Consider the following 113,679-nt stretch of genomic DNA (forward strand, 5'->3'; position numbering starts at 1 on the left):
ACTACGGCCCCGCCTACGCCCCGGTTCTCGAGGTTGTAAAGTACGCGGACGCGAGGATCCGAGTTGTGCTCTTCAATAAAGCGGCCGCTGCCGTCAGGGCAAGCGTCGTCTACAGCGTAGATGACTTTCACTTCGGGCCCAATGGCGGAGATGACCCCGAGGACATGCTGCAATACCTTGTAGCAGGGGATGGCGACAGCAATGCGCATTTTCGTTTTCTTAGCTGGTGGATGCCAACGCCACGCCTGCCATGATCAGCGCACCGCCAGCCAGCGTGCGCCAATGCAGAGGCTCGCCAAGGAATATCCAGGCCAGCGTTGGGACGATGAAGAATGCCAGGCCCATGAAGGGGTAGGCAAGATGCAGGGGCACATTGCGCAGAATCCATACCCAGCCCAGCGTTGTGAGGCCGTATAGAGCCAGCGACGCGATGAGCCAGCCATTGAAGACAAACGCCTGCCATGTCAACTGTGCTGAGAACGCTCCGGCCGCTTTCTTGAACAGGATTTGCCCAACGCTGATTGACAGCACGCAGAGCAGCGTGAGCGCTATGGTGACGTTAGGCATTTTCTTGTTCCGATGACCTGCAAAGGATGGGAAGCAGAACCAGCGGTGCAGTGAAAAACGCCAGAAGGTACCGGTATTCCCCCGCGATCGAAAAAATGAAAACTGCGGCCAGTTGCAGGGCATACGTTCCTGCAATCAGTGCAACGACCTTGTCGCGTTGCTTCATCGTGCGGCGAAGCGCTACCGCCAACAATACGAGCCCGCCCCAGGGTGCCCACAGGATTGCGCGATGCTGGATGGAAAAGTCATACCAAGCATGGAGATGCTTGCGCAGCGAGAACTTCAAGGGCTGGACACTGGATATGGATTTGGTGAACGGCAGTATCTTGCTGGTCTCGGGGGGCCGGGGATGCCGCCATTGGCCATCGCCGCGTACAGGAAGATATTGACACGGCTGGCCATGAAGGCGGGGAAGTTGTGCCACAGGTTGTATTTGAAGAACTCCTTGAGGATGGTTCTTTTGGATTGGTCTGAAAGCGACATAAGAGCGGGGCCCATTGGAAAGAAGATCAATGGGTCCCAGTAGTAGTGGTCGTGGAACTCGCGGATCTTGTCCAGCGATTGGCCCGTAGAGGTTAGCGCATCGACCGTTTTGGCTGTGACGCGCGGTTGGTTGTGTTCCCACAGTCCCATAGGCCGGTGCTCGAGGAAACCCACCGTTTCATACAGTGCGAGCGGGAATACCGAACCGATAGGGTTCTTGTACTTGTAGATGAACTGGCTGCCAAAGCCTACGATAAGCCAAGGGACGATGACCAAGCTCACGCGGATTCTGTGGGGCTTGGACAGTACCCAAGTCAATGCCGCAAGCGGTATTAGATTCAACAGGCCGTTGGGCCGTCCGAAGATCGCAAACGGTATGGTGACGAAGAAAATCAGCAACGACGGTAGGTCAACGCTGCGGTTGCGGATACTCCGCCACACTTCGAACATCATGCCGCTGAGCGCAATCGCATAGATACCGTCCGAGTAGAAGCTGCTGGAGTAATACACGACGCTGGGCGCCAGTGCGACAAAGATTAGGCAGTAGGCAAAGCTCTTCCACATGCGGCGCGCCAGCATCCAGGCCAGGATGCGCGCGCACACTGCTGCACAAATCAGCATCTGCAAAGCGATCGGAACCTCGACCCGCCCTGTTGCGCCGTAGGTGAGCAGCGCATAGAGATACCAGAATGCTGGCTTGTTGGCTTGGTGCACGCGATCGGTGTCGACCTCCAGCATGATGGCAAGACTGTCTTGCCCCAGAATTCCGGGCCAGGAGGCGACGAGCCAGGCCGCATACACGACGCCAATGAACCCCAAGACGATGGCGAAGTACTGCAGTTCGCTCAGCGCCAGAAAGCGGGTTTTGACGGCGCGTACGGCAGACGCGCCAAACCACGCCTCCGAGGATGACGGTTTGAATCTCAAAGCTTGCTTTTCCACCAGATGCCAGCTGGCGTAGGCAAGCGCCACGGTTACGGCCAGCGATATGAAGAGCGTCCCTGCGAATCCCAGCTGGGGCCAGCCATACTGAATGACGCTTTGCTGGATGGGAAATGCGAACAGATAAATGCCATAGGAAGGATCTCCCCACCGGCCAGCGCGCCGGATGTATGCCGTGGTTTGCGTTCCGGCATAAATGATGAAAAACGGTAGCCCCAGCAGCAACGCGCTATGCCGCCAGCCCCCCATCCACACTGCGGCGGTTGCAAGAGCGATGGCTCCGCCCCACAGCACTGGCCGACGGCGCCAGTACGGCTCCAAGGTGTAGAGCGCGGCGCCGGTCAGAAAGAACGCGCTCAGTTCGCGGCCGTGGTGAACCGTGCCGGTCACGTCGGGATTGCTGCGGGCGAGAAACCATCCGATCAGAACCGCAATGCTCAAAAGCAGTACGGGCCGGTACTTGAGCAGACCAATCAAACCCGCCAAGCCCAGTGCAATGTAGCAGCGTACTTCGATGGGAATGGTCCACAGCGACCCATTCACGCCGAGGCGATAGGGGTTGTTCTCAAACACCCCGGGCAGCACGAAATGGATCTTCATCCCCAGCGCCTGCAGGTAGTTAGCCGTTGCGCGGTGTGTCAGGTACTCCTTCAGCGGAAGTTGCGTGACCCAGGCGCCCAAGACATAGGCGGTCAATACCACTGCGACGGTGAGGGCAGGCCAGATGCGCAAAAAACGCCGAAGCCCGAACCGCCAGAGGTTCGGATCCCTCTGCCAACTGGCATTCACTAGATACCCGCTTAGTATGAAGAAGATGGTGACTGCCAGCCCGCCCAGGCTGTAGATGCCGAAGAAAGACGGCTCCATCTGGCCCGTGAGCGCGAAGTGGTGGCTGTACAGCACCATCGTCGCGGCCACGATGCGGATCGCGTCGAAGTTGTTACCCGGGTGGGTGGCTGGGGATGGCACCCTTGTGTGGGCCTGCACGGAACTCGGGGCGCTCATGCGCTGGCCTGCAACGCCAACCCCGCATGCTCCCGCAGCGGATGGAAGTGGATCTTGGGAAACCGCTCCTGCGCCAGCCGCACGTCATACGGCGACGTGCACAAATACGCCAAGGTGTCCGCCGCGTCGTGCGCCAGGCGCAGTGGGTACGCATCCGTGAACGCACGCAAGTCGGCCGCGTTGTCCGCAGTGATCCAGCGTGCGCCGGTGTACTGGCAGCCTTCCAGGCGGATGTCGGCGTCGTACTCGGCCTTCAGGCGGTGCTGCACCACTTCGAACTGCAACTGGCCCACGGCGCCCAGCAGCATGTTGCCGCCAGCGTCGGGCTTGAAGACCTGGATCGCGCCCTCTTCGCCCAGCTGGGCCAGCCCTTGCTGGAGCTGCTTTGTGCGCAGCGGGTTCTTGAGCACCACGGTCATGAACATCTCGGGGGCAAAGAACGGCAGGCCCGTGAATTGCAAACTGGCGCCGTCGGTAATGGTGTCACCCAACTGCACGCCGCCGTGGGTGGTGAAGCCGATGATGTCACCCGCGTAGGCTTCTTCTACCGCCTCGCGACGCTGGGACATGAAGGTGACCACGCTGGTGGGGCGCAGTTCCTTGGCGGTGCGCTGCACTTTGAGCTTCATGCCGGGCATGTATTTGCCCGAGGCCACGCGCACGAAGGCGATGCGGTCGCGGTGGTTGGCGTCCATGTTGGCCTGCACCTTGAACACGACGCCCGAAAAGCCCTCGTCTTCAGGCTGGATGGTCTTGACCACGGGCTGCTTGTTCACCTGCAGCGTGCTGATGCGGGGGCCTGGCGGGGGCGACATGTCCACCACAGCGTCCAGCACTTCCATCACACCGAAGTTGTTCACACCGGAGCCAAAGAACACGGGAGTGAGCTTGCCTGCCAAAAATTCTTCGTGATCCCACGCGGCAGATGCGCCAACGGCCAGTTCCATGCTCTCCAGCGCATCGTCAAAGCTTTGGCCGAAGCGCTTGCGCAGTCGGTCTGAATCGGTCAGCGGCACCACCTCAAAGTCTTTGGGGCCCCGATCGCTGCCGGGGGTGAACACCGTCATGCTCTGCGTGCGCAGGTTGATGATTCCGCCGAAGCTTTTGCCCTGGCCCACGGGCCAGGTGATGGGGCAGCAGGGCATGCCCAGCTCGCGCTCCACCTCATCGAGGATGTCCAGCGGGTCGCGCACCTCGCGGTCCATCTTGTTGACGAAGGTGATGATGGGCGTGTCACGCTGGCGGCAGACCTCGATCAGGCGGCGGGTTTGCGCTTCTACGCCGTTGGCCGCGTCGATCACCATGAGTGCCGAGTCCACCGCGGTCAGCACGCGGTAGGTGTCTTCGCTGAAGTCCTTGTGGCCAGGGGTATCCAACAGGTTGACCACATGGTCGCGGTATTCCATCTGCATCACGCTGGAGGCCACCGAGATGCCACGCTGCTTCTCGATCTCCATCCAGTCGGACGTAGCATGGCGGCTTGCTTTGCGGCCCTTGACGGCGCCAGCGATCTGGATAGCGCCCGAGAACAGCAGCAGTTTTTCCGTCAGCGTCGTTTTACCGGCGTCGGGGTGGGAAATGATGGCAAAGGTGCGGCGGCGCCGGGTTTCTGAGGCGTAGGACACAGGGGGTGGTTCCAGATGGGGGTCAGGGCGCGCTGCGGCAGGGTTCTGCGGCAGTCAGCGCGGCAGGCGCAGCGGCGCCCGAAAGCGGCGATTTTACCGGCGCCCGCTGCGAACCCCTTGTAGCCCCTTTTTCTTTTTGCCCCGGTTCCCGCTCAGCCGACTCGCGCCTGCTCCTGCGCATGCCGGGCATACATCTTCTGCATGCCGCCCAGCCAGCGGTCGTAGTCCTGGCCCTTGTTGCGGAAGTACTGCGCCACCTCGGGATGGGGCAGTACCAGAAAGCGCCCGTCCTGCATGGCCTGCAGCACATCACCCGCCACCTGCTCGGGTGGCAGGATGCCGTCGTGGGATGCCGAGCCACCGTCGCCCGTGACCATGGCGGTCTGCACCGACTGGGGGCACAGGCAGGCGACGCCCACGCCACGGCGGCCATAGGCGATGCGCAGCCACTCGGCAAAGGCCACGGCGGCATGCTTGGTGACGGCATAGGGCGCCGACTCCACGATGGTCAGCAGCCCGGCGGCCGAGGCCGTGACCAGGAAGAAGCCCTCGCCGCGCGCCACCATCTCAGGCACCACGGCGCGCGCAGCCCAGACATGGGCCATTCCGTGGATGTTCCACATGGCCTCCCACAGCGGGTCTTCCAACTCAATGCCACCGGGGCGGCCCAAGATGCCGGCGTTGGAGATATAGGCGTCCACGCGGCCGTAGCGCTCGCGCGTGGTGGCCACCAGGGCCTTGATGTCGGCTTCGCGCGAAACGTCGCAGCGCAGAGCCAGGCCACCGATCTCGTCGGCCACGGCCTGGGCGGCTTCCAGGTGCAGGTCGGCCACGACCACGGCATGGGCGCCCTCCTGTGCGAAGCGCCGTGCGATGCTGCGGCCTATGCCGCTGGCGCCGCCGGTGACGATGATGACCTTGTCCTGGGGGTCCATGGTGTGCTCCTTGATGGGTCTTTTGACGGATCGCCAGTGTCGGGGGCTCCGCAGCGCAAGGCAGCCGCGCAGGTGACATGTTTGCGGCCTGATGGGTTGTGGGGTGCTGCGGCCCCACCGTTTGCCAGGGATGTTTCACCGCCGCGCACTTGCTTTTATAATGCGCCGATCCGAGGAGCGTTGCAGCGTCCCCATTTCTGGCGGGGCGTGAGGCTCGGAGTCATCTAGCAACGACGCTCATCCACTTCTCGTGTGGTGAGCTTTTTCACTCCCGCGACCAGTGGTTTTTCAAACATGCTTTGGAGCACACCCTCATGAACGCACGCGTCAACGCCCCGGTCAACACCGACTGCATCATTGCCGACATCGGCCTGGCCGCCTGGGGCCGCAAGGAAATCCGCATCGCCGAAACGGAGATGCCCGGCCTGATGGCCATTCGCGAGGAATTCGCTGCCAAGCAGGCGCTCAAGGGCGCCCGCATCACTGGCAGCCTGCACATGACCATCCAGACGGCGGTGCTGATCGAGACCCTGCAAGCCCTGGGTGCCGAGGTGCGCTGGGCTTCTTGCAACATCTTCTCCACGCAAGACCACGCTGCCGCTGCGATCGCCGCTGCCGGCACGCCCGTGTTCGCTATCAAGGGCGAAACCCTGACCGAATACTGGGATTACACCCACCGCATTTTTGACTTCGGCCCCGCAGGCAGCGAAGGCGAAGGCCCCAACCTGATCCTGGATGATGGCGGCGACGCCACGCTTCTGATGCACCTGGGCAAGCGCGCCGAAAAGGACGCCTCCCTGATCGCCAACCCCACCAGCGAAGAAGAAACCTGCCTGTTCGCCTCCATCAAGGCCAAGCTGGCCGTGGACCCGACCTGGTACAGCCGCAAGAGCGCCCAGATCATCGGCGTGACCGAAGAGACCACGACAGGCGTGCATCGTCTGAAGGAAATGTCGGCCAAGGGCTCGCTGATGTTCCGCGCGATCAACGTGAACGATTCGGTGACCAAGAGCAAGTTCGACAACCTGTACGGTTGCCGTGAATCGCTGGTGGATGGCATCAAGCGCGCCACCGATGTGATGATTGCGGGCAAGGTGGCTTGCGTGGCCGGCTACGGCGACGTGGGCAAGGGCAGTGCCCAGGCCCTGCGTGCCCTGTCTGCCCAAGTGTGGGTGACCGAGATCGACCCCATCAACGCCCTGCAGGCCGCGATGGAGGGCTACAAGGTCGTGACCATGGAATACGCCGCCGACAAGGCCGACATCTTCGTGACCACCACCGGCAACAAGGATGTGATCACCCACGACCACATGAAGGCCATGAAGGACCAGGCCATCGTCTGCAACATCGGCCACTTCGACAACGAGATCCAGGTCGCGTCGCTCGAACAGTACGAGTGGGAAGAGATCAAGCCCCAGGTGGACCACGTGATCTTCCCGGACGGCAAGCGCATCATCCTGCTGGCCAAGGGCCGTCTGGTGAATCTGGGCTGTGGCACCGGCCACCCCAGCTTCGTGATGTCGTCGAGCTTTGCCAACCAGACCATTGCCCAGATTGAGTTGTTCACGCACAGCGACTTCTACGAAAACGGCAAGGTCTACGTGCTGCCCAAGCACCTGGACGAAAAGGTGGCGCGTCTGCACCTGAAGAAGGTCGGCGCGATGCTGACCGAGTTGAGTGACGAACAAGCCGCCTACATCGGCGTGCCCAAGCAAGGCCCTTACAAGCCTGATACCTACCGGTATTGATGTCCATGGAGCGGTCGTGTGCCGCTCCCTGTCGAGGGGCCACCCGTGGATCGGCAACGCCCGGTTTGCCGGTGGCGCTGGCTTTTGTGGTGCGCCCGTTGCATGCACGTGGGAGTCGCCGCGGGGTTACTCCTGAAACAATAGCTGTTAGCGCTTTATGTATAAGCGCTAGAGGCTGTTTTCATTCAAAAAGGATGGCGCATGCGCGCAGATGTTTTTTTGGTAGAGGCTGGTCATGCGACCACCCGCTCGCAAGCGCAGCGGCTCATTGCGGCAGGCGTGCAATGGCGACTGTCGCCTTTGTCCCCCTGGCAGAAGGTGTCCAAGAACGGCGACGATATTCCGTCCATCGCTGAGGTTCATCTGCTGGATGACGCTGAGGCCAAATACATTTCGCGCGGGGGGCTCAAGCTCGAAGGGGCTTTGCAAGTGGCTCGCGTACCGGTGAAGGGGTTGCGTTGCCTCGACGTGGGGCAGAGTACCGGTGGCTTCACGGATTGCCTGTTGCAACAGGGCGCGGCCCAGGTCATTGGCGTGGACGTGGGGCACAACCAGTTGCATGAGCGGATGCGCAGCGATCTGCGGGTGATCTGCGTGGAGGGCATGAACGCACGCTCCCTGACGCCGCAGGCACTGCAGGACGCCTGTGAACTGTCCCTGTCCGAAGTCATCGAGACCGAAGAGGACAACGAGACCCAGCCCGAGGCACCCTACAGCTGGATGCGCAATGGTGGGCAGGTGGACGAGGAGTACGACGACAGCAACGACGCCAAGGACAAGGACATCGAAAACTTCAAGTCCGAGCGCGCAGCCAGGGCCAAGGCGCGCGAGCAAGGCACGCTGCCGGTAGAGCGCCGCCGCCGACCCGAATGCGCCGATGCCGACATCACGCCAGTGTTTGATGTGGTGACGGGAGACCTGTCGTTCATCTCGCTCACTCTGGTCTTGCCCGCGCTGGTGCCCTTGTTGGCGCCGTCCGGTGACCTCCTCATGCTGGTCAAGCCGCAGTTCGAGCTGCAACCCGGGCAGGTGGGCAAGGGCGGCATCGTGCGCGACGAGTCTTTGTATGCGGTGGTAGAAAAGCGCATCCGCGACTGCTGTGCCGAGCTGGGCTTGGCCGTGGTGGAGTGGTTTGAGAGCCCCATCCAGGGGGGCGATGGCAACCGTGAATTCTTTATCCATGCAAGGAGCGCCGCATGAATGCCGCCAACGCACAGGGCACCGGATTTCCGGTGAGTTTTGAGTTTTTCCCGCCGAAGACGCCGGAAGGTGCCGACAAGCTGCGTGTGGCACGGCAACAGCTGTATGCGTTGCACCCTGATTTTTGCTCCGTGACATATGGTGCCGGTGGTTCCACGCAGGAGGGCACCTTTGGTACCGTGCGTGAAATCCTGGCAGAAGGCGTGGGGGCGGCCTCGCATTTTTCCTGCATCGGCGCCACGCGGCAGTCCGTGCGCGAGCAGTTGGCAACGCTCAAGGCCATGGGCGTCAAGCGCCTGGTGGCATTGCGCGGCGACCTTCCCAGTGGCTACGGAGCGGGCGGGGAGTTTCAGTACGCCAGCGACCTGGTGGCCTTTATCCGTGCAGAGACGGGACGCGACTTCCATATCGAGGTGGCGGCTTACCCGGAGGTGCACCCTCAAGCCAAGTCGCCCGAGTCCGACCTGAAAGCCTATGTGGCCAAGGTGCAGGCGGGTGCTGACTCGGCCATTACCCAGTATTTCTACAACAGCGACGCGTATTTCCGCTTTGTTGAAGATGCCCAGCGGCTCGGCGCCGGCGTGCCCGTGGTGCCGGGCATCATGCCCATCGGCAGTTCCACGCAGCTGATGCGTTTTTCGGATGCCTGTGGTGCCGAGATCCCCCGCTGGATTCGCCTGCGCCTGCAGGCGTTTGGTGACGACACGGCCAGCATCAAGGCGTTTGGCCTGGATGTGGTCACCGACTTGTGTGACCAGTTGCGCAGCGCGGGCGTACCAGCCCTGCATTTCTACACGATGAACCAAAGCACCGCGACGCTGGAGATCTGTCGCCGGCTGGGGATTTGATGGGGGCATTGGGCCTGCCAACGCTGGCATGCCGTGGGGAGGCTCTGTATGGGCTGGCGCGGTGTGTGGCGGTGGTGTGGCTGCTGGGTGGCGCTCCGGTTTCGGCGCGCTCGCAAGGGTTGTTGGCAGAGCCTGAGGCGCTGGTGCCCCATTTGTTGACCGTCCCGGGGGAGGCGATGTTGATCGATCCAGCCCCCCCGTCAGCACCGCCTGTGGCGGATGTCACGTCGCTGGGCCTGGCCGCCGACGAGGTGGGGCTTGCGTCCTGGTATGGCGCGCAGTTCCACCGGCGGCGCACGGCCAGCGGGGAGTTGTTTGACATGAGGGCACTCACGGCGGCACATCCCACCCTGCCATTTGGTTCCCGGGTCTGTGTGCGCAGCCAGATGACGGGGCGGTCGGTGGTGGTGCGGATCAATGACCGGGGGCCGCACGTTCGTAACCGGGTGATCGACCTCAGTCGGGGGGCCGCTGAAGCCCTGGGAATGATTGGCCTGGGGCTCAAGCCGGTAGAGCTGTTTGCCCTGGATGACGACGAGAAGGACTGCCCCGGGCCCTGACCGGAGATGCCGTCGTGGGATTTTTGTCCCTCGGCGGCGGGGCGTCCTTGTGTCAGCTCCCTGATTCGAGCGTGTGTGTGGCGTGTTTGTCCTGCGCCAGCAGCTCCGCCATTTGCGGCAGCGCGTCTTTCAGGGCGGCTTTCAGTGTGAAGGGCGGGTTGATCAGGAACATGCCGCTGGCAGGAAGGCCGGGGCGTTTGACCTCTCCGGCGGCGTTTTCGGTCAGCTTGCTGTTCTTGACGGTCAGCGTGGCGTGCAACCAGCCCTTGCCAGCCTTGGTGGCCAGCGTCTTGAGGCGGCGGGGCAGGTCGTGTGCTTCAGGGCGGGGAATGATGGGATACCAGAACGCGTAGGTGCCCGTAGCAAAGCGCTTGAGCGAATCCGCGGCCATGTCCAGCACCTTGGCATAGTCGCTCTTGATTTCATAGCTAGGATCGCACAGTACCAATGCGCGGCGGGCGGGTGGGGGTAGAAATTTCTTGATCCCCTCAAACCCGTCTTCGTGCAGAACGGCCACTTGGCGGCCAGCCTCTAGCTGGGCGACGTTGCCCGCCAGTGCCCGCAGGTCGGTGGGGTGCAGTTCAAACAACTTGAGCTTGTCGCGCTCGCGCAAGAGGCGCTGCGTGATGAAGGGCGAACCGGGATAGACCCGCAGGGTCTTGCCCTGGTTAAAGGCGCCCACCATGTCCACATAGGCCTGCAGGGCCGGGGTGAGGGGGGGCGCCGTTGGCGCAAACAAGCGGGCGATGCCGTCTGCGGCCTCGCCGCTGGTGCTGGCGTAGTCACCGTCCAGCCGGTACAGGCCAGCGCCTGCATGGGTGTCGAGCACGGTCAGTGCCGCGTCTTTCTCGGTAAGGTGTTGCAATGCGGCAATCAAAACCGTGTGCTTGAGCACATCGGCGTGATTGCCTGCGTGGAAGGCGTGGCGATAACTGAACATGTCCCAATGGTAACGAGTGTGCTGCGGCGCAGGGCAGAGGCCCGTTTGCCCGGGGGCTGCATGAGGCCGTCAGGCGGCAGGTCGGACATGGTTTCTGCAGGGGGCCCTTGGGTGATCTTTCCGGGTCACGGCACAATCGGGGCTTGTCTGTTTGTCGCGAGCGTGATGTTTTTGGCAGACAGGAAGCCATTTGTTTCGATATCACGGGTTGCCATGCTTCATGATCGCGCCTGCGGCAGTGCTGGCGCCCCGTTGCCTTCCTGATTCGCTTTTGATACCGCAAGCACGCCACGTTTTCTCACCATGACCGAAAGCCCCCGCCAAGCCCCAGCCAGTGGTGTCAGCCACATTGATGCGCTGCCGCCTGGCACCCGCTTGGCTGAGTTTGAGATCCTGGCGCTCCTGGGGGTCGGGGGGTTTGGCATGGTCTACAAGGCGTTTGACCATTCGCTGCACCGCGCCGTGGCGATCAAGGAGTACATGCCATCCGCCCTGGCTGGACGCTCCGAAGGGCAGTCACTGTGGGTGCGCTCCTCGGCCGATCAGCAGACCTTCCATGCCGGATTGGCCTCGTTTGTCGATGAGGCGCGTCTGCTGGCCCAGTTTGACCACCCGTCGCTGGTCAAGGTGTTCCGCTTCTGGGAGGCCAACAACACGGCCTATATGGTCATGCCGCTCTACAGTGGCATGACCTTCAAGCAGGCGCGCACGCAAATGCGCACACCGCCCCCGGAAGTCTGGTTGCGCAAACTGCTGTGGTCGGTGCTGGATGCTCTGAGGGTGCTGCATGACGGGAGTACCCTGCACCGCGACATATCGCCCGACAACATCTTTCTGCAGGACAACGGGCCTCCGGTGCTGCTGGATCTGGGGGCGGCCCGCCATGCGATCAATGACCAGGACCGCAAGCACACTGCCGTACTCAAGGTGAACTACGCGCCGATCGAGCAGTATTCGGATGGCGACGAAGAGTTGCGCCAGGGGCCCTGGAGCGACCTCTACTCGCTGGCTGCCGTCATGCACGGATGCCTGTCCAACGACACCCCATTGCCCGCCACCTTGCGCTCGATCCGGGACCGCATGGTGTCGTTCTCCCGGATCGCCAAAACCGTCAAGCGCCAGTTTGGCGTGGAGTATTCGGCGCCTTTTGTGGCCGCGATTTCCCAGTCTCTGGCGCTGCGGCCCGAAGACCGGCCGCAGAGCATCGATGCCTTTTTGCAGGCCATGGAGATGACTTCGGCGCCGGACGACGTTCAGCACTTTGACTTCCGGGCCGAGCTGGGTGACATCTGGGTGGAGCCCGCCGACCAACCGGGTCTCGATTTGCTCACGCCCACGGTGGACGTCACCTCTGCCCCGCAGGTCGTGGCCGAGATGCAAGCCCAGGCCAGGGGGGGAGTCGATACCGCCGCTGTGGCTGACGATGATGATGAGGCCCGGCAGGCAATGGGCAGTGGCGGAGACACTGTCATGCTCGCGGGGCCCGACACCGTGGCGGCCGATTCCGGGGACACCGTGTTCATTGATGCGGGGGACACCGTGGCGGCCGACGACTCGCGGTATGACGATCTGGTCAATCGCGGTCCGCATGGCATGACGTCGCGGCATGGCGGCGAGCATCATTCCCGACCGCTGGAGCGGGACGTCGTGCGTGCTGCAGGCAAACCCGTCAAAACCGCGCGGCGTTCGCCCCTCGTTGCGGGGCTGGTGGTGGCGGTTGTGGTGTTGCTGGCGTCTGCGGCTGGTTTGCGTTGGGCCCAGAGCAGCAAGGCCCCCCGTGATGACATCATTACCGAGATGGCCGACCGGCCGGCCGCCATAGCCGCAGTGGATGCCGCTCCGGTACAAACCGCTGCGAGCGTGCCTGCCGCAGACACCCCCACCCCATCTGGTCCGGAGGGGGTGGGGGCAGTCGCCGCTGCCGTGGCGTCTGCGCCACCTCCTGCCTTTGTGGCGGCCTCGGCGGCCCGTGTGCCCCCCCGCACCTCCAAACGTGTGGTGGCTGAGCCTGCGGCCGCGCCCATCGTGGTGCGAGAGGAGTTCGTTCCGCCCCCCCTCCGGTGGTGGCCGAACCCAAACCCAAGCCCGCACCGCCGCGCACCCCCTCACCGCAGGAGGCCTGTGCCGACGCCAATTTCCTGTCTCGCCCTATGTGTATTCATCAAGAATGCCAGAAACCATCGCAGGCGGGGCAGTCCATTTGTGTGGAAAACCGTCGCCGTTACGAGGCCGAGGAGCAGCGCCGTCGCCAGACGCCCTACTAGGAGCGGGAAGGATGTGGCGGCGCTTTGTAACAGGCCACTTGCGTCCGTGTGGGGCAAATTCGTATAATCAAAGGCTTCGCAGCGCTTTTGTGGTCCCGCGGCGAAGACTTTACGCCACCTAAGAGGCTTCCTTCAGAGAAGCACCGACCGTGGAAAAGGACCCGCCAAACCCTCTTTTGAAGAGAAAACTCATGACTACTACTTTCAGCGCAAAGCCCGCTGAGGTTGTGCACGAGTGGTTTGTGATTGACGCGACCGACAAGGTCCTCGGACGAGTAGCCAGCGAAGTTGCTCTCCGTTTGCGCGGCAAACACAAGGCCATTTACACGCCTCACGTCGATACCGGTGACTTCATCGTCATCATCAACGCCGCCCAGATCAAGGTCACCGGCACCAAGTCCCTGGACAAGGTGTACTACCGTCACTCGGGTTACCCCGGCGGTATCACGGCCACGAACTTCCGCGACATGCAAGCCAAGCACCCCGGCCGCGCGCTGGAAAAGGCTGTCAAGGGCATGCTGCCCAAGGGTCCCCTTGGCTACGCGATGATCAAGAAACTCAAGGTGTACGGTGGTGCAGAGCATCCCCACACCGCCCAGCAGCCTAAAGTGCTGGAAATATAAGGAGCCTTGAGATGATTGGTGAATGGAACAATGGCACCGGCCGTCGCAAGTCCAGCGTCGCCCGCGTGTTTCTGAAAAAAGGCTCCGGCAAGATCACGGTGAACGGCAAGGACATCCAGTCCTACTTTGGCCGCGAAACCTCGATCATGATTGCCAAGCAGCCGCTGATGCTGACCAACCACGCTGAAACCTTCGACGTGATGATCAACGTGCACGGCGGTGGTGAATCCGGTCAAGCGGGTGCTGCCCGCCACGGTATCACCCGCGCTCTGATCGACTACGACGCGACGCTCAAGCCCGTACTGAGCCAAGCCGGCTTCGTGACGCGCGATGCCCGCGAAGTGGAACGTAAGAAGGTCGGTCTGCGCTCTGCACGCCGCGCCAAGCAGTTCTCCAAGCGTTAAGCTCTGGGCCTGCCCGGATGTCGCCTTGCGCGGCATCCGCTGCAAAACACTCCTCGGGGTGCTTTACAGACAGAAACCGCCTTCGGGCGGTTTTTTCGTTTAAGGTGCGCTCTTTTCTTTTGGGGCTGTACGTCCGATGACGCGCCTGCCGACCCTATGCGTTTTCGCCTGCTTCGCCGCCGATTGACCATCAGTGCCCCCCGGGTGGCCATTCGCAGTGCCTTGCCTTGGCCGTTTCGCTGGTTGGCCTTGGCCGTGGTGCTGGGCTTTTGTGCTGCTGTGGCGCTGTGGGCGTTCGAATTTGGCAAATCCATCGCAGGGCTTGACACGGTCTCGAGCGACGAGATGCTCAGGATGAAGACCGAGATCACGCGCCTGCGCGACGAGGGCCAGGAGCAGCAAACCGTGGCGCTGACCGCCGAAAGCCTGCTCGCCACGGAGCGCGCAGCCAAGGAAAGCCTGATGGCGCAGGTACGGCAGCTCGAAATAGACAACCGGACGCTGCGTGAAGACCTGGGGTTTTTTGAGAAGCTCATTCCAGCGGCCAAGACCGACGGCCTGGCGATTCGGGCTCTGCAGGCCGAAGTGCTCGGTGGAATGCAACTGCGTTGGCAGGTGCTGGTCATCCAGGCGGCCCGCAACGCACCAGACTTTGCGGGCCGCCTGGAGTTGGTGCTGGCGGGTACCCAGGATGGCAAGCCCTGGACGCAGACCCAGCCCCCCCAGGGACAGCCGCTTCAGGTCAAACAATATCGCCGTATTGAGGGCGTCCTCGATCTGCCTCCCAATGCCGTGGTAAAAACCGTCACCGCGCGGGTGCTGGATGGTACGAGTGTCCGCGCCACGCAAACCATGGCAATGGAGTAGCTGGCGTCGTCATGAAGCGGCAATCAGTGCGTACCGCTGACCCCCCCGACCCTCACCTTGTCCGCCAGGCTGCCCTCGGCTGGCTTCGGCCCGGGGTCGCAGGTGTGGCCCTTGATGCAGGGGTACTGTTTCCATTCAATCGGCATGCTGCCCCTCGGGCCAGCCAGTCTCTCCAGGAGTCCTGACCATGTTTTCGCGTAAGAAGCAGCCTCCCATCAAAAGCCTCATTGCTCAGGGCACGAAGATTGAGGGCAATGTGCATTTTTCCGAAGGCATGCGCATTGATGGAGAGGTTGTGGGGGATATCCGCGCGGGCGCTGAGCAGCCCAGCATCCTGGTGATCTCCGAGACCGCACGTGTCGAGGGGGCTGTGCATGCCGATCATGTGATCATCAATGGCCAGGTATTGGGCCCGGTGCATGCCGGTGAGTTGCTGGAGCTTCAGCCCAAAGCGCAGATCACGGGCAATGTGCACTACAACGCGCTGGAGATGCACCAGGGCGCCGTGATTGCGGGGCAGCTGTTCCCGACGGCGGTGCTGGTCGAGGAAAAGCCCCCACTGAAGTTAGCGTCAAACAGCCAGTGATCTGAATTCCCGAGCGGTTTGCAGTAGTATTCCCTGCAAACACTGAACCCGGAGTATCCCCATGAGCGCTGTTGCCGAAAACATCCAGACCGAAATGCCCGCCCCCATTCTGTTCACCGACAGCGCGGCGGCCAAGGTAGCGGACCTGATTGCCGAAGAAGGCAACCCCGACCTCAAGCTGCGCGTTTTTGTGCAGGGTGGCGGTTGCTCTGGCTTTCAGTACGGCTTTACCTTCGATGAAATCACCAACGAAGACGACACCACCATGACCAAGAATGGCGTGTCGCTGCTGATCGACGCCATGAGCTACCAGTATCTGCTGGGTGCCGAGATTGATTACAAGGAAGATCTGCAAGGTGCCCAGTTCGTGATCAAGAACCCGAACGCCACCACCACCTGCGGCTGTGGCTCCAGCTTTTCAGCCTGATCGTGTGCGTGCCAGGTAAAGACCTGCACCCTTGAATGAAACCGCCGCCTTCGGGCGGTTTTCTTTTTGGGACGCCCTTTTTCTTGTTCTTTGAAAGTGTCGTGCACCATGCCCGTGCCGCAGGAACCCTCTCAAAAAGTGCTGCTGTGGCTGGTGGCTGTCGGGTTTTTCATGCAGACGCTGGACGCCACCATCGTCAATACCGCCTTGCCCGCGATGGCGCAGAGCCTGGGCGAGAGCCCGCTGCGCATGCAGTCGGTGGTGGTGGCCTATTCGCTGGCCATGGCCATGCTGATTCCCGCGTCCGGGTGGGTGGCCGACCGGTTCGGAGCGCGCCGCGTCTATTTTTGGGCCATCGTCTTTTTTGTGGCGGGTTCGGTGCTGTGCGCCCTGTCGCGGAGCCTGACCGAATTGGTGGCCGCTCGGGTGATCCAGGGTTTGGGCGGTGCGCTGCTGCTGCCGGTAGGGCGGCTCGTGGTCTTGCGCACCTTCCCGCGCGAGAAGTTTTTGCAGGCCATGAGCTTTGTGGCCATTCCGGGACTGATCGGTCCGCTGATCGGCCCGACGTTGGGGGCTGGCTGGTCGAGGTGGCCTCCTGGCACTGGATCTTTCTGATCAACGTGCCCGTGGGGCTGTTGGGCTGTGCTGCCACCATGCGCTATATGCCCGGGGCGCCCGCACCAGCTGTGGCGCGGTTTGACCTGGCGGGCTACCTCATGCTGGCCTTTGGCATGGTGGCGCTGTCGCTGGCGCTGGATGGCCTGGCCAGCCTGGGCCTGCGGCAGGCCAGCGTGCTGGTGCTCATGATCTTTGGATTGGCCAGTCTGGTGGCTTATTGGCTGCATGCTGCGCGGCGGGCTGACCCGCTGTTTTCTCCCCGGCTGTTCTCGGTGGATACGCTGCGCATTGGGCTGCTGGGCAATCTGTTTGCGCGGTTGGGCAGCTCGTGCATGCCTTTCCTGATCCCGTTGTTGTTGCAGGTCACCATGGGTTATTCGCCGCTGCAGGCCGGCATGATGATGCTGCCCGTGGCGGTGGCTGGCATGTCGATGAAGCGGTTCACCACCACGCTGATCACCCGCTTTGGCTACCGGCAGGTGCTGGTGGGTAACACGCTGCTGGTGGGCGTGACCATGGCCAGCTTTGGGCTGGCGGCGCCCACGCAGCCGCTGTGGGTGCATGTGGTGCAGCTCGCGGTGTTTGGAGCGGTGAATTCGCTACAGTTCACCGCCATGAACACCGTGACCCTCAAGGACCTGGGGCATGACATGGCCAGCAGCGGCAACAGCCTGCTGTCGATGGTGCAGATGGTGGCCATGGGCATGGGGGTGGCTGCGGCGGGGGCTGTGCTGGCAGCGTTCACCGATTTTTTCCAGCCCCCAGGCACAGCCCAGACCCTGCAGGCCTTTCAGGCCACGTTCGCCTGCATGGGGCTGATCACGGTGGCTTCGGCGGGCATCTTCTGGCAACTGTCGCCCCAAGACCGCTCCGGCAGTCAGGCAGGGGCCTCGGGGGATGCGGGTGACCACGGCTGATTGCCCCGCCCAGGGCTGGGTAATTCGGAGGCCTCAGGCTGGGTACACCGCGCCCAGCACACGGGCACCGGCTGCGCCCGTCACGCTGGGCAGGTTGCCTGGTGCACCGCGCTGCGTCTGGCGTGCCAGCCAGGCAAAAGCAGCGGCCTCTACCTGCAGCGCGGGCAGCCCCAGCGCATCGGTGGCCACCACCTGCAACGAAGGGCAGGCGGCTTGCAGCCGCTGCATGAGCTGGTGGTTGAGCGCGCCACCGCCGCACACGGCCAACATTTTGCTATTTGTTTGATAGCTATTGGCGCATATTGCACCGGCGCATGCAGTGAATTCGGTCAAAGTGGCCTGCACGTCTGCGGCTGCCGCCTGCGCAAAGGGCTGCAGGTGCGCGGCCAGCCAGGCGGGGTTGAACAGGTCGCGCCCCGTGCTTTTGGGGGGCGCTTTGTGCAGATACGGTTCCTGCAGCAACGATGCCAGCAGGCCCGGCAGCACCCGGCCGGTGGCGGCCCACGCGCCGTCCCGGTCAAACGGCTGGCCGGTGTGTTGCTGGCACCAGTGGTCCATCAGGGCGTTGCCCGGGCCGCAGTCAAAGCCCAGCACGCTGCCGTCCGCCCCCAGCACGCTGAGGTTGGAGATGCCGCCAATGTTGAGCACCAGCACGGTTTCACTTGGCCGCCCGAAGACGCCTTGGTGGAAGGCGGGCACCAGCGGTGCCCCCTGGCCACCCGCCGCCACATCGCGGCTGCGCAGGTCTGCCACCACGGTGATGCCTGTCAGCTCCGCCAGCAGGGCAGGGTTGCCCAGTTGCAGGGTGTAGCCCGTGCCATCGAACTCGTGTGGGCGGTGCCGTACGGTCTGGCCGTGGGCGCCGATGGCGCGGATGGCGCTGGCGGGCAGGCCGCTGCGTTGCAGCAGGTTGTGCACTACTTCGGCATAGGCCCGCGACAGGGCGCTGCCTGCCAGGGCAGCGCGGTGCAACTCGTTGTCGCCGGGGGTGTTGAGGGCCAGCAGCTCGGCGCGCAGCGCCGGCGCAAAGGCAGCGCTGGCGTGGTGCGTGACCCGCATGCGCGGGCCTGAAAAATCGGCCAGCACCCCGTCGATTCCGTCGAGCGATGTGCCCGACATCAGACCGATGTACAGCTCGGACATGGCCTGTTGGGTGGTGCGTGGAACGTGCGCTGGTGTCAGTCTGCGCTGGCTTGTTCGATCAGTGCGGCCGCAGACAGTTGAACCCGCATGTTGGAGGCCAGGCGGTCAAACGCAGGGCGCCCCGCCGCCGACACCGGTGCCGCAGCATCGCTCTGGGCCACGATGGTCATGGGGTCCTGGTGTACGCCGTTCACGCGGAACTCAAAATGCAGGTGGGGGCCCGTGGCCCAGCCCGTGGCGCCCACGGCGCCAAGCGTCTGGCCTTGCTCGATCGACTGGCCCTGGCGCACATCAATGCGGCTCAGGTGCGCATACACCGTGACATGCTGGTTGCGGTGCTTGACGAAGACCACGTTGCCATAGCCGTTCTGCACGCCGGCAAATTCCACCACGCCATCGCCCACGGTGCGCACGGCAGTGCCTGTGGGGGCTGCGAAATCGGTGCCCAAATGGGCGCGCCAGGTTTGCAGAATGGGGTGTAGGCGCATCTTGAAGCCGCTGGTCACGCGCGAGAACTCCACCGGGGAGGTGAGGTAGGCGCGGCGCATGCTTTCACCGTCCAGCGTGTAGTAGGCGCCCTTGGTTGCACCGGGTTCCTGGAACCAGATGGCCTGGTGGGTCTTGCCGTTGTTGACGAATTCAGCGCTCAGCACGCGGCCGCTGGAGAGGGGCTCGCCGTCTGCCTCCAGAGTTTCATACACCACCGAAAAACGGTCGCCCTTGCGCAATGCACGGCGAAAGTCGATATTGCCGGAGAAAAGTTCTGCCACCTGTACGGCCACCGCATCAGGGATGTTGGAGGCATCGGTGGCGGCGAACAGGGAGCTGTGGATGGTGCCGCCAGCCAGGCGGCTGCTGGTGGCCATCTTGGCGGTTTCGATGCGCGTGGCGAACTTGTCGCCCGTGCGCTCGACGATCAGGCGGCGGAAGTTGCCGCTGTCATCGGGCACCCAGCGCACCGTCAGGCGCACCAGGCGGTGGTCGTCGGTGGTTTCTGCCGACACGATGCGGCCTGTGCGGCCAAGCACATTTTGTCGGACAGGCGTGTCACTGCGCATGAAGGCGGCGGCTGCGGGATCGGCCACGCCCATGCGCTGCAGCAGGGACTCGGGTGTATCGCTGCTGCGCACCTGCTCCGAGCGGAACAGTGAGAAACCGGGGGCGTCCAGCTCGCCCAGCACCAGGTTTGTGGCCAACGATTCCACAGGGTAGTTCACCAGGCGCACAGGCAATTCGGCCGGATCGGGGGCAAAAGACGCTACGGCGAATGCGCCGCCGCCGCCGGTCAGCAGCAGGGCTGCGATGGCGGCAGTGATACGTTTGGGGTGTTGTTGGATGGTGCGGGACAGTCGGTCAAGCAAAGCCGAACTGGCGGTGGTCAAGCCGTGAATCAAAGGTCTATCCCCAGGGTGATTGCGGACCCCAGACACTCCCCCGGTGTGAATGCGGGGCGAGACGGGAACCACAGACTGTCAGGCTGCAGCCATTCGACAGGATGGTTAAAAACAAGTCGAAACGGCGGGCCCACTAGAATCCGCCTCTGCAATGTGGGCTGAAGTATAGCGGCGCATGCTGTCTAGACATCCCAAAAAACCCTTATGAATCAATCTGCTGTTACAACAACCCCGGTCTCCGATGGTGTAGGACGGGCCCTCGAAATCTCGCTGCGCGGTGTGCAAGAGCTGCTGCCGCAGGACGAATGGGTCAAGAAGTTGACGCGTTCGGAGGCCACGGGCCAGCCATTGCGCATCAAGCTGGGGCTCGATCCCACCGCCCCCGACATCCACATCGGCCACACCGTGGTGCTGAATAAGATGCGGCAATTGCAAGATCTGGGCCACCAAGTGATTTTTTTGATCGGGGACTTCACCAGCCTGATCGGTGACCCCTCGGGCCGCAACAGCACCCGCCCGCCGCTGACGCCTGAGCAGATCAAGGTGAACGCCGAAACTTATTACAAGCAGGCCAGCATGGTGCTGGACCCGGCCAAAACCGAGATTCGCTACAACAGCGAGTGGAGCGAGCCCCTGGGCGCCAGCGGCATGATCCAGCTGGCGTCCCGGTACACGGTGGCGCGCATGATGGAGCGCGATGATTTCCACAAGCGCTTTACCACCGGCCAATCCATTGCCGTGCACGAGTTTTTGTACCCGCTGATGCAGGGCTACGACTCGGTGGCCTTGAAAAGCGACCTGGAGCTGGGCGGCACCGACCAGAAGTTCAACCTGCTCATGGGCCGCCATCTGCAACAGGAATATGGCCAGGAGCCGCAGTGTGTGCTCACCATGCCGCTGCTGGTGGGGCTCGATGGTGTGGACAAGATGTCCAAGTCCAAGAACAACTACATCGGCATTGCCGAAGAGCCCAACACCATGTTCGCCAAGGTGCTGTCCATCTCCGACACGCTGATGTGGGACTGGTACACGCTGCTGTCGTTCAAGAGCCTGGCCGACATTGCCGCGCTCAAGGCAGAGATCACAGCCGGGCGCAACCCGAAGGACGCCAAGGTCATGCTGGCCAAGGAAATCACCGCGCGTTTTCACAGCGCGGCAGCGGCCGATGCGGCCGAGCAGGATTTCATGAACCGCAGCAAGGGTGGCGTGCCGGATGAAATTCCTGAAGCGACCCTGTCCGGCGCCCCGCTGGGCATTGCCGCCTTGCTCAAGCAGGCCAACCTGGCGCCATCGGGCAGCGAGGCCAGCCGCCTGATCGATGGTGGCGGTGTGCGCGTGGACGGCAGCGTGGTCAGCGACAAGGGCCTCAAGCTCGACGCTGGCACCTACGTGGTGCAGGTGGGCAAACGCAAGTTCGCCCGGGTGACGCTCGTCGCCCCCTGAGCGGCTGCGCCGCTTCCCCCTGAGGTGTAAGCACACGGAGGCCCGGCGAAGCCGGTTCTACGGGTGCGCTGGTATGGGGCGCGTCGGTTTTGACTGCTGCGCTTTGTGGTTCTGCCCGTTTTTGGGTAGGTATAAAAATGGCTTCTAGCGCTTGATGGATAAGCACTAGAAGCTATTTTTTGATAGCGATTGATGGTGGGTGCAGCGACCTCTAATTTGCTGCCCAGGGTGCTTCGGTGCTTCGTTGCCTTGCTATCCGGCCCGCCCACCTTCAATCCAGGTTGTCATTCAAATCCGGGTCGGGCACATCCCCAATCGCTTCCCGCGTGGCCTGGGCCTGGATCTCCAGCCAGGCGCAGAATGCCTTGATCTCGGGCCGCTGTGCGCTGCGCGGACCCACCATGAGCCAGTAGGCCAGGGGCGAGTCGATGCGGTGGCCGGGCAGCACCTCGACCAGGTCGCCGGCGGCCAGTGCATCGGCAATCAGGGGCATGCGCGCCAGCGCCAGCCCCTGGCCGGCCAGGGCGGCTTGCACGATCTGGTGCGCGTAGTTGAAGTACAGCCACCGCTCTGGTTGCAGCTTGGCCAGGTCCCGGGCGTCGAACCAGCGGCGCCAGCTCAGGTATTCCAGGTACTGCGTGCGGTGTGCGTCACCGGCTTCGATCAATGTGAACTGGGCCACATCGGCTGGTGTGCGCAGCGGCTTGCCGCTTTTCAGCAGCCAGGGGCTGGCCACCACCGCCAGCTGCTCGCCGAAGAGGCGAACGCCACCGCTTGTGGCGCCGCCGGGCATGGCGTAGCGCAGGGCCAGGTCCACGTCAGATGTTTCCAGGTCAATTTGCACATCGCTCGCATCAATGCGGATATCGATGCCGGGGTTGTCGCGCTGGAACTCTTCCATGCGCGGAATCAGCCACATCGACGCAAAGCTGGCCCAGGTGGTGATGGCCACGCTGCGGCGCCCCGCCGTCTGACGCACCAGGCGCACGGCGGCGTCCATGCGCTCCAGCGCCGGCGCCACGGCGCGTTGCAGTTGTGCACCCGCACTTGTCAGCTCTACCGCACGCGTGTGGCGCAGAAACAGCGCCACACCCACTTCTTCTTCCAGGGCCTGGATCTGGCGGCTCACGGCCGATTGGGTGAGGGCCAGCTCATCCGCAGCAGCGCGAAAGTTCAGGTGGCGCGCCACCGCCAGAAAGGCGCGCCAGTGGCCGGTGGCTACGGGCCGGGTGCGAAGGACGGCGGGGGCGTATTCGGCAGTGGTCATGGCAGCAGCTCTGTGGATGATTCATGCGTGGACGGAATGAATAGCGTACCCCGTTTTCATTGGACTGTGGGGGGGCTAAAGCGCACTATGCGTCCATGGCAATGCTTTATTGCTGAATTTTAGGAGTCTGTCATGTCACCCCGCAACGTTCTGGAATCGCAACAATCCGTTCAGGCCAGCGTGGCTGACCGACCTGCGGCCGGTTGCTGGAAACTGGCCACGGGCCAGGCGCTGTCGCTGCGTCCGCGCACGCAGGGTGTGCTGGAGATCGCCCGGGGGCAGGTCTGGCTCACGTTGACAGGGGCTTTGGCAGACAGGCCGGGGGCTGCGGCGGACTACGTGCTGCGGGCAGGCGACCGGTTGGTCGTCGCACCGGGCCAGCATGTGGTGATGGAGGCCTGGAACCCCCGCAAATACCCCGGCGCCGTGGCTTTTCGCTGGGACGGTGCGGCGGCTCCAGTGGCGGCCCAGCCTGCCGGCGGGACGGCCCGTGATTGGGAGTCTGGCGTGGTGTTGCCCCTGCGTGATCTGGTGCAGGCGTTGGCGCAGGGCGGGCGAGCAGTGGTTGACGCCCTGGCGCAAGTCGCCGGCGCGGGCGGGCGTTTTGCGGTGGGTTTTGCCCGCTTTGCTCTCTATCGGATAGCACCGCAGCGCCAGCGCAGGACAGCTTGACGACGACATGCAGGAAAAGCATCAATGGGTGCCGTGCTTTTCATTGGACCTTGTTCTGCAACCCGAGCACCATACACACCTACTAGGGTTAACCCGGATATCACCATGACTACCTCTCACGCTCTTTCGCTGTTTTCGCCATCCCGCGCCAGTGGCGCCGCTGTTGACACCGCCGGCACCGTCGCCCCAGGTACTGCGCTCAGCCTGGCTCCCAGCGCCGCCATGACACTGCGCATCGCCGAAGGCCAGGCCTGGGTCACTCTGGGCAAGGGCCCGGGTGACAGCAGCGATGTGTTTTTGTGCGCAGGGCAGTCGCTCGTTGTGGCCGCAGGCCAAACGGTGGTGGTCGAGCCCCTGGGTGGCCGCCGCCTGCAGTACCGCTGGACGCGCGGCGATGCCGCCAGTGCCCGCCCCGCATCGTGGTGGCGCCGTGCGTCCTTTGGCAACGGGGCTCCCGCCCACGGCGCCTGGGGCGACGCCTGCTGCGCCTGACCTGAACCGAAGGGGCTTGCCCCTCTCTGGAGAGGGTTATGAATGGGGCTTTAAAGAGCTGCTAGCGCTTGATCATCAAGCGCTAGTAGCTCTTTTTTTGATAGCATCTGTGCCGGCAACACGTGCAGCGCAGGCGGCTCAACCTTCCGGGCCTTGGCATGGCGCTTCACCCAGCAGCCCGATCAACTGGGCCTGCAGCGTCGCCAGTATGTCATCCGACAACGCCGGCCGCGCCGCCGCAGTGGCGCGGGCCAGCACCAGCCCGCCGACCAGGGTGGCCAGCACTTGCATGGCGCGCGCCCGGTCTTGTGCCGGTAGGGAGGCGCTGCCCACCCCAGCGCTGCTGTCTGCCAGCAACTGCGCAAAACGCCCGATGTTGCGCTCGATGCCCTGGGCAAACACTTCCGACAGCTCGCCGCCAGCCCGCCCGGCGTCCACCGCCAGCGCGGCCACCGGGCAGCCCGTGCCCGGCGAATCCCGGTGCTGGGGCGAGAGATAGCTCTGGATGCGCTCGCCCACAGTGGTGTTCGGCGTGGCGCCGTCCAGCGGGGCGATGGACCAGTCGAACGCCCGTGCACATGCCTCCTGCACCAGCGCGTCCTTGGAGGCAAAGTGCCGGTACAACCCACCATGTGTGAGCCCGGCATCGCGTGTGATGTCGGCCACGCCCACTCCGGTCAGCCCCCGCTCGCGGTACAGACGGGCTGCCGCGTCCAGGATGCCCTGCCGGTTTTCAGCGGCCTGTGCTTTGGATACCTTCATGTTGCCTCTTAATGATTGTGGTCGTACGCAAAATGCAGGCATACCTTTATGATGATGATTGCAATCATAAAGCTGCGGGGCATGTACCCCGCGCATCTCCGCAGTGCCCGGGTGCTGCGCTCTTTCTGTGTCTCAAGAGGTGAATCCATGAAGATGATGAAGAACAACGGCCAAAGTGCCAAGCTGTGGCCTGGTGTGCGGGGTGACGAAGGGGTAGCCGCTTGATGCGCCGCGTTGTGGTCACGGGCATGGGCCTGGTGTCGCCGCTGGGCTGTAGCGTGGAACTGGCCTGGCAGCGCCTGCTGGCCGGGCGCTCGGGCCTGTCGCGGCTGCCTGACGCCGTGACGGAAGGTATTGCTGCCAAGGTGGCTGGCCGGGTGCGGGATGTGGCGGAGGACCCCGAGGGCGGGTGGGATGTGGATGCCATCGTCTCTGGCAAGGACCAGCGCAAGATGGACCGCTTCATCCCCTTTGCGCTGGGCGCCGCGCAGCAGGCGCTGGCGCAGGCCGGCTGGCCGCCTGCCGATGAGCGTGCGCGCGAGCGCACGGCCACGGTGATCGCTTCGGGCATTGGCGGCTTTGGCGCGATTGCCGAGGCGGTGCGCACCACCGACACGCGCGGCCCGCAGCGCCTGTCGCCGTTCACGGTGCCATCGTTCCTCGTCAATCTGGCGGCAGGGCAGGTGTCGATCCGCCATGGCCTCAAGGGGCCGCTGGGGGCACCGGTCACCGCGTGCGCCGCCAGCGTGCAGGCGATTGGCGATGCCGCGCGCCTGATCCGCAGCGGCGAGGCTGATGTGGCCCTGTGCGGCGGTAGCGAGGCGGCCATTGACCGCGTGAGCCTGGGCGGTTTTGCGGCCGCCAAGGCGCTCGGCACGGCGTTCAATGACACCCCCGAGCAGGCCTCGCGCCCGTTCGATGCGCAGCGCGACGGCTTTGTGATGGGCGAGGGCGCGGGCATGCTGGTGATCGAGGCGCTGGACCACGCCATCGCGCGCGGCGCCAAGCCACTGGCCGAGCTGGTGGGCTACGGCACGTCGGCCGACGCGTACCACATCACCTCGGGCCCCGAAGACGGCGATGGCGCCGCCCGCAGCATGGAGGCCGCGCTGGCACAGGCGGGGCTCACGGCGCAAGAGGTGCAGCATCTGAACGCACACGCCACGTCCACCGGCGTGGGCGACCGGGGTGAGCTGGCCGCCATTCGCCGCGTTTTTGGCGCGGGTGGGCAGGTGGCCATCAGCTCCACCAAGGCCGCTACCGGCCATCTGCTGGGGGCGGCGGGCGCGGTGGCAGCGATCTTTACCACCTTGGCATTGCGCGACCAGGTGGTGCCCGGCACCCTGAACCTGCACACTCCCGATGTGTTGGCCGAGGGGCTCGACATGGTGGCGCTGCGCCCCCGACCGATGGCGCTCACGCACGCCATGCTCAACGGGTTTGGTTTTGGGGGCGTGAACGCCACGCTGATCCTGCGGCGCTGGCCCGAAGCCGCATGATGGGCTGGCGCCTGTTCAGAGCACCAGTTCGCCGCGCACGACTTCAAATGCGGCGAGTGCTGCGTCCCCGTCCAGCTGCTCCATGCGGGCCAACGCATCCACATCTTCGACGGTGCTGAAGGCCAGGCTGAACCGATGAAAACGCCGCCCCGCCAGCGGGCCGTGGTGCAGCACCTCGATGTTGACGTGGCGAGCGTCGTTGCGGATGCGCTCGATGAGTTTGAGCACGGCCTTTTGCGGGCCCTCCAGCTGCTGGCAAAACCGCTGGCCGTCAAAAATCAGCAAGCCCGTGATGCCCAGCTCTGCGTTGACCTGGCGCGCGCGCCTGGCAATGTCGGCCACCACGCTCAAGGGTTGTTCGGGCGCCAGTGTGCTCACGTAGAGGACTTCATACAAGGTTGCAACTATGTTCATAGATGCGGCCCACTGTAGAAGCTGCGCGGTCTGCGCACAATGTCAAAAGACGTAACGGCGACGGGGCTGTAGCGCAGGCAAAAAATGCCGCGCTCAGAAGCGCTACACCCTTCGGCGGCTCCCTAGAATGGCGCCACCATGACCGCCTCTTCCACGTTCCACGCGTGCCCCCCGTCCTGTCACGACTGCCGTTTGCGAAAGACCGGCGCCTTCACGGCGGTGAAGCCCGAGGTGCTGGACTTCATCGAAGGGTTTCGCACCAACACCATGGTGGTCGAGGCTGGCGGCGCGCTGGTGCGCGAGAACCAGACCAACGCCAAGCTGTTCACGCTGTATGCGGGCTGGGCGTTTCGCTACAAAACGCTGAGCGATGGGCGCCGCCAGATTCTCAATTTTTTGCTGCCTGGCGACCTCGTGGGCCTGCAGCAGGAGTTTGGCGACGTCTCCACCCACGGCATCGAGGCGCTGACCGATTGTGCGCTGTGTGTGTTCCAGAACGACAGTCTGTGGGATCTGTTTCGCGCGCACCCGCGCCTGGGCTACGACATCACCTGGCTGTCGGCCCACGAAGAAGGCCATGTGGACGACAACCTGCTGACCACCGGCCGCCGCAACGCCACCGAGCGCGTGGCCATGCTGCTGATGCACCTGTACCGGCGGCTGGATCGCATCGGGCTGGTGGAGGACGGCTCGGTGGTGTTCCCGCTCAACCAGCAGCACATTGCCGATGCGCTGGGGCTGTCGTTGGTGCACACCAACAAGACGCTGCGGCGCTTGTCGCTGCTGGGCCTGCACGAGCTGAAAGGCGGGCGGCTGCGGCTGCTGAACACGCGGGCACTGGCGCGCATTGCCGAGTACTACGACACACCGCCGCGGCTGATGCCGCTGCTGTAAATGGCCTGTGGTGGAAAAAATTGGATGAAAATGGCCTGTAGCGCTTATTGCATAAGCGCTGGTAGCTATTGTTTGAGTAGCGTTTTGTGGTGGGTGGGCTGCAGCCGATAATCCACGCCATGCCCGTGCGCCGGGCCTTGGCGGCGCGCACAACCCCATTTGTTTCATGACCCCACTCGACATCCTCATCATGGCGGCCGGCAAAGGCACGCGCATGAAAAGCCGCATCCCCAAAGTGCTGCAGCGCCTGGCCGGGCGCCCGCTGCTGCACCATGTGCTCGACCAGGCCGCGCACCTTCAGGCGCGCAGCGCCATCGTCATCACCGGCCACGGCGCTACAGAAGTAGAAGCGGCTACCGCAGGTGCAGCAAGCGCTGGAGGCACTTTTGATCTGAAATTCGTGCGCCAGGAGCCTCAGCTGGGCACCGGACACGCCGTGCAGCAGGCCGTGCCGCTCCTGCGCGATGACGGCACGGTGGTGGTGCTGTCGGGCGACGTGCCGCTGACGCAGGCCGACACGCTGCGCGCGCTGGTGGATGCCGGTGGTGCGGAGTGCCTGGCGTTGCTCACCGTCACGCTGCCCGATCCCACCGGCTACGGCCGCATCGTGCGCAATGCCGAGGGCGCCGTGCAAGGCATCGTCGAACACAAGGACGCCAGCGAGGCCCAGCGCAGCATCACCGAGGTGTACAGCGGCATCATGGCTGTGCCCGCGCGGCGGCTCACGCCGTGGCTGGCGCGGCTGACCAATACCAACGCCCAGGGCGAGTACTACCTCACCGACATCGTCGCCATGGCCGTGGCCGACGGCGTGCCCGTGGTGGCGCACCGCATCAGCGATGCGCTGCAGGTGGCGGGCGTGAACAGCCCGCTGCAACTGGCCGAGCTGGAGCGCGCGCACCAATTGCGCCAAGCCCGCGCACTGATGGAGCAGGGCGTGCGCCTGGCCGACCCGGCACGGTTCGATGTGCGCGACGACGCCCGCACCGGCTTGCGCGGCGCGCTGGTGTGTGCGCAAGACGTCGAGATCGACGTGAACTGCGTCTTCACTGGCCGCGTGGAGCTGGGTGAGGGCGTGACCATTGGCGCGCACTGCTGCATCGCCAACGCGACCATTGCGGCGGGCGCGGTAATCCATCCTTACACCCACATCGATGGCGAGAAGCTGGGCGCCACGGTGGGCGAGGGCGCCCTCATCGGCCCCTTTGCCCGCCTGCGCCCCGGCGCCCAACTGGGCCGCGAGGTGCACATCGGCAACTTCGTGGAAGTGAAAAACAGCACGCTGGCCGATGGCGCCAAAGCCAACCACCTGGCCTACCTGGGCGACGCCACCGTGGGTGAGCGCGTGAACTACGGCGCGGGCAGCATCACCGCCAACTACGACGGCGCCAACAAGCACCGCACCGTGATCGAGGCCGATGTGCATGTGGGCAGCAACTGCGTGCTGGTGGCGCCCGTCACCATCGGCGCGGGTGGCACGGTGGGCGGTGGCAGCACCATCACCAAGAGCACGGCGCCGGGCGCATTGAGCGTGGCGCGGGGTAAGCAGATCAGCATTGCGAACTGGGCCCGGCCCGCCAAACAAGCCAAGCCATGAATGCGCCCGCCGCCAACGCCGAACACGAGTTGCAGTTACTGCGCGCCGAGCTGGCCCGCAGCCAGCAGCAAGTGGCCGACATGGCTGCCGCGCAGGAGGAGTTTCTGCGCGCGGTGTCGCACGACCTGCGCGCGCCGCTGCGGCATGTCACGTCGTACGGCACGCTGGTGCGCGAGGTGCTGGGCGACCTGCCGCCCGAGGTGTTGCAGGGCGCCGAGGTGCAGGAGGCGCTGGGTTTTCTGGCCACCATGGACCAGTCGGCACGCCGCATGGGGCTGATGATTGATGGCTTGCAAGCCCTGGTGCATGTGGGGCGTGCGCCGCTCCGGGTGCACGCAGTGCCATTGGGCGCGGCAGTAGCTGAAGCGCGTGCTGCCGTGGCGAGGCTGGAAGCGGGCCGTGCCGTCGAATGGTGCCTGGGCGCTGATTTGCCCACGCTGCACGCCGACCCCACGCTGCTGCAGGAACTGCTGGTGCAACTGCTGGGCAATGCGATCAAGTTCTCGCGCCCCGTGGCGCAGCCCTGCATTTCTGTGCAAGCCGATGTGGCGCCTGCGGGTTACCTGGCCTTCAAGGTGCAGGACAACGGCGTGGGATTTGACCCGGCGCGGGCGGGTGCCTTGTTCGGCGTGTTCCAGCGCCTGCACCGCGAGACCGAGTTTGAGGGGGTGGGAACAGGGCTGGCACTGTGCCGCGCGATTGCGCAGCGGCATGGTGGTGAGATCACCGCGTCGGCGTTGCCGGGCGGCGGTTGCACAGTGCGTGTGCAATGGCCTGTGCAGCGGTCGTAGTCCGACCCCGGGTCTTCCGCGATTCATCGGCGCGCGCCAGGCTTCTTCGCCTTGCCATCCGCCATTCGCCAGCGGCAGGTGCGTTTCTGTCGCGCCGTCAGGCGGTTTCGCCTTACACCACAGGCGCCAGCTCGCGCTCTATGTGTCCCGCCACCTGGTTGCGTCCACCGTGTTTGGCGGCGTACAAAGCCGCGTCCGCCGCGTCAATCCAGGCGCGCAGGTTGTTGTGGCGGTGGTCGGCAGGCGCCACGCCAATGCTGCTGGTGATGCGCAGATCGGGCAGGCTGCGCAGGCGCACGCCTTCGGTTTGTTCGCGAATGCGGTGGGCAATGGCCAGCGCGTCCTTGGCCAACATGCCGGGCAGCACGATGGCAAATTCGTCGCCGCCGTAGCGGCCCGCGCAGTCGCCCGCGCGCACGTTGCCGCGCACCACGTGCGCCAGCGCGCGGATCACTTCGTCGCCCACGGTGTGGCCGTGGGTGTCGTTGATCTCCTTGAAGTGGTCAATGTCCAGCATCAGCATGCAGGCGGGCTCGTCGGTGGTGTGGTGGCGGCGCAGTGTGGCCTCGGCCTGCTCTTGCCAATGGCCACGCCCGAACAGGCCGGTGAGCGCGTCCACACGCCGCAATTCATCCAGCATCTGGTTCTGCTGTGCGGTTTTGCGAATGAGCTGGTAGCTGACCACGCTGACGGACAGGGTGTGCAGCACCATCACCGGCAAGCACGCCACCATGACGCGCATAGAGGTCTCTGGTGCCCAGTGCAGGCCCGCCAGCGCTGCGCCCACCAGCCCCCCGGCGAGCATCGCAGGCACCGAGCGCGCCCACAGCCCGCGGACGCCGGTGGTGATCTTGTCCACCATGGTGAGCGTCAGCAGCAGCACGCTGGGCAGCAGGTTGAAGTGGATCAGGGGCACAAAACTGGCGGCCATGGCCGAGTCGATGAGCAAATTGCGCGTTTCAGCGCGGTACGGGTCGGCACTGCGCCGTGTGATCAGGTAGGCCACATGGGGCCACACAAAGGCGGGCAGCACCATGGCCAACCATGCGTAGATGCTGGCCTGGCGCTCCCACAGCACCATGCCGACGACCATGCCGCCCAGCCCCATGCCCAGAATGCGCAGGGGGTAGATACGGCGGGGCATCTGGCGGCGGGGTGTGGGCATGAATGGCGAAGGGTTGTGTTGCTCGGTGCGATCGGCAGGCGCCCGATGTCCGGTTGATTTGAGGGATGGTGGCGCGGGAGCTTACATGCCGCCGCCGCGCGCTGCCAGCGGCAAATGACCAGATGCGATCACGTCCGCCGTGCCAGCGGACGCGGGCACGGTGTTGCGACCGTGGGCGTGTGGGGCAGTGGGAGGTGCGATTTGCTCCATTGAATTATCAAAAATCATAGCTGCCTGCGCTTATGCAATAAGCGCTACAGGCACTTTTGTATCAAATTTAGCCCGCCGGGTCGCAAAAAACGCCTTCACGTTGCGCACATTCGCATCGCCCGTGAACAGGCGCTGCGACAGCGCCAGGTAGCCCGGCATGTCCCGTGTATGCACCACCAGCACAAAGTCGGGCCCGGGCGATACGCGCCAGCATTGCTGCACGGCGTGGTCGGCCACGGCGCGGGCTTCAAACGCGTCCAGCTGCTCGGCGCCCTGGCGGTCCAGCGACACCTCCACGATGCACGCCAACCCGTGGCCCTGGATGGCGGCCAGCCGGTCGGGTTGCAGGATGGCGACCTGGCGCTCGATCAGTCCGGCATCGTGCAGGCGCTTGACGCGTCGCAGGCAGGTGGGTGGCGAGACATGAACCTGTTCGGCCAGGGCCTGGTTGCTTTGCGCGGCGTCGGTTTGCAATAGGTTGAGCAACTGCAGGTCAATGGTGTCGAGTGATATGGATTCCATATTGACTGTCAATTTGATCGAAAATTTCATTGCTTGTGATTGATGAAATTTAAATTCAAATTTATACATAAATCAATCATTAATTTTTTTCGTCGATGCCTACCATCGCGCCATCGCTCTCCAACCAAGGCAACCACCATGTGCGGCATCGTCGGCGCAGTCTCCACGCGCAACATCGTTCCCATCCTCGTGCAGGGCCTGCAGCGGCTCGAATACCGGGGCTATGACTCTTGTGGTGTGGCGGTGCATGCGTCCAGCCTGGACGCTACGCGCGCAGCAGGCCTGCAGCGCGCCCGCAGCACCGCCCGCGTGGCCGAGCTGCTGGAGCAAGTGGCGGCCGACCACGTTGACGGGGCCACCGGCATCGCCCACACCCGCTGGGCCACGCACGGTGCGCCGCTGGTGCACAACGCCCACCCCCACTTCAGCCACGGCACGGGCGAGGCGGGTGCCACACCCGGCCAGAACGAGGGAAGCGACCCGGTCAAGCCGGGTCGCGTAGCCCTGGTGCACAACGGCATCATCGAAAACCACGAAGAACTGCGCGCCGCCTTGCAGGCGCGCGGCTATGTGTTTGTGAGCCAGACAGACACCGAAGTCATTGCCCACTTGGTGGACAGCCTCTACAACGGCGATCTGTTTGATGCCGTGCAGGCCGCTGTGGCCCAGCTGCATGGCGCCTACGCCATCGCCGTCATCCACAAGGACGAGCCCCACCGCGTGGTCGGTGCGCGCGCGGGCTCGCCGCTGATCCTGGGTGTGGGCAAGGATGGCTCCGAGCACTTTCTGGCCAGCGACGCCATGGCACTGGCCGGTGTCACCGACCAGATCGTCTACCTGGAAGAAGGCGACCTGGTGGACCTGCAACTGGGTCGCTACTGGATCGTGGGCAAGGGCGAGAGCACCCGCCAGGCACTGACTGCCGCCCAGCGCCCGGTGCGCACCGTGCTGGCCCACAGCGGAGCGGCCGAGCTGGGGCCGTATCGCCACTACATGCAAAAGGAAATCTTCGAGCAGCCCCGCGCCATCGCCGACACGCTGGAAGGCGTGGAAGGCATCGTGCCCGAGCTGTTTGACGGCGCAGGCCAACACGGCGAGCCCGGCGCCGCCGCTTGGCGCGTCTTCAAGGACATCGACAACGTTCTCATCCTGGCCTGCGGCACCAGCTACTACAGCGGTTGCGCCGCCAAATACTGGCTCGAAGACATTGCAGGTATCCCCACCCAGGTGGAAGTGGCCAGCGAATACCGCTACCGCACCAGCGTGCCCAACCCGCGCACCCTGGTCGTCACCATCAGCCAAAGCGGCGAAACGGCCGACACCCTGGCCGCACTGCGCCACGCGCAGTCATTGGGCATGCTGCACACGCTCACCATCTGCAACGTGGCCACCAGCGCCATGGTGCGCGAATGCAAGCTGGCCTACATCACCCGCGCGGGTGTGGAGATCGGCGTGGCCAGCACCAAGGCCTTCACCACGCAACTGGCGGGCCTGTTTCTATTGACGCTGGCGCTGGCGCAAAGCAAGGGCCGCCTGAGTGAGGAGCAGGAGGCCGGCCACCTCAAGGCCATGCGTCACCTGCCTGTGGCCTTGCAGGCCGTGCTGGCGCTGGAGCCGCAGATCATCAGCTGGTCCGAAGATTTTGCGCGCATGGAAAACGCCCTGTTCCTGGGCCGGGGCCTGCACTACCCCATTGCGCTCGAAGGCGCCTTGAAACTCAAGGAAATCAGCTACATCCACGCCGAGGCCTACCCGGCGGGTGAACTCAAACACGGCCCCCTGGCGCTGGTCACCAGCAGCATGCCGGTGGTCACCGTGGCGCCCAACGACGCGCTGCTCGAAAAACTCAAAAGCAACATGCAGGAAGTGCGCGCCCGTGCCGGTGTGCTCTACGTGCTGGCTGACGCCGACACCCACATCGAAAGCAGCGAAGGCATCCACGTGATCCGCATGCCCGAACACTACGGCCCCTTGAGCCCGCTGCTGCATGTGGTGCCGCTGCAGTTGCTGGCGTATCACACGGCGTGTGCAAGGGGGACGGATGTTGATAAGCCCCGGAACCTCGCCAAATCGGTCACTGTGGAGTGATGGGCGAGGAGCAAATTGTGCGCAGTGATCTGACGAGGATAGTTTCGGAAAACGGCTCGGCGCAATGAGCGACGAGGGCGTCACCGGGCGTCACCGGGCGCCACAGGGGCTACGGCGAGCGCTCTGAGCCCCCTATCGACAGGCCGTATCTCATCTCTGTTCCAAAGGGTGTTTCTCTTGTCCTCGTGCGATCTCAGGAAACGCAGAAGGGCTTTGAGCGGTGCCTGATGTTGAGCGCGCCGTCAAAAGTTTGCTGGCCTCAAAAAAAAATATCCATGACTCAGGCTCCCGCGATCATGTGATGCTCATCTCAAGCGGTGTGGTCTGGAACGCAATTTGCCGCCATGGGCCGCCGTCCTCTTGCGTCCATACCTGCAGCACGCGCGAGTCGATGCGCACGGTGCCGGTGCCGTTCTTGCGCACGGCTACCAGCAATTGGCGGCCGGTCATCACGGCGCAGGTGCCCAGCACCTGCACATGCAGCTCAGACCGGTCGATCACCTGGTAGTCGACATGCGTGCCGCCGGAGCGGAAATAGCTGTCGTAGTCGTCGGTCTGCCCCTTGGCATGCACATGGGTGAGGCCGGGGTGCAGGATCTCGCGCAGGCGCGCAAAGTCGCCACGTTTCATGGCGTCGCAGCGCTGGGCTTCGAGGTCCAGCAGCAGGGATTCGGTGTGGGTGGTCATGGGGTGTGGAGTGAAGCAGGGTAAAAACAGATGTGCGCTCAGTCGAGCTGGATGCCGGTGCTGGCCACCAGGCCGCGCCAGCGGTCCTGGTCCTGCTGCACCAGCCGCGCCAGCGCAGCGCCATCCTCGTAGCGGGGCACCACCTCCAGCCGTTTGGCGGCGGCGAGCATCTCGGGTGACGCCATGGCGCGGCGCACCTCGCTGCCCAGGCGGGTGGTGGTGGCGGCCGCTACCTTGGCGGATGCGAACAGCCCATACCACTCCACGAGCTGAAGGTTGGGGTGGCCTGCCTCGGCGAAGGTGGGTACGTCGGGCAAGCTGGCCAGCCGCTGCGGGCTGGTCACGGCCAGGATGCGGATGCGTCCCGCGCGGTGGTACTCCAGCATGGTGGGCAGTGGGTTGAAGGTGCAGGCCACCTGGCCGCCCATCAGGTCCTGCAGCCCGGGCACCACGCCGCGGTAGGGCACATGGACCAGGGGCGCGCCCAGCTCACGGCCCATCATGGTGCCCAGAAAGTGCGGGCCGCTGCCGGGGCCGGGTGTGGCGTAGGTCGTGGCCGAGGGGTTGGCCCTGGCCCAGGCCATGAAGGCGGCCACGCTGGTGTGGGGCGACGTGCCGTTCACGGCCAGCGCAAAGGAGTGGTCGCACACGCAGGCCACGGGCACGAAGTCGCGCTGCGTGTCGTACATCGGCTTCTTGTACAACTGGGGCACCAGCGTCATCACCGATGAGGGCGTCAGCAGCAGGCTGCCACCGTCGGGTATCGCCAGGCGCACGGCATCGGCGGCCAACTGACCGGATGCACCGGTCTTGTTCTCCACCACGTAGCTGGCGCTGGCGTCGGCCAGTTGCTGTGCCAGCGCGCGGCCCAGGCTGTCCGCCGTGCCCCCGGCAGGGAAGCCCACGAAGAGCTTGCGCATGCCGGCTGGGGCCTGTGGCCATGCCGGGCGGGCGATGGTGGCGGCGGCCATGGCTGCGGTGGCGGCCAGAAGGCCGCGCCGGGAATTGAGTGGGATCGGCATGCTGGAGTCTCCGTTGTGTGAGGGGGACACGCTGGCGCCTGGTGGCACGCCGTGTGCGACGCCACCAGTCGTTGCGGGGTGTGAACACGTCAGTGCAGTGTGGCGGGCTGCCCTGCCAGGTGCTCGCAGGTGCGCTGCAGCAGGTCGGTGGTCTGCGCCGCCCCCTGCGCAACGCCGTAGACGATGTGGTCGGGTCGCACCAGGGCTGCGCTGCATCCGTGCTGGCCGAACCAGCGCGCAAGGATGCCGTCGGCCTCATGCAATGCCTGCACGCCGGCCACCGCGCGCGCGGTGGTGTCGATGCACGCCACCTGCGCCTGCAAGCGCTGCAGCGCGTCGATCCATTGCACCAACTGTTCTGCCGAGGGCGCATCGCGCAGGACCAGTACGAAACCGTGCCCCAGCAGGTCGTCCATCATTAGTTCATGGCCTGCCGTGCCGGATTGACAGACCGGCTGCGGGAACGGTGTTCCCATCGGTGCTTCATCGCGGTCGATGAGGCCATGGTGCACCCCGGGCAACAGGCTTTGGCGCAGCTGCATCCGCACCTGGTGGCCCTGCTGGGCGCGCAGGTGCTCGTCGCGCTCGCGGGCACGGGCCGGGTCGCGCTCGCAGATGATCTGCCCCAGGCGCTTGACGGTGGCGGTGATCGCCTCCACCTGCGGGCCGCGCTCGGTGCCGTAGCTGTCCAGCAATTCCTCACCCGCATGGCCCTTGAGCACCCAGTCGAGCTTCCACGCCAGGTTGGCGGCATCGCGCAGGCCCTGGCACATGCCCTGGGCCAGAAAGGGCGGCATCTGGTGGGCGCTGTCGCCCGCCAGCAGCACCGGGCCCTGGCGCCACTGCTCCAGCACCACGGCGTGGAAGCGGTAGGTGGCGGCGCGCCAGATGGTGGCCTCCCCGGGGGCAATCCATGGCTCCAGCAGTTGCCAGATGGCGTCGGGCGGCATCTCGCGCTGCTCGGCCTCGTGCGGCAGCAGCAAAAACTCCCAGCGCCGGTGCGTGCCCGGCCCGACGACATAGGTGCAGGGCCGTGCCGGGTTGCAGTACTGGATGTTGGTGTCGGGCAGCCGGGCCAGCACGGATTCGTTCACATGCATGTCCACCACGATCCAGGGTTCGTCGAAGTCCAGGCTCTTGAGGCGCAGGCCCAGGCGCTTGCGGGCAGGGCTGGTGCCGCCGTCGCAGGCCACCACATAGCGCGCATGCACTTCGCGCGGACTGCCGCCGGCTGCCTGCACCGTGAGCGCCGCGCCGCCATGCGCCTCCTGGACATCGGTGACCTCGTGGCCCAGATGCACCTGCACGTTGGGCAGTGCGCCCACTGCCGCACGCAGAGCGGTCTCCAGCGCCGGCTGGTTGAAGGTATACGACGGTGCCCAGGCCAGCGGGTAGGGCGCAGGCCCCATGTCGAAATGCTGGATGGGCTGGCCGTCTGCGCCCCGGTAGATGGTGGGGCGGTAGGGCGTGATGTGCGCCGCCAGCGCGCCGGCAATGCCGATCTGCTGGAAGGTGCGCATGGCCTCATGGTCCAGCGCGAAGGCGCGGGGCAGGGGGTAGATCTGCTCGGACTTGTCAAAGACCGCCACGCGGCACCCGCGCTGCCCCAGCAGGGCGGCCAGGGATGCGCCCACGGGCCCGAAGCCGATGATGGCGACGTCTACAGAAGAGGGGGTGTGTCTGGTCATGGTGTTTTTAATGCAATAAATGTGAATTGTGCATAAAAAAATAAAATGTGCATTAGGGGTTGATCCCGATGCCGGCGTCCGTGCTTCGATCAAAAAATGCACAAAATTTTATTTGTGCATTTAACAAGGAGACGACATGTCGATGATGAAAGCGGCCCGCCTGCACCAGGTCGGCGCCCCCATGGCGATCGAGCAATTGCCCATCCCCCAGCCAGCGGCCAACGACGTGCAGGTGCGTGTCAGGGCCTGCGGCATCGTGCCCAACCTGGGCAACATATTGGCCAACTGGACCACCTGGTTTCCCGAGCTGCCGCTGCCCCCGCTGCCGGCCGTGTTCGGGCTGGATCCCGCGGGAGAAGTGACGGCAGTAGGCTCCCACGTGCATGCCTGGAAGCCGGGCGACCGCGTGTACGTGAACCCCAGTCTGTACTGCGGCGGCTGCCGCGCCTGCCGCAACGGCGACCTGATCAACTGCACGCACTATGCGTTCAGCGGCTACTTCGGTTTCTCGCAGAACTCGCTCAAGCTCTATGAGAACTACCCCAACGGCGGGCTGGCCGAGTACATGATCGCCCCGCAATACGCGCTGGTGAAGCTGCCTGACAACGTAGGCTTCAACGAGGCGGCGCGCTTCGGCTACCTGGGCACCATGTACTCTGCCATGCGCAAGGCAGGCGTGGGGCCGGGCAAGAGCGTGCTCATCAACGGCATCAGCGGCACGCTGGGCATCGGCGGCGCACTGTTCGGGCTGGCCATGGGGGCCACTCGCATCCTGGGCACTGGCCGCAACCAGGAACTGCTGGACCGCGTCAAGGCGCTCGCGCCCGGCCGCATCGAGGTGTTCTCTAATGCCGATGGCGGCGCCATCGATACCTGGGTGAAGTCGCGCACCGAGGGCCTGGGGGTCGATGCCTTCTTCGACGCGCTGGGCCCCGGCGCCTCGCACGATGCGCTGCAGCAGGGTGTGCGCGCCCTCAAGCGCGGCGGGCGGGCCTACAACATTGGCGCCATTGCTGGCATGGTGGGCATGGACCTGCACACCATGATGGACGAGCAGCAATCCATCGAAGGCTCGGCCTGGTTCACCGCAGGCGAGGGCCAGGACATTGCGGACATGGCCGAGGCGGGAACGCTCGACCTGTCGGTCTTCGAGCATGTGTGCTATCCGCTGGACCGTATCAACGAGGCGATCTCGGGCATTGCGGGGCGCAATGGCGGGTTCAGTAATTTCGTCATCAACCCCTGAGAGGTGTCCACCATGCAAATCAGGCGAATCGTCGCGGGGGTCGGTGCCAACGGCCGCTCGCAGGTGTTCACGGACGGCGTGGCGCCGCGTGCCGTGGAGTTCGAGAGCGCACAGGGCTTTGCCGCTGCCCTGCTGTGGGCCACCTCGGCCGGCGAGGTGCTGGGCCAGGGGGCTGTGGCCGACCGCACGGGGCAGACCGGTTTCGTGCCTGCAGCGGGCGAGACGCTGCTGATGTTCGTCACCTTCCCGCCGGACGCGGTGATGATGCGCGCGGATTTCGACGGTGCGGCCTTTGGTGCGGAGTTTGCGCAGAAGGTGCCGGGTCTGGCCGAGCGATTCGAGCAGGACCACCCGGGCATGCACACCACCGAGAGCATCGACTACGACGTGGTGCTGGAGGGCGAGATCATGCTGGAGCTGGACGACGGCGCTCAGGTGCTGCTGCGCCGGCACGACGTGGCGGTGCAGCACGGCAACCGGCACGCCTGGCGCAACCACACCGACCAGCCCGCCACCATGCTGTTCGTGCTGATGGGGGCGCGGCGGGCAGGTTGATTGCCATGACGGGGCTTGCAGGGGCGGCAGGCCCCTGCGTGCATCACGCCTGCTGGCGCGCGGCCTGGAGCCAGCGGATCTCGCTGAGCAGGTCCACCAGGCCGGCCTGGATGAAGCCCAGGGTCGGCTCGTCCACCAGGAGGCCGTCCTGGATGCGGCTGGCCACGCCTGCGATGGCGATATGCTGGCGAACCAGCGGCCGGGCCAGCGTGGCGGCCAGGGCATCGCGGATCTGGGCCTGCGCGCGCACGCCGCCGGCCGTGCCGGGCGATGCGGTCATGACCAGCACCGGCTTGCCCTTGAGCGGCGAGGCGAAGCCCGGGCGCGATGCCCAGTCGATGGCGTTCTTGAGCACGCCGGGGATGCCGTAGTTGTACTCGGGCGAGCAGATCACCAGGCCGTCCGCAGCCGCGATGTCAGCCTTGAGCTGCGCGACCGCGGCCGGCGGGCTGTCGCCATCGAGGTCGGCGTTGTACATGGGCACGTCGTCCAGCGGAAACAACTCCAGCGTGGCTGTGGGTGGCAGCAGCGGTGTGAGGCTGCGCAGCACGGCCGTGCAGTGCGATGCGCGGCGGATGCTGCCCGATATGGCAACGAGGCGGGTGGGGGCGGCGTTCGGGTTGGCGGTCACTGGGGTTTGCTCCTTCTTTCAATTGTTTTAGTTTATGCATAAAATTCAAAACATGTACAAAAAAGAAACGCCCACGCGCACACCGCCCCTGGTTGACCAGGCGTTTGCACAACTGCGCCACGATGTGCTCAGCGGTACCTATGGTGCCGGTGCCAAGCTCAAGCTCGACGAGCTGCAGACGGCGTATGGCTTTTCCAGCAGCCCGCTGCGCGAGGCCCTGAGCCGCCTGGCCCAGGAGGGCCTGATCCGGGCCGACGAGCGGCGCGGCTTTCGGGTGGCCGCCATTTCGGAGGAAGACCTGGCCGACATCACCCGCATGCGCGTGATGCTGGACGTGCAGGCGCTGCGCGAATCCATCGCCCATGGCGATGATGCGTGGGAGGCCTCTGTGGTGGGTGCCTACCACCGGCTTGAAAAAATGGAGGGCCGCCTGGGCGATGGGCCGGTCATCCTGGACAACGATTGGACCGAACTGCACACCGCCTTCCATACCGCGCTGATCTCCGCCAGCCCGTCGGAGCGCCTGCGCACCTGGAGCGCCAGCCTGTTCGACCAGGCCGAGCGCTACCGCCGCTACTCGGCCCGCTTTCGCAAGACCTCGCGGCGCAAGTCGAACGAGCACCGCAAGCTCATGGACGCCACGCTGCGCCGCGATGCGGACACCGCCTGCGCGCTGCTTGAAGAGCACATCCTGAGCACCCAGCGCAATGTGATGGCGGTGCTGGCCCAGGTCGAGCAGCAGGAGGGCTGAACCTGCAGCCAGGGCTGAAAGGCTCCTGGCTGTCCCAGCATCCAACTGACCGGTAGCGGGCTGCACGCACCGCCTACATGCTGGCGGCCATCGCGGCCCCGCGCATCCCTTTCAGCCTTTCTCTTCGCGCACCCCCAGCGCATCTGCACCCACGCAGCCCAGGCGAAACACCGCTGCGGGCTTTCCCCTGCCTGCCTGGCGCACGCGGGGTCGGGTGCCGGCCACCAGTAACTTCCCCCCTGTTGATTACTTGAGGCGCCGCCGCTGGCAGGCTCTTTCGTGCCTCTTCAGTTTTGTGCTTGGTGTAAACCACTATGCATTTACAATGTTTTATGCATAAAAATAACTTCATGCACCAATTCGTGCGGCTGGAAAAAGTCACTCCGGGTCGCCGTTCTTTCCACCTCTCCCATCCCTTTGAAGGAAACCCATGAAACTGATGTCCTACTCGATCGCCGGCCGTGAGACCTGGGGCGTCGTCGTCGGCGACGGCGTGGCCGAGCTGGCCGCGCGCACTGGCCATGCCACTCTGGCTGACTTCATTGGCAGCCCCGACTTCGCGCGGCGCGACGCGCTGGTGGCGGGGCTGGGGGCTGACGCGAAGCTGGCCGACGTGGTCTATCTGCCAGTGATCCCGCGCCCCGAAAAAATCGTCTGCGCCGTGCGCAACTACATGGACCACCACCAGGAGGTGCTGGCCGCTGGCATGCACCGCGAGCTGTCCGAGCAGCCACCGATCTTTTTGCGCGTGTGGCGCTCGCAGACCCCGCACCAGGGCCCCATCGTGCGCCCGCATGTGTCGGAGTCGCTGGACTGGGAGGGCGAGCTGGCCGTGGTCATCGGCAAGGAAGGGCGCGACATTGCCGAGGCCGATGCCTGGGCGCACATTGCCGGCTACAGCTGCTACAACGATGCCAGCGTGCGCGAATGGCAGTTCCATGCCAAGCAGATCGCGTCGGGCAAGAATTTCGAGTCCACCGGCGCCTTCGGCCCGTGGATGGTGACCGCCGACGAGATCGCTCCGGGCCGCGAACTCAAGCTGGAGACGCGGCTCAACGGTGCCGTGGTGCAGTCCAGCCACACGGGTCACATGATTTTCTCGATCCCGCGCCTCATCGCCTACGCCTCGACCATCTTCACGCTGGTCCCCGGCGACGTGGTCATCACCGGCACCCCGGCCGGTGTGGGCTGGAGCAAGAAGCCACCGCAGTTCATGAAGCCCGGCGATGTGGTGGAGGTAGAGATCGAAGCCATCGGCCTGCTGCGCAACCCCGTCGTCGCGCAGGGCTGAGGCCGGGCCTCCCACCCACCCATCCATCCACCCCACCCGGGCAGAGCGCAGCCCCAAGACGGCCGCCGCCCCTGGAGACAAACAGCATGAACAGAAGACATCTCCTGGCCGCCTGCAGTGCGGCTGCCGTGGCATGGCCGGCCTTGCCGGCGCTGGCCCAGGCCTACCCGGAGCGGGCCATCAAGCTCTACCAGGGATTTGCCCCCGGCGGCAATGCCGACGCCATCGCCCGTGCTGTGGGGCTGGAGATGGGCAAGGCCCTGGGCCAGCCCATGGTGGTGGAGGCGCAGTCCGGTGCCGGCGGCACCATTGCCGCCACCACGGTGGCCCGTGCCAAGCCCGATGGCTACACCCTGCTGCTGGCCACCGGGGGCCATGCCGTGGCGGGGGCGCTGTACAACACGCTGCCGTACAAGTCGGTGGCCGATTTCGAGATGGTCTCCACGGTCACCTACTTCCCCTTTCTGGTGGTGGTCAACACCAACTCCAAGGTGCAGGGGCTGCGCGAGGTGATCGCCAGCGCGCAGGCCGCGCCCGGCACGGTGGCCTATGGCACGGCGGGGGTGGGCTCCACCCACCACCTGGCGGGCGAGCTGCTGGCCAAGCTGGCCCGTGTGAACCTGCTGCACGTGCCCTACCGGGGCGATGCTGCAGCGCTCACCGCCTTGCTGGCGGGGGATGTTCCCTTCATCATCGCGCCACCCACGGCGGTGATGTCCAACATACAGGCCGGCAAGCTGCGCGCCATTGCCACCACCGGCCCGCAGCGCTGGCCGGGCCTGCCCAGTGTGCCTACGGTGGCAGAGCAGGGCGTGGCGGGCTACGACGTGCGCTCCTGGGCGGGCCTGATGGCGCCGGCCGGCACCCCGCGCGCCGTGGTGGAGCGGCTGAACGCCGAGGCCCTGCGCGCGCTGCAGGCGCCGGCCGTGCGCCAGCGGTTGGAGGACATGGGGGGCGAGGCGCGCGGCAGCACGCCCGACGAGATGAAGGCCATGGTCAGCCATGAGCTGGAAAAATGGCAGCAGGTCGTGGCCGATGCCAAGATCCCGAAACAATGAATTCACCGAAAGACTTTTCCGCATGACCTTGATCGCCATTCGCAAACGCAGCCTCAGCATCGAAACCATCTACCACGAGGGCGGCCCGCCGGCAGACCAGCCGCTGCGCGTGGCCGCCGCCTGCGCGGTGATTCGCAACCCCTATGCGGGCCGCTACGAGCCCGATCTGCTGCCCTTCATGGCCGAGCTGCGCAGCCTGGGCACCCTGCTGGCCGAGGAACTGGTGGCCACGCTGGGCAAGGAGAACGTGCAGGCCTACAGCAAGGCCGCCATCGTCGGCGTCAACGGCGAGCTGGAGCACGGTGCCGTGTGGCATGAGGCCGGCGGCTGGGCCATGCGCCAGGTGCTGGGCGAGCCCAAGGCCATCGTGCCGGCGGCCAAGGCCGTGGCGGCCACGGGCTACCGGCTGATGGTGCCGCTGCACTACATCCATGCGGCCTACGTGCGCAGCCATTTCAACAGCACCGAGGTGGGCATCCAGGACGCGCCGCGCCCCGACGAAATCCTGTTCGCCCTGGTGATGGCCGACGGCGGGCGCATCCACTCGCGCCTGGGCGGTCTCACGCGCGAGCAGGTTGCCGTGCACGACGGGCAGCGCTGACCATGCAGGCCCCTGACATGACGACGATGAAGGCCGTGCAACTGCAGGTCACCGGTGGCCCCGAGGTGCTGGCGCTGGTCGACCTGCCCGTGCCCCAGCCCGGCCCAGGCCAGGTGCGGGTGCAGGCCCACGCCATTGGCGCAGGCGGGCCGGATGTGCTGATCCGCAACGGTACCTACAAATGGATGCCGCCGCTGCCGGCCGTGCCCGGCAATGAGCTGGCCGGCGTGGTCGAGGCCGTGGGCCCGGGCGTGGCGCGCCTGGCCGTGGGCGACCGCGTGCTGGTCAGCGCGCGCGAGCTGCCCCAGCGCGGCGGCTGCTATGTGCAGTACATCTGCGTGGACGAGGCCGTGCCCTTCGTGCTGCCCGCATCCATCGCCTTCGAGGACGCGGTGAGCCTGGGCAACTTCCAGCTCGCGCTGGCGCTGCTGGCCAGCAACGGCAACCTGCCGGCGCAGGCCATCCTGGTGCCGGGTGCTGCCGGCGGCGTGGCCACCGCGCTGGCGCAGGTGGCCCGGGCGCGCGACCTGCGGGTGATCGGCACCGCGTCCACGCCCGAGAAGCGCGCCTTTGCGCTGGAGAACGGGGTGAGCGACCTGGTCGACGGCGATGTGCAGGCCCTGCCGCAGCGGGTGATGGAGCTCACCGGCGGGCGGGGCGTGGACATGGCGTTCGACCATCTGGGCGCGGGGCTGTTCATTGCCTGCCTGCGCTCGCTGGCGCCCTCGGGCATGGCGGTGTCGTACAACATCCTGGCCGGCCCGCCGTCGAACGATGTGTTCGACGAACTGCGCAAGCTGCTGGCCAAGAGCCTGGCCATCCGCACCTTCTCCATCCACGCGGTGGATGCCGACATCGCGCAGCGCCGCGGCCTGATGGAGCAGGCCATCGCACTCATGGCTACCGGCCAGGTGCGCGCACCTCGCGCCATGCGCATGCCACTGGCGCAGGCGCGCCAGGCCCATGAGCTGCTGGACAGCGGTGGCACGCTGGGCAAGCTCGTCCTGATCCCCTGAATCCCGTGGAGCCCGCCACCATGACCCAAGCCTATGCCGCCAACCTGTCGCACTGCGGCATCTTCTGCCGCGACCTGGAGGTGATGAAAGCCTTCTACACCGGCGTGTTCGACATGCAGGAGACCGACCGGGGCGAGGGTGTCACCTTCCGTTTCGAGATCGTTTTCCTCAGCGGGCGCGAGGACCAGCACCACCAGCTGGTGCTGGCCGGCGGGCGCGGCGCGGATGCGCCCAGCACGGTGATGCAGCTGTCCTTCAAGGTCAAGACCATCGACCACCTGCGCGAGGCGCGCCGCCGCGCCCTGGCCATGGGCGCGACCAGGATGCGCGGGCTCAACCATGGCAACGCGATCTCCATCTACTGCATGGACCCCGAAGACAACACCGTGGAGGTGTACCTGGACACGCCCTGGTACGTGAGCCAGCCCCACGGCGACCCGCTGGACCTGGACCTGGACGACGAGGCCATCTGGGCCCAGACCGAGCGCGTGGTGCGCACCGATCCAAGCTTCATGCCGGTGTCGGAATGGGCGGCACGCTTCGCATTGCGCAGCGAGGCGTTGAAGACATCCAACCTTAGTTGAGGTGGACAGGAGCACCGTCGGCTTTGATCGCGGATCCACGGACGTCTGACGCTTGCCACGACTCGCAGGTAATTGCAAGGGCATGGACACGCCAATAACACGGGCTTCCCAAGGGGAGCCCCGTTTGCTCTGGTCTCAGTGCGGGTCAAAAAACACTCCCCATGGCAGCAGCACCCGCACATGCGAAGTGCCACCACCATGGGAAGGCCCGCAACTGGCTCAATGACATGGCGCCGATTTCGCCAAGCTGATTGAGTTCATGCAAGCCTTGATCAGGGAATCGCAGGACACGAAGATATTGCTGAATCTGGATAACCTAAGGATGGCCTGCACGAATCCCTTTTGACCGCGCCACTGCGGTATCTGATCTAAAACCCGGCCTGCTTTGAGTGAATGGCGCACTCATCGCCCATTCGCGCCCTGCGCAAGGGCCATCTACCCCATGTTTAGGGGCACTACGCCCCCTGCGCGCGCACCTGTCCCAGGACTTCCAATAGCTTTTTCCTAGCCATCCACAGATTGCCCAGCCCAAACAGCGTGACGAGCTGTGCCGTGTTCTTCTTGAGCCCCCGGTAGCGCACCTTCACGTACCCGAACTGTTGCTTGATTACCCTGAACGGGTGCTCAACCCTGGCCCGGATGCTGGCCTTGGTTCGTTCCAGTTGATCGATCAGAGCCTCAAGAGGGCTGTCTTTGTCCAAAGCCCGGCGCAATCCCGGCCGCATGGCCACATGCCAGCGCACGTTCTTGTTGGCATCTGGCCGCTTGTCCACCCCTTGGTAGCCCGCATCTCCAAAGGCATCAGTTTCTTGCCCGTGCAGCAGACTGTTTGCTTCGATCACGTCGTTCATATTGCCACTGGTGCCTCGCACGCTGTGCACCAGCCCCGAGTCTGCATCCACCCCAATGTGGGCCTTCATACCGAAGTACCACTGGTTGCCCTTCTTGCTCTGGTGCATCTCGGGGTCGCGCTCGCCGCTTTGGTTCTTGGTGGAGCTGGGCGCGGCAATCAGCGTGGCATCCACCACCGTGCCCGCTTTGAGTTGCAGCACTTTGGCTTGCAGCAGTGCATTGACCGTGGCCAGAATCTGATCGGCCAGCTTGTGGCGCTCCAGCAGATGTCTAAAGCGCAGGATGCTCGATTCACTGGGGATGTGTTCGTCCCAGTGGGACAAACCTGCAAAGTCCCGAAAGGCTGGCACGTCGTGCAGCGCTTCCTCCATGGCTGGGTCGCTGAGCTTGAACCAATGCCGCATGAAGTGGTACGCAGCAGGGTCTGCACTGCAAAGGGCTGCTGGCCCCTGCGCCCACCTTCGGGTGTGTAGGGCTCTATCAGCGAGACCAGTTCAGCCCAGGGCACCACGAGTTCCATGGCATCAAGGAATTCACGCTTGCGGGTGCGCTTGGTGGTGTTGCTCAGGCCCAAACTGCTTTGCTTCATGCTCGTATTGTCTGGGCTTGCGCCCGCTGTGCAATCACATCGCTCAGGGATTCGTGCAGAGAATCCCTAGCCCCGTTTTAGAAATGAATCAACACTTGATGGCCATGGTGCGGGAAGGCGCTCTGACCTTCGCACATATCGGCCCCTCGACTACATTTTGCGCACCAGCGACTGGCGGATTGCTTCGGCCTTGGTTGTGGTGAATACACCGCTGGCCAGAAGGTCCAAGATGGAGGTGACGCGGCCGCGCGACCCCCAGCTTCCTTCGTCGATGACTCGGAAGTTAACCCACCAGGTGGGAGATGGCGCGTTCAGGCCGCATGCCGAGGTCATGGCTGAGAGGGTGTTTTCGATGACTTGCTTGCGCACCAGTGGCGACCAATCTCCCTCCATGACGCAGATGTCGATCGTGGCCAAATCGGGCATTGGGTGTTGATCGCTCAGCAAGACACCGGCGATGGCGACCTCGCTGGGCGCGCGTTCGACGAAGTGCACCTGGAACCCGACACGGGCTGCCACCGCCAGTTGCCCCACCTCCGGGATCAGCACCGCATCGGTAAGTGTTTGTGCCAGCTGGCGGCGTTGCTCGACTGATAGACGGCCTTTGGGTGTCGCGATGGTAATGATGGTCATGGTTTTCCCTCTTTTTGGGAGTGGTCTGCTGAATGTGGGCGGCGCAGGGATCCTCGCCCTCAGCGCGCAGATGCTGCGTTTGTCCTAAACTAGCTATGTCGTTTGACATATAAGCACCAGGAATGTTGTCCTCTACCAAGGAAAAGATGATTGCCGGCGCGGCTGACTTGATCAGTCGCCAAGGCGTAGCGGCCACCAGCTTGCGAGACGTTGTTCACCACACAGGCACCCCTCGTGGATCGCTTGCACACCACTTCCCGGGCGGAAAGCAACAGATGCTGGAAGAGGCTGTTGCGTATGCGGACCACGCGGTTGCAGGACCACTCGCGGATTTACTCCACACGCACGGTCCCGTTGAAGGCTTACTAGCATTCATCGCCTGGTGGCAACATGTCCTAGAAGTGTCGGATTTCGAAGCAGGGTGTCCTGTCTTGGCTGTTGCCATAGAGCAAGGCAGCGTGATGGATACGTTGGGAGATGAGGAGGTTGGTGCGCGCGAACGCCTGCGCCTTCTGGTGCATGGTGCATTCAGCAGCTGGCAGGGTATCTTTGCGGGTTCTTTGGTTAAAGCAGGCGTGGAAGATGAACGAGCCAAAAGCCTGGCAGCACTGGTGGTCGCGTCTGTGGAGGGAACTGTTGCCATGTGCCGCGCGGCGCGCAGCCGAGAGCCGCTGGACTCTGTGACCCGGGAGCTACATGCCATTCTGAAACTTACCTTGCAGCAGGTGCCCACTTCTGAAAAAAATGAATGAGATACGGCTGACACCGTCGCTTGGGCGCGCATTTCAGGATGCAGTTTCTGGGCGGTTGTGAGTGCGGCCGGATCGTGCCAGCCATCCCAACGCTTCATCCCAGAATACCTGGGAGGATGCTCTGAAATAGCCCATGTGTCCGATGCCTCCGGAGGGCGCTGTCGGGTGGATGTCGCTGGTAGACAGCGGCGCATTCCGATAGCCGCTCATGAAAGCGTCGCGCGAACTCGCCGTAGCCCAGCGGTCGTCGACCGCGTTGACCGCCATGATCGGAACCCGCACCCGTGCATATCGATCCTCGATACCCAACATCGCTGGGTCATCGAAGAAATAGCGCGGATACCGGCACCAGTGCCGCCATTGCCAGAAGACGTTGCGTGGAAGATCCTCGCCCATGCCCAGCATTCTCCAAGGACAGTAGCCCTTCCACCAAGTCAGCAAGGGGAGCACCAAATGCCACATGGGTAGTACCTTCCACTGCTCCGAGCTTGGCATCCAGCCATGCCACCCTGCGCCAATGCCGAAGCCATAAAAACCGGCCAGCTTGTCATGGTTTGGGAGCAGCCCCAAAGCGTGGCCTCCATAAGAATGACCGACCATGTAGAGCGGTAGCCCGTCGCCTTGGGACATGTGCTCCACCGCGGCGGCAAGGTCGAGCTGGCCCCAGTCCAGCAGCGACATCTCAAAGCCCTTGAGCGATGAAGGACGCGACTTTCCGATGCCCCGGTAATCGAATGTCAGTGTCTCAAAGCCTCTCTCCGCAGCAAACTCTGCGAACTTGCGGTAGAAGCCTTGCGGCACCGCAGTAGCGCCCGCGACAATCAGTCGTCCTACAGGACGCGTGATGGTTGAATATAGGGTGGCGGACAATAAAAACCCATCATCCGCTGTGAGAGCGAAGGAATGCGGCGACGGGCGTGGTGCATCAGTTTGTTGTATGTCGTCTGTCATAGACTGAAATCCTAAACTATGACAATCGACATATCAACTTTCAAGGGACGCCAACGCGACTGATGACGAGGAGTGAAAAGTCAACAGGCTATTTTCAGTTGGATCAAGTCTAGCCATGGGCACCAGGCCGCCAATTTCACGGTGCGACCGGTGCAAGTTGTGGTGGTGTCAGTTTCCAATGGCGACACGGACCATGAGGCGTCGGCTCCGGTTTGATCTGAGTCATTTGCGGCGCATGGTCCGAGCGGCCCAGATCGGTTGCTCGGTGGACGATCATTCGAAACACCTTGCATGGTCATGAATAGTTGGCGAACACACGGATCATTGGCGCCAGATCATGAGCTCGTCGAGCACCACATTCAGTTTGTTAGCTAGACGGTGCGTCCCTGAATTACTTCAGCGTGAATGATCGTTCGCGGTGCCTTGTCTCTGACGAAGTCTTGGTGGCATGGCGTGGGTATGGGAACTGTCGCAGTCATGGGCGGCGCGTGGCAACACCGTCTAGCTCGGCCATCACGGCCGCCGAAAGCTCGACGTCTGCGGCAGTAAGGTTCTCCCGCAGATGTCCGAGGGAAGACGTCCCGGGAATCAGAAGAATGTTGGGCGATCTTTTCAGGAGCCACGCAAGGGCCACTTGCAATGGCGTCGCACCAACGCTTCGCGCGACCGCCGACAATCCTGCTGATTGGAGTGGGCTGAATCCGCCCAGCGGGAAAAATGGCACGTACGCGATGCCTTCTTGCGACAGGGTGTCGATCAAAGCGTCATCTCTGCGATGGACCAAGTTGTACTGGTTCTGCACGCACACCACCGCACAGATGCGGCGAGCCTGCACGACCTGATTAGCCGTGACATTGCTCAGGCCGATATGACGGATCAGGTCCTGCTGCTGGAGGGCGGCAAGTACTGTCAACGGTTCTTCGATGGAGCCTTCGGCGGGGCCGAACATGTCGAACATGGCGCGGAAGTTGACGACCTCCAGCCTGTCCAGGCCCAGATTGCGCAGGTTATCGTGCACGGCCGTCGTCAAGGCTTCGGCGGAAGCTGCTGGCAACCAAGCCCCCTGTTCATCTCGCACAGCACCAATCTTGGTCACGATCGTCAGGTCATGGTGGTAGGGACTGAGGGCTTCGCGGATCAGCTGATTGGTGATGTGAGGGCCATAAAAATCACTGGTGTCGATGTGGTTCACGCCAGCTTCTATGGCGGCACGAAGGACTGCCAAGGCCGCGTTGCGGTCATTCGGCGGGCCGAAGACATGGGGGCCCGCCAACTGCATGGCGCCGTAGCCCAGACGGTAGACCTTGCGGTCGCCAAGATGGAAGTATCCGGCTTTGGAGATGTGGTTCATGTCAGTGTCCTTGTGATGATCTCGCTCCAGTCTAGGGGCTGCGTGGATGCTTGATAAGCTCCACTAGTTTGCACAGGCTGTGCATAATTCTGGACAATGAAAGCTAACCTGAGTGATCTGAATGCGTTTGTCGCGGTGGTGAAGGCGAAGGGCTTTCGCGGCGGTGCTCGCCAAAGTGACATCAGCGCTTCAGCGGTCAGCGACGCGGTTCGGCGGCTTGAAACGCAACTGGGCGTTCGCCTGCTCAACCGCACTACGCGGACCGTCGCTCCGACCGAGGCTGGGCAACGTCTGCTGGAGAAGCTCGTCCCCGCGCTTCGAGAGGTCGAGGCCGCGCTGGAAGTGGTCAATGGCTTTCGCGACCAGCCCGCCGGAACGCTCAGGCTGAACGTGCCGGTCTCCGCGTTGAAGCTGGTGCTGCCGGGCATCGTTCCCAGGTTTCGTGCGGCCTACCCGGACATCCTGCTGGAGGTGATTGCCGAAGACGGCTTCGTCGATGTCTTGGCTGCAGGATGCGACGCGGGCATCCGCTACGGAGAGCGTCTGCAGCAGGACATGATTGCGGTGCCCATCGGCCCGCGTGTACAACGATTTGCCTGTGCAGCAGCGCCCGAATACCTGGCGCGCTGCGGTTTGCCCCGCCATCCCAGGGATTTGTTAGCCCATGAGTGCCTGCGCCTTCGTTTCAACAGCGGTGCCATGCCGCCTTGGGAGTTTGAGCGTGGCAAGGAGACGTTGCAGGTCGATCCGAAGCCAGCGCTTATCGTGCAGGCTGGTGCTGCGGCTGACTTGGCGGTTGACGCTGCCATCGGTGGCATGGGCCTGGTTTACTTGTTCCAGGAGTGGCTGCAGCCACATCTAGACAGCGGCGCCCTGCAGCCCGTTCTACAGGAATGGTGGCCAAAGTTTTCCGGGCCATTCCTGTACTACCCGGGTCGGCGTCTGCTGCCAGCGCCGCTACGGGCGTTCGTGGATTTTGTTCGGGCGTGAGCTGCCTCTAGTGCTTTCAAATCAACCTGATGTCGTGGCTGCTGTTCAGGGCGGGTGTCGCCGAACCGTGTTGTCTTCTAGATGAACGCCTGCCGGGCTGCAGAGCCTTCGATGACGTAAGTTTTTCAGGAGACCGCTGTGGAAGTGGACATCGAGGCAGCAGCCCGCTTGCAACAGGCAGCATTCTTCCTGTTGCGGCCAATGAAAATCAGACCATTTTTGCGGGATCTGCCGACCGCGGACTGACCCGTGATCTCTTGCCTCAAGTCTTTGTCTAAGCGCGTGGCGGTGCCCCTTGGCTGGTCAGTGGGAATTTTGCGCATGTAGTGAACACAAGGTCGGCCGCAACACCCAGAATACTTGCTCCAGGGCGAGCTGGACGGTGGCGGCAACCATCGCCAACACGCTGATGCCGTCGCCGCGCGCGTTGCGCTATCACGTAGTGTGGCTGCCCATGTGGGCTATCCATCGCTGAGCCGTGCGCAATTTTCAGTTCGACAAGGCCTGTGCGGCTGCAGCGGGTGCCACCGAGGCGCCCTGGATACCGTGGCGTGCCAGGGCCTCGGCCACAAAGCCGCTGGCCTTCATGTCTTCGACAAACTGGGCCAGCACGGCCTGTGCGGCCGCGCCCCGGCCCTTGGGCGTGCCCATGGCCTGCTGTATGACCATGAAGCGCCCCGGCAGCAGGCGTAGGCCGCTCAGGCGCTGTGCGTCGGCTTCCAGTTGCTGCTTCACGCCCGCCGCCACATCGTGCCCGTGAGTGATGAAGGTGTCGACCACGGCGGGCGAGGTGGGGGCGCGCTCGATGGTGGCGTGCTTGAGTTCACGGCTCAGGAACAGGTCGTACGCGCTGCCCCTGCCCACCGTCACGGTGCGGCCGCTCTGGTCCACCTCGTCGTTGGTCTGCAGGGGCGAATCAGCCCGCACGAGGTAGCTGCCCTCGATCAGCACATAGGGTGCGGTGAACGCAATGCCTTCGCCGCGCACTGGGTCGATGGCGAAGAAGCCGATGTCGGCCTGCTCGCCGCGCACGGCCTCGACCGACTTGCCTGCGGCGTCAAACACCACCAGCTCCAGCCCCACACCCAGGCGCTGGGCAAAGGCGCGTGCCAGGTCAATGGACACGCCCTTGGGTGCACCTTGCGCGTCCACGCCCGCCAGGATGGGGTTGCCCAGGTTGATGGAGGCGCGCAGCACGCCCTGAGGGGCCAATGCGCGGATGGTTTCAGCAGACACAGTCATGGCAGTGATGAAAAAGAAGTGACGCGCTAACGGGCGCGGGGCCGCCGGACGAGCCGGGGGGAAGGTGTGGGGTTGGCCGTGGCATCTGGGGCCGTGGCCGCGCCTTGCAGCAGGCCTGAAATTTGTCCCAGGTTGCGCAGCGTGCTTTGCAGGTGGCTGCGCAGGGCCTCTGCGGCTTCGGTTTGGCGTTCGCGCTCCAGCAGATCGAGGATGGCCAGGTGCTGGTCGCAGTGCTCGCGGTAGCGCTGGCGGTTTTGCATCGATCGGTACGACAGCAGCCGCCGCACACGGTTCACGCGGCGGATGGTGTCAATGAAAAACGGGTTGCCCGAGGCCTCGACCAGCGATTCATGAAAGCGCACGCCGCGCTCGTGCAGCTGGTCGGCGGTGTCGGTTTCAATGCCTCCACTGAGCAAATGCTGCTCGGCCGCGCGGCAGCGCGCAATCACCTGTGCGTCGAGCCGGTAGCCGGGCTCAAGCAGGGCGGCGGGCTCCAGCGCCAGGCGCAGGCGGTAGGACTGCAGCAGGCTGTCGGACGTGGTGAGCATGGACGAAAACGCCCAGCCGTAGCCGGGGCGCTTCTCGATCCAGCCTTCGTGGGCCATGCGCGATAGCAGGGTGTTGAGCTGCGCAGGCGTGAGGCGGTAGCGCTGCTTGATGGCGGTCTCGGTGAACTCGTCGGGCAGTTGGCCGCGCAGGCGGTCGTCCGCCAGCTGAAAGTACACGGCGGTGACCTGGTCTTCGGCTTCCAGGCCCAGCGATTCGGCCAGTGCTGCCACAGGCTTGTCTACCGGCCGTGCCAAAAAGTAGCCCCGGTTGGGCTCGCGCACCAGCACGCCCTTGTCGTGCAGCAGGGCCAGGGCGTCGTTGACGGGGGAGCGCGAGACGCGCAGCTGGTCGGCCAGCTTTTGGGCGCCCAGGTGGGTGCCCGCAGGCCATTGCTGGCTGTGGGCCATCTCTAGCAGTTGCAGGGGGATCGGTTTTTCCGGAGTCATCCCCAAAGTATGCATGGCGGGCCCAGGCACTGGCTTGGTGACGCGTGGTGTACGCAGGCTCAGGCCGCGACGGTCAGGCGCTCGCGCGTCTGGTGCAGGATGCGTGGCATCACGCCGCCCTGGCGCAGCAGCTCCACCTCTAGCCGCGTTTCCACCGCTGCGGTGCAGGGCAGGGTGTCCGTGCGCCCATCGGCGCGCAGCACGCGCACCGTGATGGCGCCGCGTGGCTGCAGGCGGTCGGCGTTGGCGTGGACTTCCAGCCGGTCGCCTGCTTGCAGGGCCAGCGTGTCGGGGTGCACGCCCGCAGGCAGCTTCACCGGCAGGATGCCCATGCCGATGAGGTTGGAGCGGTGGATGCGCTCAAAGCTGCAGGCCACCACGGCGCGGATGCCCAAGAGGCGCTGGCCCTTGGCGGCCCAGTCGCGCGACGAGCCCGTGCCATAGCGCTCGCCCGCCACCACCACCACCGACTCGCCCGCGTCGCGGTAGCGCTGGGCCACTTCCCAGATGGGCTGCACCTCGCCACTGGGCACATGCAGCGTGTGGGCCACGGGCAGGTTCGGGTGCAGGCGGTTGCCCACCGTCTTGCTGTGGAAGGCGGCGCGCACCATCACCTCCCAATTGCCCCGGCGCGAGGCAAACACGTTGAGGTCGTTGCGCGACTCGCCGCGGGCCACCAGGTAGTCGGCCACCAGGCTGTCGGGCGGGATGGCGCTGGCTGGCGAGAGGTGGTCGGTGGTGATGTCGTCGCCCAGCAGCATCAGCGGCCAGGCCGTGTAGGTGCCCAGCTGGCTGCCTTCGCTGAACGAGGCAAAGGGCGGGCGGCGCAGCGCGTTCGATGCCGCATCCCACGGAAAGCGTGGCGTGCGCGGGGCCTCCAGCGCGTGCCACAGGGGGTTCTGGCTGGCGATGGCGAAGTCACGCCGATAGTCGGCAGGCTCAGCCGACAGCGCCAGGTGCTGCGCCATCTCCGCATCGGTGGGCCACAGGTCGCGCAGGTACACGGCACGGCCGTCGGGCGTGGTCTGTACGGGCTCTTCGCGCAGGTTCACATCGGCGCGGCCCGCCAGGCCAAAGGCGATGACCAGAGGCGGCGACATGATGAAGCTCAGCTCCAGATCGGGGTGCACGCGGCCAGGAAAGTTGCGGTTGCCCGAGAGGATGGCCACGGGCAGGCTCTCGCCCGCCGCAATCGCCTCGCGCACCGGCGCGGTGAGCGGGCCGGGGTTGCCAATGCAGGTGGTGCAGCCAAAGCCCACAATGCCAAAGCCCATGGCAGCCAGGTCGTCCGCCAGCCCCGCGCGCTGCAGGTAGCTGGCAGCGGCGGGCGATCCGGGCGCCATCGAGGTCTTGACCCAGGCGGGCGCCTTCAGCCCCAGCGCGCGCGCCTTTCGCGCTAGCAGGCCGGCGGCAATCAGCAGCTTGGGGTCAGACGTGTTGGTGCAGCTGGTGATGGCCGCGATGGCCACGGCGTGCTGGGGCAGGGCGCCTTCGCGCACCGTGTGGGGCACAAAACCCACGGCGGCCAGCGCTTGGGCGGTGTCGCCATGGTCCATTTGGTCTTGCGGGCGGCGCGGGCCGGCCACATGGTGGCCGATGGAGGGCAAATCCACCGTGATGCTGCGCGTGTAGCGTGGCGTGGCGGCCGGGTCAAACCACAGGCCCAGAGCGCGGGCACCGGCCTCGACCAGGGCCACCTGCCCATCGCTGCGGCCAGTGGCGCGCAGGTAGGCCAGCGTGGCGGCATCGATGGGGAAGAAGCCCGTGGTGGCGCCGTACTCAGGTGCCATGTTGGCCACCACGGCGCGGTCACCGGCCGACAGCGTGGACACGCCGGGGCCGTAGAACTCCACAAACTCACCCGAGACACCGATCTCGCGCAGGCGGCGCGTTACCGTCAAGGCCAGGTCGGTGGCCAGCACGGCCGGGGGCAGGGCGCCCGTGAGCTGCACGCCAATCACATCGGGGATGCGCAGCATGGTGGGCATGCCAAACATCACCGTCTGCGCCTCCAGCCCCCCCACGCCCCAGCCCAGCACACCAATGCCGTTGATCATGGGGGTGTGGCTGTCGGTGCCGATCAGCGTGTCGGGCACCAGCCAGTCGCCATCGCTGCGCGCTTCGGTGGTGACCACGGTGGCCAGCTGCTCCAGGTTCAGCGTGTGCATGATGCCCGTGCCCGGCGGGTGGATGCGCACGCCCTTCAGCACCTGCGAGGCCCAGCGCAAGAAGCTGTAACGCTCGCCATTGCGGCGAATCTCATGCTGCATGTTCTGCTGCGGCGCATCGGGCGTGGCGTACACCTCTACGGCCAGCGAGTGGTCGACCGACACATCCACGGGCAGGCCGGGGTTGAGCACCGTGGGGTCCAGCCCCGCTTCGGCCAGCGCGTCGCGCATGCCCGCAATGTCCACCAGCGCGGGGGTGCTGGTGGTGTCGTGCATCAACACCCGCCCGGGCTGGAAGGCCACCTCGGCCTCGCTGCGCCCACTCTCCAGCCAATCTGCCAAAGCCTGCGCAGCGGCTGCACGTTCATCGCCCTGCAGGTGGCGCAGCGCGTTTTCCAGTAGCAGGCGCAGCACCACGGGCCAGCGCGGCAAGCCGGCCCCCAGCAGGGCGGGCAGGTTCACAAAACGCAGCGTGCGGCCCTGCAGCGACAGGCTGCCGATGGCGTGATCTAGGTTCAGTTGTGGCGTAGGTGCGGGGGAATTCATGCTTGCATTATTGCATTTATAGAATATAAAATGCAATTTGAGTTGACGCGATTCTGGTACCAAGGCGTACAGATCCACGCAGGCCACAGCGCTTGCATGGGTAGCCTGGCCAAAGCCCCTCCTGCACAGAGCGTTGTCACAAAGCCATTTCACGTCGTCACCCACCATCACTACAAAGAGAAAGAGAGACAAACATGAACCGTCGTCACCTCATTGCCAGCACTGCCGCGATGGCTGCTGTCTTGATTGCCCCCATGGCTGTGCATGCCCAGGCCGCTGACTATCCGGCCAAACCCATTACGATCATTGTTCCCTTTGCAGCGGGGGGCAACACCGACGTGAAAACGCGCCTAGTGGCGCTTCAATTGAGCAAGTTGCTGGGTCAGCCGGTCATCATTGACAACAAGCCCGGAGCGAGCGGCAACATTGGTATGGAGTTGCTTGCCAAGGCTCCGGCTGACGGCTACACCATCGGAATGGGCAGCTTCGGGCCGCTGGCGGTGAACCCTTCGATCTACCCAAAGATCAACTTCGACCCGAAGAGCATGGTGCCCATCTACTTGCTGGAGAAAAGTCCGCTTGTGTTGGTGACCCCGAGCGACCGGCCGTTTCGTGCAGTGAAAGAAGTGGTGGCTGCCGCAAAGCAAAAGCCCGGGGTGCTGAGCATTGCCAATGCAGGTCCTGGCGGCGCGCATCACCTGTCCGCGGAGCTGTTTGAACAATCTGCGGGCGTCGAAATGCTGGGTGTGCCATACAAGGGTGGCGGTCCCGCTTCAACCGCTCTCCTGGCAGGTCAGGTGGACCTGATGTTCGAGCAGACCGGTGCAGCGCTGCCCTCCATCCAAGCTGGCAAGATACGCCCCCTTGCCGTGACATCGCCCAAGCGGCTGAGCAGCCTTCCCGACGTACCCACATTCACCGAACTGGGCTACCCACAGGTTCAGGTCTCCAACTGGATGGGCTATGTGGCCCCCAAAGGAACACCCAAGTCCGTCATCGACAAATTGAGTGGTGCCTTTGTGCAGGCTGCAGCGCACTCAGAGGTGAAAGATCGCATCCTTTCTCAAAGTAACGAACTGGGAGGTGGTACTCCAGCGGACTTTGCCGCGTTCATCGACGCAGAAAGCCAGAAGTGGTCCCGTTTGGTGAAGGAACGCAACATACGGATTGAATGATCCGAATCGGCGCAAGACCAAGCAGGAGCAGCGGTTTGGTGGGGCGCGGTGGCCACCAGGATACGTGGCCATCTGCAACTCTATGGCGGAGCGAAGGGCTCTGTCGCTATGCATAGCCACGGATGGGCGATTGAGTTCTTGACCGCTGCTCACTGCCGCTGCGGCGATCAAGGCGACAGCCCGCAGAAGGGCTGGGCCAGCGTAATTCTTTACACCGCCCTGCTGAGCCACAACCTGTTGCTTCGCCCAGTGACTGGAACGTCGAATACACCGTGCACTGGTACAGCTGTGCCGGGCGATGTAACCGCTGTGGAGCTGACCTTGAAGTGACCGAATTCACCCCGCTGAGCGATGGTTTGGGCCGCTGATTTGAGTGACTTGCAACAACGGGTCGGGAGCACCTTTTCCGCAGTCGTTGGCAGCAGAGGCTGCAATGCCCACACCGATATCGAAGCGTCGGCTCTGAGCAATCGAGATTGGGGATTTTGCGAATTTTAATAGACGATCGGTCTATTTTGTGCACAATGAGACCCAACGGTCTAATTTGCCACTTTGCCTCATGACTTCAATAACACCGCTGCTACCACAAGCGCGTCGACGCGGCCGGCCACCCAAGAATTCGGATGTTCCACGTCAGGATATTCGCGCGCTGCTGATCCGAACTGGCGTAGCAGTCCTGACCGAGAAGGGTTACTCGTCGGTTGGCATTGACGAAGTTCTGCGTGCGGTGCAAGTCCCCAAGGGTTCCTTCTATTACTACTTCGACAGCAAGGAAGCGTTCGGACAGGTGCTGATCACCGCCTATGCCGACTACTTTGCCCGCAAGCTCGACCGATGGTTTCTTGACACAGCGATCTCCCCTGTTCAACGCCTTCGCAACTTCATACAAGATGCCACGGAGGGCATGGCCCGCCACGACTTCAGGCGCGGTTGCCTTGTGGGAAACCTCGGCCAGGAAATGGGCACGCTGCCCGAGTCTTTCCGCCCAAAGCTAGAGCAGGTCTTCCTCGACTGGCAGGCGCGCACGGCAACCTGCCTTGCCGAAGCCCAGCGGGCCAAAGAGATTGCTGCACACCACGACTGCGCGAGGCTCGCGCAGTTCTTCTGGATTGGCTGGGAGGGCGCTGTGCTGCGCGCCAAACTGGATCGATCGCCGACACCTTTGGACGTCTATGCCGAAGGCTTTTTCGAAATGCTGCGCGCCAAGCGCTGACCCCTAACTCTTCCCCCTCTGAAAGATCACTATGTTCCGTGGCGTTCTCATCGACAAACAGGATGGACAACAGTCGGCTTCAATGCAGATGTTGTCCGAGGACTCACTCCCCGAAGGCGACGTGACCGTTCGCGTCGCCTATTCCACACTCAATTACAAGGATGCCTTGGCCATCACGGGCCGCTCCCCCGTGGTGCGCAAGTTTCCAATGGTGCCAGGCATTGACTTTTCGGGCACCGTGGAGGCATCAGCCAATCCGGACTTTGCTGTTGGCGATCAGGTGGTCCTCAATGGTTGGGGCGTCGGCGAAGGGCACTGGGGCGGGCTTGCCGAGTTGGCTCGCGTCCCGGGCAAATGGCTTATTCCGCTGCAGTCGCCATTTACCTTGCGTCAGGCCATGGGGCTCGGTACTGCGGGCTATACCGCGGCGCTGTGTGTGCTGGCGCTGGAGCGCCACGGCGTGACGCCGGACAAAGGGCCGATCGTTGTGACAGGCGCCGCAGGCGGAGTGGGAAGCGTGGCGGTGGCCATGCTCTCCAAGCTGGGCTACGAAGTCGCCGCAGTGACGGGGCGGCCGCAGGAGGCTGAATTTCTGACGTCGCTGGGGGCGCGGCAGATCCTTGAGCGCGCCGAGTTGTCCAACCCTGGCAGGCCGCTGGAAAAAGAACGTTGGGCGGGTGCGGTAGATGTCGCCGGCGGGCAATTGCTCGCCAATATTTGCGCGGCGATGCGCTATCGCGGTGTGGTGACGGCTTGCGGCCTTGCGGCCGGCATGTCCTTGCCGGCAACCGTGGCGCCATTCATCTTGCGCGGCGTGACCCTTGCAGGCGTCGATAGCGTCATGGCGCCAATCGCTGAGCGCATCGAAGCATGGCGGCGTCTTGCCAAGGATTTGGACATTCATTTGCTGGAGAGCTTGCTCCGGGAAATTGCCCTTGAAGACGCGATCGCGGTTGCGCCAGAGCTCCTTGCCGGGCAAGTTCGTGGGCGCGTTGTCGTCCGTGTAGGCCCATCCCGATAGTCCCCATCATCCCGTTCCCTCGTACAACGTTGCGTTGTTGACGAGGCACTACTTACCCATGAAATCGGAGCTTTTTATGCCTGCAACCACCCCTTTCCAAATCAATCGCTTCCCTGTCCCTGAAATCAAGGACCTGCCCGAAGACATTCGCAACCGCATTCTCGCGGTGCAGGAGAAGTCAGGATTCGTGCCCAATGTATTCTTGGTGCTGGCGTACCGGCCTGAAGAGTTTCGCGCCTTCTTTGCTTATCACGACGCTTTGATGGAGAAGAAAGGCAATCTGACCAAAGCGGAGCGCGAGATGATCGTCGTGGTAACCAGCAATGCCAACCAGTGCCAATACTGCGTGGTGGCACACGGCGCCATCCTGCGAATCCGTGCCAAGAACCCGCTCATCGCGGATCAGGTGGCGGTTAACTACCGCAAGGCCGATATCACGCCGCGGCAGGAGGCCATGCTCGACTTCGCGATGAAGGTCTCGGCTCAGGCCTACGCCGTCGGCGATCAGGACTTTGAGGTGCTGCGCACGCACGGCTTCGACATGGACGATGTCTGGGACATTGCCGGCATTGCAGCCTTCTTTGGCCTGTCGAACCGCATGGCCAACGTCACGAGCATGCGGCCCAACGACGAGTTCTACAGCCTGGGGCGGTCCTAACCGCTTCCCGTCAAGAAGCTGAGGCGGGGGTCAACCGAGGCAGCATGCAGCGAGCAAAGACGCGATGTCTAACCCCCGTTGCCTGGACGGGCATCTGGCGTTTGCGCCAGGTCGCCAGGCGCGCGTGATGACGAGCCGGACAGTGCGCTGAGCGTTGGGCTGCACGCTGCCCGGGAATTCAGCCGACCGGAAACTCAGCGGCTGGCGGTGGCGGCAGCGGCATCTCGGGTGCAGTGGAAAAGCCCAGGGCATGTTCGGTGAAACGTTCCACGAGCCGGCTCGTATTGCCCTGCAGCCGCGCCAAGGCGATGCCGACATGAAATCCCGTGGGGTTGTCGGTCAGCGCTAGACATTTCACGCCGCGCGGCACCACCAGCCGCGCCACGCCAGCCACCAGCCCAACGCCCAAGCCCGAGGCCACCAGACTCATGATGGTCTGCACCTGCATGGCTTCCTGGGCTACGCGCGGCGTAAAACCTGAGAGCTGGCAGCGCATCAGTGCCAGGGTCGAGAGGCCGGGCACCTTGTCCTGCGGGTACATGATGAAAGGCTGGTGGGCCGCGTCTGACAGGGCAATCGTGTCCTGGGCCGCGAGCGGGCTGTGCTCCGAGACAGCGAGCACGAAGTCGTCGCGGTCCATGGGCAGCAGCTCGAACGGTGCCGGATGCAGCACCGGGTAGCGCACAAAACCCACATCAAATCGGCGCGAGACCAGGCCATCGAGGATCTCGGACGAGGTGGCCTCGGTCAGCTCGAGTTCAATCTTGGGGAAACGCTCGCGCAGCGAGGGGATCAGCTCCGGTAGTAGCGCATATGTCGCCGAGCCGATGATGCCGATGCGCAGCAGCCCGCCCTGGCCCTGGCGCGCATCCATCACGGCCTGGCGGCATTGCTCGGCGTGGAACAACGTGAGCCGCGCATCAGCCAGCATGGCCTCGCCCACCGGGGTGAGGAGGACGCCCGTGGAGCGGCGCTCGAACAGCGCATCGCCCATTTCTTCTTCGAGTTTGCGGATGGATACCGACAACGGCGGCTGCGCCATGTGCAGCAGCTCGGCCGCGCGGTGGAAGTTGCCTGTTTCCGCGAGCGTGACAAATTGGCGCAGCTGGCGCAGGTTCATGTGATATCCAAAAAGTATTGGCTTTTCAATTCTTAATATTAGACGACGCTAGTCCCGCTGGCTAGAGTGCGAGCCAAGGCCCCATGGAGGGCCCGGCAAACCTGCCACCCATTCAAGGAGACAAATTCCCATGCATAAGCGCAGAACCACTCTGGGCGCCCTGGTTGGCGCCGTCTTGCTGACGCTGAGCGCCACACTCGCGCCCGTCGCCCAAGCGCAGACCTTTCCATCGAAGACCATCAAATTCGTTGTGCCCTTCGGTCCAGGCAGTGGTACCGACACTTCCGCGCGCTATTTCGCCAGGAAGCTGCAGGACATGACTGGCCAGGCCGTAGTGGTCGAGAACAAGCCGGGCGCCAACGGCTTCATCGCCGTCAAGCAGGTGCTGACGGCGCCAGCCGATGGCTACACCGTGTTCATTGGCAGCAACTCCACGCTCGCCGTGAACGCTGCGCTGTTCAAGGAGCTGCCCTACGACCCGGTCAAGGACTTTGCCCCGCTGACCATGATGATGCGCTCGCCCGCCATGCTCACCGTCACCCCGCAGGCGCCGTATCAAGACCTCAAAGGCCTGCTGGCCTATGCCAAGGCCAACCCCGGCAAGGTCAACTTCGGTGCGGGGTCGGCGGGTTACCAACTCATGGGTGAATTGCTCAACGATGCGGCCCAGGTGCAAACCGTGCATGTGCCGTTCAAGGGCGCTGGTGAGACCATGACGGCGGTGGCTTCCGGCACGGTGGACTATGCCTTTGCCGAGGTGACCGCCGTACAGGAGCTGGCCAAGGGTGGCCGCGTGAAGGTGCTCGCCGTGGCGGCCGACAAGCGCGTGGCCTCGTCGCCCGATGTGCCCACCGCCAGCGAGGCCGGCCTGCCCGGCTTTGAGGCTTACACCTGGGTGGGCGCGATGGTCAGCGCCAAGACACCTGCGGCCGAGACGGCCAAGCTGGCGGAGTTGTTCACGGCGATCTCCAAAACGGATGAAACCCGCGCCTTCTACGAGCGCATTGGCGCCACGCCCATGACCGGTGGCCCCGCGCAGATGCACGCATTCCAGAAGAACGAGATCGCGCTGTGGACGCGCATCGTGCAGCAAGCCAAGGTGCCGCAGCAATGAGCGACGGAGCCGCCAAGCCGCCAGGCGCGCTCCAGCATGTGAAGGTGCTGGATCTTTCGCGAGTACTCGCAGGTCCGTGGGCCGCGCAGACGCTGGGGGATCTGGGGGCTGAGGTCATCAAGGTCGAGCGCCCCGGCACCGGCGACGACACCCGCGCCTGGGGCCCGCCGTATGTGACGGACCCGGCGGGCCAGCCCACGGGCGAGTCGGCCTATTACATGTGCACCAACCGCAACAAGCAGTCGGTGACGGTGGATTTCACGCGGCCCGAGGGCCAGCAGATCGTGCGCCAGCTCGCGGCGCAGTGCGATGTGCTGATCGAGAACTTCAAGACCGGCGGCCTCGCGCAGTACGGGCTCGACTACCCGAGCCTGAGCGCGCTCAACCCGCGCCTGGTCTATTGCTCGGTCACCGGCTTTGGGCAAGACGGGCCGTATGCGCAGCGTGCGGGCTACGACTTCCTGATTCAGGGCATGGGCGGGCTGATGAGCGTCACCGGCCAGCCCGACGGCGCGCCCGGCGGCGGTCCGATGAAGGTGGGCGTGGCGCTCACCGACATCCTCACTGGCCTGTATGCCAGCACGGCCATCCTGGCCGCGCTGCAGGCGCGCGAGCACACGGGCCGGGGCCAGCACATCGATCTGGCGCTGCTCGACGTGGGTGTGGCCTGCCTGGCCAACCAGGGCATGAACTACCTGTATGGCGACCAGGTGCCGCAGCGCATGGGCAACGCGCATCCCAATACGGTGCCGTATCAGGATTTCCCCACCGCCGACGGCCACATGATCCTGGCCATTGGCAACGACGGCCAGTTCGCGCGCTTCTGTCAGGCCATCGGCCAGTCGGACTGGGCCCAAGACCCACGCTTCACACGCAACGCGGCGCGGCTGGCAAACCGCGACGAGCTGGTGGCCCGCATCCGCGCCGTCACCGTCTCGCGCAGCACGCGCGACTGGATCACGCTGCTGGAGCAGCATGCCGTGCCCTGCGGCCCCATCAACACCGTGCGCGACGTGTTTGAAGACCCGCAGGTGCGCCACCGCGGCCTGCAAATCTCGATGCCGCACCCCCAGGCCGGCGCCGTGCCGCTGGTGGCCAGCCCCATCCGGCTGTCGGACACGCCCGTTACCTACCGCCATACACCGCCGCAACTGGGTCAGCACACCGACGAGGTGCTGACCCGCGTGCTGGGACTTTCGCCTGCGCAATTGCAGACCTACAAAGACAACGGAGTTTTGGGATGAGTACCCTCGATTCACTCGCGCTCACGCGCATTCCCGCACAAGACGAGGCACTGCGCGCCGAGGTGCGTGCCTTTTTGCACCGGGCGATTGCCGACCTGCCTGCGCACATCCGCGCGCGGTCCTGGGGGGCTACAGCAGCGAACTGAGCCGCCAACTCGGGCAAAAGGGCTGGCTGGGCATCACCTTGCCCACGCAATACGGCGGCGGCGGGCGCAGCGCGTTCACGCGCTACGTGCTGGTCGAGGAGTTCCTGGCCTGCGGCGCCCCCGTGGGGTCGCACTGGATCGCCGACCGCCAGAGCGCGCCGCTGATCCTCAAATACGGCACCGAGGCCCAAAAGCAGTTCTACATTCCGCGCGTATGCAAGGGCGAGGCCTTTTTCTGCATCGGCATGAGCGAGCCCAACGCAGGCTCGGACCTGGCGAGCGTCAAGACGCGCGCAGTGCCCAACGACCAGGGTTTTGTGCTCAACGGGCAAAAGATCTGGACCACCAACGCCCACCACTGCCAATACATGATTGCACTGGTGCGCACCTCGGGCACCACCGAAGACCGCCACAAGGGCCTGTCGCAGGTCATCGTCGACCTGTCGCTGCCCGGTGTCACCGTGCGGCCCATTGAAGACCTCTCGGGCGACAGCCACTTTTGCGAGGTGTTCTTCGACAACGTGCAGCTCGGTGCCGACGCGCTCATCGGCGCCGAAGGCCAGGGCTGGGAGCAGGTCACCGCCGAACTCGCTTTCGAGCGCAGCGGGCCCGAGCGCCTCTTCTCCTCCATCGTGTTGTTCGATCAATGGCTCGACTACGTGCGCACGCCCCAGGGCCGCAGCGACTCGGCGCGGCAACTGGCGGGCAAGGTGCTCACGCAGCTGGCGCCGCTGCGTGCCATGTCGGTGTCGGTGCAGGAAAAGCTCACCCAGGGCGCCAGCCCCATCGTCGAGGCCGCGCTGGTCAAGGAGCTGGGCACCACGCTGGAGCAGATGATCCCCGCCGCCATTGCGGAAGACCTGTTCTCGCGCGAGACGGAAGACGTGCCGGTGGAGCTTTTGATGACCCTGAAGTACGTGACGGAGGCGTCGCCCTCGTTCTCGCTGCGCGGCGGCACGCGCGACATCCTGCGCGGAATGATCGCCCGCGGCCTCGGCTTGCGTTGATTGGGAGAGATACATGACCACAAACAACAACGACCTGTTTGCCGATGCCGCCCGTGATGTGCTGGCAGACCAGTGCTCCCCGCAAGTGGTGCGCGCCATTGAAGAGGGCGGCCGCGCGGCCGAGGGCACCACGGCCTTGTGGGAGCAGCTGGAAGCCACCGGCCTGGCCGATGCGCTGCTGAGCGAAGACGACGGCGGCGCCGGCCTGGGGCTGGGCCAGGTGTTTGGTGTGCTGGAACAATGCGGCGCACATGCGCTGCCCTTGCCTTTGGGCGACACCATGGTGGCGCGCGCACTGCTGGCGCAGGCCGGCGTGGCGCGGCCCGCAGGCTGTATCGCGCTGGCCCGCGGCGAGCGCCTGGCCGATGGCGGCCTGCGCTGCGCGCTGGTGCGCAGTGGCCAGGTGGCCGCTGCAGTGCTGGTGCAGGCGGGCACTGAATGGCGCTTGCTGAGCGCCGAGGATGCACAGGCTACCCCGCAGGCCTTGGCGCTCGACATCGCGCTAATGTGGACCGCGGCGCAGGTGCAGGCCGCACCCGCCGTCGCCGTAGATGGCGCGCTGGACGTGCGCACCCTGCAGGCCGCCGTAGTGGCGCCACAAATGGCGGGGGCGCTCAGCAGCGTGTTTCAGCGCACCTTGCAATACGCCAACGAACGCCAGCAGTTTGGCCGCCCCATTGGCAAGTTCCAGGCCATCCAGCACCAGCTGGCGGTGATGAGCGAGCACGTGTTTGCCGCACGCATGGCCGCGCAACTGGGCTGCAGCGGTGCGGGTGTGGTGCCCGACCGCCTGCGCGTGGCCACGGCCAAGGCGCGCTGCAGTGAGGCGGCGCTGGTGGTGTCGGAGCTGGCGCACGCCATCCACGGCGCCATCGGCTTTACCGAGGAGTACGACCTGCAGCTGTTCACGCGCCGGCTGCATGCCTGGCGCCAGACCGCAGGCAGCGAAGCCTACTGGTACGGCGTGGCGGGCGAGGCCCTGCTGCAGCACCCGGGCATGACCCTGGACATCGTGCGGCGCATCACCGACGTAGACGCAGTGCTTTGAAAACCATAGCTGCTGGCGCTTTATTTGCAAAGGTTTCAATATGAAATCCATTGGAAAACAATGTTTATCAAGCGCTGGCAGCTCATTTTTTTGATATTGGAGACACCCCATGGCCTTTCTGACCATTGAACGCGACGGCGGCATTCTCACCGCCACCATGAACCAGCCCGAAACGCGCAATGCGCTCACTGGCAACACAGCGGTGCAGGAGTTCGTGCAGTTGTGCGAGGACGTGCGCAAGGACGCCAGCGTGAAGGTGCTGATCCTCACGGGCGCCGGCCCCATCTTCAGTTCGGGCGGCAACGTCAAGGACATGAAGCGCTTCTTTGACGACGCGCTCACGCCCGATCTGATCCGCGAGGAATACCGCCAGGGCATCCAGCAGATTCCCAACGCGCTTTATCAGCTCGACGTGCCCGTGATCTGCGCCGTCAACGGCCCGGCCATCGGCGCGGGCCTGGATTTGACTTGCATGTGCGACATCCGCATCGCCAGCGAGACGGCCACCTTTGCCGAAAGTTTTGTACGCGTGGGCATCGTGCCCGGCGACGGTGGCGCCTGGCTGCTGCCGCGTGCAGTCGGTATGGCCAAAGCGTCCGAGATGGCGTTCACCGGCGAGGCCATCAGCGCACAAGAGGCGCTGGCCTGCGGCCTGATCAGCCGCGTGGTGGCCGCTGACCAGCTGCTGCCCACCGCCCGCGCCCTGGCCGCCAAGATCGCCGCCAACCCCGGCGCCGTGATGCGAATGACCAAGCGCCTGCTGCGCGAAGGCGAGCACGCGTCGCTGGCCTCGCTGCTTGAAATGTCGGCGGGCTACCAGGCTATCGCACACAAGACAGCCGACCACCGCGAGGCGGTCACCGCGTTCATCGAAAAACGCGCCCCCACGTTCCAGTAAACAAGCAACGCGAGCCCCGCCCGCCCAAGCGTTCTCGGAGAACACACGATGAAGCCGTTGCAAGGCCTGCGCGTCCTGGACCTGTCCAGCGTGATTTTCGGCCCCCTGGCCAGCCAGATCCTGGCCGACTACGGGGCCGAGGTGATCAAGGTCGAGCCGCCCGAGGGCGACTCGACACGCCACACCGGCCCGTCAAAAGAAGCGGGCATGGCGGCCATGTTCCTCGGTGCCAACCGCAGCAAGAAGAGCGTGGTGCTGGACCTCAAGCAGGCCGACGCGCAAGAGGCGCTGGGCGCTCTGGTCGCCACGGCCGATGTGCTGATGCACAGCATGCGGCCCCAAAAGCTGGCAGCTTTGGGCCTTGCGCCCGATGCGCTGCGCCAGCGTTTTCCGCGCCTGGTGTATGCCAGCCTGGTGGGCTTCCTGCCCGGTCCCTATGCAGGCAAACCGGCGTATGACGACGTGATCCAGGGCATGTCGGGGCTGGCCGACCTGATGGAACGGCAGGGCGGCGAGATGCGCTACCTGCCCACCATTGCCGCCGACAAGACCTGCGCCCATGTGGCCGCGCACGCCATCCTGGCGGCGCTGTGGCAGCGCGAGCGCACGGGCCAGGGGGCATTTGTCGAAATCCCCATGTTCGAGTCCATGGTGGGTTTCAACCTGGTTGAGCACTACTACGGCCAGCATTTCGAGCCACCGCTGTCAGGGCCCGGCTACCCGCGTGTGCTGGCTCCCTGGCGCCGGCCCTACCGCACAGCCGATGGGGCGGTGGCCATGATGCCGTACACCAATGTGCACTGGTTGCGCTTCTTCACCGAAGTGGGCGCGCCGGAGCTGGCGCACGATGCGCGTTTTGTCGATATCGCCAGCCGCACGCGCCACATCGCCGAGCTGCTGGAGCTTGCCTCGGGCTTTACCGAGCGCCACACCACGGCCCACTGGATCGCGGTGTGCGATCGGCTGGAGATTCCCGCAGCGCCCGTGGCCCGGCTGCAGGACCTGCCGCTGGACCCGCATCTGGTGGCCACCGAATTTTTTGAAACCGTGGCCGACCCGGACCTGGGAGACGTGCGCTTTCCTGGCGTACCGGTGCGTTTTGACGGGCAGCGCCCCGCCATCACCATGCCGCCGCGGCTGGGCCAACACACGCGTGAACTGCTGGCCCAGGCTGGGCTCAGCGATGCCCACATCGAGGCACTGCGGGGCCCCCGCGCAGCCAGTACACCCGCTTCTTGAAAAGGACCGCTTCCATGACCCGACAGAACACACCCTTGGCCCCTCACAGCAACGCCGTCCTCGCGGGCGTGGATCGCGATTTGCCGCGTCTGGGTCAGGGCTTTGTGTGGCAAGACCTGAGCGTGGGCCAGCGCTTTCGAACTTTCCGGCGTACCGTCACGGAGACGGACCTGGTCAGCTTCATCGGCGTCACTGGCATGCTGGAAGCCATCTTCATCGAAGACGGTTACGAAGGCGGCGCCATGGCCGGGCGGCCCGTGCCGGGGGCGCTGACCTATGCGCTCATCGAGGGCTTCATCCTGCAGACCATGATCCAGGGCACGGGCCTGGCGATGCTGGAGCTGCACCAGCAGATTCTGGCGCCCGTGCAGGTGGGCGACACCATCGAGGCGGTGGTGGAGGTGACGGAGATTCGCCCCACGTCCAAGAGCGGCCGTGCCGTCGTGAGCTCTCGCATTGACGTCTTCAATCACCGCGGCGTGATGGTCATGACCTACACGGCCACCCGGTTGCTGGCCGGACGCGTGTGAACCGGTTTTCCGTTCCGACAACAACTCAGGAGACAAGCACCATGAAAAAAATCGATACGAACACAGCGCTGCGTTCACAGAAGATGCGGCGTCTGTGTCTGGCCGTGCTCAGCTGCGCCGCTGGCGTGGTGGGCCTCGCCCCCATAGGCTTTGCACAGGCGCAGAGCTACCCTACCAAGCCCATCACCCTGGTGGTGCCTTTCCCACCGGGCGGGCCCACCGACCAGGTGGCGCGGGTGCTGGCGCAAAAGCTGACCGAGCAGATGGGCCAGTCCGTCATTGTCGACAACAAGCCAGGGGCTAACGGCAACATCGGCGGCACGCAGGTCGCCAAGGCGGCGGGTGACGGGTACACGCTGCTCTACAACACGTCATCAATCACCTTGAGCCCGGCACTCTATAAGAACCTGAGCTACGACGTACAGAAAGACTTGGCACCCGTGGCCCTGACCGCTGTGGTGCCGCTGGCCCTTGTGGTCCACCCCAGCATTCCTGCCAACACAGTGCGTGAGTTCGTGGAGTACGCCAAGGCCAACCCGGGCAAGCTCTCCTATGGCTCTGCGGGTAATGGCAATGTGACCCACCTAGCGGCTTTCCAGTTCACCAAGACTCTGGGGATCGATGCCACGCACGTGTCGTATCGGGGCAGTGCGCCAGCAGACGTGGACCTGGTGGCGGGCCAGATCCAATTCATGACAGACACCATCAACTCGGTGATGCCGTTCGTGAAGGACAAGCGGCTGAAGCTGCTGGCGGTTACTACCGCCAAGCGCATGTCCCTCTACCCTGATGCGCCCACGCTGGCGGAAACCGTCATGCCCGGTTTTGAGGCCGGGGCTTGGCAGGGTGTCATGGTGCCGGCCAAAACGCCCGCAGCGCTTGTGCAGCGACTCAATGCCGAGATCAACAAAGCGCTGCAAAGCGACGATGTGCGCGCCAAGCTGGCTGTGCAGGGCGCAGAGCCACTGGGCTCGACGCCCGAGGAGTATCGAACCTACGTCAGTTTAGAACTCCAGCGCTGGGCTGGCGTTGTCAAATCGACTGGCGTCACGCTCGATTGAGAGGGTTGGCGAGGTGGTAGGCCGGGCGGGGGCCTGCCAGCCCAGCGCCACGCACGCATCCTGCGTGGCCTTGGCTTTGTTGGGGTGGTCTCGCAGAGACAGCGCGCAGTTGCTCCATGCAATTCCAAAGTGATGTGAAACACTTTCGCGTGTTGGCGGCACTCTGCGGTCGCAAAGGTGCCGCCAACAGGGCGAGGCCACATCAGCGTGACTTACATGGCATTGCCGATTTCGCCGTGAGAAATTTGGCCTGTGCGCACCGCCTCCGCAGCCTGCGCACGCACGGTTGCGCGGTCAGCCGTGGATTGGTAGGTCACCACGCGCGAACCGGCAGGCTCCAGGCTGTGCGTGCGGGCTTCGACAACAGCTTCGGCAGCGACTTCTGCGCGGGTGCGGTTGGTGTCGAACTGCAAGGCAAATTGCGAGCTGTCCGCCTCATCAGCGTGGGCGCCAAAAGCAGCGAGGGTGGCCACAGCTGCGATAGAGAGGAAACGGGCGGTCTTGTTCATGATGAAAATCCTTGAATAGAAACATCTCAAAAAAACCGGGACGAAGGGTCGTCACTGAAAGAAGGCAACTTCTTCAACCCGGGTTCGGTGAGTCGCCTTGCGGTTTCGGCTCATCGATGGAAGAACTTTACGCCGATGGTGTTTGCAGAAAAACTACTTGGTTTTAAACTGACTGTTCCAGTATTGCGAATAATTGAAGTCCACCTCCGTGATGAAGCAGGGCGCGTCTTTTCGTGGGTGAGGTGTCGAGTGCTGTGCGGGCCTGTGACAATGGGCGTCCCTCTCATTTGCCAGGCAGCGCTTTCACAATGACATCCCATTCCGCCAGGAGCTGGAGCCACCAATGGCTCCTGCCAACCGGCGAGCAGCAGCAGGTGCTCCAGTCCAAGGCCGCCGCGATCATCATCAGCGCACTGGCGGGGACGGGTAAGACGACCACGCTGTGCATGAAAGCATGTAATTTGTTGGCCGGTATGGATCGAGGGGGCCGTATTCTCGCGCTGGCCTATTCGCGAGCGGGAGTCACCGCCATTCGCGACCGGCTGATCAAACTCGACGGTGTGGTGCCTGCGCGCCTGGAGATCCTGACCATCGAGCAACTCAGTGAGAGAGTGCTGAAAGAACAGGGGGACCCTGTCGCGAAGCTCGATGATCCGGTGCGACGGCGTTTTCTGATCCTCCAGGCACAACAAGCGCTGCGCCAAGAACTGCAACGGAGCCCGGACAACGACGCCAATGCGCTGATGGCGCAGGACGTGGATATCGACGCGTTTCAAGCTTTTGAGGCGCAGGCCAAGAAGACCTTGTTGGACCGACAGTTTCAGGACTCGGGCACAGACCTGCACACTTTCTGTCAAGAGCGGGATCTGGACTTTGGCCTGTATCGGCTACTGAGGCACTACGAGCGCATGCGTGCAGGCCTGAATCATGAGCCGCAGTTTTATGCCGACGGGGATTGCACCTTTGAATTGTGCCGTCAGCTGGACTTGCTGGATTGGGGGCAGCCCTGTGAATGGCTGCAGGGGCGGTACGGTGCGGTGTTGTTCGATGAGCTGCACGACCTTGATGAAGCCGCGTTGATGGTTCTGCGCAAACTGGTGCAGAGCGACAACGGCGTATTTGTGGGCGCCGGTGATTTCAATCAGCATATCCACGAGGGATCGTTGTCGGTGTTTGGCGGCGCCATGCAGCACATCCGGGACTGCTTGCCTGTGGATGCCGAGGTGCTGAACATCAACACCACGCGCCGGTTTGGTGCGGAGATTTGCGGGGCCCTCAACCCCCTGTTCGCGCTGGAGTTCGCCTCAGTATCGGAGAACTCCGATTCATTCCTGCATTCGACTTACGACACGGATGAACATTGTGCGCAGCAACTGGTGGAGGTTCACGCGCAAATTGTCAACGGTTGGGGGGCGCTGCAGGGGGGTAAAAGCAAGCACAGTGCCTTGAATGTGATGCTGAGGAATCCCCAGGACAGCATGTTGCTGGAGTGGGTGTTTGGGCATGAAGGCGTGCACTACGGTTGCCAGGGGATGAGCGTTTTTTATCTGCGCAAGGAAGTGGCCCTGGTTCTGTCTTTGATGTGGGCCTTGCAAGACAGCAACGCAGAACGCCATTTGACTCTGGGGATTGTGAGTGCGGCGGTTCAGGGGCTGATTCACTATGGCCGCCGCAACGCCCTGGCGCATGGCGCAGATGCCGATGTATTGGCCCAAGGCCAGTTTGACCAGACATGCTGGACAGCTTTGCACGGTGCCAGCGAAAGCCACCAAATGGCCGTTACGTTGTATGCGGATTCCGCGCGAATGCGTCGCTACATTTTGCATGGCACCCTGAATCCCCAGGCCTCCGAGCTGGACGACCATTGCGCCAAAATGATGGCGCTGGCACCCGATGTGCTCGGGGATGCCGGTGCGTTTTGTCGCCACCCCTGGGTGCGTCGCATCTTTGACGACGCATCGATCAACGGCCAAGAGCGAAGCGCATGCCTTGCAAGCCTTGATGGGTTGTCGCGGCTGGGGCGTGGCATTCCTGTGGGCGAGTTCCTCGGTCGCCTGACGCTGATGGCCCGTGGCAGCATTGAGAGGCACCAACACAAGGAGCCGGTGACCTTGCGTTTGATGAGCGTGGATGCCTGCAAGGGCCGCGAATTCACGTTTGTGGCGGTGCCCTTTGTGGAGCGCGGGCGCTTCCCCAGCACTGTGACGCACAACGAGGCTTACCGGGAGCGCAACATGCTGTATGTGGCGATGACCCGCGCGCGCACTGCGTTGTGGTTGCTGGAGAGTGTTGCCAGGCCCGTGACCCCGGGGCCTGTTTAGATCGGTGTCACGGCGGATTGCGTCGCGGGTGTGGCCTGACATCACACGCAGCGCCATCGATCTTGAGAGGGGGCAAGGTCAGCACAAACCCATGACCACGGAGTGGGGTGGAGCGGCATGCCCCGTGGGGTCACGAGGGCGATGCGTGACGGCGGCGTCTTGGATGAGGGGCTGTCTCGCAGGCATTGCCGCCTGCAATTCCACGTTTCCTCATGATCCCGTCATCCCTTCGTCGTCGCTGCAGAGCCAGCGCCAGGCATGGCGATTTTCTGCGAGGTCGTGAAGAGCCGCTCACTGCTTCGGTCGGCTTTTGCGCGGCGGTTTGATGGCCGGGCTGCTAGACACTTTGGCGTTGGCCTGGTCGATCCACAGCAGGGTGTCCATCTGCGACATGAAGCGCCGCAGGTAGTCGGGTGACAGGGCTCGCATGAGGCTCAGCGAGCGCAGAACGAGCTTGTGCGAATTGAGCGGACCCGCATTCTCAGGCCCCCGGTGCAGGGCCTGCACCACCTGCTGTTCTGCCGATATTTTGGACCACACTTCGCCGAAGTGGCGCACGCTTTTCATGTCCGACAGGCTCTCGCTGTCACTGGACCGCACGGTGTCTGCTTCGGTTTGGGCGCGGGCATGGATGTGCCGGTTCAGTCGCGCCAGCGGGGATTCTGTGGCGGGCGTCGCGGCTTTGCTGGCGAGTGGCTCGCAAACTCCGGGGGTTGGAGGATCGCTCGGGGCGCCTTGGGCATAAGCGATCACGGCCGCATGCAGTCGCTCTGCCAATACCTGCCGCACGGACGCGGGTTGGCCTGGCAGGCGCCGGGCCAACACTTCCAGGTAGTGAAAGCGTGCCGGGTCATGGCGGTGCGCGCCTTCGGCCCGCAGGGACTCCAGCGTGGGCTCGCTCGGCTCACTCATTGCGCGGTGGCTGGGTGTTCGATGCCTTGGGCACCGGGGCCATTTCGACACGGCGGTTTTGTGCGCGGCCCTTCTCATCGGCGTTGTCTGCCACGGGCTGCTCTGCACCAAACGCAGCAGCAAACACCTGCGAGGAGGGCATGCCCTCATCGATGAGGGCCCGCGCCACGGTGAGTGCGCGCTGGGCCGACAGCTCCAGGTTGTCTGCAAAGCGCTGATGGGTACCGCGCAGCAGCGTGGTGTTGTCGGTGAATCCGCTCACCATGAGCATCTCGTCGCGTTCGCGCAGATACACCATCAAAGGCTGCACAAGGCTCTTGAGGAGTTGGCGGCCCTCAGGGCGCAGCTCGTCCGAGCCTGTGCCAAACAGCACACTGCCGCTGATGCCAATGCGGCCATTGTTCACCGTCACCCGGCCACTGGCCAGGGGGATGGCGAGTGCCTTTTCGAGTGCCATGCGGCGCTGCTCTTCCATCTGGCGCTTTTCGACCTCCTGCTTCAGGCTGGCCACCAGGTCGATCTGCACCACGAGCACGCCCACCAAAATCAGCACGAACGCGCCCAGCAGGCCCGCCATGAGGTCTCCGAACACGGCCCACACGGGTGCCGTCTGTTCAGTGGCATCGTCCAGGGCGTCGTCCATACCCATCACGCCGCCACTCCTTGTGGCACAGAGGCCTTGCCGTGCAGCCGGCGCAGGTCTTCCACAATGCCCTGCTGCGCACTGATGCTCAGGTCGATCACCTCGCGGGCCTGGGCCACGTAGTAGGCCAGTTGCTCATCGCTGCGGCTCATCGACTGTTGGATGGCGCCTTCGATGCCGTGGAGGCTTTCCATGAGCTTTTCGTTGCTGGCACTGAACAGGCCGACGCCGTGGCCGAAGGATTCGCCCAGGCTGGCCAGTTCCACAGCGCTGGCGGCGACATGCGTTGCGACCTCGTCCACCTTGCCTGCCTGTGCGCTGAGCGACTGGGCAAACTGCTGCCCCGCCTGCTCCAGCACCTGGGCGGCCGAGCCCACCAAGGCGTCGATGGCCGCGCGTTGCTTTACGGCGGCTTCGTTCACCGACTGCAGCAGGGTGCCGACCTGCTCCATCATGGCCGTGCGTTCTGCCAGTGCGACGTTGTCGCGCTCGCTCAGGCGCGTCATTTCCTGGCGCAGCTGGGTGATGACCTCGGCGGCAGCCTGCGGCACATCCGATGCCGTCTGCAACAGGCGCGTGAGCGGTGCTTCCAGTGCTGAGCCGAGGGTGGCCAGGTGCTGTGCCACGGCCGTCTGCAGTGTGTCGAGCCGCTCCACGGCGGCGTGGCCGCGCTGGGCCTCGGCATCGCGCAGGGCCACCAGCTCGGTGCGCCATACACCCGTCAGTTGGTCCATGCGCTGGCCTTGGGTCTGCACCCACTGGGCCTCGGTTTCCAGGCGTGTGCGCAACAGCGCGTCCGACTGGTCCATCAATTCGGCCGCGCCGCCCAGCGTGCGGGCCACCTGCTCGGTCAGTCGTTCGGTGATCTGTGTGGCCGTGGCCTCCAGGGCGTGGCACACAGCCTGTTGCTGCGCCACGGTGTGTGCGCCCACGCGCTGCCACTCGGCGCTGAGGCTGCTGGCCATGCCTTCCATGGACCGGCCCCAGCCTTCCAGGCGCTGCTGGTCGGTCGTCGCCTGGGCGGCATGGGATTGCGCTACCGTCTCCTGCAAGGCCGCCAACCATGCACTGGAGTGCTGATCAAAGGCCTGTGTGGTGGCTTGCAAGGTGTGGTCGATTTGTGTGGCCGCGCCTTCCAGCGCCTGGCACACCGCCTGTTGTTGCGCCACGGTCTCTGCGCCCATGCGCTGCCACTCGGTGCTGAGGCTGCTGGCCATGCCTTCCATGGACCGGCTCCAGCCTTCCTGGCGCTGCTGGTCGGCCGCCACCTGGGCGGTATGGGCTTGCACCACCGTCTCCTGCAGCGTTGCGAGCAAGCTGCTGGAGCGCTGGTCAAAGGCCTGCGCAGCCGTCTGCAAGCTGTGGCCCAACTGCTGGGCAGCGCCCTCCAGGGCCTGGCCTGTGCGCTGCTGTTGTTCCTCGGTCTGCGCGCCCACGCGTTGCCACTGGGCGCTGAGCGTGCTGGCCATGTCTTCCATGGAGCGGCTCCAATCGTGCAGGCGCTGCTGATCAGCGGCCGCATCGGCCGCCCGCGACTGCGCTGCCGACGCCTCCAGCGAGGCCACCATGGCGCTGGAGCGCTGGTCAAACGCTTGCGTGACTGTCTGCAGCGCGCCGTCGAGCTGTTCCACCAGGGTGTTCTGGGTCTGGGTGTGGCTGTGCAAGGCGGTGGTCCAGGTGTCGGCCACCTGGCGGGCCGTGCCCTCCCACTGGGCCGAGAGCGCCTGGAGCTGCGCATTCGTGGTTTCGCGCAGACGCTCGTGCGAACGTTGCGCCTCCTGGGCCAGCGTGGTCATCGCCTGCTCGACTACGGGGCGAATCGCCTCACCGGCCTGGCGGGCACTGGCACCCAGGCTCTCGTGCAGCGAGGTCCCCACGGTGCTCGCCAACAGGGTGTAGGCCGAAGCAGCTTCGCGGTGAAAGCCCTGCTGTTGTGCCAGCAGTTGCTCGCCCAGCTGGCCACTGCGCCGGTCCAGCCCTTCCATCAGGTCGTGCAGGCGCTCCGCAATCAGGGGCATGGCCTGGGCCTGCGTCTGCAAGGCGCGCAGCATTTCCTCGCGCCGGTGGGCCGGCGAGAACGTCCGAAACAGCGTGGGGATGTGCGCATCCAGCAGGCGCACGGCCTGCAGCCGGTCGCGCCGGCTCATGGCAGACAACAGGCCCAGCATGGCCGACGCGGCCACCCCGGCGACCGATGTGCCGAACGACAGACCCAGGCCTTTGATGGGCGCGGCCAGTGCTGCGCGGATCGACTCCAGGTTGGAAGATGCCTCCAGCGCGAACACGGCGCCATTGAAGGTGACCACCATGCCTAGAAAGGTACCCAACATACCCAGCATGACCAGCAAGCCCACCAGATAGGGGGTGAGGGCCGGGCCGGGCAGCGCCACGCGCTCTCCCTCGATGCGCTGGCGTACCGGGTGGCGCAGCGACGGTGCAATGCGCCCCAGCCAGCCACCCAGGTCGGCCAGCGGCTCCGCGGAGTTGCCGTTCAGTGCCGTGGTCAGCGACAGGGTGTGGGCGCGGAACTGCATCAGCTCAAAGGCCCCCAACACGTACACCATGCCAATCACCGCCGTCATGGCGAGCGCCAGCGGGCTGGACCCCACAAAACCCCAGCCTACCCACCCCACAGCCGCAAGGCCTACGGCGAAGATGGCTGCCATCACACTTTTGTTCATTCCTGTGGTCCTGTTTTCTCGTGGTGGGCTGCTTCCAGCAGCCCCGTGATCGGCTGAAGGCGTACCTGCATTTCTGCGAGCAGCAACGCCTGTAAATCCTGTTCAAAAGCCCATAGCCAGCCACCGGGCTGGCGCCAGCGCAGGGGCTCGTCGGCCCGACCGCTGGTTTGCAGTGCCTGCTGGTGCTTGTGTTGCAGGTGCGCCAGACGCCGTTCCAGATAGCCTGGCAGAGACGTCCACAGCCGCTGCTCGCGCGCACCCAGCATCTGCTCCATCACGCCGTCCAGCGCCGCCAGCTGTTGCAGGGCCATGGGCCCCTTGGCGAGTGCATGGCGTACCTGTGTCCGCAGCGCCAGCAGCCGCGTGTCCATCTGCTTTTGCAAATCCAGATAGCGTGGGCCATGGGCTGCAAAGTTCGCATCGGCCTGCGGGTCGGGCAGTTCTACGGGCGTGTTGTCGGCCCGAGCGCGCAAAGGCTTGGGGGCTGCCACCCCGGCTGTCATGAGGGTCGTCAGATCGGTCCGGGTCTTTTGCACTTGGCGGTCGAGCGCTGGCACATCCAGATCGGCCCCCTGCAGCCCGGCCGCTTCCGCTGCCTGCGGCAGAGACTCGATGGCATGCAGCGCCCGGCTCAGCTTGACAGCATCTACGGTGCCCAGCCACTGGCTCAATGGCTCCGCCACGTCCTGCTGCGGTGACTGCGCCGTGCGCTCGCCATTCTCCCGCGCCCATTGCTGGAGCAGGACAACAAGTCTGGAACTATTGAGTCGGTGGTGCGGATACATCCCGTGGAGGTCATTCATTCACTGTGCTGGCACCGGCCTCTGGATCTCTCCCAAGGCGCGGGCGTCAGGGAACGGGTCCCCAGTGGGCAAAGCCTGCTATTTTCGCAGGAACGCCAGAAGGGCCTGGCTGGGGCGACCCGGCGTTGCAGGTGTTACACCTGTTCCGGGTGAGAAGACCCGCCAGACAGGCGCAATGCACCCATGCGCCCACCGTGGGGACGGCGATCGCGGGGGAGGGGCGTGTGAGGGCCGTCAGAGCCTTCAGAGTTTTCGCAAAGGGAGTGGTGCTGCGCAACCAGCGGCTGGGGACGCCGTCTCCACGTGTTGTTAGTGAAATTTTAATGAAAATAGCTGCAGGTGCTTATTTGTAAAGCACCTGCAGCTATCAAAATCATAGTTGTTGGCACATGGCGAGCCCGCTGCACGTTCTGGGGGGGCAGGCCTGGGCTGCCGCTGTAACGGCTACAGCGAGCGTATTTCACGGCCACCGTTCGTTGCGCGCTGTGGTCCCTCATCGATGGGGTCAGCGGCCTACCATTCGGCGAAGCTCCCGTCCCGGTGCCGCCAGACGGGATTGCGCCAGCGGTGGCCTTGTGCGGCGCGTTCCCGTACATAGTCCTCGTTCACTTCAATGCCCAGTCCTGGCCCCTGGGGGATGGTCACCATGCCGTCGCTGTAGGCAAACACCTCTGGGTTGGACACATAGTCGAGCAAATCGTTGGCCTCGTTGTAGTGGATGCCCAGGCTCTGCTCCTGGATAAAGGCGTTGTAGCAGCCGGCGTCAATTTGCAGATTGGCCGCCAGCGCAATGGGCCCCAGCGGGCAGTGCAGGGCCAGTGCCACGTCATAGGCCTCGGCCATGGCGGCAATCTTGCGGGTTTCGGTGATGCCCCCGGCGTGTGAGGGGTCGGGCTGGATGATGTCCACATACCCCTCTTGCAGCACGCGCTTGAAATCCCAGCGTGAGTACAGTCGTTCGCCCAGTGCTATGGGTGTGGAGGTCAGAGGGGCCAGCTCCTTGAGGGCCTCATGGTGTTCACTCAGCACAGGCTCTTCGATGAACATCAGCTTGTATGGGTCAAGCTCCTTCATCAACACCTTGGCCATGGCTTTGTGCACACGCCCGTGAAAGTCCACACCAATACCCACATGGGGGCCCACGGCGTCGCGCACGGCGGCGACGTTGGCCAGGCAGCGTTCTACCTTGTCGAAGGTGTCCACGTACTGCATCTCTTCGGTGCCATTCATCTTGACAGCGGTGAATCCCCGCGCCACGGCGGCTTTGGCGGCGTCGGCGGTTTCGCTCGGGCGGTCCCCGCCGATCCAGCTGTAGACGCGGATGCGGTCACGCACAGAACCCCCCAGCAGTTCGGACACCGACACCCCGAGCGCCTTGCCTTTGATGTCCCACAACGCCTGGTCGATGCCCGCGAGCGCGCTCATGTGGACGCCACCGCCGCGGTAGAACCCGCCCCGATAGAGCACAGTCCAGTGGTCCTCGATGTGGCGGGGGTCCTTGCCAATGAGGTAGTCGCCCAGTTCCTCCACCGCAGCAGCCACGGTGTGCGCGCGGCCTTCCAGAACGGGCTCGCCCCAGCCTACGATGCCTTCATCGGTTTCGATTTTGAGGAAGCACCAGCGTGGCGGCACCAGGAACGTTGTGAGTCGGGTGATTTTCATGGCGACGGAATCAGTGGGAAATGCGGTGGGGGGGGGCTTCAGGCGCCCGGATAGGCCAGGCGCCATGCCGCCATGAAGGCGGTGGCCTGCCGGGCGACGTCGGCGGCCGTGTCTCCGGGGCGGTACAGCGCGGAGCCCAGGCCAAACCCGCTGGCTCCGGCCGTCGCATACGCCGCGATGCTTTCGGGCACGATGCCGCCCACCGGCACCAGGGCCATGGGCGGTGTGATGACTGCGCGCCAGGCTTTGAGTACATGCGGCGGCAGGGCCTCTGCCGGAAACAACTTGAGCATGTTGGCCCCAGCGCCCAGGGCGGCGTAGGCCTCCGTCAGCGTGGCCACGCCCGGTGCGCAGGCCATGCCTGCCGCTCTGGCGGCGTGGATGACGCCGGGATCGCTGTGGGGCATCACCACGATCTGACCGCCCGCTGCAGCCACATCGGCCACCGCCTCGGCAGAGAGCACGGTGCCTGCGCCCACCAGGCAGTCGGCGGGCAGTGCGTCGCGCAGGGCGCGGATGCTGGCCAGGGGGTTGGGTGAGTTCAGCGGCACTTCGATGATGCGAAAACCCGCGTCGTAAAGCGTTTGGCCGATAGCGACCACCTCCTGCGGTTGCACGCCGCGCAGGATGGCGATCAGCCCGCAGCGCTGCAGGAGGTGGAACAGGGTCTTGTCGATGGGGTTCATGGGACCAGGCTCGCGTTGGTGGAAGGCGGCGTGTGGGGGATGGCGGGCACTGTGATGAGCCCCGCAGCCAAAGCGATGTGCCACAGACCGGTGGCGGTGGCGTTTGCCGCCATGGTGGCTTTGTCAAAGCCATAGACCTGCAACGCGATGGCGTAGCGGCGGCACAGGTCGGGCTCGCCGCACAGCACCAGAGTGTGGTGCGCTCCCAGGCCGTGCGGTTGCACCCGCGCAAGGCAGGCGATCTCGTGGCCAATCAGCAGGCCAGAAAGGTAGTCGGCTTGTGCCGTGGCGGGCAGCTCACCGGTCAGACCCAGCGTGCGCGTGCTAAAAATGTGCGACAGCAGGCCCAGGTCGGCCTCGCTGCCACGCGCTACCTCCAGTCCGCGCGCAAAGGCCTTGTCATCGGGCACAGCCGGTGCCTGCATGGTCTTGCCCAGGATGGTGTGGCCGCGTACCGCGGCAAACACCTCACCGGTCATGAAGGTGTAGAAGTGTTCAAGGCGGCGCTGGCGCGCCACCACCCATTTGCTGTGTGTGCCGGGCAGGCCGATGAGCACAGTGGCGTTGTCGGCCAGCGGCAGGCTGGCCAGCACCCCCAGCACCCCCAGCACCTGGGTCTCTTCCCCACGCATCACATTGGGCAACAGGCCGCGTTGCATCAGGCCGGGCACGATGTGCAGCGGTGGGGCGTCTCCGCGATGAACGGCGGTAAGGCCCTGGGCCAACGCATCGAGCGAGGTGGGCGCATTCAGATACGGGGCTTCGCGCCAGCCCTGTGCACTGCCCACCATGCCGCAGGCCAGCAGTGGCTGGTGGGGTGCGGCGGCCAGCCAATCGCCGCAGCTGTCGTGCAGCGCGCGCTCAAAGGCAGCACCTGGCTCCGGGTCTTCCACCCCCTTGTCAGCAAGTGGCAAATTCATGATGCCCCAGGGGCGGTGGCGCGTCTCCAGCACTTCGCCGTGGGCACCCATGCGAAAGGCGCGCAGCGAACTGGTGCCCCAGTCCAGAGTCACCAGGCGGGTGTCAGAGAGGTGGGCGTTGTCTGCCATGGTGGCTTACTTGCCCCAGCGCAGCACCAGGGGGTCCAGCCGGCGCGCGATGTCGATCAGGCCCCGGCGCACCTCGGGGTGCATGGCCGGGAAGGGGTGGCGACCGGCCTCGCAGGCGATCACGCCGCCTTCCTTCATCAGTGCCTTGGCCGTGAGGATGCCGCCCTGGCGGTTTTCGTGGTTGATCAGCGGCAACCAGCGCTGGTAGAGCGCAAAAGCCTGGTCCGTGTCGCCCTGGCGGTGCGCCTCGATGATGGGGCGGATGCCGTCGGGGAAGGCGCCGCCTGTCATGGCACCGGTAGCGCCTGCGTCCAGGTCGGCCAGCAGGGTGATGGCCTCTTCGCCGTCCCATGGGCCTTCGATGGCATCACCGCCCAGGCGGATCAGCTCGCGCAGCTTGCTGGCGGCACCGGGTACTTCGATCTTGAAGTAGGCCAGGTTTTCAATCTCTTGCGCCATGCGGGCCAGGAACGGGGGCGACAACACGGTGCCGCTGGCGGGCGCGTCCTGTACCATGATCGGAATGCCGATGGCGTCGGACACGCGGGCGTAGAACTCGTAGATCTGCGCCTCGGGCACGCGGAAGGTGGCACCGTGGTAGGGCGGCATCACCATCACCATGGCGGCGCCCATGTCCTGCGCGGCGCGGCTGCGCTCGGCGCACACGCGGGTGCCGTAGTGGGTGGTGGTGACGATCACGGGCACGCGGCCTGCCACGTGCTCCAGCGACAGGCGGGTCAGGGTTTCACGCTCGGCATCCGATAGCGAGAACTGCTCGGAGAAGTTGGCCAGGATGCAGACGCCATCCACGCCCGCATCGATCATGAAGTCCAGGCAGCGCTTCTGGCTGTCGAGGTCGAGCGTGCCGTCTTCGTGGAAGGTGGTGGGCACCACGGGGAAGATGCCGCGATAGCGAGGGTTCTGGAGGGAATGGGTGGCTGGCATGGCGGAGGAAAGTAAAAATTTGATTGAAATACGGCTCTAGCGCTTATCTATCAAGCACTAATAGCTATGAAATATGTAGCAATCTCCGTGGCTGGTGGGCCGTCGGTATCAGTGAGAGTGGCGAGGCACGGCAGCGCCTCGGCAGCCGACCAGAAAGTCGAAGTCGCAGCCATCGTCGGCCTGCAGCACGTGGTCCACATACAGGCGCTGATAGCCACCGCGCCCGCCCATGTCGGTGCTGGCCAGCGCGGCCAGGCGCGCGGCCAGTTCTTCATCGCTGATGTCCAGGTGCAGGCGGCCCGCTTCGCAGTCGAGTTCGATGAAGTCACCGTCTTGCACGGCGGCCAATGGGCCACCGGCAGCGGCTTCGGGCGCCACGTGCAGCACCACGGTGCCGTAGGCGGTGCCGCTCATGCGCGCGTCGGAGATGCGCACCATGTCTTTCACACCCTGGCGCAGCAGCTTGGGTGGCAGGCCCATGTTGCCCACCTCGGCCATGCCGGGGTAGCCCTTGGGGCCGCAGTTCTTGAGCACCATCACGCAGCTGGCGTCGATGTCCAGGTTCTCATCGACGATGCGCTCCTTGTAGTGCTCCAGGTTCTCGAACACCACAGCGCGGCCCCGGTGCTTGAGCAGCTCGGGCGATGCCGCCGATGGCTTGAGCACCGCACCGCGCGGCGACAGGTTGCCGCGCAGGATGCAGATGCCGCCGTCGGCAATCAGTGGGTTGGTGATCGGGCGGATCACCTCGTCGTCGTACTGCGGGGCTTCGCGCACGTTGTCCCACAGGCTTCGGCCATTCACAGTGAGTGCATCAGGATGGGGCAGCAGGTTGTGTTCGCCCAGGCGGCGCAGCACGGCGGGCAGGCCGCCCGCGTAGTAGAACTCTTCCATCAGGAAACGGCCCGAGGGCTGCAGGTCCACCAGCGTGGGCGTGCCACGGCCAATGCGCGTCCAGTCTTCCAGGTCCAGCGGCACCCCCATGCGCCCGGCAATGGCCTTGAGGTGAATCACGGCGTTGGTCGAGCCACCGATGGCGGCATTGGTGCGGATGGCGTTCTCGAACGCCTCGCGCGTGAGGATCTTCGACAGCGTGAGCCCTTCGTGCGCCATCTCCACAATGCGTTTGCCCGACATATGCGCCAGCACGTAACGGCGCGAATCCACCGCCGGGATGGCCGCGTTGTGCGGCAGCGAGGTGCCCAGTGCCTCGGCCATGCAGGCCATGGTGCTGGCCGTGCCCATGGTGTTGCAGGTGCCGGCCGAGCGCGACATGCCCGCCTCGGCTGCGAAGAACTGGTGCTCGTTGATTTCGCCCGCTTTCAGCGATTCGTGCAGCCGCCACACGGCCGTGCCCGAGCCGATGTCCTTGCCGCCAAGCTTGCCGTTGAGCATGGGGCCGCCCGTCACCACGATGGCGGGCACATCGCAGCTGGCCGCGCCCATCAAGAGCGCAGGCGTGGTCTTGTCGCAGCCCACCAGCAGCACCACGGCGTCGATGGGGTTGCCGCGAATCGCTTCTTCCACGTCCATGCTGGCCAGGTTGCGCGTGAGCATGGCCGTGGGGCGCAGGTTGGATTCGCCGTTGGAGAACACCGGAAATTCGACGGGGAAGCCGCCCGCTTCGTAAATGCCGCGCTTCACATGCTCGGCAATCTTGCGGAAGTGCGCGTTGCACGGGGTCAGCTCGGACCAGGTGTTGCAGATGCCGATCACGGGGCGGCCGTCGAACGCGTGGTCCGGGATGCCCTGGTTCTTCATCCAGCTGCGGTACATGAAGCCGTTCTTGTCGGCCGTGCCGAACCATTCGGCGGAGCGGAGTTTGCGCTTGGAGGTGGTCATGGTGGGGTGCAAGAGAAAGAGGGGAACAAAGAGTCAGCGAGGCTTGCCCGAGCGGCGTGAAAGCAGCCGCTGCAGCAGGCAGAAAACGAACAGGAGCACACCGACGACGATGCGCGTCCACCAGGAGCTGAGCGTGCCGTCGAAGGAGATCAGGGTCTGGATGATTCCGAGCATGAGCACGCCAAACAGCGTGCCGGCCACATAGCCCACCCCGCCCGTGAGCAGCGTGCCGCCAATCACCACGGCGGCAATCGCGTCCAGCTCCATGCCCACGGCATGCAGGCCATAGCCAGAGAGCATGTAGAACGTGAACACCACCCCCGCCAGTGCTGAGCAAAAACCCGACAGCGTGTACACGCCGATCAGCGTGCGGCGCACCGGCAGGCCCATGAGCACGGCCGATTGCTCGCTGCCACCCACCGCATACACGCTGCGGCCAAACGGTGTGCAGTGCGCTACAAACAGGGCCACCAGCAGCACCGCGATGGCAATGAGGGCGCCCAGCGAGAGCGAGGCGCCTTCCCACAAAGGCAGGCGCCACTGGGCCCACTCCGAATAGCCTTCGTGCGTGATGCTGATCGAGTCGATGCTGATCAGGTAGCACAGCCCCCGCGCCAGGAACATGCCTGCGAGCGTCACGATGAAGGGCTGCAGCCGAAAGCGCTCGATGAGGAAGCCCATCAACGCGCCAAACGCCGTGCCCATCAACAGCACCAACGGCACAGCCACCAGCGGGTTCCAGCCCCGGTGCTCCACCAGTGCCGCCAGCACCATGGTGGTCAGCGCCACCACCGAGCCCACCGACAGGTCGATACCGCCCGACAGGATGACGAACGTCATGCCCACCGCCACGATGATGAGGAAGGCGTTGTCGATCAGCAGGTTGAGGAACACCTGGGCCGAGAAGAACCCGGTGTACAGCACCGAACCCAGCGTGGCCATGGCCACGAACAGTGAGATGGTGGCGGCCAGCGGCAGGTACTTTGGGTTGAACCGGACGCGCCCAGCGGCCTGTGGGGCAGGGGGGCTCACGGTGCTGAAGCCTGCGGTCTTGGGGAGGGCGCTCATTGCAGCGCTCCCGCACCGGGGCGGCGTGTCATGGCGCCGACTTGTGCACGAAACTCGGGCGACTGCAGCAGCATCACCACGAACACCACCACCGCCTTCACCACCAGGTTGATCTCGGGTGGAACCCCCAGCGAATAAATGGCGTAGGTCAGCGTCTGGATGATGAGCGCACCGATCACACTGCCCACCAGGCTGAAGCGTCCGCCGGTGAGGGCGGTGCCACCCAGTGTCACGGCCAGAATGGCATCCAGCTCCAGCAGTTGGCCGGCGTTGTTGCCGTCCGCACTCTTCACGTTGGAGCTGATCAGCAGCCCCGCAACGCCTGCGCAGATGCCGCAGAACGCGTACGCCGCCACGATGAGCCGGCCCGCCTGCACGCCCGCCAAGCGAGCCGCCGTGGGGTTGATGCCCACTGCCTGGACGAACAAGCCCAGCGCCGTGCGGGTGATGGCGAGGTACAGGATGGCAAACACCGCTGCCACTACAAACAGCGAGAAGGGCAGCCCCGCCAGATAGCCGCCACCCATAAAGAAGTAGGGCGTGTAGTAGATGGTGATGATTTGCCCGTCGGTGATGAGCTGGGCGATGCCCCGGCCCGCCACCATGAGGATCAGCGTGGCGATGATGGGCTGCATGCCTACCTTGGCCACCAGAACGCCGTTCCACAGGCCACACAACAGGGCCACCCCGATGGCGCACAGGATGGCTACCGGCAGCGGGAACCGGCTTTCGGTGCCCGACACAGAGCCGCCGATCATCCAGGCCGCCACAGCAGCGGAAATGGCCACCACCGCACCCACTGAAATGTCGATGCCGCGCGTGGCGATCACCATCGTCATGCCCAGCGACACCAGCACCAGCGGTGCGGCGCGGTTCAGGATGTCGATGAGGCTGCCGTACAGGTGTCCATCGCGCCATTCGATGTGCAAGAAGCTGGCGTTGAAGGCCGTATTGACAGCCAGCAACAGCAGCAGCGTGATGATGGGCCACGCCAGGCGGTGGCGCAGCAGCGCGGCTAAAAGGGAAGGAGAGGGGGAACGTTCAAGCATGTTCGGCGGCGATGAGTTCGTAAACGGCGTCTTCAGTGCTGCCCGCAGGCAGCTCACCCACCTTGCGGCGGTCGCGAAGCACCACGATGCGATGGGCCACGCGCACCACCTCGCTCATCTCGGACGAGATGAACAGCACGGCCATGCCGGCTTGCGCCAAGTGCAGGATCTGCTCCATGATTTCCTGCTTGGCTGCGACGTCGATGCCGCGCGTGGGCTCGTCCAGGATCAACAGGCGCGGCTCGATGGCCATCCACCGCGCGAGGATGGCTTTTTGCTGGTTGCCGCCCGAGAGCAGGCCGATGGGCTTGTCCACGCTATCGGTCTTGATGCCCAGCAGCTTCACGTAGCGCTCAGCCAACGCCGTCTGCTCGGCGCGCGAGAGAAATTTGCCCACGCCCATGCGGGCCTGCAGCGCAAGTGCAATGTTTTCGCGCACCGACAGCTCGGCCACGATGCCGTCGGTCTTGCGCTCTTCGGGGCACAGCGCGAGGCCGTGGCGGATGGCGTCCATGGGGCTGGCGAACTTCACCACCTGTCCGTCGATGCGCAGCGCGCCCCGGTCGGGCTGCTCCAGGCCAAATAGCAGGCGCGCCAGCTCGGTTCGGCCCGAGCCCAGCAAGCCCGCTAGGCCCACCACTTCGCCCGCGCGGATCTGCAGGTCCAGCGGCTGCAACTGACCGTCCTGCCCCAGGCCCTCGGTTTGCAGCAACGTCGTCTGGCGGGTGTCAAACACGGGCGACACCGCCGACTCGGTCGATGCGGCGGCCAGATCGCGGCCCAGCATGGCGGAGATCAGTGCCTGCGGGCCCAGGTCCTGCGCCCGCCACTCGCCCACCCAGCTGCCATTGCGCAGCACGGTGATGCGGTCAGACACGGCATAGACCTGGTTCAAAAAATGCGTCACAAAAACAATCGCCAGGCCATCGCCGCGCAGGCGACGCAGCACCTCAAAGAGCTTTTGCACCTCGTCGTCGTCCAGGCTGGAGGTGGGCTCGTCCAGGATCAGCACGCGCGCTTCGATGCTGAGCGCCCGGGCAATGGCCACCAGCTGCTGCACGGCCACAGGGAAGTCCGACAGCAGGCGGGTGACGTCGATCTGCAAGCCAATGCGCGCCACCAGATCCCGCGCACGCTGGTGCAGCGTGGCCCAGTCGATGCGAAAGCCCTGCGCGATGCCACAACGTGGATAGCGGCCCGCAAAGATGTTCTCGGCCACCGAGAGGTTGGCGCAGAGGTTGACCTCCTGGTACACAGTGCTGATGCCCAGGCGCTGCGCGGCCAGGGGCGAGTCGGGCCACACGGCTTCCCCTCCCAGCCGCATCTGGCCGCCGCTGGCTTCGAGCACGCCTGTCAGAACCTTAATGAGCGTGGACTTGCCCGCACCGTTCTGCCCCATCAGCGCATGGATCTCGCCAGGGTAGAGGTTGAGCTGCACATCGCGCAGCACAGGAATGCCAGCAAACTGCTTGTGGATGCCCGAGAGCTGCAGCACCGGGGCAGCAGCAGGGGCGTGAGCGGTGGATGCGTCCATGGCAGCCGTCATGCCTTGTTCTTGTTGTAAACATCGACGAGCACGGCGGCCAGCAGCACCACGCCCTTGATGACCTGCTGGTAGTCGATGCCGATGCCCAGGATGGACATGCCGTTGTTCATCACGCCCATCACAAAGGCGCCGATGACCGCGCCCATCACCTTGCCCACGCCGCCCGATGCCGATGCGCCGCCGATGAAGCAGGCTGCAATCACGTCCAGCTCAAAGCCCAAGCCCGCCTTGGGCGTGGCGGTGTTGAGCCGCGCCGCAAATACCAGCCCGGCCAGAGCTGCCAGCACGCCCATGTTGATGAAGGCATACAGCGTGAGGCGTTCGGTCTTGATGCCCGAGAGCTTGGCCGCCTTTTCGTTGCCACCCATGGCGTAGATGCGGCGACCGATGGTAGTGCGGCGGGTGACAAAGTCGAAAAGTACGATGAGCAGCGCCATCACGATGAGCACGTTGGGCAGGCCCTTGTACGAGGCCATGAGGTAGCTGAAATAGACCAGCAGAGCGCCAAATACCACGGTGCGCGCGATGAACAGGCTGGCGGGCTCGGTCTGCACCCCATGCCGCAGGCGGTTGGCGCGTTCGCGCAGGCCACCCAGTGCAAGCGCTGCGGCCACGGCGGCGCCCAGCAGCAGCGAGGTCAGGCGCAGCCCCTCCATGTTGAAAAGGTCGGGAATGAAGCCCGAGCTGAGCATCTGGAACGTGGCGGGGAATGGCCCCACCGACTGGCCCGCCAGCAGTGCCAGTGCCAGGCCCTTGAACACCAGCATGCCCGCCAGCGTGACAATGAACGACGGAATGCGCGAGAAAGCCACGAAGCTGCCCTGCACCGCGCCAATCAGCCCGCCGCACAGCAGGCACACCAACGTGGCGGGCACAAAGTGCCATTGGTATTCCACCATCAGCACAGCGGCCAGCGCACCAATGAAGCCACACACCGAGCCCACCGACAGGTCGATGTGGCCCGCCACGATCACCAGCAGCATGCCCAGCGCCATGATGATGATGTAGCTGTTCTGCAGCACCAGGTTGGTCAGGTTGAGCGGCTGCATCAGCGTGCCGTCGGTCATGTACTGGAAGAAGCCCATGATGGCCACCAGCGTGATCAACATGCCGTATTCGCGCAAGTTGTGCTGCAGATGGTGCAGCAAAGGCTTGTCGTTGCGGGGCGCCGAGGGGGATGCGCTCTCTGCAACGGGGTTGGCGGGGGAGGGGGTGGTCTGGCTCATATCAACTGGCTTTCACAATCGCTCGCATGATCTTTTCCTGGGAGGCTTCGCTTGTGGGCATTTCGGCCACAAAGCGTCCCTCGTTCATCACGTAGATGCGGTCCGTGATTCCGAGCAACTCAGGCATTTCGGAAGAAATCACGATCACACACTTGCCCTCGGCCGCCAGCTGGGCGATGAGGGTGTAGATCTCGTACTTGGCCCCCACATCGATGCCGCGCGTGGGCTCGTCGAGGATGAGCACCTCGGGGTTGGTAAAGAGCCATTTGCTCAGTACCACTTTTTGCTGATTACCGCCCGAGAGCTGGAGGGTTTTCTGGTCCACCCCCGAGCAGCGGATGCGCAGCTTTTCGCGGTAGTTCTGCGCAATCTCATGTTCACGGCCGCTGTCGATCACGCTCGCGAAAGACACCCCCTTGAGGTGTGCGAGGGAGGTGTTGAACTGAATGTCTTCGTTCAGCACCAGTCCATTGCCCTTGCGGTCTTCCGTCACATAGGCCAGGCCATGGCGCACGGCCTTCTCCACAGTGCTCACGTCGATGGGCTGGCCGTGCAGTCGCACCTCGCCGCTGATGCGGCGGCCCCAGGAGCGGCCAAAGATGCTCATGGCCAGCTCGGTGCGGCCTGCGCCCATCAGGCCGGCAATGCCGACAATTTCGCCACGCTTAACATGCAAGTGGATGCCCCTGAGGAACTCACGCTCGCTGTTTTGGGGGGGGTAGGCGTGCCAGTCGCGCACCTCGAAAACGGTCTCTCCGATGTCGGGCTGGCGCCGAGGGTAGCGGTCGTCCATCTCGCGGCCGACCATGGCCTGGATCACGCGGTCCTCGCTCACAGCACTGTTGCGGCAGTCCAGGGTCTCTACGGTGCTGCCATCGCGCAGCACGGTGATGGAGTCGGCCACGCGGGAGATTTCGTTGAGCTTGTGCGAAATCAGGATGCAGGTGATGCCCTGCCCTTTGAGTTCGAGCAGCAGGTCCAGCAGCGCCTGGCTGTCGTTTTCGTTGAGGCTGGCGGTGGGCTCGTCCAGAATCAGCAGGCGCACTTCACGCGACAGGGCCTTGGCGATTTCCACCAGCTGCTGCTTGCCCACGCCCAGCTGCACCACCGGGGTATCGGGAGATTCGCGCAGGCCCACCTTGGCCAGCAATGCTTGGGTCTTGCTATGTGCGGCCATCCAGTCGATGACGCCGCAGCGCGCGGTCTCGTTGCCCAGGAAAATGTTCTCTGCGATGGACAAAAGGGGCACCAGCGCCAGCTCCTGGTGGATGATGATCACGCCCTGGTGCTCGCTGTCACGGATGCCCTGAAAGCGGCGCTCCTGCCCATCCAACACGATGTCTCCGCTGTAACTGCCATGCGGATAGACACCGGAGAGCACCTTCATCAGGGTCGATTTGCCGGCGCCGTTCTCGCCCACGATGGCGTGGATCTCGCCCGCCCGCACGCGCAGGTTCACCTTGTTCAGCGCCACCACTCCAGGAAAAGTTTTGCGGATATCCCGCATTTCAAGAATCATGTTCTGCGCTTGTGCGTGGAGCCGTGGGAGCCTGCAACCTCTGACGGGGCTTCGCAGGACTCCCTCAAGATGGCTGGCATCGGGGCGCGCATGCAGCGCCCCCCCGATGCCGCGCTTGCTACTTGACCTGCGATTCCTTGTAGTAGCCGCTGCCCACCAGCACAGCGTTCCAATTGGATGCGTCCACCGACACGGGCTTGAGCAGGTACGAGGGCACCACTTTCACGCCGTTGTTGTACGTTTTGGTGTCGTTGATCTCGGGCTGCTTGCCCGACAGCGTGGCGTCCACCATGTTGGCGGCCACCTTGGCCAGTTCGCGCGTGTCCTTGAACACGGTGGAGGCCTGTTCACCCTTGAGGATGGACTTGACCGAAGGCAGTTCTGCGTCCTGTCCGCTGACCACGGGGCAGGGCTGTTGCGCCGTGCAATAGCCCACACCCTTCAAAGACGACAGGATGCCGATCGAGAGGCCGTCATAGGGCGACAGCACCGCGTGGACCTTGTCCTTGCTGTAGTAGGCCGAGAGCAGGTTGTCCATGCGCGCCTGGGCCACGGAGCCGTCCCAGCGCAGCGTGCCCACCTTGTTCATGCCGGTCTGCTTGCTGCGCACCACCAGTTTGCCGCTGTCCAGGTACGGCTGCAGCACGCTCATGGCACCGTCATAGAAGAAGAAGGCGTTGTTGTCGTCGGGCGAACCGCCAAACAGCTCGATGTTGAACGGGCCCTTGCCCTGCTTGAGGCCCAGCTTGTCCACGATGGATGTGGCCTGCAGGACGCCGACCTGGAAGTTGTCGAACGTGGCGTAGTAGTCCACGTTCTTCGATCCTTTGATGAGGCGGTCATACGCGACGACCTTCACGCCCTTGTCTGCCGCGCTTTGCAGCACGCGCGACAGGGTGGTGCCGTCGATGGACGCAATCACCAGTACCTTGGCGCCCTTGGTGATCATGTTCTCGATCTGCGCCAGCTGGTTCGGGATGTCGTCGTCGGCGTACTGCAGGTCGGTCTTGTAGCCACGCTCCTTGAGCACCTTGACCATGTTGTCGCCGTCGGCGATCCAGCGCGACGAGGACTTGGTGGGCATCGAGATACCGATGCTGCCCTTGTCTTGCGCCGATGCCAACGATGTGGCGCCGACGGCAGCGATCGCCATGGTGGCCAACACGGCCTTGAAAATTGCACGCTTCATTTGTTGTCGTCTCCTGCTTGTTGGAATACCTGCGCCATTGCAGCGGGCGGGTGGTTTTTGAAACCGTTCGGGCTGAGCTTGTCGAAGCCTTGCGCGGCGCTTCAACAGGCTCAGCGTGAACGGGTGGGTGCGTTCTTGACGCCTGCCGTTCTCAATACTTGCGGTTCGGGAACTCTTTGGCCGCGACCTCCATCGGGAAGATGCCTTCTTCCGTCACGATGCGTTTTTGCACCGCCTTGCCCGCCTTGATGTCTTTGACCGCGGCCATCAGCTGCGCGCCTAGCAGGGGGCTGCACTCCACGCTCACGTTCAGCTTGCCGGCGATCATGGCTTCGAAGGCGCCCTTGACCGCGTCGATGGAGATGATGGTGATGTCCTTGGCGGGCTTGAGGCCTGCTTCCTCGATGGCCTGGATCGCGCCGATGGCCATGTCGTCGTTGTGCGCATACAGCACGTTGATCTTCTTGCCCTCGGCTTTCAGGAAGGCTTCCATCACTTCCTTGCCCTTGGCGCGCGTGAAATCGCCGGTCTGCGAGCGGATGATCTTGAACTTGGGGTCTGCCTTGACGACTTCTTCAAAGCCCTTCTTGCGATCGATGGCGGGGGCCGATCCCACGGTGCCTTGCAGCTCGACGATATTGACCTCGCCCTTCTGGTCTTTCATCTTCTCGATCAGCCAGCGGCCGGCTTTGCGGCCTTCTTCCACAAAGTCCGAGCCCATGAAGGTCACGTACAGCGAGGTGTCCTTGACGTTGACCGAGCGGTCGGTCAGCACCACGGGAATCTTGGCGGCCTTGGCCTCGCGCAGCACGGGTTCCCAGCCGGACTCGACCACGGGTGAGAACGCAATCACATCGACCTTCTGGGCAATGAAGGAGCGGATGGCCTTGATCTGGTTCTCTTGCTTTTGCTGTGCGTCCGAGAACTTCAGTTCAATACCCGCCTCTTTTGCGGCCGACTTGATCGACTCGGTGTTGGCGGTGCGCCATTCGCTTTCGGCCCCCACCTGGCTGAAGCCCAGCACGATGGGCTTTTGTGCCCAGGCAGATGCGGGGAGCAGGCTTGCCAGCGGCGCGCTGGCCATGGCGGATACGAGGGTGCGACGGTTCAGTTTCATGGTTTTGTCTCCTTTGCTGTTATGGATGGAAATTGCAGGCAATCGGAACCTGTTCGAAGGCGTCAGGCCAGCATGTAGCCGGTCTTGACGGTGGTGTAGAACTCGGCGGCATACCGGCCCTGTTCACGCGGTCCATGGCTCGATTCCTTGCGCCCGCCGAAGGGCACATGAAAGTCCACCCCCGCCGTGGGCAGGTTCACCATGGTCATGCCCACGACCGCGTGGCGCTTGAAATGCATGGCGTGCTTGAGCGACGTGGTGCAGATGCCGGCACACAGGCCGTAAGGCGTGTCATTGGCCAGGGCCAGCGCGTGCTCGTAGTCGTCGGCGCGCAGCACGCAGGCCACGGGGCCAAAGATTTCCTCGCGTGCAATGCGGTGCTCGGGGCGGGCCAGGAACAGGGCTGGGCTCATGTAATGGCCAGGCGTCGCGCGCTCGATGCGCTCGCCACCCCAGACATGCTCCGCTCCCTCGCTCTTCGCCATGTCGATGTAGCCCAGGTTCTGCGCCAGCTGGTTGCTGTCCACCACAGGGCCCATTTCTGTGCCGCGCTCCAGCGCGTGGCCCACTTTCAGGTTGACCAGCCGCTGACGCAGTCGGGCCACAAAGGCCTCGTGCACGCTGCCTTCGACGATGAGGCGGCTGGATGCCGTGCAGCGCTGGCCGGTGGAGAAATACGAGCCCTGCAGTGCGCAGTCGATGGCCTGGTCCATGTCGGCGTCGGCCAGCACGATCAGCGGGTTCTTGCCACCCATCTCCAGCTGCACCTTGGCGCGGCGCTGGCTGGTGGCGCGCAGGATGCGTTCGCCGGTGGCCACGGATCCAGTGAAGCTCAGCGCGTTGACCAGCGGGTGGTCTACCAATGTCTGGCCCACCTCGCGGCCGCTGCCCATGACGAGGTTGAAGGCACCGGCCGGCAAGCCGCTGCGGCTGATGATTTCGGCCAGCGCCCAGCCACAGGCAGGCACCAGTTCGGCAGGCTTGAAGACCACGGTGTTGCCGTAGGCCAGGGCCGGTGCGATTTTCCAGGCCGGGATGGCAAACGGGAAGTTCCACGGCGCGATGATGCCCACCACGCCCACGGGCTCGCGGGTCACGTCCACCTGCACGCCCTGGCGCACAGAGGCCATCAGCTCGCCGGGGATGCGCAGGGCCTCGCCTGCAAAAAACTTGAAGATTTGCCCGCTGCGTGCCACTTCGGCCACGGCCTCGGGCAGGGTCTTGCCTTCCTCGCGGGCCAGCAGTGCGCCCAGCTCGTCCTTGCGCGCCAGCAGCTCGCTGCCGATGAGGTCCAGCACATCGGCGCGGCGTTGTGGGGTGCTCTGGCTCCAGGTGGGCAAGGCGTCGGCGGCGGCGCGCACCGCCAGCTCGGTCTCGTTGCGGTCGGCGCGGGCGTACTCGGCCACCACTTCGCGGGTGTCCGACGGGTTGGTGCTGATACCGCTGGTGGTGCCGATTTCCCACCGGCCGTTGATCAGGTGCCGGGGGCTGAGCTGGAGGTCGCCGAGCTTCATGGAGAGAGGCCTTTGTTGCAGTTGCGGCGAAGTCTATGGAAGGTTTTGATATCAATCCAATCGTTTTTTAGACAAAATAGATATCTATCTTTGCATTCTGGAAAACCCCTCCTCGATCACCCTCGCCATGAGCACCTACAACCACTGGTTCATCCGCGCCCGCCTCAAGACGCGCCAGCTTTTGCTGCTGGTGGCGCTGGCAGAAGAAGGCAACATCCACCGCGCTGCCCAGGTGCTCAGCATGACCCAGCCGGCGGCGTCCAAGCTGCTCAAGGACCTGGAGGATGTGCTGGAGGTGCCGCTGTTCGAGCGTCTGCCGCGCGGCATGCGCCCCACCTGGTATGGCGAGACCATGATCCGGCACGCCCGCATGGCCCTGGCCAGCCTGAACCAGGCGCACGACGAGATCGGTGCGCTCAAGACCGGCCATTACGGCCAGGTGGGCATTGGCGCCATCACCTCCCCTGGCCTGAGCCTGCTGCCCGCTGCCGTGGCGCTGGTCAAGCAGGAGCACCCCAGCCTGCGCATCTCGCTCGACATTGAAACCAGCCCTGTGCTGCTGGAGCGGCTGGAGCAGGGCAAGCTCGACATCGTGGTGGGCCGCCTGTATGAGGAGCATGACAAGGGCAACCTGCGCTACGAGCCGCTGACGGAGGAGCTGGTCTGCGCCATCACGCGCCCCGGCCACCCGCTGTCGAGCATGAGCGGGCTGACGCTGCGCGATGTCGTGTCGGCGGGCTGGATCGTGCCGCCTGCGGGCAGCGTGTTGCGGCACCGGTTTGACCTGATGTTCCAGCAGGATGGGCTGGCGCCGCCACTGCACACGGTGGAGACATCAGCCCTGTTGTTCATCACGCGCATGCTGCAGCAGAGCGACATGATTGCGGTGGTGGGGGCAGATGTGGCGCATTACTACGCGGCGCACGGGATTGTGACGGTGCTGCCGCTGGCGATGCCGTGCCACATGGATGCGTTCGGGATCATCACGCGGTCGGACAGATTGCTGTCGCCGGCGGCGAAGGTGATGATGAAGGCGTTGAAGCAGACGAGTCTGGTGCAGTACGGAAGGCGGTTGGAGGTTGGGGATTGATTTTTTTGATGAAATTGGGCTCTGGTGCTTATCCATAAAGCACTAGGCGCTATTATTTTTGTAGTGATTGATTTCCTCCCAACCGTTAGGGCTGAGCTTGTCGAAGCTGTGCGCCTGCCCCCTAACCGTTCGGGCTGAGCCTGTCGAAGCCTGGGCATGCCGCCCACCCGTTCAGGCTGAGCCCGTCGACGCTTGGGCGTGCTGGTTTGAGAAGCATGCTCGTCTTGAGTGCGGAGGCCGGGTTGTCGCCCCGGCGGGCGAGTGACTTTCTTTTGCTTCGCCAAAAGAAAGTCACCAAAGAAAAGGCGACCCCCAGTCTGCGACCCCTGCGCTGCGCTACGGGGCGACCTGCGGCGGGTCGGTTGCGGGGTGCGCCGTGGAACTCGCTGTGCGCTGCGCGCGCCGCTCGGACAACCACGGCGAGTCAGTTCACGAGGCACGCGCGCTCCGACGCGCGTGCTCACCCCGCAACCGCCCCGCCGCAGGCGCAGCCAGCAGGGGTGGGGAGCCCAACAGCCAAACAGCCGGACAGCCAAACAGCCAAACAGCCGGACATCCATTCGGGCCATCGCTTCGCTCGGCCCAGGCTGCGCAGCGCGAAGCGCTTGCGCCCGCGCGTTCGGGGCCGAGCGAAGCAATGGCCCGCGTGGATGTCCGCTCCCCGGGTTCCCTTCAGGATGCGCCGAGGAGCGCAGGGGCCAGCGGATCAGGGCTCGCGATTGTCTGAGCGCAGCGAGTTCGAGCGAGACCCCGCTGGACGCGAGCACCGCAGGTTGCCCCTCGCGCCCGCAAGGGCGTGTGGGGACGCAGCGTGTAGGGTCGCCTTTTCTTTGGTGACTTTCTTTTGGCGAAGCAAAAGAAAGCCACTGCGCCGCCGGGCGCACACCCCGGCCTCCGCCCTCAACCCAAGCACGCCTCTGCAACCAGCACGCAAAGCTTCGACAAGCTCAGCCCGAACGGATGGAGGGGGCGCAAGGCTTAGACAAGCTCAGCCCGAACGGATGGTGCGGGCGCACAGGCTTCAACAAGCTCAGCCCAAAGAGACATTGAAAAACGCTCCAGTACTACAAAAACAATAGCTATTAGTGCTTTCCAGATAAGCACTAACACCGAATCTGAACAAAAAAATCAAACCCACCCCGCATCCACCTTGAACTCCTGCGCCGTGCACATCGCCGCATCATCCGACGCCAAAAACAACACCATCCGCGCAATGTCCTGCGGCCGCAGCTTGTCCGGCAGGCACTGATTGCGCGCCAGTTCCTTCTCGCCCTCGGCGTCCAGCCACAGCTTGATCTGCCGCTCCGTCATCACCCAGCCAGGCGACACCGTGTTGATGCGAATCCGGTCCTGCCCCAGGGTTTTGGCCAGCCCGCGCGTGAGGCCGTTCACCGATGACTTGGCAATGGCATAGCAGGGGTAGCCCGCCCCCTTGCCTTGCCAGCCGGTAGAGCCCAGGTTGATCACCGACCCCCCACCCAGCCTGCGCATGCCCGGCACCACCGACTGGATGGCGAAGAAGGCCGGGCGCTCATTGATGGCCATGCGCTCATCGTAGTAGGCGGGCGTGACGGATTCCAGCGTGTGGCGATCGTCGCTGGCCACGTTGTTCACCAGCACTGAAAAGTCGCCGAGCTCAGCCGCAGCGTCGGCGACGCAGGCCTGCAGGGCCGCGATGTCGCGCACATCGCAGGCCCGCCACCAGGGGCGCTGCATGCCGGCGTCGGCCAGTTGCTGCGCCAGCGCCTCGCTGGCCTCGCGGGCCACGTCCACAAAGGCGACGCGGGCGCCCTGTTTGGCAAATGCCGCCACGATGGCGGCGCCAATGCCGCTGCCACCGCCCGTGACGAACACCGAGCGACCGCTCAGGCTGGGAAATCGCGACAAACCCTGCGACCCGGCCGCAGTGGAGGATGGAGAGAGATCGGTGTCTGAAGAATGTGTCATATCAATATTGCTATCAATCAATGGTAAAAATATTCATTACAGGTATCAATTGGCGTTGATAAGATGCCGCCCGTCAAGTGCCTTGCCACAGGCCTCTGCAAAAAAACCAACGGAGACACGCGTGCACCCTCTGGATACCTCGCTCCAACCGCCTGCGGGCGCCGCCTTTTCAGCCCCTGTGGCGGGTACCGTGCGCTGTGTGCAGGCGCTGGGCTGCGCGTTGGGCGAAGGCCTGCTGTGGTCGGTGCGCGAACGGGCCCTGTATTGGGTGGACATCCTCGCGTGCCACCTGCACCGGTGGAACCCCGCCAGCGGCGCGCTGCAGCGGTGGACCTTTGCCGAAGAAATCTCGGCCCTGGCCGAACGCAGCGAGGGCCCCGGCCTCATCGTGACCCTGCGCCGGGGCTTCGCGCTGTTCGACCCGGCTACGGATGCGGCCCCCCGCTACCTGCACCAGCCCGAGCCCGAGCGCACGGGAAACCGCTTCAACGACGGCAAGTGCGACGCACAGGGCCGCTTCTGGGCGGGCTCCATGGACTTTGCCTGCCAAGCCCCCACCGGCGCGCTCTACCGCTACGACCCCGACGGTCGCTGCACCCGCCACGACGACGGATTTGCGGTGACCAACGGCCCCACCTGGTCTGGCACAGGGCAGCACACGGCCATGTATTTCAACGCCACCAGCGAAGGCAACACCTACCGCTACGACTGCGACCCGGCCATGGGCACCGTGTCGAACAAAACGCTGTGGAAGCACTGGCTGCCCGCTGACGGCCTGCCCGACGGCATGACCACCGACGCTCTGGGCCGCGTGTGGATTGCGCACTGGGGCGGCGGGTGTGTCACTTGCCACGACCCCGTCACCGCCGTCGAACTGGGCCGCGTGAGCTTGCCGGTGAGCCAGGTCACCACCTGTGCCTTTGGCGGCGCCGACCTGCGCACGCTGTTCATCACTTCGGCGCGGGTGGGCCTCACGCCCGAGCAGCTTGCCGCCGAGCCCCTGGCCGGGGCGCTGTTCGCCGTGGACACCGACAGCCTGGGTGTGCCAGCCCATCTTTTTGGCTGCTAAGCCTTCGCGCCGCCCTCACTCCTGCAATTCATTTCAACTTTTCCAGAGAGCACGCCCATGACCGAGGCCTCCCACCCCATCGTCTGGCTGCACCACGCTGACCAGCATCTCGGCCTGGTGCCATCGCTGGGCGGCAGCGTTGCTGCCTGGCAGATCGACGATCCGCAAGACGCCACGGCCCGCATCGACCTGTGGCGGCCGTGGGACGGCAACACGCCCGACCTGTACCAGATGGCCTCCTTTGCCATGGTGCCGTGGTCGAACCGCATCAGCGGTGGCGGGTTTGAGCACGCAGGGCAGTTCCACCCCATGCAGCCCAACCGGGCGGGCGAGCCGTACCCCATTCATGGTGACGGCTGGCTGCAGCCCTGGGTGCTTTCACAACCAGCGCCCGATACGCTGGTGATGACGCTGCGGTCAACGTGCTTTGACGGCAACCCTTACGACTACGAGGCCGTGCAGACCTTTCGGCTGGTGGATGGTGGGCTGGACCAGGACGTGCAGGTGCGCCACCTGGGTGTGCAGCCCTTGCCGTACGGCATCGGGGTGCACCCGTGGTTTCCCCGCACCCCGGCCACGCGCATCACCGCGCCGGTGCAGGCGGTGTGGCTGTGTGGCGACGACCCGCTGCCCACCGAACACACCACACAGTTTCCGCCCGGTTGGGATCTGAACAACGGCGCGTCTGCCCATGGCGACTTGATCGACAACGGCTACACCGGCTGGGGCGGCACCGCACAGATCGACTGGCCAGAACGTGGCCTGAAGCTGACCGCGCACATGCCTGACTTTGACAAGGACGGCGGCGCAGACCAGCACTGCTGCCTGGTCTACCGCCCACCGCAGGGCCCTGCGTTTTGTTTTGAGCCCATCACCCAGCCCATTGATGCGTTCCATCTGCCGGGCCAGCCGGGCCTGCGCGTGCTGGAGCAGGGCGAGGCCTGCACGCTGCGGGTGCAGTGGCGGGTGAGTGCGCTGGGTTGATCCATCCACCGAGCAGGGTGGATGATTTACTACCAAAAATATAGCTATTAGCGCTTATTGGATAAGCGCTAGCGGCTGATTTGACTCAAAATTCTTCTGATTCCTTGAGTCTCCGGGCGCACCACGCACCACGCACTACGCAATAGCTCAATAGCTCAATAGGTCTCCAGGTGCAGGCGACCTTCGCGCTTCAAGGTGGCGCCAACCGTTTCCCAGTCGCCGCCTGCTTCGTTGGCGATGTCGCGCAGCGCCATCACCACGCCTTCTTCCATGCTCTTCAAGCCGCAGACATAGAAGTGGCTGTTGCCGTCGCGCAGCAGCGCAGCCAGGTCGGCGGCGCGCTCGCGCATCAGGTCTTGCACATAGCGCTTGGGCTGGCCTGCCGTGCGCGAGAACGCCAGGTTGATGTCGATGAAGTCCTTGGGCAGGTTTTGCAGCGGGCCAAAGTACGGCAGCTCCTGCTGGGTGCGGGCACCAAAGAACAGCATGAGCTTGCCGCCCTCGAACTTGCCGCTGCTGCGCAGGCGCCGCCGCCATTCGGTCATCGCTCGCATGGGGGCGCTGCCGGTGCCGGTACAGATCATCACGATGTGCGAACGCGGGTGGTTGGGCATCAGGAACGAGCTGCCAAACGGCCCCACCACCTGCACCTCATCGCCCACCTTCAGGTCGCACACGTAGTTGGACGCGATGCCGCGCACGGCATTGCCGTCGTGGTCGGTGGTCACGCGTTTGACCGTCAACGCCAGGTTGTTGTAGCCGGGCCGCTCACCATTGCGCGGGCTGGCGATGGAGTATTGGCGTGCGTGGTGCGCCTTGCCCAGCGCATCGGTGCCGGGTGGGACGATGCCGATGGATTGCCCCTCCAGCACCGGGAACGGCATGCTGCCAAAGTCCAGCACCACGTGGTGGGTCTCGCTCTCAAAGCCTGCTTCGGTGCAGTTGAAGTTGCCGACCACGGTGGCTGTGGTGGGGCTCTTGGGCGGGAACAGGTTGGTGTACGGGTGGGCGGCCGACCACGGCGGCACGGTGGCTCCGAATTTTGCTGAATGGAAGGCCTGTGTGCCTGGCTCTGCCATGGGCTCGGGCACGCTGCTGGGCACCGCCGCTGCATCAGCAGCGGATGCTGACACCCCGTCGGCGGCCCATTGGTCTGGGCTGAGTTCAGGTGGCAGTTCCTCCCATGTCAGCTGTTCCTCAATGGAGTAGGCGCGGACCAGCGGCATCGTGCGCCAGTTGTCGATGGAGCCCGTGGGGCAGGGCGATATGCAGGCCATGCAGCCATTGCATACATCGGCCCGCACGACGTAATTGTTGTCGTCGTGGGTGATGGCATTGACCGGGCAAATGGCTTCGCAGGTGTTGCAGCGAATGCAGATCTCGGGGTCGATCAGATGCTGCTTGAGGATGCCGTTGTCGATCAGCGTGGTGGTGGTCATATTTGTCTTCCAGAAAGAATCGCTCTACCTCTGGGCGATGCTCTTGGGTGCGCGCGGCCTGCGCCAGTGTCACCGCGGAACCGGCTCCGCCGGGCCGCTGGTGGCGTCCCCCTCAGGGGGAAGACGCGCAGCGGCTCAGGGGGAATTAATTAAACCGGACGTACTCGAAATCCACCGGCTGGCGGTTGATGCCCATGACGGGTGGCGAGATCCAGCCGGCAAACTTGCCCGGCTCGACCTCTCGCTTCATCAGCGAGGCGACGAACGCGAAGTCGTCCGAGGTTGGCAGCCATTCGCTCTTCTTGGCCTCCCATTCGACCTCGGTCACGACGCGGCCTTCCGGCGACATCTTGATGCCGGTGAGCGCGCCGATCTGGCGGTTGAAGGCCTTGTGGGGCACCACCAGCCGTGTCGCGATACCGGCCTTTTCCAGCACCTTGTTCCAGCGGGTCACGCCGGCCACCGAGTCCTTGATGAAGTCGTCGCGCAGCACTTCGTTCAGTGCGTTGAGCATCGGCACTTCCTTCTCGACCAGCTGGCCGTCCTTGACCTCCAGCACCTTGTAGCTCTGGCCCTTGAGCTGGTGGTCGTCGTCACGCTTGCCTTCTTCGTAGCGGCCTTTCAGGCCCGAGCTGTAGAAGATGGCGGCGTTGCTGGACTGGTCGGCGCCGAACAGGTCGATGGTCACGCTGTAGTGGAAGTTCAGGTAGCGCTGGATCGTGCCGAGGTCGATGGCACCGGCGGCGCGCACCTTTTGCGCGTCATCGGTCTTGAGCTCGTTCATGACCTGGGCCGTGCGTGCCAGCACGCGCGACACACCCGACTCGCCCACGAACATGTGGTGGGCCTCTTCGGTCAGCATGAACTTGGTCGTGCGGGCCAGCGGGTCGAAGGCGCTCTCGGCCAATGCGGCCAGCTGGAACTTGCCGTCGCGGTCGGTGAAGTAGGTGAACATGAAGAACGCCAGCCAGTCGGGTGTCTTCTCGTTGAACGCGCCCAGGATGCGCGGGTTGTTCTCGTCGCCCGAGGTGCGCTGCAGCAAGGCGTCGGCTTCTTCGCGGCCGTCGCGGCCGAAGTGCTTTTGCAGCAGATAGACCATGGCCCAGAGGTGGCGGCCTTCTTCCACGTTGATCTGGAACAGGTTGCGCAGGTCGTACATGCTGGGCGCTGTGAGGCCCAGGTGGCGCTGCTGCTCTACGGATGCGGGCTCGGTGTCGCCCTGCGTCACGATGATGCGGCGCAGGTTGGCGCGGTGCTCGCCGGGTACGTCCTGCCAGGCCTTCTCGCCCTTGTGGTCGCCAAAATGGATCTTGCGGTCCGCATCGCCCGGGTTCAGAAAGATGCCCCAGCGGTAGTCGCGCATCTTGACGTGGCCGAATTGGGCCCAGCCCTGGGGGTCTACGCTGACAGCGGTGCGCAGGTACACATCGTGGTTGGTCGAGCCCTCGGGGCCCACGTCGTCCCACCAGTTGATGAAGTTGGGCTGCCAGCCTTCGAGCGCACGCTGTAGCGTGCGGTCTTCGCCCAGGTTGACGTTGTTGGGGATCTTCTCGCTGTAGTTGATGCTGCTCATCGCTTGCTCCTTGAGGATGGTTTTCTTAGACGCGGTTGAGGTCGAAACCGGCTTTTTGTCCGGTGCCGTAGACCTTGAGCGCTCCCTTGTCGCCCACGGCGTTGGGGCGGTTGAAGATCCAGTTCTGCCAGGCGGTCAGGCGGCCAAAGATGCGGGTGTTCATGTTCTCCTTGCTGGCAAAGCGCAGGTTGGCTTCCAGGCCGGTCAGCGAATCGGGCGACATGGCCGCGCGTTCCTCGATGGCGATGCGGATCTCATCGTCCCAGTCGATATCGTCTGGGGCCGCTGTGATCAGGCCAAGCGCCAAGGCCGCGTCGGCATCCAGTGGCTTGCCGGCGGCTGATCGGGCAGCCTCCATGGGAGCAGCTTCTTCATAGAAGCGCCGTTGCAGGCGGCTCTGGTCGTTCACCATCGGCAGCAGGCCGAAGTTGAACTCGTTGAGCGTGAGGCGAGGGGCGCGCTCGGCATCGTCCGGCAAAGCGAGCATGTAGGTGCGGTCGGCGGCGAAAGCGAGTTCGGCCAGCGACCCCGCGAACGCAGAGCCTGTTTCTACCAGCGCAAACAAGCTGCGCGAAGACACGTCGAGCCGTGCCAACGTGCGGCGCAGTGCGCCAATGGTTTCGCGGGCCAGCCAGTGGTCCTGGTGCGCGACCAGCGTGGCGTCACTGGCCAGCACGGCCTGTGCATCGCCTTCGGTCTTCAGCAGCCAGGTGCCGATGTCCAGTTCATTGGTGCGCAGGTTCAGGATGGCGTCATCCAGCTCACGGGCCATTGCCAGGGGCCACCACGCCGCGCCAGCGGCTTCGATGGCGGCGATGTCGGAGGGCTGCGGCCCGGTGGGCGCCTTGATGCACAACGTGGCGGTGCGCCGCGTGCGGTTGATATCGACAGTGACATGGGCATAGCGCAGGCCGTCGGCATGGTCTTCGCGCTCTACCCGGGGCAGGGCCACGCCTTTGGCGTTGTCCGGGCGCGGGCTGGCCTGTGCCAGCAGGTCGGCGCGCTCCTGCACGGTGGCTGCAAATTGCGCGGGTTTGGCAATCTTGTCCACCAGGCGCCAGTCCACGGCCCGCTGGCCGCGCACGCCCTCCACGCTGGTGCAGAAGATGTCGGCCAGGTCGTGGCGGACGTGGCGTTTGTCCGTGACGCGTGTGAGCCCGCCGGTGCCAGGAAGTACGCCGAGCAGTGGCACCTCAGGCAGAGACACGGCAGACGACCTGTCATCGACCAGGATGATTTCGTCGCAGGCCAGCGCCAGTTCGTAGCCACCGCCCGCACAGGCGCCGTTGACTGCGGCAATGAACTTGAGGCCCGAGTGTTTCGATGAGTCCTCGATGCCGTTGCGCGTCTCGTTGGTGAACTTGCAGAAGTTCACCTTCCAGGAGTGACTGGAGACACCCAGCATGAAAATATTGGCGCCTGAGCAGAAGATGCGGTCCTTGGCGCTGGTGACGATGACCGAGCGCACCTGCGGATGTTCGAAGCGGATGCGGTTGAGCGCATCGTGCAGCTCAATGTCCACGCCCAGGTCATAGCTGTTGAGCTTGAGCTTGTAGCCGGGGCGAATGCCACCGTCCTCCGCAATGTCGAGCGACAGGCGCGCCACGGCGCCGTCCACGGCCAGCGTCCAGTGGCGGTATTGCGTGGGGTCGGTGCGGTAGTCAACGCGGGATGAGGGCTGCGTGGGGCGGGTCATGGTGTCTCCGTGGAAATGATGTTATGCAAAATAATGCATGTTTAATCCGTTGATGTGCATCATGATGCATGTTTGTCGGCAAGTCAATGCATGTTTTTGCTATTCCCTGTGTGGTGAGGGGCAGGGGCGCTGAGGGACGCCATCGCCCACTTCTGGGAGATGCGCTTGCTGGGTGGGGCCGCAGTCCCCGGCGCGGCGCGCACCTCAACCCGGTGGGGGTGGGGTGTGTGGGTGCCTGGTCTTGTTCGCGGGAGGCGTGGGGCCCGGCTGTCCTGCGGCCTGCCGCCGTCGGCAAGCGCGCGAGCGTTGCGTGGTCAGGCTGCCCGGGCCGTGAGCTTGCGAACGCCTGTGTGCAGTGCCGCGAGGCTCTGCTCGGGTGTCTGTCCCGAGGTATCGACCGTGATGTCGGCCTTGGAGTAGAACGCGGCGCGTCCGTCCAGAATGCGCTTGAGGTCGTCCATGGCTTCCTTGCTGGCGGCCATGGGGCGCATGTCCCCTTGCGCCACTACGCGGCCCATGTGCTCCTCGGGCGCCGCGCGCAGCCAGACGGTGGTGCAGTGCGCCAGCAGTTCGTTGAAGGTGGCGGGGTCAGAAACGATGCCGCCGGGGGTGGCAATGACGACTTCGCTGTGGATCTGGATCGTTTCTTCCAGGGCCCGGCGCTCATAGCGGCGGTAGGCGGTGGTGCCGTAGAGGTCGTGGATCTCGCGCACGCTGCAGCCCGCCAGGGTTTCGATCTCACGGCTCAGCTCGATGAAGGGCACATCGAGTGCGCGGGCCAGCAGGGCGCCCAGGGTGGACTTGCCCGCACCCCGCAGGCCCACCAGGGCGATGCGCCCGTGTCGTGCTGTGTCGTTGCCGCCGCCGCTCAGCAACTCATGCAGAGACTGGCGCGCGCGGCGCAGCTCGGGCTCGCTGCGGTGCTCCAGCAGCTCGCGGATCAGCAGCCACTCGGGCGAGCGGGTCGTGAAATCGCCGACCAGTTCGGCCAGCGAGCAGTGCAGTGCGCTCGCCACCTGCTGCAAGACCAGGATGGAGGCGTTGCCGGTGCCGTACTCCAGATTGGCCAGGTGCCGCTCTGACACATCGGCCGCCACGGCGACCGCCTTGCGGGTCAGCCCGCGCTGCGCACGCAGGTTGCGCACCCGTTCGCCCAGCGCCACAAGCACGGGGTTTTTGGGCTCCTCGGCCAATGCAACAGCGCCGTCCGCAGTGCTCGCTGGCAAGTACATCCTTGCTTCTTCCTGTTCGTTCATACCCATCCTCGTGCCCAGATTGTCGCCTTGGTGTCCTGTCAGGGAAAACACCAAATATGCACTATAGTGCTTGACGTTGCGCTATTCACCAATTATTGTTCATCAAACGCAAAATACTGCATGTTTACGGGCAGTGCAAGGACATGGATCAAACGCATGACCCGCTGCCCGTGACGCCTTCCATTCGAGATGCCTATGTCCACCAAAGCTGTATTTCACCAGACCCTGGCGGAACTGACGGGCCAGATCGCAGGACGCTCGCTGAACCCGGCGCTGTCGGACTGGCTCAATCAAACCCACGGCCCTGCAACCAATGTGTACCAGCAGCTCAAAAACGCCTGCGTGGAGGGCGTGCGTGAAGGCTGGTTGTGCGAGCGCGAGGGCGGTGGTATCCGCTATGGCCGCGTGTTCAAGCCCGAAGATGCATTGCACCGGTTCTCGGTGGATGTGGTGGACATGCAGAACCTGGCAGGCCCCCACCACAGCCATCCCAACGGCGAGATCGATCTGATCATGCCGCTGGAAGGTGACGCGACGTTTGACAACCACCCCGCTGGCTGGTGTGTCTACCCGCCCGGCAGTGCGCACCATCCCACGGTGGCGCAGGGGCGCGCCCTGGTGCTTTACCTCCTGCCGGAAGGGCAGATCCAGTTCACCCGGTAGGTCCTCCCAGGTTTCTCCACTCTTTTCTTCTTCTCCTCTTCTTCTTGAAAGATATGCATGACTGAACTGCTCCCCAATTTTGCGGCGGGCCGCTGGCAACACGGAGTAGGGCTGGGCACAGAGCTGCTGGACCCGGTGCTGGGTACGGCGCTGGTGCGGGTGGACGCCGGGGGGCTGGATGTGGCCGAGGCGTTTGCCTTTTCCCGCGAGCAGGGAGGCGCGGCATTGCGCGCTGCCACCTACCGCGAGCGTGCAGCCATGCTGGCGGCGGTCGTGAAGGTGCTGCAGACACACAGGGACAGCTACTACGACATAGCCACCGCCAACGCGGGCACCGTGAAGAACGATTCCGCCGTGGACATTGATGGGGGAATTTTCACGCTGGGCCAGTACGCGCGCTGGGGTGATGCGCTGGGTGACGTCCGCGCGCTGCGCGACGGCGATGCCGTGAAGCTGGGCAAGGAGCCCATATTCCAGTCGCAGCACCTGCAGGTGCCCCGGCATGGGGTGGCGCTGTTTATCAATGCCTTCAACTTTCCGGCGTGGGGGTTGTGGGAAAAGGCTGCCCCGGCCCTGCTGTCGGGCATGCCCGTCATTGTCAAACCGGCCACGGCCACGGCGTGGCTGACTCAACGCATGGTCAAGGATGTGGTGGACGCTGGTGTGTTGCCCGCAGGGGCGTTGTCGGTCATCGCGGGGAGTTCTGCGGGTCTCATGGACGCGCTGCAAGCTTTTGATGTGGTGTCCTTCACGGGCTCTGCAGAAACGGCGGGCATCATCCGCTCGCACCCTGCCGTGACTCACCGTTCTGTGCGCTGCAGCATTGAGGCTGACAGCCTCAACAGCGCCATGCTGCTGCCGGGTGAGGGCCCCGGAAGCGAGGCTTTCCATCTGCTGGTGCGCGAAGTGGTGCGCGAGATGACGGTGAAATCAGGCCAGAAATGCACCGCGATCCGCCGCATCCTGGTGCCCGCCGAGGTGTACGACGCAGCGGCCGAAGCCATCGGTGCGAAGCTCGCTGGCATCACCGTGGGCAACCCGCGCAACGAGGGAGTGCGCATGGGCTCGCTCGTGAGCCGTGCCCAGTTGGCAACTGTCCACGAGGGCTTGGCCCGGCTGCAGGAGCAGGTCACCGTGCTGCACGATGGCCGCAAACAGCCGCTGCTGGATGCCGACCCCGCCGTAGCGGCCTGCATCGGCCCGGTGCTGCTGGGCGCTCGGGATGCCGATCGGGCCTCGATGGTGCACGACTTGGAGATTTTTGGCCCTGTGGCCTCGTTGTTGCCCTATCGCAATTTGGAGCACGCACTGGCGCTGGCCCAGCGCGGGCAGGGGTCGCTGGTGACCTCGCTCTACGGCACGGATGACGCAGTGCTGGCCCAGGCTACCGTGGCGCTGGCCGCCAGCCATGGCCGCGTGCATGTGGTGACACCCGAGGTGGCTGCGGCACACACGGGCCACGGCAATGTCATGCCCATGTCCCTGCATGGCGGACCAGGACGGGCAGGCGGCGGGGCCGAGCTGGGTGGGCTGCGCGCGCTCGACTTCTACCACCAGCGCAGTGCCGTGCAGGCCAGCCCTGCTGTGTTGGCTGCACTTGGGCTGTAGCCCGGCGCTGATTCCGTCGTCGGAGTCGGTGCGAGACAGCCCCCCAAGAACCAAGGAGACAAATCCCATGACAAGCTTGCCAGACAATTTCAATTTTGCGGCGCATCTTTTTGAGCTGAATCGCGCGCGCAGCAGCCGCACAGCCTACATCGATGACCGCGGTTCGCTCAGCTACGGCGAACTGGAGGACCGTGCGCGGCGCCTGGCCGCCGTGTTGGTCAATGCCGGTGTGCGGCGCGAGGAGCGTGTGCTGCTGTTGATGCTCGACACCAGCGACTGGCCCGTGGCCTTTCTGGGCTGTTTGTATGCGGGCGTCCTGCCCGTGGCGGTCAACACCTTGCTGAAGGCGGAGGAATACGCCTACATGCTGTCTCATTGCGGCGCACGGGCCGCACTGGTGTCAGGGGCCTTGCTGCCGGTGTTGCACGACGCCCTGGGGCGCCAGCCTCACGCGGTCGGGCTGCTGGTCGTGTCCCAGCCACAGGGGCCGTTGCCGGAGGGCGCTGTGGACATGCAGTCCGCGATCACGGCCACAGCGCCACTGGCAGCACCTGTCCCCACCGGCCCGGATGGGCCGGGCTTTTGGCTTTATTCATCGGGCTCCACGGGCAAGCCCAAGGGCACGGTCCACACCCACGGCAGCCTGTGGTGGACGGCAGAGCTGTATGGCAAGCCGGTGCTGGGTTTGACAGACAAGGATGTGTGCTTTTCGGCGGCCAAACTTTACTTTGCCTATGGCCTGGGCAATAGCCTCACGTTCCCGTTGTCGGTGGGGGCCACTGTGGTGCTCATGGCCGAGCGCCCCACACCTGACGCCACGTTTGCGCGATGGACCCAGCATCAGCCCACGGTGTTTTTCGGTGCGCCCACTGGTTTTGCCGGCATGCTCGCGTCGCCGCAATTGCCGCCACGCCACGCGGTGTCGCTGCGCATGTGCTCGTCGGCCGGAGAGGCCCTGCCCGCCGAGATTGCGCAGCGTTTCCAGGCCCATTTCGGTGCGGACATCATCGACGGCATTGGATCCACCGAGATGCTGCACATTTTCCTGTCCAACCGCCCGGGGGATGTGCGCTACGGCACCACGGGCAAGCCCGTGCCGGGCTACGCAATTTCGTTGCGTGGCGAAGATGGGCGCGAAGTACCCGATGGCGAGATTGGCGATCTCTATATCCAGGGCCCCAGTGCCGCGCTGATGTACTGGAACAACCGAGAAAAAACGCGCGAGACTTTCCAGGGGGTATGGACCAAAAGTGGCGACAAGTACGTGCGCGACGCTGATGGCTATTACACCTACGCAGGGCGCAGCGACGACATGCTCAAGGTCAGCGGCATTTATGTCTCGCCATTCGAGGTGGAGGCCACGCTGATGCAGCATACCTCCGTGCTGGAGGCGGCGGTGATCGGCGCGCAGGATGCCGACGGCCTGACCAAGACCAAGGCGTTTGTTGTGCTCAAGGAGGGCCAGGTGGCCACGGCGGATGATCTCAAGGCTTTTGTGAAGGAGCGCCTGGCGCCCTACAAGTACCCGCGCCTCATTGAGTTTGTGCCTGAACTGCCCAAGACCGCCACCGGCAAGATACAGCGCTTCCGGTTGCGGGAGCGGGCGGCGCAGTCATGAGCAGCGGGGGCGGTGCCACCGCATTCGCCACCGTCGCCTGGCGGGACCGGACGGTACAGATCGAATACCAGTGGATTGCGCCAGAGCGCAGCGCAGCGCCCCTGGTCGTATTTCTGCACGAAGGCCTGGGCTCCGTGGCCATGTGGAAGGATTTTCCGCATCGGCTGTGCGAGGCAGGGGGATTCCGGGGGCTGGTGTTTTCCCGGCCCGCCTATGGCCGATCTACCCCGCGACCCGCAGAGGAGGCGTGGGGTGTGGACTTCATGCACCAGCAGGCGCATGAAGTGGTGCCCGCCTTTCTGGATGCGGTGGGTGTGAAGGGGGCTCCCTGGCTCTTCGGGCACAGTGATGGTGCGTCCATAGCGCTGCTGCTTGCAGCGCGCTTCCCACACACGGCGTGTGGCCTGGTGCTGTTGGCCCCCCACATTTTTGTGGAAGACGTGACGGTGGAGAACATTGAGCGCGCGAAGCTCGCCTACCTGAACACCGACCTTGCTCAAAAGCTGGGGCGCTACCACGACGACCCCGATTCAGCCTTCTGGGGCTGGAACCGTATCTGGCTCGATCCCGCGTTCTGTGCGTGGAACATCGAGACCGAGATCGCCGCCATTCGTGTGCCCGTGCTGGCGATCCAGGGGGTCGATGACGAATACGGAACGCTTGCGCAGATACGCGGAATTGCGCAGCAGGTACCGGGCACCCGGTTGCTGGAGTTGCCCGATTGCGCGCATTCGCCGCACCGCGACCAGCCCGACGCTGTGATCTCAGCCACTGTGGCGTTCCTCAACGCTTCCCGCGCACAGACGCAGACGGCCTGATCCGCCAAGCTACTCGACCCGGTGGCGCAAGCCTTCGAGGTGGGTGACCGTGATACCGCCGTACTCGATCTCCAGCAGGCCTGCCGCCTCCAGGCGCTTCAGCGCCGCATTGCAACGCTGGCGTGAGACGCCCGAGAGGTTGGCGATTTCCTCCTGGGATACCTGCAGATGCGGGTCGCTGCCGGGGTGCAGCCAGGGGTGAAACAGGCCTGCCAGTGCCCGCGCTACCTGGCTATCGGTATCGAGCAGGTGGTGGGCCGTGAAATTGCCCAGAAACCAGTGCATGCGTTCATTGATCTGGCGCAGCAGGAAGTGGTCAAAACTGCGCTGTGTGGCATGCAGCCACTCAAAGGTTTCCATCGGCATCAGTGCCACGCGGCTGGGGCGCAGGGCAATGATGTCCGCCGTGCGTGGGGTACCGCGCAGCAAGGTACCTTCGCCAAACCAGCTGCCAGCTGAGAGCCCGCCGAGCGTGACCGACCGGCCGTCATCAGACGTCACGGTCCACTTGAGCAAACCTTCAATGGCGCCGAACCAATGCACAGGCGTATCGCCGCGGCGGCACAAGGCGCTTCCCGGGGGCAGATCGACTTCCCGAAGATCGTCCAGAACGCGATGCTGGGCCGTGTGGTCCAGCACGGGAAACCAGGCCGACGTTGCCAGCAGATCGGTGACGGTGGGGGGAGTCAATTTGACCAACATGGTGGGGGATTCTCCGGCGTTCTGCGCTGTTTCAGAGGTCGACCCGCGTATACCCTGAGTCCAAATGTCATCGCGATGACTGAGTGTGTAGAGGCTTAAAAAAATAATGGCCTGCATTACCATTTTCAGTCAGGCGCCCTGATGACCCAACGCAAAGTCATAGTAACCATTGCACCCACGGGGGGCATGGCCCACAAGTCTCAGAACCCGCACCTGCCTACCCAGCCCGGCGAGATTGCCGATGATGTGCAGCGCTGCTGGAATGCCGGGGCCAGTGTGGTCGCCATCCATGCCCGCCGCCCCGATGACGGGGCCACCTGCAATGTAGACATCTACCGCGACATCAACACGCGCATCCGCGCCAAGGGTTGCGACATCGTGCTCAACAACTCCACTGGCGGCGGGGTGCACGGCGACATGGTCAAGCCCTTGCCGGGCGGGCGCTGGGAGATCGACTGGGGAGAGCGTATCAAGGGCATGGATGCGGGTGCCGAGATGTGCACGCTGGATGCCACCACCCTGAACCTGAGCTTCGACGGTCGCGAGATCCTCATGGACACGCCGCTGAGCAAGGGCCGCGAGCTGGCGGCGGGCATGAAAGCACGCGGCATCAAGCCCGAGTGGGAAGTGTTCAGCCCCACACACATCCTGCAGGACACCACAACGCTGATCGAGGAGGGCCATGACGAGGGCCCGCACTTCATCAATCTGGTGTTGAACGTGCACCGCGCATTCCAGAACGCCATGCCCTATTCGCCGCGCCACCTGCAGATGATGGTGGACACCCTGCCCAAGAACAGCCTGTTTTGCGTGAGTGGCATCGGCCCCTCGCAGCTGGAGGCCAACGTGGCCGCCCTGTTGCTGGGTGGCCATGCGCGCGTGGGGCTGGAGGACAACCTGTATTTCCGCCAGGGCGAACTGGCCACCAATGTGCAACTGACCGAACGCATCGTGCGCATCATTCGTGAGCTGGACATGGAGCCGGCCACGCCCGCAGAAGCGCGGGCGCTCATGGGGCTGCCGCGCGCTGGCAGTGCCCGGCCCGCGTTCGCTCTGGATTGAATCGCCCGCACCTTTTCCCACAACACAGGCAGGAGACAAATGATGATGCACACACGCCGCCAATTCCTGAACCAGCTCGGCAGCGCTGCGGCGCTGGGGGCTTTGTCCCCGCTGGCAGCGAGGGCTCAGACGCTGGAACAGATCAAAATTCTCTATGGATTTCCTGCGGGAAGCGCGGGTGACAGCGTGGCGCGCAGGGTGGGCGAGAAGCTGGCGGGCTCGCCCTATACCCGCAACCCGGCCGTGGTGGAAAACAAGCCGGGCGCGGGCGGCCGCATTGCGCTGGAGTCGCTCAAGGGCGCACCCACGGATGGCAGTGTGCTCACGCTGTCACCGTTCTCATGCACCTCCATCTATCCCCATATCTACAGCAAACTGAGCTACGACCCTGGCAAGGACTTCGTGCCCGTGTCCATCGGCGCTGTCATGCACCACGGACTGGCCGTGGGGCCGCTGGTGCCAGTGTCGGTCAAGACGGTCAAGGACTTTCTGGCGTGGGCCAAGGCCAACCCGGTGCAGGCCAACTATGGTTCGCCCGCCGCAGGCTCTACGCCGCACTTCATCGGCGCGTTGCTGGGGCTCAACAACGGTGTGGATCTCAAGCATGTTCCTTACCGCGGCTCCATTCCCGGGGTGACCGATGTGGTGGGCGGGCAGATCGCCTCGATGGTGACTCCCAGCGGAGACTTCATTCCCAACCACAAGGCGGGCAAGCTGCGCTTGCTTGCCACTTCGGGCAACGCGCGGTCACCGTTCTCACCTGAAGTCCCCACTTTTTCCGAGCAAGGTTTTCCAGAACTCACGACCGAGGAATGGTTTGGCTTTTATGCGCCCGCCCGCACACCAGCCAGCACCGTGACCGCCGCCAATGCAGCCATCAACGCGGCCATCAAGGAGAAGGCGGTCATCGACAGCCTGGCCGTGGTCGGGCTGATCGCCAAGGGGTCGACCCCCGCCGAAATGCAGGTGTCCCAGCAGGCAGAGTTCGAGCGTTGGGGCCCTCTCTTCAAGAAAATCGGCTTCACTGCCGAGTCCTGAAGGGCAACGCATGGCATCGACTGTGAAGCGTGTGGCGGTGGTGGCCACGGGGGTCATCGGCGCGAGCTGGGCGGCCTATTTTTTGGCGCAGGGCCTTGATGTAGAGGCTACCGACCCCTCTGCGGGTGCAGAAGACAGATTGCGCCAGGCGGTTGCAGCGCACTGGGAACCCTTGTCGCGGCAAGGCCTTGCTGCAGGGGCCAGTCTGGAGCGCCTGTGGTTTCATGCGCGACTGGAGGACGCACTGGCGCAGGCCGACTTCGTGCAGGAAAGTGGTCCCGAGCGTCTGGACTTCAAGGTAGACCTGTTTCGCCGTATGGATGCGGCCGCGCCCGCACATGCCATCCTGGCCTCCAGTTCATCGGGGCTCGCTGTCTCGGATATGCAGGCACAGTGCGCACGGCCGGAACGTGTGGTGCTTGGCCACCCCTTCAATCCGCCGCACATGATTCCGCTGGTGGAGGTGGGGGGTGGACGGCACACCGCACCCGAGGCGATAGCGCGTGCGATGGCGTTCTACACCCACATTGGCAAGCGCCCCATCCATGTCAAGCGCGAGATCAAGGGGCACATTGCCAACCGCCTGCAGGCCGCACTGTGGCGCGAGGCGTTTCACCTGGTGAACGAGGGCGTTGCCTCTGTCACGGACATTGACACCGCCATCGCGCAGGGCCCTGGGTTGCGGTGGGCATTGATGGGCCCGTTCATGAACCTGCACCTGTCGGGCGGTGATGGCGGCATCGCGCATGTGCTCGCCCACCTGGGCAGCCCGATCGAGGATTGGTGGTGCGATCTGGGGGCGCCGTCCATGAGCGATGCCCTCAAAAGCCAGGTGGCCGAGGGTGTGGCGCAAGAGCTTGGCGCGCGGCAGACCCACGATCTGGCTTGCGCACGTGACGCGTTGTTGATCGATCTGTTGCGTGCCAAGCAATCGTCGGGTGTGCTGGACTGACGCGCACTGACCTGGTGCTCCATGGGGTCTGGTGACGTGGGCCCTGCGAACAACAAGCCAAAGAGACAACACCATGCATCCTGTATTCCTTGATGACGAAACCCAAATGGCGCCACCGCGCGCGGTACGCACGTTCTTCGATGATGGCTCGTTCACTCTGCGCTCGCCTGTCGACCTGCAGCCCTACGCGCGCTGCGTTGGCGAATGGCTGGAGCGCTGGGCGCTGGAGACCCCCAATGCGCTGGCGCTGGCCGAGCGTGATGGAGGCGGTGAGCGCTGGTGTGGCGTGACGTACGCG

At 64.4% G+C, this 113,679-nt stretch carries 101 protein-coding genes, 2 pseudogenes and 1 riboswitch (2 of these 104 cut by a window edge); of the genes and pseudogenes, 53 read left to right on the forward strand and 50 right to left on the reverse strand.

The features are described from left to right. The 6 genes from CLU85_RS04025 to CLU85_RS04050 form a co-directional block, all read right to left on the reverse strand. Positions 1-209 carry the 5' end (the start) of a glycosyltransferase family 2 protein gene (locus tag CLU85_RS04025; protein WP_100409150.1) on the reverse strand. Its footprint begins 751 nt before the window's first position, so 209 of the gene's 960 nt are visible here — the first part of the coding sequence; the start codon lies at positions 207-209; its stop codon lies off the left edge, out of view. A 10-nt stretch (positions 210-219) separates the two neighbouring features. Next, positions 220-567 (reverse strand): EamA family transporter, encoded by a 348-nt coding sequence (locus CLU85_RS04030; RefSeq protein ID WP_100409151.1) that lies wholly within the window; start codon positions 565-567, stop codon positions 220-222. After that, entirely contained in the window at positions 560-853 is a 294-nt protein-coding gene (locus tag CLU85_RS04035; protein ID WP_100409152.1) for a hypothetical protein, read from the reverse strand. The genes CLU85_RS04030 and CLU85_RS04035 overlap by 8 nt, the downstream gene beginning before the upstream one ends. Next, positions 850-2,997 (reverse strand): acyltransferase, encoded by a 2,148-nt coding sequence (locus CLU85_RS04040; protein WP_100409153.1) that lies wholly within the window; start codon positions 2,995-2,997, stop codon positions 850-852. Before CLU85_RS04040 ends, CLU85_RS04035 begins: the two co-directional genes overlap by 4 nt. Continuing rightward, a complete protein-coding gene (locus CLU85_RS04045; protein WP_100409154.1) occupies positions 2,994-4,622 on the reverse strand; it encodes a peptide chain release factor 3 in 1,629 nt (542 codons plus the stop codon). The genes CLU85_RS04040 and CLU85_RS04045 overlap by 4 nt, the downstream gene beginning before the upstream one ends. Before the next feature lie 152 nt (positions 4,623-4,774). Further along, positions 4,775-5,557, reverse strand: a complete 783-nt coding sequence (locus CLU85_RS04050; protein WP_100409155.1) for an SDR family oxidoreductase — start codon at positions 5,555-5,557, stop codon at positions 4,775-4,777. A 166-nt stretch (positions 5,558-5,723) separates the two neighbouring features. Continuing rightward, positions 5,724-5,803: riboswitch (S-adenosyl-L-homocysteine riboswitch) on the forward strand. Positions 5,804-5,871: 68 nt separating this feature from the next. On the opposite strand from CLU85_RS04050, the gene ahcY reads away from it, so the two are divergent. From ahcY to CLU85_RS04070, 4 genes are all read left to right on the forward strand, one after another. Then, on the forward strand, positions 5,872-7,305 hold the full coding sequence (gene ahcY / locus CLU85_RS04055) for an adenosylhomocysteinase (protein ID WP_100412367.1): 1,434 nt from the start codon (positions 5,872-5,874) through the stop codon (positions 7,303-7,305). Between the two features lie 201 nt (positions 7,306-7,506). Beyond that, positions 7,507-8,505, forward strand: coding sequence for a TlyA family RNA methyltransferase (locus CLU85_RS04060; protein WP_100409156.1), 999 nt, complete (start codon positions 7,507-7,509; stop codon positions 8,503-8,505). Further along, positions 8,502-9,353: a methylenetetrahydrofolate reductase [NAD(P)H] gene (gene metF / locus CLU85_RS04065; protein WP_100409157.1), complete on the forward strand. Its 852-nt coding sequence runs from the start codon at positions 8,502-8,504 to the stop codon at positions 9,351-9,353. Before CLU85_RS04060 ends, metF begins: the two co-directional genes overlap by 4 nt. 65 nt (positions 9,354-9,418) lie before the next feature. Further along, on the forward strand, positions 9,419-9,913 hold the full coding sequence (locus CLU85_RS04070) for a septal ring lytic transglycosylase RlpA family protein (protein WP_369858154.1): 495 nt from the start codon (positions 9,419-9,421) through the stop codon (positions 9,911-9,913). Positions 9,914-9,965: 52 nt separating this feature from the next. On the opposite strand, the gene CLU85_RS04075 is transcribed toward CLU85_RS04070, so the two are convergent. Further along, a complete protein-coding gene (locus CLU85_RS04075; RefSeq protein ID WP_100409159.1) occupies positions 9,966-10,853 on the reverse strand; it encodes a 23S rRNA (adenine(2030)-N(6))-methyltransferase RlmJ in 888 nt (295 codons plus the stop codon). Positions 10,854-11,156: 303 nt separating this feature from the next. Here CLU85_RS04075 and CLU85_RS04080 point away from each other — a divergent pair, with 303 nt between their 5' ends. The 7 genes and pseudogenes from CLU85_RS04080 (at position 11,157) to mdtD (ending at position 17,559) form a co-directional block, all read left to right on the forward strand. Continuing rightward, positions 11,157-13,184, forward strand: coding sequence for a serine/threonine-protein kinase (locus CLU85_RS04080; RefSeq protein WP_100409160.1), 2,028 nt, complete (start codon positions 11,157-11,159; stop codon positions 13,182-13,184). Positions 13,185-13,308: 124 nt separating this feature from the next. Next, positions 13,309-13,740 carry a 50S ribosomal protein L13 gene (rplM, locus tag CLU85_RS04085; RefSeq protein WP_024814063.1) on the forward strand — a complete coding sequence of 144 codons (432 nt, stop codon included), beginning with the start codon at positions 13,309-13,311 and terminating at the stop codon, positions 13,738-13,740. Between the two features lie 11 nt (positions 13,741-13,751). After that, positions 13,752-14,144, forward strand: a complete 393-nt coding sequence (rpsI, locus tag CLU85_RS04090) for a 30S ribosomal protein S9 (protein WP_100409161.1) — start codon at positions 13,752-13,754, stop codon at positions 14,142-14,144. Between the two features lie 156 nt (positions 14,145-14,300). Continuing rightward, the gene (locus tag CLU85_RS04095; RefSeq protein ID WP_100409162.1) at positions 14,301-15,011 is read left to right on the forward strand and encodes a DUF6776 family protein; all 711 of its coding nucleotides are present in this window, start codon (positions 14,301-14,303) and stop codon (positions 15,009-15,011) included. 187 nt (positions 15,012-15,198) lie between these two features. Then, entirely contained in the window at positions 15,199-15,597 is a 399-nt protein-coding gene (locus tag CLU85_RS04100; protein ID WP_100409163.1) for a polymer-forming cytoskeletal protein, read from the forward strand. 61 nt (positions 15,598-15,658) lie between these two features. Next, complete coding sequence (gene erpA / locus CLU85_RS04105; protein WP_100409164.1) at positions 15,659-16,024, forward strand: iron-sulfur cluster insertion protein ErpA; 366 nt, start codon at positions 15,659-15,661, stop codon at positions 16,022-16,024. Between the two features lie 108 nt (positions 16,025-16,132). Beyond that, positions 16,133-17,559: pseudogene (mdtD, locus tag CLU85_RS04110) on the forward strand (multidrug transporter subunit MdtD). Between the two features lie 33 nt (positions 17,560-17,592). Here mdtD and CLU85_RS04115 read toward each other — a convergent pair. Both CLU85_RS04115 and CLU85_RS04120 read right to left on the reverse strand, forming a co-directional pair. Further along, on the reverse strand, positions 17,593-18,702 hold the full coding sequence (locus tag CLU85_RS04115) for an anhydro-N-acetylmuramic acid kinase (RefSeq protein WP_100409165.1): 1,110 nt from the start codon (positions 18,700-18,702) through the stop codon (positions 17,593-17,595). Between the two features lie 35 nt (positions 18,703-18,737). Next, complete coding sequence (locus CLU85_RS04120) at positions 18,738-20,096, reverse strand: M23 family metallopeptidase (protein ID WP_100409166.1); 1,359 nt, start codon at positions 20,094-20,096, stop codon at positions 18,738-18,740. A 204-nt stretch (positions 20,097-20,300) separates the two neighbouring features. Here CLU85_RS04120 and tyrS point away from each other — a divergent pair, with 204 nt between their 5' ends. Next, complete coding sequence (gene tyrS / locus CLU85_RS04125) at positions 20,301-21,539, forward strand: tyrosine--tRNA ligase (RefSeq protein ID WP_100409167.1); 1,239 nt, start codon at positions 20,301-20,303, stop codon at positions 21,537-21,539. A gap of 271 nt (positions 21,540-21,810) precedes the next feature. Here the strand turns inward: tyrS and CLU85_RS04130 are convergent, their stop codons facing one another. After that, the gene (locus CLU85_RS04130) at positions 21,811-22,806 is read right to left on the reverse strand and encodes a LysR substrate-binding domain-containing protein (protein WP_100409168.1); all 996 of its coding nucleotides are present in this window, start codon (positions 22,804-22,806) and stop codon (positions 21,811-21,813) included. A 132-nt stretch (positions 22,807-22,938) separates the two neighbouring features. On the opposite strand from CLU85_RS04130, the gene CLU85_RS04135 reads away from it, so the two are divergent. Beyond that, positions 22,939-23,478 (forward strand): DUF2917 domain-containing protein, encoded by a 540-nt coding sequence (locus CLU85_RS04135; protein WP_100409169.1) that lies wholly within the window; start codon positions 22,939-22,941, stop codon positions 23,476-23,478. A gap of 105 nt (positions 23,479-23,583) precedes the next feature. Beyond that, positions 23,584-23,970: a DUF2917 domain-containing protein gene (locus CLU85_RS04140; RefSeq protein WP_100409170.1), complete on the forward strand. Its 387-nt coding sequence runs from the start codon at positions 23,584-23,586 to the stop codon at positions 23,968-23,970. A 138-nt stretch (positions 23,971-24,108) separates the two neighbouring features. Here CLU85_RS04140 and CLU85_RS04145 read toward each other — a convergent pair whose 3' ends face one another. Next, positions 24,109-24,732, reverse strand: a complete 624-nt coding sequence (locus CLU85_RS04145) for a TetR/AcrR family transcriptional regulator (protein ID WP_100409171.1) — start codon at positions 24,730-24,732, stop codon at positions 24,109-24,111. A gap of 224 nt (positions 24,733-24,956) precedes the next feature. On the opposite strand from CLU85_RS04145, the gene fabF reads away from it, so the two are divergent. After that, positions 24,957-26,231 carry a beta-ketoacyl-ACP synthase II gene (gene fabF, locus CLU85_RS04150; protein ID WP_100409172.1) on the forward strand — a complete coding sequence of 425 codons (1,275 nt, stop codon included), beginning with the start codon at positions 24,957-24,959 and terminating at the stop codon, positions 26,229-26,231. Between the two features lie 15 nt (positions 26,232-26,246). Here fabF and CLU85_RS04155 read toward each other — a convergent pair whose 3' ends face one another. Continuing rightward, the gene (locus CLU85_RS04155; protein ID WP_100409173.1) at positions 26,247-26,645 is read right to left on the reverse strand and encodes a BLUF domain-containing protein; all 399 of its coding nucleotides are present in this window, start codon (positions 26,643-26,645) and stop codon (positions 26,247-26,249) included. A gap of 138 nt (positions 26,646-26,783) precedes the next feature. Between CLU85_RS04155 and CLU85_RS04160 the strand changes: the two genes are divergently transcribed. From CLU85_RS04160 to CLU85_RS04170, 3 genes are all read left to right on the forward strand, one after another. Then, a complete protein-coding gene (locus CLU85_RS04160; protein WP_100409174.1) occupies positions 26,784-27,539 on the forward strand; it encodes a Crp/Fnr family transcriptional regulator in 756 nt (251 codons plus the stop codon). Between the two features lie 166 nt (positions 27,540-27,705). Beyond that, positions 27,706-29,136, forward strand: coding sequence for a bifunctional UDP-N-acetylglucosamine diphosphorylase/glucosamine-1-phosphate N-acetyltransferase GlmU (glmU, locus tag CLU85_RS04165; RefSeq protein ID WP_100409175.1), 1,431 nt, complete (start codon positions 27,706-27,708; stop codon positions 29,134-29,136). After that, positions 29,133-29,927: an ATP-binding protein gene (locus CLU85_RS04170; protein WP_100409176.1), complete on the forward strand. Its 795-nt coding sequence runs from the start codon at positions 29,133-29,135 to the stop codon at positions 29,925-29,927. Before glmU ends, CLU85_RS04170 begins: the two co-directional genes overlap by 4 nt. Before the next feature lie 112 nt (positions 29,928-30,039). Here the strand turns inward: CLU85_RS04170 and CLU85_RS04175 are convergent, their stop codons facing one another. Both CLU85_RS04175 and CLU85_RS04180 read right to left on the reverse strand, forming a co-directional pair. Then, positions 30,040-31,092 (reverse strand): diguanylate cyclase, encoded by a 1,053-nt coding sequence (locus tag CLU85_RS04175; RefSeq protein ID WP_100409177.1) that lies wholly within the window; start codon positions 31,090-31,092, stop codon positions 30,040-30,042. A gap of 240 nt (positions 31,093-31,332) precedes the next feature. Further along, a complete protein-coding gene (locus CLU85_RS04180; protein ID WP_100409178.1) occupies positions 31,333-31,824 on the reverse strand; it encodes an Lrp/AsnC family transcriptional regulator in 492 nt (163 codons plus the stop codon). Positions 31,825-31,962: 138 nt separating this feature from the next. On the opposite strand from CLU85_RS04180, the gene glmS reads away from it, so the two are divergent. After that, positions 31,963-33,912, forward strand: coding sequence for a glutamine--fructose-6-phosphate transaminase (isomerizing) (gene glmS / locus CLU85_RS04185; RefSeq protein ID WP_100409179.1), 1,950 nt, complete (start codon positions 31,963-31,965; stop codon positions 33,910-33,912). Between the two features lie 294 nt (positions 33,913-34,206). Here the strand turns inward: glmS and CLU85_RS04190 are convergent, their stop codons facing one another. The 3 genes from CLU85_RS04190 to CLU85_RS04200 form a co-directional block, all read right to left on the reverse strand. After that, positions 34,207-34,599, reverse strand: coding sequence for a nuclear transport factor 2 family protein (locus CLU85_RS04190; RefSeq protein WP_100409180.1), 393 nt, complete (start codon positions 34,597-34,599; stop codon positions 34,207-34,209). A gap of 38 nt (positions 34,600-34,637) precedes the next feature. Next, the gene (locus tag CLU85_RS04195; RefSeq protein WP_157803913.1) at positions 34,638-35,621 is read right to left on the reverse strand and encodes a tripartite tricarboxylate transporter substrate-binding protein; all 984 of its coding nucleotides are present in this window, start codon (positions 35,619-35,621) and stop codon (positions 34,638-34,640) included. Between the two features lie 89 nt (positions 35,622-35,710). Next, positions 35,711-37,309: a bifunctional 3-(3-hydroxy-phenyl)propionate/3-hydroxycinnamic acid hydroxylase gene (locus CLU85_RS04200; protein ID WP_100409182.1), complete on the reverse strand. Its 1,599-nt coding sequence runs from the start codon at positions 37,307-37,309 to the stop codon at positions 35,711-35,713. A gap of 136 nt (positions 37,310-37,445) precedes the next feature. Between CLU85_RS04200 and CLU85_RS04205 the strand changes: the two genes are divergently transcribed. Both CLU85_RS04205 and CLU85_RS04210 read left to right on the forward strand, forming a co-directional pair. Beyond that, positions 37,446-38,555 (forward strand): alcohol dehydrogenase catalytic domain-containing protein, encoded by a 1,110-nt coding sequence (locus CLU85_RS04205; RefSeq protein ID WP_100409183.1) that lies wholly within the window; start codon positions 37,446-37,448, stop codon positions 38,553-38,555. A gap of 12 nt (positions 38,556-38,567) precedes the next feature. Further along, the gene (locus CLU85_RS04210) at positions 38,568-39,110 is read left to right on the forward strand and encodes a cupin domain-containing protein (RefSeq protein ID WP_100409184.1); all 543 of its coding nucleotides are present in this window, start codon (positions 38,568-38,570) and stop codon (positions 39,108-39,110) included. Positions 39,111-39,153: 43 nt separating this feature from the next. On the opposite strand, the gene CLU85_RS04215 is transcribed toward CLU85_RS04210, so the two are convergent. After that, positions 39,154-39,741 (reverse strand): NADPH-dependent FMN reductase, encoded by a 588-nt coding sequence (locus CLU85_RS04215; RefSeq protein ID WP_100409185.1) that lies wholly within the window; start codon positions 39,739-39,741, stop codon positions 39,154-39,156. Positions 39,742-39,775: 34 nt separating this feature from the next. On the opposite strand from CLU85_RS04215, the gene CLU85_RS04220 reads away from it, so the two are divergent. The 6 genes from CLU85_RS04220 to CLU85_RS04245 all read left to right on the forward strand — a co-directional run bounded on the left by CLU85_RS04220 (position 39,776) and on the right by CLU85_RS04245 (position 45,042). Beyond that, entirely contained in the window at positions 39,776-40,492 is a 717-nt protein-coding gene (locus CLU85_RS04220) for a GntR family transcriptional regulator (RefSeq protein ID WP_100409186.1), read from the forward strand. A gap of 430 nt (positions 40,493-40,922) precedes the next feature. Continuing rightward, positions 40,923-41,783 carry a fumarylacetoacetate hydrolase family protein gene (locus CLU85_RS04225; protein WP_100409187.1) on the forward strand — a complete coding sequence of 287 codons (861 nt, stop codon included), beginning with the start codon at positions 40,923-40,925 and terminating at the stop codon, positions 41,781-41,783. 86 nt (positions 41,784-41,869) lie between these two features. Beyond that, entirely contained in the window at positions 41,870-42,841 is a 972-nt protein-coding gene (locus tag CLU85_RS04230; protein WP_100409188.1) for a tripartite tricarboxylate transporter substrate binding protein, read from the forward strand. 22 nt (positions 42,842-42,863) lie between these two features. Then, positions 42,864-43,442: an amino acid synthesis family protein gene (locus tag CLU85_RS04235; protein ID WP_100409189.1), complete on the forward strand. Its 579-nt coding sequence runs from the start codon at positions 42,864-42,866 to the stop codon at positions 43,440-43,442. Between the two features lie 17 nt (positions 43,443-43,459). Beyond that, positions 43,460-44,458, forward strand: coding sequence for a zinc-dependent alcohol dehydrogenase family protein (locus CLU85_RS04240; RefSeq protein WP_100412368.1), 999 nt, complete (start codon positions 43,460-43,462; stop codon positions 44,456-44,458). Between the two features lie 20 nt (positions 44,459-44,478). Further along, on the forward strand, positions 44,479-45,042 hold the full coding sequence (locus CLU85_RS04245; RefSeq protein WP_100409190.1) for a VOC family protein: 564 nt from the start codon (positions 44,479-44,481) through the stop codon (positions 45,040-45,042). 455 nt (positions 45,043-45,497) lie between these two features. Here the strand turns inward: CLU85_RS04245 and CLU85_RS04250 are convergent. Together CLU85_RS04250 and CLU85_RS04255 are read right to left on the reverse strand one after the other, a co-directional pair. Then, positions 45,498-46,483 (reverse strand): IS5 family transposase gene (locus tag CLU85_RS04250; protein ID WP_100409191.1). Its coding sequence is split into 2 segments (ribosomal slippage): positions 45,498-46,306 and positions 46,306-46,483, totalling 987 coding nucleotides; the frame shifts between segments, so codons are not numbered across the junction. 150 nt (positions 46,484-46,633) lie between these two features. After that, positions 46,634-47,116, reverse strand: coding sequence for a tautomerase enzyme (locus CLU85_RS04255; RefSeq protein ID WP_100409192.1), 483 nt, complete (start codon positions 47,114-47,116; stop codon positions 46,634-46,636). A 122-nt stretch (positions 47,117-47,238) separates the two neighbouring features. Between CLU85_RS04255 and CLU85_RS04260 the strand changes: the two genes are divergently transcribed. Next, the gene (locus CLU85_RS04260; RefSeq protein ID WP_100409193.1) at positions 47,239-47,868 is read left to right on the forward strand and encodes a TetR/AcrR family transcriptional regulator; all 630 of its coding nucleotides are present in this window, start codon (positions 47,239-47,241) and stop codon (positions 47,866-47,868) included. A gap of 33 nt (positions 47,869-47,901) precedes the next feature. Here the strand turns inward: CLU85_RS04260 and CLU85_RS04265 are convergent, their stop codons facing one another. Further along, positions 47,902-48,819 carry an alpha/beta fold hydrolase gene (locus tag CLU85_RS04265; protein WP_100409194.1) on the reverse strand — a complete coding sequence of 306 codons (918 nt, stop codon included), beginning with the start codon at positions 48,817-48,819 and terminating at the stop codon, positions 47,902-47,904. A gap of 475 nt (positions 48,820-49,294) precedes the next feature. Then, positions 49,295-50,170 (reverse strand): aldo/keto reductase family oxidoreductase, encoded by an 876-nt coding sequence (locus tag CLU85_RS04270; RefSeq protein ID WP_100409195.1) that lies wholly within the window; start codon positions 50,168-50,170, stop codon positions 49,295-49,297. 96 nt (positions 50,171-50,266) lie between these two features. Here CLU85_RS04270 and CLU85_RS04275 point away from each other — a divergent pair, with 96 nt between their 5' ends. Continuing rightward, on the forward strand, positions 50,267-51,160 hold the full coding sequence (locus tag CLU85_RS04275; RefSeq protein WP_100409196.1) for a LysR family transcriptional regulator: 894 nt from the start codon (positions 50,267-50,269) through the stop codon (positions 51,158-51,160). A 489-nt stretch (positions 51,161-51,649) separates the two neighbouring features. Here CLU85_RS04275 and CLU85_RS04280 read toward each other — a convergent pair whose 3' ends face one another. Genes CLU85_RS04280 through acnA form a run of 3 tightly spaced genes read right to left on the reverse strand, consistent with a single transcriptional unit; the run spans position 51,650 to position 56,111 of the window. Beyond that, the gene (locus tag CLU85_RS04280; protein ID WP_100409197.1) at positions 51,650-52,402 is read right to left on the reverse strand and encodes an ABC transporter substrate-binding protein; all 753 of its coding nucleotides are present in this window, start codon (positions 52,400-52,402) and stop codon (positions 51,650-51,652) included. Positions 52,403-52,428: 26 nt separating this feature from the next. Then, positions 52,429-53,397, reverse strand: a complete 969-nt coding sequence (locus CLU85_RS04285) for a GntR family transcriptional regulator (RefSeq protein WP_100409198.1) — start codon at positions 53,395-53,397, stop codon at positions 52,429-52,431. A gap of 59 nt (positions 53,398-53,456) precedes the next feature. After that, on the reverse strand, positions 53,457-56,111 hold the full coding sequence (gene acnA, locus CLU85_RS04290; protein ID WP_100409199.1) for an aconitate hydratase AcnA: 2,655 nt from the start codon (positions 56,109-56,111) through the stop codon (positions 53,457-53,459). A 194-nt stretch (positions 56,112-56,305) separates the two neighbouring features. Here acnA and CLU85_RS04295 point away from each other — a divergent pair, with 194 nt between their 5' ends. The 4 genes from CLU85_RS04295 to CLU85_RS04310 all read left to right on the forward strand — a co-directional run bounded on the left by CLU85_RS04295 (position 56,306) and on the right by CLU85_RS04310 (position 60,178). Beyond that, positions 56,306-57,286: a tripartite tricarboxylate transporter substrate binding protein gene (locus tag CLU85_RS04295; protein WP_100409200.1), complete on the forward strand. Its 981-nt coding sequence runs from the start codon at positions 56,306-56,308 to the stop codon at positions 57,284-57,286. A 559-nt stretch (positions 57,287-57,845) separates the two neighbouring features. After that, positions 57,846-58,499, forward strand: a complete 654-nt coding sequence (locus tag CLU85_RS04300) for a TetR/AcrR family transcriptional regulator (protein ID WP_100409201.1) — start codon at positions 57,846-57,848, stop codon at positions 58,497-58,499. A gap of 31 nt (positions 58,500-58,530) precedes the next feature. Further along, positions 58,531-59,520 carry an MDR family oxidoreductase gene (locus tag CLU85_RS04305; RefSeq protein ID WP_100409202.1) on the forward strand — a complete coding sequence of 330 codons (990 nt, stop codon included), beginning with the start codon at positions 58,531-58,533 and terminating at the stop codon, positions 59,518-59,520. 76 nt (positions 59,521-59,596) lie between these two features. After that, the gene (locus CLU85_RS04310; RefSeq protein WP_100409203.1) at positions 59,597-60,178 is read left to right on the forward strand and encodes a peroxidase-related enzyme; all 582 of its coding nucleotides are present in this window, start codon (positions 59,597-59,599) and stop codon (positions 60,176-60,178) included. A gap of 178 nt (positions 60,179-60,356) precedes the next feature. On the opposite strand, the gene CLU85_RS04315 is transcribed toward CLU85_RS04310, so the two are convergent. After that, positions 60,357-61,298, reverse strand: coding sequence for a LysR family transcriptional regulator (locus CLU85_RS04315; protein ID WP_100409204.1), 942 nt, complete (start codon positions 61,296-61,298; stop codon positions 60,357-60,359). Between the two features lie 130 nt (positions 61,299-61,428). Between CLU85_RS04315 and CLU85_RS04320 the strand changes: the two genes are divergently transcribed. From CLU85_RS04320 to CLU85_RS04355, 8 genes and pseudogenes are all read left to right on the forward strand, one after another. Next, positions 61,429-62,412 (forward strand): tripartite tricarboxylate transporter substrate binding protein, encoded by a 984-nt coding sequence (locus tag CLU85_RS04320; protein ID WP_198509132.1) that lies wholly within the window; start codon positions 61,429-61,431, stop codon positions 62,410-62,412. Beyond that, positions 62,409-63,656, forward strand: coding sequence for a CaiB/BaiF CoA-transferase family protein (locus CLU85_RS04325; RefSeq protein WP_100409206.1), 1,248 nt, complete (start codon positions 62,409-62,411; stop codon positions 63,654-63,656). Before CLU85_RS04320 ends, CLU85_RS04325 begins: the two co-directional genes overlap by 4 nt. Next, positions 63,653-64,809: pseudogene (locus CLU85_RS04330) on the forward strand (acyl-CoA dehydrogenase family protein). Before CLU85_RS04325 ends, CLU85_RS04330 begins: the two are co-directional and overlap by 4 nt. Positions 64,810-64,822: 13 nt before the next feature. Continuing rightward, positions 64,823-65,857 carry an acyl-CoA dehydrogenase family protein gene (locus CLU85_RS04335; protein ID WP_100409207.1) on the forward strand — a complete coding sequence of 345 codons (1,035 nt, stop codon included), beginning with the start codon at positions 64,823-64,825 and terminating at the stop codon, positions 65,855-65,857. A gap of 109 nt (positions 65,858-65,966) precedes the next feature. Beyond that, positions 65,967-66,755, forward strand: coding sequence for a crotonase/enoyl-CoA hydratase family protein (locus CLU85_RS04340; protein WP_100409208.1), 789 nt, complete (start codon positions 65,967-65,969; stop codon positions 66,753-66,755). A gap of 48 nt (positions 66,756-66,803) precedes the next feature. Continuing rightward, on the forward strand, positions 66,804-67,994 hold the full coding sequence (locus tag CLU85_RS04345) for a CaiB/BaiF CoA-transferase family protein (protein WP_100409209.1): 1,191 nt from the start codon (positions 66,804-66,806) through the stop codon (positions 67,992-67,994). A gap of 14 nt (positions 67,995-68,008) precedes the next feature. Further along, positions 68,009-68,524: a MaoC family dehydratase gene (locus tag CLU85_RS04350; protein WP_232727724.1), complete on the forward strand. Its 516-nt coding sequence runs from the start codon at positions 68,009-68,011 to the stop codon at positions 68,522-68,524. Positions 68,525-68,607: 83 nt separating this feature from the next. Continuing rightward, on the forward strand, positions 68,608-69,585 hold the full coding sequence (locus CLU85_RS04355; protein ID WP_100412370.1) for a tripartite tricarboxylate transporter substrate binding protein: 978 nt from the start codon (positions 68,608-68,610) through the stop codon (positions 69,583-69,585). 212 nt (positions 69,586-69,797) lie between these two features. On the opposite strand, the gene CLU85_RS04360 is transcribed toward CLU85_RS04355, so the two are convergent. Continuing rightward, positions 69,798-70,094 carry a DUF4148 domain-containing protein gene (locus CLU85_RS04360; RefSeq protein WP_100409210.1) on the reverse strand — a complete coding sequence of 99 codons (297 nt, stop codon included), beginning with the start codon at positions 70,092-70,094 and terminating at the stop codon, positions 69,798-69,800. A gap of 308 nt (positions 70,095-70,402) precedes the next feature. Here CLU85_RS04360 and CLU85_RS04365 point away from each other — a divergent pair, with 308 nt between their 5' ends. Continuing rightward, on the forward strand, positions 70,403-72,415 hold the full coding sequence (locus CLU85_RS04365; RefSeq protein ID WP_100409211.1) for a UvrD-helicase domain-containing protein: 2,013 nt from the start codon (positions 70,403-70,405) through the stop codon (positions 72,413-72,415). 291 nt (positions 72,416-72,706) lie between these two features. Here CLU85_RS04365 and CLU85_RS04370 read toward each other — a convergent pair whose 3' ends face one another. The 17 genes from CLU85_RS04370 to CLU85_RS04450 all read right to left on the reverse strand — a co-directional run bounded on the left by CLU85_RS04370 (position 72,707) and on the right by CLU85_RS04450 (position 93,866). Continuing rightward, complete coding sequence (locus CLU85_RS04370; protein ID WP_100409212.1) at positions 72,707-73,327, reverse strand: DUF2894 domain-containing protein; 621 nt, start codon at positions 73,325-73,327, stop codon at positions 72,707-72,709. Continuing rightward, positions 73,320-73,970, reverse strand: a complete 651-nt coding sequence (locus CLU85_RS04375) for an OmpA family protein (protein WP_369858304.1) — start codon at positions 73,968-73,970, stop codon at positions 73,320-73,322. The genes CLU85_RS04370 and CLU85_RS04375 overlap by 8 nt, the downstream gene beginning before the upstream one ends. Before the next feature lie 5 nt (positions 73,971-73,975). Beyond that, positions 73,976-76,651 (reverse strand): DUF802 domain-containing protein, encoded by a 2,676-nt coding sequence (locus CLU85_RS04380; protein ID WP_100409214.1) that lies wholly within the window; start codon positions 76,649-76,651, stop codon positions 73,976-73,978. After that, complete coding sequence (locus CLU85_RS04385; protein ID WP_232727726.1) at positions 76,648-77,454, reverse strand: DUF3348 family protein; 807 nt, start codon at positions 77,452-77,454, stop codon at positions 76,648-76,650. The genes CLU85_RS04380 and CLU85_RS04385 overlap by 4 nt, the downstream gene beginning before the upstream one ends. A gap of 513 nt (positions 77,455-77,967) precedes the next feature. Next, on the reverse strand, positions 77,968-79,116 hold the full coding sequence (dgoD, locus tag CLU85_RS04390; RefSeq protein WP_100412371.1) for a galactonate dehydratase: 1,149 nt from the start codon (positions 79,114-79,116) through the stop codon (positions 77,968-77,970). A gap of 38 nt (positions 79,117-79,154) precedes the next feature. Next, entirely contained in the window at positions 79,155-79,802 is a 648-nt protein-coding gene (locus CLU85_RS04395; protein WP_100409216.1) for a 2-dehydro-3-deoxy-6-phosphogalactonate aldolase, read from the reverse strand. After that, complete coding sequence (locus CLU85_RS04400; protein WP_100409217.1) at positions 79,799-80,851, reverse strand: 2-dehydro-3-deoxygalactonokinase; 1,053 nt, start codon at positions 80,849-80,851, stop codon at positions 79,799-79,801. Before CLU85_RS04400 ends, CLU85_RS04395 begins: the two co-directional genes overlap by 4 nt. 6 nt (positions 80,852-80,857) lie before the next feature. Then, complete coding sequence (locus tag CLU85_RS04405; protein ID WP_100409218.1) at positions 80,858-81,796, reverse strand: dihydrodipicolinate synthase family protein; 939 nt, start codon at positions 81,794-81,796, stop codon at positions 80,858-80,860. A 108-nt stretch (positions 81,797-81,904) separates the two neighbouring features. After that, positions 81,905-83,638 carry an IlvD/Edd family dehydratase gene (locus tag CLU85_RS04410; protein ID WP_100409219.1) on the reverse strand — a complete coding sequence of 578 codons (1,734 nt, stop codon included), beginning with the start codon at positions 83,636-83,638 and terminating at the stop codon, positions 81,905-81,907. A 33-nt stretch (positions 83,639-83,671) separates the two neighbouring features. Further along, complete coding sequence (gene yjfF / locus CLU85_RS04415) at positions 83,672-84,706, reverse strand: galactofuranose ABC transporter, permease protein YjfF (protein ID WP_100409220.1); 1,035 nt, start codon at positions 84,704-84,706, stop codon at positions 83,672-83,674. Continuing rightward, a complete protein-coding gene (locus CLU85_RS04420) occupies positions 84,703-85,755 on the reverse strand; it encodes an ABC transporter permease (RefSeq protein WP_100409221.1) in 1,053 nt (350 codons plus the stop codon). Before CLU85_RS04420 ends, yjfF begins: the two co-directional genes overlap by 4 nt. After that, positions 85,748-87,301 (reverse strand): sugar ABC transporter ATP-binding protein, encoded by a 1,554-nt coding sequence (locus CLU85_RS04425; protein ID WP_232727727.1) that lies wholly within the window; start codon positions 87,299-87,301, stop codon positions 85,748-85,750. Before CLU85_RS04425 ends, CLU85_RS04420 begins: the two co-directional genes overlap by 8 nt. Then, positions 87,298-88,527 (reverse strand): multiple monosaccharide ABC transporter permease, encoded by a 1,230-nt coding sequence (gene mmsB / locus CLU85_RS04430; protein WP_100409222.1) that lies wholly within the window; start codon positions 88,525-88,527, stop codon positions 87,298-87,300. Before mmsB ends, CLU85_RS04425 begins: the two co-directional genes overlap by 4 nt. A 1-nt stretch (position 88,528) precedes the next feature. Next, complete coding sequence (mmsA, locus tag CLU85_RS04435) at positions 88,529-90,046, reverse strand: multiple monosaccharide ABC transporter ATP-binding protein (protein ID WP_100409223.1); 1,518 nt, start codon at positions 90,044-90,046, stop codon at positions 88,529-88,531. Between the two features lie 118 nt (positions 90,047-90,164). After that, positions 90,165-91,235, reverse strand: a complete 1,071-nt coding sequence (chvE, locus tag CLU85_RS04440) for a multiple monosaccharide ABC transporter substrate-binding protein (RefSeq protein WP_100409224.1) — start codon at positions 91,233-91,235, stop codon at positions 90,165-90,167. Positions 91,236-91,386: 151 nt separating this feature from the next. After that, on the reverse strand, positions 91,387-92,352 hold the full coding sequence (locus tag CLU85_RS04445; RefSeq protein WP_100409225.1) for an ABC transporter substrate-binding protein: 966 nt from the start codon (positions 92,350-92,352) through the stop codon (positions 91,387-91,389). Positions 92,353-92,414: 62 nt separating this feature from the next. Beyond that, entirely contained in the window at positions 92,415-93,866 is a 1,452-nt protein-coding gene (locus CLU85_RS04450) for an aldehyde dehydrogenase family protein (protein WP_100409226.1), read from the reverse strand. Positions 93,867-93,993: 127 nt separating this feature from the next. Between CLU85_RS04450 and CLU85_RS04455 the strand changes: the two genes are divergently transcribed. Then, positions 93,994-94,956, forward strand: a complete 963-nt coding sequence (locus tag CLU85_RS04455; protein ID WP_100409227.1) for a LysR family transcriptional regulator — start codon at positions 93,994-93,996, stop codon at positions 94,954-94,956. Between the two features lie 1,128 nt (positions 94,957-96,084). Here the strand turns inward: CLU85_RS04455 and CLU85_RS04465 are convergent. After that, positions 96,085-96,903, reverse strand: coding sequence for an SDR family NAD(P)-dependent oxidoreductase (locus CLU85_RS04465; protein WP_100409229.1), 819 nt, complete (start codon positions 96,901-96,903; stop codon positions 96,085-96,087). A gap of 121 nt (positions 96,904-97,024) precedes the next feature. Here CLU85_RS04465 and CLU85_RS04470 point away from each other — a divergent pair, with 121 nt between their 5' ends. Both CLU85_RS04470 and CLU85_RS04475 read left to right on the forward strand, forming a co-directional pair. Further along, the gene (locus CLU85_RS04470) at positions 97,025-97,972 is read left to right on the forward strand and encodes an SMP-30/gluconolactonase/LRE family protein (protein WP_100409230.1); all 948 of its coding nucleotides are present in this window, start codon (positions 97,025-97,027) and stop codon (positions 97,970-97,972) included. Between the two features lie 57 nt (positions 97,973-98,029). Continuing rightward, a complete protein-coding gene (locus tag CLU85_RS04475) occupies positions 98,030-98,956 on the forward strand; it encodes an aldose 1-epimerase (protein ID WP_100409231.1) in 927 nt (308 codons plus the stop codon). A gap of 155 nt (positions 98,957-99,111) precedes the next feature. On the opposite strand, the gene boxA is transcribed toward CLU85_RS04475, so the two are convergent. The 4 genes from boxA to CLU85_RS04495 form a co-directional block, all read right to left on the reverse strand. Next, positions 99,112-100,395 carry a benzoyl-CoA 2,3-epoxidase subunit BoxA gene (gene boxA / locus CLU85_RS04480; protein ID WP_100409232.1) on the reverse strand — a complete coding sequence of 428 codons (1,284 nt, stop codon included), beginning with the start codon at positions 100,393-100,395 and terminating at the stop codon, positions 99,112-99,114. Between the two features lie 145 nt (positions 100,396-100,540). Further along, positions 100,541-101,968: a benzoyl-CoA 2,3-epoxidase subunit BoxB gene (gene boxB / locus CLU85_RS04485; RefSeq protein ID WP_100409233.1), complete on the reverse strand. Its 1,428-nt coding sequence runs from the start codon at positions 101,966-101,968 to the stop codon at positions 100,541-100,543. 25 nt (positions 101,969-101,993) lie between these two features. Next, positions 101,994-103,664 (reverse strand): 2,3-epoxybenzoyl-CoA dihydrolase, encoded by a 1,671-nt coding sequence (gene boxC, locus CLU85_RS04490; protein ID WP_100409234.1) that lies wholly within the window; start codon positions 103,662-103,664, stop codon positions 101,994-101,996. 314 nt (positions 103,665-103,978) lie between these two features. After that, positions 103,979-104,920, reverse strand: a complete 942-nt coding sequence (locus tag CLU85_RS04495) for a helix-turn-helix transcriptional regulator (protein ID WP_100409235.1) — start codon at positions 104,918-104,920, stop codon at positions 103,979-103,981. A gap of 195 nt (positions 104,921-105,115) precedes the next feature. On the opposite strand from CLU85_RS04495, the gene CLU85_RS04500 reads away from it, so the two are divergent. From CLU85_RS04500 to CLU85_RS04515, 4 genes are all read left to right on the forward strand, one after another. After that, positions 105,116-105,583, forward strand: a complete 468-nt coding sequence (locus CLU85_RS04500) for a DUF4863 family protein (protein ID WP_100409236.1) — start codon at positions 105,116-105,118, stop codon at positions 105,581-105,583. Positions 105,584-105,640: 57 nt separating this feature from the next. Further along, positions 105,641-107,191 carry a 3,4-dehydroadipyl-CoA semialdehyde dehydrogenase gene (locus CLU85_RS04505; RefSeq protein WP_100409237.1) on the forward strand — a complete coding sequence of 517 codons (1,551 nt, stop codon included), beginning with the start codon at positions 105,641-105,643 and terminating at the stop codon, positions 107,189-107,191. 67 nt (positions 107,192-107,258) lie between these two features. Further along, complete coding sequence (locus tag CLU85_RS04510) at positions 107,259-108,809, forward strand: benzoate-CoA ligase family protein (protein WP_100409238.1); 1,551 nt, start codon at positions 107,259-107,261, stop codon at positions 108,807-108,809. Then, positions 108,806-109,627 carry an alpha/beta fold hydrolase gene (locus CLU85_RS04515; protein ID WP_100409239.1) on the forward strand — a complete coding sequence of 274 codons (822 nt, stop codon included), beginning with the start codon at positions 108,806-108,808 and terminating at the stop codon, positions 109,625-109,627. Before CLU85_RS04510 ends, CLU85_RS04515 begins: the two co-directional genes overlap by 4 nt. Positions 109,628-109,636: 9 nt before the next feature. Here CLU85_RS04515 and CLU85_RS04520 read toward each other — a convergent pair whose 3' ends face one another. Then, complete coding sequence (locus CLU85_RS04520; protein ID WP_100409240.1) at positions 109,637-110,329, reverse strand: Crp/Fnr family transcriptional regulator; 693 nt, start codon at positions 110,327-110,329, stop codon at positions 109,637-109,639. A 141-nt stretch (positions 110,330-110,470) separates the two neighbouring features. On the opposite strand from CLU85_RS04520, the gene CLU85_RS04525 reads away from it, so the two are divergent. From CLU85_RS04525 to CLU85_RS04540, 4 genes are all read left to right on the forward strand, one after another. After that, positions 110,471-111,391, forward strand: coding sequence for a 3-keto-5-aminohexanoate cleavage protein (locus CLU85_RS04525; RefSeq protein WP_100409241.1), 921 nt, complete (start codon positions 110,471-110,473; stop codon positions 111,389-111,391). A 45-nt stretch (positions 111,392-111,436) separates the two neighbouring features. Next, positions 111,437-112,429, forward strand: a complete 993-nt coding sequence (locus CLU85_RS04530) for a Bug family tripartite tricarboxylate transporter substrate binding protein (RefSeq protein ID WP_100412373.1) — start codon at positions 111,437-111,439, stop codon at positions 112,427-112,429. Positions 112,430-112,439: 10 nt separating this feature from the next. After that, positions 112,440-113,381 (forward strand): 3-hydroxyacyl-CoA dehydrogenase NAD-binding domain-containing protein, encoded by a 942-nt coding sequence (locus CLU85_RS04535; RefSeq protein ID WP_100409242.1) that lies wholly within the window; start codon positions 112,440-112,442, stop codon positions 113,379-113,381. Positions 113,382-113,454: 73 nt separating this feature from the next. After that, on the forward strand, positions 113,455-113,679 hold the 5' end (the start) of the coding sequence (locus CLU85_RS04540) for a feruloyl-CoA synthase (RefSeq protein WP_100409243.1). Its footprint extends 1,575 nt past the window's final position; the window shows 225 of its 1,800 coding nt (coding positions 1-225); its start codon is at positions 113,455-113,457; its stop codon lies beyond the right edge, outside the window.

The sequence above is a fragment of the Acidovorax sp. 69 genome (assembly GCF_002797445.1).
Taxonomy (GTDB): Bacteria; Pseudomonadota; Gammaproteobacteria; order Burkholderiales; family Burkholderiaceae_C; genus Acidovorax.

Coding starts and splice junctions, on each gene's coding strand:
- CLU85_RS04030 (WP_100409151.1), bottom strand. CDS start 567: ATGCCTAACGTCACCATAGCGCTCACGCTGCTCTGCGTGCTGTCAATC.
- CLU85_RS04040 (WP_100409153.1), bottom strand. CDS start 2,997: ATGAGCGCCCCGAGTTCCGTGCAGGCCCACACAAGGGTGCCATCCCCA.
- CLU85_RS04050 (WP_100409155.1), bottom strand. CDS start 5,557: ATGGACCCCCAGGACAAGGTCATCATCGTCACCGGCGGCGCCAGCGGC.
- ahcY (WP_100412367.1), top strand. CDS start 5,872: ATGAACGCACGCGTCAACGCCCCGGTCAACACCGACTGCATCATTGCC.
- CLU85_RS04060 (WP_100409156.1), top strand. CDS start 7,507: ATGCGCGCAGATGTTTTTTTGGTAGAGGCTGGTCATGCGACCACCCGC.
- metF (WP_100409157.1), top strand. CDS start 8,502: ATGAATGCCGCCAACGCACAGGGCACCGGATTTCCGGTGAGTTTTGAG.
- CLU85_RS04075 (WP_100409159.1), bottom strand. CDS start 10,853: ATGTTCAGTTATCGCCACGCCTTCCACGCAGGCAATCACGCCGATGTG.
- CLU85_RS04080 (WP_100409160.1), top strand. CDS start 11,157: ATGACCGAAAGCCCCCGCCAAGCCCCAGCCAGTGGTGTCAGCCACATT.
- rplM (WP_024814063.1), top strand. CDS start 13,309: ATGACTACTACTTTCAGCGCAAAGCCCGCTGAGGTTGTGCACGAGTGG.
- rpsI (WP_100409161.1), top strand. CDS start 13,752: ATGATTGGTGAATGGAACAATGGCACCGGCCGTCGCAAGTCCAGCGTC.
- CLU85_RS04095 (WP_100409162.1), top strand. CDS start 14,301: ATGCGTTTTCGCCTGCTTCGCCGCCGATTGACCATCAGTGCCCCCCGG.
- CLU85_RS04100 (WP_100409163.1), top strand. CDS start 15,199: ATGTTTTCGCGTAAGAAGCAGCCTCCCATCAAAAGCCTCATTGCTCAG.
- erpA (WP_100409164.1), top strand. CDS start 15,659: ATGAGCGCTGTTGCCGAAAACATCCAGACCGAAATGCCCGCCCCCATT.
- CLU85_RS04115 (WP_100409165.1), bottom strand. CDS start 18,702: ATGTCCGAGCTGTACATCGGTCTGATGTCGGGCACATCGCTCGACGGA.
- tyrS (WP_100409167.1), top strand. CDS start 20,301: ATGAATCAATCTGCTGTTACAACAACCCCGGTCTCCGATGGTGTAGGA.
- CLU85_RS04130 (WP_100409168.1), bottom strand. CDS start 22,806: ATGACCACTGCCGAATACGCCCCCGCCGTCCTTCGCACCCGGCCCGTA.
- CLU85_RS04135 (WP_100409169.1), top strand. CDS start 22,939: ATGTCACCCCGCAACGTTCTGGAATCGCAACAATCCGTTCAGGCCAGC.
- CLU85_RS04140 (WP_100409170.1), top strand. CDS start 23,584: ATGACTACCTCTCACGCTCTTTCGCTGTTTTCGCCATCCCGCGCCAGT.
- CLU85_RS04145 (WP_100409171.1), bottom strand. CDS start 24,732: ATGAAGGTATCCAAAGCACAGGCCGCTGAAAACCGGCAGGGCATCCTG.
- fabF (WP_100409172.1), top strand. CDS start 24,957: ATGCGCCGCGTTGTGGTCACGGGCATGGGCCTGGTGTCGCCGCTGGGC.
- CLU85_RS04155 (WP_100409173.1), bottom strand. CDS start 26,645: ATGAACATAGTTGCAACCTTGTATGAAGTCCTCTACGTGAGCACACTG.
- CLU85_RS04160 (WP_100409174.1), top strand. CDS start 26,784: ATGACCGCCTCTTCCACGTTCCACGCGTGCCCCCCGTCCTGTCACGAC.
- glmU (WP_100409175.1), top strand. CDS start 27,706: ATGACCCCACTCGACATCCTCATCATGGCGGCCGGCAAAGGCACGCGC.
- CLU85_RS04170 (WP_100409176.1), top strand. CDS start 29,133: ATGAATGCGCCCGCCGCCAACGCCGAACACGAGTTGCAGTTACTGCGC.
- CLU85_RS04175 (WP_100409177.1), bottom strand. CDS start 31,092: ATGCCCACACCCCGCCGCCAGATGCCCCGCCGTATCTACCCCCTGCGC.
- CLU85_RS04180 (WP_100409178.1), bottom strand. CDS start 31,824: ATGGAATCCATATCACTCGACACCATTGACCTGCAGTTGCTCAACCTA.
- glmS (WP_100409179.1), top strand. CDS start 31,963: ATGTGCGGCATCGTCGGCGCAGTCTCCACGCGCAACATCGTTCCCATC.
- CLU85_RS04190 (WP_100409180.1), bottom strand. CDS start 34,599: ATGACCACCCACACCGAATCCCTGCTGCTGGACCTCGAAGCCCAGCGC.
- CLU85_RS04195 (WP_157803913.1), bottom strand. CDS start 35,621: ATGCCGATCCCACTCAATTCCCGGCGCGGCCTTCTGGCCGCCACCGCA.
- CLU85_RS04200 (WP_100409182.1), bottom strand. CDS start 37,309: ATGACCAGACACACCCCCTCTTCTGTAGACGTCGCCATCATCGGCTTC.
- CLU85_RS04205 (WP_100409183.1), top strand. CDS start 37,446: ATGTCGATGATGAAAGCGGCCCGCCTGCACCAGGTCGGCGCCCCCATG.
- CLU85_RS04210 (WP_100409184.1), top strand. CDS start 38,568: ATGCAAATCAGGCGAATCGTCGCGGGGGTCGGTGCCAACGGCCGCTCG.
- CLU85_RS04220 (WP_100409186.1), top strand. CDS start 39,776: ATGCATAAAATTCAAAACATGTACAAAAAAGAAACGCCCACGCGCACA.
- CLU85_RS04225 (WP_100409187.1), top strand. CDS start 40,923: ATGAAACTGATGTCCTACTCGATCGCCGGCCGTGAGACCTGGGGCGTC.
- CLU85_RS04230 (WP_100409188.1), top strand. CDS start 41,870: ATGAACAGAAGACATCTCCTGGCCGCCTGCAGTGCGGCTGCCGTGGCA.
- CLU85_RS04235 (WP_100409189.1), top strand. CDS start 42,864: ATGACCTTGATCGCCATTCGCAAACGCAGCCTCAGCATCGAAACCATC.
- CLU85_RS04240 (WP_100412368.1), top strand. CDS start 43,460: ATGACGACGATGAAGGCCGTGCAACTGCAGGTCACCGGTGGCCCCGAG.
- CLU85_RS04245 (WP_100409190.1), top strand. CDS start 44,479: ATGACCCAAGCCTATGCCGCCAACCTGTCGCACTGCGGCATCTTCTGC.
- CLU85_RS04255 (WP_100409192.1), bottom strand. CDS start 47,116: ATGACCATCATTACCATCGCGACACCCAAAGGCCGTCTATCAGTCGAG.
- CLU85_RS04260 (WP_100409193.1), top strand. CDS start 47,239: ATGTTGTCCTCTACCAAGGAAAAGATGATTGCCGGCGCGGCTGACTTG.
- CLU85_RS04265 (WP_100409194.1), bottom strand. CDS start 48,819: ATGACAGACGACATACAACAAACTGATGCACCACGCCCGTCGCCGCAT.
- CLU85_RS04270 (WP_100409195.1), bottom strand. CDS start 50,170: ATGAACCACATCTCCAAAGCCGGATACTTCCATCTTGGCGACCGCAAG.
- CLU85_RS04275 (WP_100409196.1), top strand. CDS start 50,267: ATGAAAGCTAACCTGAGTGATCTGAATGCGTTTGTCGCGGTGGTGAAG.
- CLU85_RS04280 (WP_100409197.1), bottom strand. CDS start 52,402: ATGACTGTGTCTGCTGAAACCATCCGCGCATTGGCCCCTCAGGGCGTG.
- CLU85_RS04285 (WP_100409198.1), bottom strand. CDS start 53,397: ATGACTCCGGAAAAACCGATCCCCCTGCAACTGCTAGAGATGGCCCAC.
- acnA (WP_100409199.1), bottom strand. CDS start 56,111: ATGAATTCCCCCGCACCTACGCCACAACTGAACCTAGATCACGCCATC.
- CLU85_RS04295 (WP_100409200.1), top strand. CDS start 56,306: ATGAACCGTCGTCACCTCATTGCCAGCACTGCCGCGATGGCTGCTGTC.
- CLU85_RS04300 (WP_100409201.1), top strand. CDS start 57,846: ATGACTTCAATAACACCGCTGCTACCACAAGCGCGTCGACGCGGCCGG.
- CLU85_RS04305 (WP_100409202.1), top strand. CDS start 58,531: ATGTTCCGTGGCGTTCTCATCGACAAACAGGATGGACAACAGTCGGCT.
- CLU85_RS04310 (WP_100409203.1), top strand. CDS start 59,597: ATGCCTGCAACCACCCCTTTCCAAATCAATCGCTTCCCTGTCCCTGAA.
- CLU85_RS04315 (WP_100409204.1), bottom strand. CDS start 61,298: ATGAACCTGCGCCAGCTGCGCCAATTTGTCACGCTCGCGGAAACAGGC.
- CLU85_RS04320 (WP_198509132.1), top strand. CDS start 61,429: ATGCATAAGCGCAGAACCACTCTGGGCGCCCTGGTTGGCGCCGTCTTG.
- CLU85_RS04325 (WP_100409206.1), top strand. CDS start 62,409: ATGAGCGACGGAGCCGCCAAGCCGCCAGGCGCGCTCCAGCATGTGAAG.
- CLU85_RS04335 (WP_100409207.1), top strand. CDS start 64,823: ATGACCACAAACAACAACGACCTGTTTGCCGATGCCGCCCGTGATGTG.
- CLU85_RS04340 (WP_100409208.1), top strand. CDS start 65,967: ATGGCCTTTCTGACCATTGAACGCGACGGCGGCATTCTCACCGCCACC.
- CLU85_RS04345 (WP_100409209.1), top strand. CDS start 66,804: ATGAAGCCGTTGCAAGGCCTGCGCGTCCTGGACCTGTCCAGCGTGATT.
- CLU85_RS04350 (WP_232727724.1), top strand. CDS start 68,009: ATGACCCGACAGAACACACCCTTGGCCCCTCACAGCAACGCCGTCCTC.
- CLU85_RS04355 (WP_100412370.1), top strand. CDS start 68,608: ATGCGGCGTCTGTGTCTGGCCGTGCTCAGCTGCGCCGCTGGCGTGGTG.
- CLU85_RS04360 (WP_100409210.1), bottom strand. CDS start 70,094: ATGAACAAGACCGCCCGTTTCCTCTCTATCGCAGCTGTGGCCACCCTC.
- CLU85_RS04365 (WP_100409211.1), top strand. CDS start 70,403: ATGACATCCCATTCCGCCAGGAGCTGGAGCCACCAATGGCTCCTGCCA.
- CLU85_RS04370 (WP_100409212.1), bottom strand. CDS start 73,327: ATGAGTGAGCCGAGCGAGCCCACGCTGGAGTCCCTGCGGGCCGAAGGC.
- CLU85_RS04375 (WP_369858304.1), bottom strand. CDS start 73,970: ATGGACGACGCCCTGGACGATGCCACTGAACAGACGGCACCCGTGTGG.
- CLU85_RS04380 (WP_100409214.1), bottom strand. CDS start 76,651: ATGAACAAAAGTGTGATGGCAGCCATCTTCGCCGTAGGCCTTGCGGCT.
- CLU85_RS04385 (WP_232727726.1), bottom strand. CDS start 77,454: ATGAATGACCTCCACGGGATGTATCCGCACCACCGACTCAATAGTTCC.
- dgoD (WP_100412371.1), bottom strand. CDS start 79,116: ATGAAAATCACCCGACTCACAACGTTCCTGGTGCCGCCACGCTGGTGC.
- CLU85_RS04395 (WP_100409216.1), bottom strand. CDS start 79,802: ATGAACCCCATCGACAAGACCCTGTTCCACCTCCTGCAGCGCTGCGGG.
- CLU85_RS04400 (WP_100409217.1), bottom strand. CDS start 80,851: ATGGCAGACAACGCCCACCTCTCTGACACCCGCCTGGTGACTCTGGAC.
- CLU85_RS04405 (WP_100409218.1), bottom strand. CDS start 81,796: ATGCCAGCCACCCATTCCCTCCAGAACCCTCGCTATCGCGGCATCTTC.
- CLU85_RS04410 (WP_100409219.1), bottom strand. CDS start 83,638: ATGACCACCTCCAAGCGCAAACTCCGCTCCGCCGAATGGTTCGGCACG.
- yjfF (WP_100409220.1), bottom strand. CDS start 84,706: ATGAGCGCCCTCCCCAAGACCGCAGGCTTCAGCACCGTGAGCCCCCCT.
- CLU85_RS04420 (WP_100409221.1), bottom strand. CDS start 85,755: ATGCTTGAACGTTCCCCCTCTCCTTCCCTTTTAGCCGCGCTGCTGCGC.
- CLU85_RS04425 (WP_232727727.1), bottom strand. CDS start 87,301: ATGACGGCTGCCATGGACGCATCCACCGCTCACGCCCCTGCTGCTGCC.
- mmsB (WP_100409222.1), bottom strand. CDS start 88,527: ATGAGCCAGACCACCCCCTCCCCCGCCAACCCCGTTGCAGAGAGCGCA.
- mmsA (WP_100409223.1), bottom strand. CDS start 90,046: ATGATTCTTGAAATGCGGGATATCCGCAAAACTTTTCCTGGAGTGGTG.
- chvE (WP_100409224.1), bottom strand. CDS start 91,235: ATGAAGCGTGCAATTTTCAAGGCCGTGTTGGCCACCATGGCGATCGCT.
- CLU85_RS04445 (WP_100409225.1), bottom strand. CDS start 92,352: ATGAAACTGAACCGTCGCACCCTCGTATCCGCCATGGCCAGCGCGCCG.
- CLU85_RS04450 (WP_100409226.1), bottom strand. CDS start 93,866: ATGAAGCTCGGCGACCTCCAGCTCAGCCCCCGGCACCTGATCAACGGC.
- CLU85_RS04455 (WP_100409227.1), top strand. CDS start 93,994: ATGAGCACCTACAACCACTGGTTCATCCGCGCCCGCCTCAAGACGCGC.
- CLU85_RS04465 (WP_100409229.1), bottom strand. CDS start 96,903: ATGACACATTCTTCAGACACCGATCTCTCTCCATCCTCCACTGCGGCC.
- CLU85_RS04475 (WP_100409231.1), top strand. CDS start 98,030: ATGACCGAGGCCTCCCACCCCATCGTCTGGCTGCACCACGCTGACCAG.
- boxA (WP_100409232.1), bottom strand. CDS start 100,395: ATGACCACCACCACGCTGATCGACAACGGCATCCTCAAGCAGCATCTG.
- boxB (WP_100409233.1), bottom strand. CDS start 101,968: ATGAGCAGCATCAACTACAGCGAGAAGATCCCCAACAACGTCAACCTG.
- boxC (WP_100409234.1), bottom strand. CDS start 103,664: ATGACCCGCCCCACGCAGCCCTCATCCCGCGTTGACTACCGCACCGAC.
- CLU85_RS04495 (WP_100409235.1), bottom strand. CDS start 104,920: ATGAACGAACAGGAAGAAGCAAGGATGTACTTGCCAGCGAGCACTGCG.
- CLU85_RS04500 (WP_100409236.1), top strand. CDS start 105,116: ATGTCCACCAAAGCTGTATTTCACCAGACCCTGGCGGAACTGACGGGC.
- CLU85_RS04505 (WP_100409237.1), top strand. CDS start 105,641: ATGACTGAACTGCTCCCCAATTTTGCGGCGGGCCGCTGGCAACACGGA.
- CLU85_RS04510 (WP_100409238.1), top strand. CDS start 107,259: ATGACAAGCTTGCCAGACAATTTCAATTTTGCGGCGCATCTTTTTGAG.
- CLU85_RS04515 (WP_100409239.1), top strand. CDS start 108,806: ATGAGCAGCGGGGGCGGTGCCACCGCATTCGCCACCGTCGCCTGGCGG.
- CLU85_RS04520 (WP_100409240.1), bottom strand. CDS start 110,329: ATGTTGGTCAAATTGACTCCCCCCACCGTCACCGATCTGCTGGCAACG.
- CLU85_RS04525 (WP_100409241.1), top strand. CDS start 110,471: ATGACCCAACGCAAAGTCATAGTAACCATTGCACCCACGGGGGGCATG.
- CLU85_RS04530 (WP_100412373.1), top strand. CDS start 111,437: ATGCACACACGCCGCCAATTCCTGAACCAGCTCGGCAGCGCTGCGGCG.
- CLU85_RS04535 (WP_100409242.1), top strand. CDS start 112,440: ATGGCATCGACTGTGAAGCGTGTGGCGGTGGTGGCCACGGGGGTCATC.